The organism is Allobosea sp. RCC_152_1 (genome assembly GCF_041360765.1).
Classification (GTDB): domain Bacteria; phylum Pseudomonadota; class Alphaproteobacteria; order Rhizobiales; family Beijerinckiaceae; genus Allobosea; species Allobosea spartocytisi.
Genome location: NZ_JBFUPU010000001.1, coordinates 562,728 through 675,662, shown reverse-complemented (window position 1 = coordinate 675,662; position 112,935 = coordinate 562,728). Strand labels below are relative to the sequence as shown.

103 protein-coding genes, 3 tRNA genes and 2 pseudogenes (2 of these 108 running past the window's edge) are annotated in these 112,935 nt (G+C 66.2%); 64 read left to right on the top strand and 44 right to left on the bottom strand.

The window, feature by feature from the left end; genetic code table 11:
- The 7 genes and pseudogenes from fdhE to AB6806_RS03125 all read left to right on the top strand — a co-directional run.
- A protein-coding gene (gene fdhE / locus AB6806_RS03155; protein WP_370954092.1) for a formate dehydrogenase accessory protein FdhE crosses the window boundary here: on the top strand, nt 1-763 show its 3' portion. The gene continues 158 nt to the left of window position 1, outside the view; the window shows 763 of its 921 coding nt (coding positions 159-921); its start codon lies beyond the left edge, outside the window; the stop codon is at nt 761-763.
- Nucleotides 764-791: 28 nt separating this feature from the next.
- Nucleotides 792-2,198, top strand: a complete 1,407-nt coding sequence (gene selA / locus AB6806_RS03150) for an L-seryl-tRNA(Sec) selenium transferase (protein WP_370954091.1) — start codon at nt 792-794, stop codon at nt 2,196-2,198.
- The gene (locus tag AB6806_RS03145; protein ID WP_142020648.1) at nt 2,185-2,931 is read left to right on the top strand and encodes a tetratricopeptide repeat protein; all 747 of its coding nucleotides are present in this window, start codon (nt 2,185-2,187) and stop codon (nt 2,929-2,931) included. Before selA ends, AB6806_RS03145 begins: the two co-directional genes overlap by 14 nt.
- Nucleotides 2,928-4,742: pseudogene (gene selB, locus AB6806_RS03140) on the top strand (selenocysteine-specific translation elongation factor); the annotation flags it as partial. The gene AB6806_RS03145 and the pseudogene selB, both read left to right, overlap by 4 nt.
- 108 nt (nt 4,743-4,850) lie before the next feature.
- Nucleotides 4,851-4,946 (top strand) — tRNA-Sec (locus tag AB6806_RS03135).
- A gap of 113 nt (nt 4,947-5,059) precedes the next feature.
- Complete coding sequence (locus tag AB6806_RS03130; protein ID WP_370954090.1) at nt 5,060-5,527, top strand: hypothetical protein; 468 nt, start codon at nt 5,060-5,062, stop codon at nt 5,525-5,527.
- Nucleotides 5,514-5,894 (top strand): hypothetical protein, encoded by a 381-nt coding sequence (locus AB6806_RS03125; RefSeq protein WP_370954089.1) that lies wholly within the window; start codon nt 5,514-5,516, stop codon nt 5,892-5,894. Before AB6806_RS03130 ends, AB6806_RS03125 begins: the two co-directional genes overlap by 14 nt.
- 6 nt (nt 5,895-5,900) lie before the next feature.
- Here AB6806_RS03125 and selD read toward each other — a convergent pair whose 3' ends face one another.
- From selD to AB6806_RS03110, 3 genes are read right to left on the bottom strand one after another with little or no spacing between them, the layout of a single operon-like run.
- Nucleotides 5,901-6,977: a selenide, water dikinase SelD gene (gene selD / locus AB6806_RS03120; protein WP_370954088.1), complete on the bottom strand. Its 1,077-nt coding sequence runs from the start codon at nt 6,975-6,977 to the stop codon at nt 5,901-5,903.
- A gap of 50 nt (nt 6,978-7,027) precedes the next feature.
- Nucleotides 7,028-8,125, bottom strand: a complete 1,098-nt coding sequence (locus tag AB6806_RS03115) for a transglutaminase-like domain-containing protein (protein WP_370954087.1) — start codon at nt 8,123-8,125, stop codon at nt 7,028-7,030.
- Nucleotides 8,122-8,802 carry a TlpA disulfide reductase family protein gene (locus AB6806_RS03110; RefSeq protein WP_248312438.1) on the bottom strand — a complete coding sequence of 227 codons (681 nt, stop codon included), beginning with the start codon at nt 8,800-8,802 and terminating at the stop codon, nt 8,122-8,124. The genes AB6806_RS03115 and AB6806_RS03110 overlap by 4 nt, the downstream gene beginning before the upstream one ends.
- Before the next feature lie 59 nt (nt 8,803-8,861).
- Between AB6806_RS03110 and AB6806_RS03105 the strand changes: the two genes are divergently transcribed.
- The 3 genes from AB6806_RS03105 to AB6806_RS03095 all read left to right on the top strand — a co-directional run bounded on the left by AB6806_RS03105 (nt 8,862) and on the right by AB6806_RS03095 (nt 9,963).
- On the top strand, nt 8,862-9,122 hold the full coding sequence (locus AB6806_RS03105) for a hypothetical protein (RefSeq protein WP_038368457.1): 261 nt from the start codon (nt 8,862-8,864) through the stop codon (nt 9,120-9,122).
- A gap of 143 nt (nt 9,123-9,265) precedes the next feature.
- Nucleotides 9,266-9,583, top strand: a complete 318-nt coding sequence (locus AB6806_RS03100; RefSeq protein WP_162719947.1) for a hypothetical protein — start codon at nt 9,266-9,268, stop codon at nt 9,581-9,583.
- A 304-nt stretch (nt 9,584-9,887) separates the two neighbouring features.
- A tRNA-Phe gene (locus tag AB6806_RS03095) sits at nt 9,888-9,963 on the top strand.
- Nucleotides 9,964-10,206: 243 nt separating this feature from the next.
- On the opposite strand, the gene AB6806_RS03090 is transcribed toward AB6806_RS03095, so the two are convergent.
- Together AB6806_RS03090 and hmgA are read right to left on the bottom strand one after the other, a co-directional pair.
- A tRNA-Gln gene (locus AB6806_RS03090) sits at nt 10,207-10,280 on the bottom strand.
- 243 nt (nt 10,281-10,523) lie between these two features.
- Nucleotides 10,524-11,897 carry a homogentisate 1,2-dioxygenase gene (gene hmgA / locus AB6806_RS03085; RefSeq protein ID WP_370954086.1) on the bottom strand — a complete coding sequence of 458 codons (1,374 nt, stop codon included), beginning with the start codon at nt 11,895-11,897 and terminating at the stop codon, nt 10,524-10,526.
- 157 nt (nt 11,898-12,054) lie between these two features.
- On the opposite strand from hmgA, the gene AB6806_RS03080 reads away from it, so the two are divergent.
- Nucleotides 12,055-12,510 carry a MarR family winged helix-turn-helix transcriptional regulator gene (locus AB6806_RS03080; RefSeq protein ID WP_370954085.1) on the top strand — a complete coding sequence of 152 codons (456 nt, stop codon included), beginning with the start codon at nt 12,055-12,057 and terminating at the stop codon, nt 12,508-12,510.
- A 198-nt stretch (nt 12,511-12,708) separates the two neighbouring features.
- On the opposite strand, the gene glpK is transcribed toward AB6806_RS03080, so the two are convergent.
- A complete protein-coding gene (glpK, locus tag AB6806_RS03075) occupies nt 12,709-14,211 on the bottom strand; it encodes a glycerol kinase GlpK (RefSeq protein WP_113255045.1) in 1,503 nt (500 codons plus the stop codon).
- Between the two features lie 321 nt (nt 14,212-14,532).
- Here glpK and AB6806_RS03070 point away from each other — a divergent pair, with 321 nt between their 5' ends.
- The 3 genes from AB6806_RS03070 (at nt 14,533) to AB6806_RS03060 (ending at nt 17,144) form a co-directional block, all read left to right on the top strand.
- Nucleotides 14,533-15,651 carry a Ppx/GppA phosphatase family protein gene (locus tag AB6806_RS03070; protein ID WP_113255043.1) on the top strand — a complete coding sequence of 373 codons (1,119 nt, stop codon included), beginning with the start codon at nt 14,533-14,535 and terminating at the stop codon, nt 15,649-15,651.
- A 12-nt stretch (nt 15,652-15,663) separates the two neighbouring features.
- On the top strand, nt 15,664-16,401 hold the full coding sequence (locus AB6806_RS03065) for an RlmE family RNA methyltransferase (RefSeq protein WP_038368472.1): 738 nt from the start codon (nt 15,664-15,666) through the stop codon (nt 16,399-16,401).
- Between the two features lie 65 nt (nt 16,402-16,466).
- A complete protein-coding gene (locus AB6806_RS03060) occupies nt 16,467-17,144 on the top strand; it encodes a hypothetical protein (protein ID WP_142020585.1) in 678 nt (225 codons plus the stop codon).
- Between the two features lie 84 nt (nt 17,145-17,228).
- Here AB6806_RS03060 and AB6806_RS03055 read toward each other — a convergent pair whose 3' ends face one another.
- Nucleotides 17,229-18,668: a DHA2 family efflux MFS transporter permease subunit gene (locus tag AB6806_RS03055; protein ID WP_112761785.1), complete on the bottom strand. Its 1,440-nt coding sequence runs from the start codon at nt 18,666-18,668 to the stop codon at nt 17,229-17,231.
- A 273-nt stretch (nt 18,669-18,941) separates the two neighbouring features.
- Between AB6806_RS03055 and AB6806_RS03050 the strand changes: the two genes are divergently transcribed.
- The 8 genes from AB6806_RS03050 to AB6806_RS03015 all read left to right on the top strand — a co-directional run bounded on the left by AB6806_RS03050 (nt 18,942) and on the right by AB6806_RS03015 (nt 28,777).
- Nucleotides 18,942-19,268 (top strand): hypothetical protein, encoded by a 327-nt coding sequence (locus AB6806_RS03050; RefSeq protein ID WP_038368481.1) that lies wholly within the window; start codon nt 18,942-18,944, stop codon nt 19,266-19,268.
- Nucleotides 19,269-19,453: 185 nt separating this feature from the next.
- Complete coding sequence (guaB, locus tag AB6806_RS03045) at nt 19,454-20,947, top strand: IMP dehydrogenase (RefSeq protein ID WP_113255041.1); 1,494 nt, start codon at nt 19,454-19,456, stop codon at nt 20,945-20,947.
- A 70-nt stretch (nt 20,948-21,017) separates the two neighbouring features.
- The gene (locus AB6806_RS03040; RefSeq protein WP_142020584.1) at nt 21,018-21,428 is read left to right on the top strand and encodes an MAPEG family protein; all 411 of its coding nucleotides are present in this window, start codon (nt 21,018-21,020) and stop codon (nt 21,426-21,428) included.
- A gap of 153 nt (nt 21,429-21,581) precedes the next feature.
- Nucleotides 21,582-22,667, top strand: a complete 1,086-nt coding sequence (locus AB6806_RS03035) for a DUF2865 domain-containing protein (RefSeq protein ID WP_142020583.1) — start codon at nt 21,582-21,584, stop codon at nt 22,665-22,667.
- A gap of 222 nt (nt 22,668-22,889) precedes the next feature.
- Complete coding sequence (locus tag AB6806_RS03030) at nt 22,890-23,900, top strand: extracellular solute-binding protein (RefSeq protein ID WP_038368487.1); 1,011 nt, start codon at nt 22,890-22,892, stop codon at nt 23,898-23,900.
- A complete protein-coding gene (locus AB6806_RS03025) occupies nt 23,897-25,582 on the top strand; it encodes an ABC transporter permease (RefSeq protein ID WP_370954084.1) in 1,686 nt (561 codons plus the stop codon). The genes AB6806_RS03030 and AB6806_RS03025 overlap by 4 nt, the downstream gene beginning before the upstream one ends.
- Nucleotides 25,583-25,677: 95 nt before the next feature.
- Nucleotides 25,678-27,441, top strand: a complete 1,764-nt coding sequence (locus AB6806_RS03020) for an AsmA family protein (protein WP_370954083.1) — start codon at nt 25,678-25,680, stop codon at nt 27,439-27,441.
- A gap of 157 nt (nt 27,442-27,598) precedes the next feature.
- Entirely contained in the window at nt 27,599-28,777 is a 1,179-nt protein-coding gene (locus AB6806_RS03015) for an E22 family MetX-like putative esterase (RefSeq protein ID WP_370954082.1), read from the top strand.
- A 130-nt stretch (nt 28,778-28,907) separates the two neighbouring features.
- On the opposite strand, the gene AB6806_RS03010 is transcribed toward AB6806_RS03015, so the two are convergent.
- From AB6806_RS03010 to AB6806_RS02985, 6 genes are all read right to left on the bottom strand, one after another.
- Nucleotides 28,908-30,065: an amidohydrolase gene (locus AB6806_RS03010; RefSeq protein WP_370954305.1), complete on the bottom strand. Its 1,158-nt coding sequence runs from the start codon at nt 30,063-30,065 to the stop codon at nt 28,908-28,910.
- A gap of 116 nt (nt 30,066-30,181) precedes the next feature.
- Nucleotides 30,182-30,805 carry an ATP-dependent Clp protease proteolytic subunit gene (locus tag AB6806_RS03005; protein ID WP_112761779.1) on the bottom strand — a complete coding sequence of 208 codons (624 nt, stop codon included), beginning with the start codon at nt 30,803-30,805 and terminating at the stop codon, nt 30,182-30,184.
- A gap of 45 nt (nt 30,806-30,850) precedes the next feature.
- Nucleotides 30,851-31,207 (bottom strand): SRPBCC family protein, encoded by a 357-nt coding sequence (locus AB6806_RS03000; protein WP_370954081.1) that lies wholly within the window; start codon nt 31,205-31,207, stop codon nt 30,851-30,853.
- Nucleotides 31,204-31,518 (bottom strand): ArsR/SmtB family transcription factor, encoded by a 315-nt coding sequence (locus AB6806_RS02995; protein ID WP_370954080.1) that lies wholly within the window; start codon nt 31,516-31,518, stop codon nt 31,204-31,206. The genes AB6806_RS03000 and AB6806_RS02995 overlap by 4 nt, the downstream gene beginning before the upstream one ends.
- A gap of 463 nt (nt 31,519-31,981) precedes the next feature.
- The gene (locus tag AB6806_RS02990) at nt 31,982-32,581 is read right to left on the bottom strand and encodes a hypothetical protein (protein ID WP_370954079.1); all 600 of its coding nucleotides are present in this window, start codon (nt 32,579-32,581) and stop codon (nt 31,982-31,984) included.
- Nucleotides 32,582-32,678: 97 nt separating this feature from the next.
- On the bottom strand, nt 32,679-33,308 hold the full coding sequence (locus AB6806_RS02985) for a MarC family protein (RefSeq protein ID WP_370954078.1): 630 nt from the start codon (nt 33,306-33,308) through the stop codon (nt 32,679-32,681).
- A 211-nt stretch (nt 33,309-33,519) separates the two neighbouring features.
- Between AB6806_RS02985 and gyrA the strand changes: the two genes are divergently transcribed.
- Nucleotides 33,520-36,327, top strand: coding sequence for a DNA gyrase subunit A (gyrA, locus tag AB6806_RS02980; protein ID WP_038368504.1), 2,808 nt, complete (start codon nt 33,520-33,522; stop codon nt 36,325-36,327).
- A 251-nt stretch (nt 36,328-36,578) separates the two neighbouring features.
- Nucleotides 36,579-37,256 (top strand): leucyl/phenylalanyl-tRNA--protein transferase, encoded by a 678-nt coding sequence (gene aat / locus AB6806_RS02975; protein ID WP_113255034.1) that lies wholly within the window; start codon nt 36,579-36,581, stop codon nt 37,254-37,256.
- Here aat and AB6806_RS02970 read toward each other — a convergent pair whose 3' ends face one another.
- The 3 genes from AB6806_RS02970 to AB6806_RS02960 all read right to left on the bottom strand — a co-directional run bounded on the left by AB6806_RS02970 (nt 37,257) and on the right by AB6806_RS02960 (nt 39,071).
- Complete coding sequence (locus AB6806_RS02970) at nt 37,257-37,829, bottom strand: FUSC family protein (RefSeq protein ID WP_038368508.1); 573 nt, start codon at nt 37,827-37,829, stop codon at nt 37,257-37,259.
- Nucleotides 37,830-37,832: 3 nt separating this feature from the next.
- Nucleotides 37,833-38,450 carry a DUF2155 domain-containing protein gene (locus tag AB6806_RS02965; protein ID WP_051988532.1) on the bottom strand — a complete coding sequence of 206 codons (618 nt, stop codon included), beginning with the start codon at nt 38,448-38,450 and terminating at the stop codon, nt 37,833-37,835.
- 210 nt (nt 38,451-38,660) lie between these two features.
- Nucleotides 38,661-39,071, bottom strand: a complete 411-nt coding sequence (locus AB6806_RS02960) for an NADH:ubiquinone oxidoreductase subunit NDUFA12 (RefSeq protein WP_112761776.1) — start codon at nt 39,069-39,071, stop codon at nt 38,661-38,663.
- A gap of 921 nt (nt 39,072-39,992) precedes the next feature.
- Here AB6806_RS02960 and AB6806_RS02955 point away from each other — a divergent pair.
- Nucleotides 39,993-43,727 (top strand): vitamin B12-dependent ribonucleotide reductase, encoded by a 3,735-nt coding sequence (locus AB6806_RS02955; protein ID WP_370954077.1) that lies wholly within the window; start codon nt 39,993-39,995, stop codon nt 43,725-43,727.
- A gap of 662 nt (nt 43,728-44,389) precedes the next feature.
- On the opposite strand, the gene AB6806_RS02950 is transcribed toward AB6806_RS02955, so the two are convergent.
- The 10 genes and pseudogenes from AB6806_RS02950 to AB6806_RS02905 all read right to left on the bottom strand — a co-directional run.
- On the bottom strand, nt 44,390-45,178 hold the full coding sequence (locus AB6806_RS02950; protein WP_370954076.1) for an anti-sigma factor family protein: 789 nt from the start codon (nt 45,176-45,178) through the stop codon (nt 44,390-44,392).
- Nucleotides 45,179-45,186: 8 nt separating this feature from the next.
- Nucleotides 45,187-45,747: a sigma-70 family RNA polymerase sigma factor gene (locus AB6806_RS02945; protein ID WP_370954075.1), complete on the bottom strand. Its 561-nt coding sequence runs from the start codon at nt 45,745-45,747 to the stop codon at nt 45,187-45,189.
- 8 nt (nt 45,748-45,755) lie between these two features.
- Nucleotides 45,756-46,100, bottom strand: a complete 345-nt coding sequence (locus tag AB6806_RS02940) for a cupredoxin domain-containing protein (protein ID WP_370954074.1) — start codon at nt 46,098-46,100, stop codon at nt 45,756-45,758.
- A 29-nt stretch (nt 46,101-46,129) separates the two neighbouring features.
- The gene (locus AB6806_RS02935; protein ID WP_370954073.1) at nt 46,130-47,077 is read right to left on the bottom strand and encodes a metallophosphoesterase family protein; all 948 of its coding nucleotides are present in this window, start codon (nt 47,075-47,077) and stop codon (nt 46,130-46,132) included.
- An 87-nt stretch (nt 47,078-47,164) separates the two neighbouring features.
- On the bottom strand, nt 47,165-47,383 hold the full coding sequence (locus tag AB6806_RS02930; RefSeq protein ID WP_370954072.1) for a hypothetical protein: 219 nt from the start codon (nt 47,381-47,383) through the stop codon (nt 47,165-47,167).
- A 467-nt stretch (nt 47,384-47,850) separates the two neighbouring features.
- Nucleotides 47,851-49,398, bottom strand: a complete 1,548-nt coding sequence (locus AB6806_RS02925) for a SpoVR family protein (RefSeq protein ID WP_370954071.1) — start codon at nt 49,396-49,398, stop codon at nt 47,851-47,853.
- Nucleotides 49,395-50,669: a YeaH/YhbH family protein gene (locus tag AB6806_RS02920; protein ID WP_370954070.1), complete on the bottom strand. Its 1,275-nt coding sequence runs from the start codon at nt 50,667-50,669 to the stop codon at nt 49,395-49,397. Before AB6806_RS02920 ends, AB6806_RS02925 begins: the two co-directional genes overlap by 4 nt.
- A gap of 19 nt (nt 50,670-50,688) precedes the next feature.
- Entirely contained in the window at nt 50,689-52,632 is a 1,944-nt protein-coding gene (locus AB6806_RS02915; protein ID WP_038368617.1) for a PrkA family serine protein kinase, read from the bottom strand.
- 606 nt (nt 52,633-53,238) lie between these two features.
- Nucleotides 53,239-53,370 carry a hypothetical protein gene (locus AB6806_RS02910; RefSeq protein ID WP_370954069.1) on the bottom strand — a complete coding sequence of 44 codons (132 nt, stop codon included), beginning with the start codon at nt 53,368-53,370 and terminating at the stop codon, nt 53,239-53,241.
- 639 nt (nt 53,371-54,009) lie between these two features.
- Nucleotides 54,010-54,207, bottom strand: a pseudogene (locus AB6806_RS02905) (AtzE family amidohydrolase); the annotation flags it as partial.
- Between the two features lie 131 nt (nt 54,208-54,338).
- Between AB6806_RS02905 and AB6806_RS02900 the strand changes: the two are divergent.
- On the top strand, nt 54,339-54,842 hold the full coding sequence (locus tag AB6806_RS02900; RefSeq protein ID WP_133561464.1) for a YciE/YciF ferroxidase family protein: 504 nt from the start codon (nt 54,339-54,341) through the stop codon (nt 54,840-54,842).
- Between the two features lie 191 nt (nt 54,843-55,033).
- Here AB6806_RS02900 and AB6806_RS02895 read toward each other — a convergent pair whose 3' ends face one another.
- Nucleotides 55,034-55,222 carry a hypothetical protein gene (locus AB6806_RS02895; RefSeq protein ID WP_370954068.1) on the bottom strand — a complete coding sequence of 63 codons (189 nt, stop codon included), beginning with the start codon at nt 55,220-55,222 and terminating at the stop codon, nt 55,034-55,036.
- 247 nt (nt 55,223-55,469) lie between these two features.
- Here AB6806_RS02895 and AB6806_RS02890 point away from each other — a divergent pair, with 247 nt between their 5' ends.
- Nucleotides 55,470-56,339, top strand: coding sequence for a hypothetical protein (locus AB6806_RS02890; protein WP_370954067.1), 870 nt, complete (start codon nt 55,470-55,472; stop codon nt 56,337-56,339).
- 59 nt (nt 56,340-56,398) lie between these two features.
- Here AB6806_RS02890 and AB6806_RS02885 read toward each other — a convergent pair whose 3' ends face one another.
- A complete protein-coding gene (locus tag AB6806_RS02885; protein WP_370954066.1) occupies nt 56,399-56,608 on the bottom strand; it encodes a hypothetical protein in 210 nt (69 codons plus the stop codon).
- On the opposite strand from AB6806_RS02885, the gene AB6806_RS02880 reads away from it, so the two are divergent.
- Nucleotides 56,607-57,227 carry a UdgX family uracil-DNA binding protein gene (locus tag AB6806_RS02880; protein WP_370954065.1) on the top strand — a complete coding sequence of 207 codons (621 nt, stop codon included), beginning with the start codon at nt 56,607-56,609 and terminating at the stop codon, nt 57,225-57,227. The two genes, AB6806_RS02885 and AB6806_RS02880, sit on opposite strands and share 2 nt — an antisense overlap.
- Here the strand turns inward: AB6806_RS02880 and AB6806_RS02875 are convergent.
- The gene (locus tag AB6806_RS02875; RefSeq protein ID WP_370954064.1) at nt 57,200-57,916 is read right to left on the bottom strand and encodes a Crp/Fnr family transcriptional regulator; all 717 of its coding nucleotides are present in this window, start codon (nt 57,914-57,916) and stop codon (nt 57,200-57,202) included. The two genes, AB6806_RS02880 and AB6806_RS02875, sit on opposite strands and share 28 nt — an antisense overlap.
- An 87-nt stretch (nt 57,917-58,003) precedes the next feature.
- Entirely contained in the window at nt 58,004-58,192 is a 189-nt protein-coding gene (locus AB6806_RS02870; RefSeq protein WP_370954063.1) for a hypothetical protein, read from the bottom strand.
- Nucleotides 58,193-58,282: 90 nt separating this feature from the next.
- Between AB6806_RS02870 and AB6806_RS02865 the strand changes: the two genes are divergently transcribed.
- The 3 genes from AB6806_RS02865 (at nt 58,283) to AB6806_RS02855 (ending at nt 60,546) form a co-directional block, all read left to right on the top strand.
- Nucleotides 58,283-59,203, top strand: a complete 921-nt coding sequence (locus AB6806_RS02865) for a DUF72 domain-containing protein (RefSeq protein WP_370954304.1) — start codon at nt 58,283-58,285, stop codon at nt 59,201-59,203.
- Between the two features lie 296 nt (nt 59,204-59,499).
- Entirely contained in the window at nt 59,500-59,802 is a 303-nt protein-coding gene (locus tag AB6806_RS02860; RefSeq protein ID WP_142023489.1) for a DUF1236 domain-containing protein, read from the top strand.
- Nucleotides 59,803-59,937: 135 nt separating this feature from the next.
- Entirely contained in the window at nt 59,938-60,546 is a 609-nt protein-coding gene (locus AB6806_RS02855; RefSeq protein ID WP_191123340.1) for a cysteine hydrolase family protein, read from the top strand.
- A gap of 199 nt (nt 60,547-60,745) precedes the next feature.
- Here the strand turns inward: AB6806_RS02855 and AB6806_RS02850 are convergent, their stop codons facing one another.
- Nucleotides 60,746-62,563 carry an ABC transporter ATP-binding protein/permease gene (locus AB6806_RS02850; RefSeq protein WP_113252409.1) on the bottom strand — a complete coding sequence of 606 codons (1,818 nt, stop codon included), beginning with the start codon at nt 62,561-62,563 and terminating at the stop codon, nt 60,746-60,748.
- Nucleotides 62,564-62,843: 280 nt separating this feature from the next.
- The gene (locus tag AB6806_RS02845; RefSeq protein WP_142020529.1) at nt 62,844-63,143 is read right to left on the bottom strand and encodes a hypothetical protein; all 300 of its coding nucleotides are present in this window, start codon (nt 63,141-63,143) and stop codon (nt 62,844-62,846) included.
- 231 nt (nt 63,144-63,374) lie between these two features.
- Between AB6806_RS02845 and AB6806_RS02840 the strand changes: the two genes are divergently transcribed.
- Nucleotides 63,375-63,641 carry a hypothetical protein gene (locus AB6806_RS02840; RefSeq protein ID WP_142020528.1) on the top strand — a complete coding sequence of 89 codons (267 nt, stop codon included), beginning with the start codon at nt 63,375-63,377 and terminating at the stop codon, nt 63,639-63,641.
- 639 nt (nt 63,642-64,280) lie between these two features.
- Here the strand turns inward: AB6806_RS02840 and AB6806_RS02835 are convergent.
- Nucleotides 64,281-64,754: a DUF3558 domain-containing protein gene (locus tag AB6806_RS02835; RefSeq protein ID WP_142020527.1), complete on the bottom strand. Its 474-nt coding sequence runs from the start codon at nt 64,752-64,754 to the stop codon at nt 64,281-64,283.
- 664 nt (nt 64,755-65,418) lie between these two features.
- Between AB6806_RS02835 and AB6806_RS02830 the strand changes: the two genes are divergently transcribed.
- Both AB6806_RS02830 and AB6806_RS02825 read left to right on the top strand, forming a co-directional pair.
- Nucleotides 65,419-66,405, top strand: a complete 987-nt coding sequence (locus tag AB6806_RS02830) for a PAS domain S-box protein (protein WP_370954062.1) — start codon at nt 65,419-65,421, stop codon at nt 66,403-66,405.
- Nucleotides 66,406-66,637: 232 nt separating this feature from the next.
- On the top strand, nt 66,638-66,886 hold the full coding sequence (locus AB6806_RS02825; protein ID WP_142020571.1) for a LysR family transcriptional regulator: 249 nt from the start codon (nt 66,638-66,640) through the stop codon (nt 66,884-66,886).
- Between the two features lie 33 nt (nt 66,887-66,919).
- Here AB6806_RS02825 and AB6806_RS02820 read toward each other — a convergent pair whose 3' ends face one another.
- A complete protein-coding gene (locus tag AB6806_RS02820; RefSeq protein ID WP_142020525.1) occupies nt 66,920-67,960 on the bottom strand; it encodes a glycosyltransferase family 2 protein in 1,041 nt (346 codons plus the stop codon).
- A 148-nt stretch (nt 67,961-68,108) separates the two neighbouring features.
- Between AB6806_RS02820 and AB6806_RS02815 the strand changes: the two genes are divergently transcribed.
- A complete protein-coding gene (locus AB6806_RS02815) occupies nt 68,109-69,278 on the top strand; it encodes a glycosyltransferase (protein WP_142020524.1) in 1,170 nt (389 codons plus the stop codon).
- A gap of 110 nt (nt 69,279-69,388) precedes the next feature.
- Here the strand turns inward: AB6806_RS02815 and AB6806_RS02810 are convergent, their stop codons facing one another.
- Together AB6806_RS02810 and AB6806_RS02805 are read right to left on the bottom strand one after the other, a co-directional pair.
- On the bottom strand, nt 69,389-70,153 hold the full coding sequence (locus tag AB6806_RS02810) for a hypothetical protein (protein ID WP_142020523.1): 765 nt from the start codon (nt 70,151-70,153) through the stop codon (nt 69,389-69,391).
- Between the two features lie 131 nt (nt 70,154-70,284).
- Nucleotides 70,285-70,512 (bottom strand): hypothetical protein, encoded by a 228-nt coding sequence (locus AB6806_RS02805; protein ID WP_142020522.1) that lies wholly within the window; start codon nt 70,510-70,512, stop codon nt 70,285-70,287.
- A 191-nt stretch (nt 70,513-70,703) separates the two neighbouring features.
- On the opposite strand from AB6806_RS02805, the gene AB6806_RS02800 reads away from it, so the two are divergent.
- The 8 genes from AB6806_RS02800 to AB6806_RS02765 all read left to right on the top strand — a co-directional run bounded on the left by AB6806_RS02800 (nt 70,704) and on the right by AB6806_RS02765 (nt 80,813).
- On the top strand, nt 70,704-72,041 hold the full coding sequence (locus tag AB6806_RS02800; protein WP_370954061.1) for a polysaccharide biosynthesis/export family protein: 1,338 nt from the start codon (nt 70,704-70,706) through the stop codon (nt 72,039-72,041).
- Between the two features lie 70 nt (nt 72,042-72,111).
- Complete coding sequence (locus AB6806_RS02795; protein WP_370954060.1) at nt 72,112-72,744, top strand: LuxR C-terminal-related transcriptional regulator; 633 nt, start codon at nt 72,112-72,114, stop codon at nt 72,742-72,744.
- Nucleotides 72,745-73,029: 285 nt separating this feature from the next.
- Nucleotides 73,030-73,722: a sugar transferase gene (locus tag AB6806_RS02790; RefSeq protein ID WP_142020519.1), complete on the top strand. Its 693-nt coding sequence runs from the start codon at nt 73,030-73,032 to the stop codon at nt 73,720-73,722.
- A 71-nt stretch (nt 73,723-73,793) separates the two neighbouring features.
- Entirely contained in the window at nt 73,794-74,951 is a 1,158-nt protein-coding gene (locus tag AB6806_RS02785; RefSeq protein ID WP_051987807.1) for a glycosyltransferase, read from the top strand.
- Nucleotides 74,952-74,988: 37 nt separating this feature from the next.
- Nucleotides 74,989-75,681 carry a class I SAM-dependent methyltransferase gene (locus AB6806_RS02780; RefSeq protein ID WP_112764196.1) on the top strand — a complete coding sequence of 231 codons (693 nt, stop codon included), beginning with the start codon at nt 74,989-74,991 and terminating at the stop codon, nt 75,679-75,681.
- A 64-nt stretch (nt 75,682-75,745) separates the two neighbouring features.
- Nucleotides 75,746-77,149, top strand: coding sequence for a hypothetical protein (locus AB6806_RS02775; protein WP_370954059.1), 1,404 nt, complete (start codon nt 75,746-75,748; stop codon nt 77,147-77,149).
- Nucleotides 77,146-79,149 carry a glycosyltransferase gene (locus AB6806_RS02770; RefSeq protein ID WP_370954058.1) on the top strand — a complete coding sequence of 668 codons (2,004 nt, stop codon included), beginning with the start codon at nt 77,146-77,148 and terminating at the stop codon, nt 79,147-79,149. Before AB6806_RS02775 ends, AB6806_RS02770 begins: the two co-directional genes overlap by 4 nt.
- On the top strand, nt 79,146-80,813 hold the full coding sequence (locus tag AB6806_RS02765) for an exopolysaccharide biosynthesis protein (RefSeq protein WP_142020518.1): 1,668 nt from the start codon (nt 79,146-79,148) through the stop codon (nt 80,811-80,813). The genes AB6806_RS02770 and AB6806_RS02765 overlap by 4 nt, the downstream gene beginning before the upstream one ends.
- Nucleotides 80,814-80,818: 5 nt before the next feature.
- Here the strand turns inward: AB6806_RS02765 and AB6806_RS02760 are convergent, their stop codons facing one another.
- The 3 genes from AB6806_RS02760 to AB6806_RS02750 all read right to left on the bottom strand — a co-directional run bounded on the left by AB6806_RS02760 (nt 80,819) and on the right by AB6806_RS02750 (nt 85,504).
- Nucleotides 80,819-81,961, bottom strand: a complete 1,143-nt coding sequence (locus AB6806_RS02760; RefSeq protein WP_185747800.1) for an acyltransferase family protein — start codon at nt 81,959-81,961, stop codon at nt 80,819-80,821.
- The gene (locus tag AB6806_RS02755) at nt 81,958-83,439 is read right to left on the bottom strand and encodes a lipopolysaccharide biosynthesis protein (protein ID WP_142020516.1); all 1,482 of its coding nucleotides are present in this window, start codon (nt 83,437-83,439) and stop codon (nt 81,958-81,960) included. The genes AB6806_RS02760 and AB6806_RS02755 overlap by 4 nt, the downstream gene beginning before the upstream one ends.
- Nucleotides 83,440-83,527: 88 nt before the next feature.
- The gene (locus AB6806_RS02750) at nt 83,528-85,504 is read right to left on the bottom strand and encodes an HAD family hydrolase (protein ID WP_142020515.1); all 1,977 of its coding nucleotides are present in this window, start codon (nt 85,502-85,504) and stop codon (nt 83,528-83,530) included.
- Nucleotides 85,505-85,767: 263 nt separating this feature from the next.
- Between AB6806_RS02750 and AB6806_RS02745 the strand changes: the two genes are divergently transcribed.
- The 7 genes from AB6806_RS02745 (at nt 85,768) to AB6806_RS02715 (ending at nt 94,148) form a co-directional block, all read left to right on the top strand.
- Nucleotides 85,768-87,117, top strand: a complete 1,350-nt coding sequence (locus AB6806_RS02745; protein ID WP_142020514.1) for an FAD-dependent oxidoreductase — start codon at nt 85,768-85,770, stop codon at nt 87,115-87,117.
- 77 nt (nt 87,118-87,194) lie between these two features.
- A complete protein-coding gene (locus tag AB6806_RS02740) occupies nt 87,195-88,289 on the top strand; it encodes a glycosyltransferase family 4 protein (RefSeq protein ID WP_142020513.1) in 1,095 nt (364 codons plus the stop codon).
- A gap of 37 nt (nt 88,290-88,326) precedes the next feature.
- The gene (locus AB6806_RS02735) at nt 88,327-89,259 is read left to right on the top strand and encodes a LamG domain-containing protein (protein ID WP_113254974.1); all 933 of its coding nucleotides are present in this window, start codon (nt 88,327-88,329) and stop codon (nt 89,257-89,259) included.
- 185 nt (nt 89,260-89,444) lie between these two features.
- Nucleotides 89,445-90,965 carry an ABC transporter substrate-binding protein gene (locus AB6806_RS02730; RefSeq protein WP_142020512.1) on the top strand — a complete coding sequence of 507 codons (1,521 nt, stop codon included), beginning with the start codon at nt 89,445-89,447 and terminating at the stop codon, nt 90,963-90,965.
- On the top strand, nt 90,962-91,879 hold the full coding sequence (locus AB6806_RS02725; RefSeq protein WP_133561518.1) for an ABC transporter permease: 918 nt from the start codon (nt 90,962-90,964) through the stop codon (nt 91,877-91,879). The genes AB6806_RS02730 and AB6806_RS02725 overlap by 4 nt, the downstream gene beginning before the upstream one ends.
- Before the next feature lie 15 nt (nt 91,880-91,894).
- Nucleotides 91,895-92,779, top strand: coding sequence for an ABC transporter permease (locus AB6806_RS02720; protein ID WP_370954057.1), 885 nt, complete (start codon nt 91,895-91,897; stop codon nt 92,777-92,779).
- A gap of 40 nt (nt 92,780-92,819) precedes the next feature.
- On the top strand, nt 92,820-94,148 hold the full coding sequence (locus AB6806_RS02715; protein ID WP_142020510.1) for an LLM class flavin-dependent oxidoreductase: 1,329 nt from the start codon (nt 92,820-92,822) through the stop codon (nt 94,146-94,148).
- Between the two features lie 35 nt (nt 94,149-94,183).
- Here the strand turns inward: AB6806_RS02715 and AB6806_RS02710 are convergent, their stop codons facing one another.
- Genes AB6806_RS02710 through AB6806_RS02700 form a run of 3 tightly spaced genes read right to left on the bottom strand, consistent with a single transcriptional unit; the run spans nt 94,184 to nt 97,138 of the window.
- Nucleotides 94,184-95,476 carry an LLM class flavin-dependent oxidoreductase gene (locus AB6806_RS02710; protein WP_142020509.1) on the bottom strand — a complete coding sequence of 431 codons (1,293 nt, stop codon included), beginning with the start codon at nt 95,474-95,476 and terminating at the stop codon, nt 94,184-94,186.
- Nucleotides 95,477-95,491: 15 nt separating this feature from the next.
- Nucleotides 95,492-96,487 (bottom strand): LLM class flavin-dependent oxidoreductase, encoded by a 996-nt coding sequence (locus tag AB6806_RS02705; RefSeq protein ID WP_142020508.1) that lies wholly within the window; start codon nt 96,485-96,487, stop codon nt 95,492-95,494.
- Nucleotides 96,488-96,511: 24 nt separating this feature from the next.
- Nucleotides 96,512-97,138, bottom strand: coding sequence for a GNAT family N-acetyltransferase (locus tag AB6806_RS02700; protein WP_113254968.1), 627 nt, complete (start codon nt 97,136-97,138; stop codon nt 96,512-96,514).
- A gap of 113 nt (nt 97,139-97,251) precedes the next feature.
- Between AB6806_RS02700 and AB6806_RS02695 the strand changes: the two genes are divergently transcribed.
- The 14 genes from AB6806_RS02695 to AB6806_RS02635 all read left to right on the top strand — a co-directional run bounded on the left by AB6806_RS02695 (nt 97,252) and on the right by AB6806_RS02635 (nt 112,078).
- Complete coding sequence (locus tag AB6806_RS02695) at nt 97,252-98,256, top strand: MsnO8 family LLM class oxidoreductase (RefSeq protein ID WP_142020507.1); 1,005 nt, start codon at nt 97,252-97,254, stop codon at nt 98,254-98,256.
- Between the two features lie 129 nt (nt 98,257-98,385).
- Nucleotides 98,386-98,502: an ABC transporter ATP-binding protein gene (locus AB6806_RS28960; protein WP_465247161.1), complete on the top strand. Its 117-nt coding sequence runs from the start codon at nt 98,386-98,388 to the stop codon at nt 98,500-98,502.
- A 66-nt stretch (nt 98,503-98,568) separates the two neighbouring features.
- Complete coding sequence (locus tag AB6806_RS02690; protein WP_370954056.1) at nt 98,569-99,885, top strand: NtaA/DmoA family FMN-dependent monooxygenase; 1,317 nt, start codon at nt 98,569-98,571, stop codon at nt 99,883-99,885.
- A 148-nt stretch (nt 99,886-100,033) separates the two neighbouring features.
- Nucleotides 100,034-100,486 carry an RrF2 family transcriptional regulator gene (locus tag AB6806_RS02685; protein WP_112764179.1) on the top strand — a complete coding sequence of 151 codons (453 nt, stop codon included), beginning with the start codon at nt 100,034-100,036 and terminating at the stop codon, nt 100,484-100,486.
- An 86-nt stretch (nt 100,487-100,572) separates the two neighbouring features.
- Nucleotides 100,573-101,112, top strand: a complete 540-nt coding sequence (locus tag AB6806_RS02680; protein ID WP_038362064.1) for a flavin reductase family protein — start codon at nt 100,573-100,575, stop codon at nt 101,110-101,112.
- Between the two features lie 168 nt (nt 101,113-101,280).
- Nucleotides 101,281-101,868 (top strand): RBBP9/YdeN family alpha/beta hydrolase, encoded by a 588-nt coding sequence (locus tag AB6806_RS02675; protein ID WP_370954055.1) that lies wholly within the window; start codon nt 101,281-101,283, stop codon nt 101,866-101,868.
- 201 nt (nt 101,869-102,069) lie between these two features.
- Entirely contained in the window at nt 102,070-103,401 is a 1,332-nt protein-coding gene (locus tag AB6806_RS02670) for an LLM class flavin-dependent oxidoreductase (protein ID WP_370954054.1), read from the top strand.
- Nucleotides 103,402-104,012: 611 nt separating this feature from the next.
- A complete protein-coding gene (locus tag AB6806_RS02665; RefSeq protein ID WP_370954053.1) occupies nt 104,013-105,593 on the top strand; it encodes an ABC transporter substrate-binding protein in 1,581 nt (526 codons plus the stop codon).
- Nucleotides 105,574-106,524, top strand: a complete 951-nt coding sequence (locus AB6806_RS02660) for an ABC transporter permease (protein ID WP_370954052.1) — start codon at nt 105,574-105,576, stop codon at nt 106,522-106,524. The genes AB6806_RS02665 and AB6806_RS02660 overlap by 20 nt, the downstream gene beginning before the upstream one ends.
- Nucleotides 106,521-107,387, top strand: coding sequence for an ABC transporter permease (locus tag AB6806_RS02655; RefSeq protein WP_370954051.1), 867 nt, complete (start codon nt 106,521-106,523; stop codon nt 107,385-107,387). The genes AB6806_RS02660 and AB6806_RS02655 overlap by 4 nt, the downstream gene beginning before the upstream one ends.
- Nucleotides 107,384-109,066, top strand: a complete 1,683-nt coding sequence (locus tag AB6806_RS02650; RefSeq protein ID WP_370954050.1) for a dipeptide ABC transporter ATP-binding protein — start codon at nt 107,384-107,386, stop codon at nt 109,064-109,066. The genes AB6806_RS02655 and AB6806_RS02650 overlap by 4 nt, the downstream gene beginning before the upstream one ends.
- 280 nt (nt 109,067-109,346) lie before the next feature.
- Entirely contained in the window at nt 109,347-110,309 is a 963-nt protein-coding gene (locus AB6806_RS02645) for an ABC transporter substrate-binding protein (RefSeq protein ID WP_370954049.1), read from the top strand.
- 6 nt (nt 110,310-110,315) lie between these two features.
- Nucleotides 110,316-111,212 (top strand): ABC transporter ATP-binding protein, encoded by an 897-nt coding sequence (locus AB6806_RS02640; RefSeq protein WP_142020498.1) that lies wholly within the window; start codon nt 110,316-110,318, stop codon nt 111,210-111,212.
- The gene (locus AB6806_RS02635; protein ID WP_142020497.1) at nt 111,209-112,078 is read left to right on the top strand and encodes an ABC transporter permease; all 870 of its coding nucleotides are present in this window, start codon (nt 111,209-111,211) and stop codon (nt 112,076-112,078) included. Before AB6806_RS02640 ends, AB6806_RS02635 begins: the two co-directional genes overlap by 4 nt.
- A gap of 100 nt (nt 112,079-112,178) precedes the next feature.
- Here AB6806_RS02635 and AB6806_RS02630 read toward each other — a convergent pair whose 3' ends face one another.
- Nucleotides 112,179-112,781 (bottom strand): alkylhydroperoxidase domain protein, encoded by a 603-nt coding sequence (locus tag AB6806_RS02630; RefSeq protein WP_112764168.1) that lies wholly within the window; start codon nt 112,779-112,781, stop codon nt 112,179-112,181.
- Nucleotides 112,782-112,797: 16 nt separating this feature from the next.
- On the bottom strand, nt 112,798-112,935 hold the final stretch of the coding sequence (locus AB6806_RS02625) for a CMD domain protein (RefSeq protein WP_142020496.1). 474 nt of this gene lie beyond the right edge of the window; only the last 138 of its 612 coding nucleotides appear in the window; the start codon falls outside the window, past its right edge; its stop codon occupies nt 112,798-112,800.

The window sequence follows — 112,935 nt, the reverse complement described above, 5'->3', positions numbered from 1 at the left end:
GAGCTTCCTGGCGGCCTTGTCGAAGGCGCAGGACGAGCTCGCGCGCACCTTGCCGCCCCCTGCCCTGCCCGCCTTGGGCGAGCTTCGGATGCGGGCCGCCAATGCCATGCCGCTCCTGCCCCGCGAAGGTCTTGCCGACGATCCGGCCGCCTCGGCCGCGCTCGACGGGCTGGCGAAGCTGCTGGCAGGCGTCGCCATGCCGGACCTTGCCCGCACGGCCCTCGAACGGGCCATGGCGGTCGATGACGAAGGCCGCCGCGCGATGTTCGCCGCGGTGCTGGCCGATGCGATCCCGGTCGAGGCGGTGGCCGAGCACATCTTCGCCGCCGCGGCCTTGCAGGTCGTCGCGGCCCGCTGCGTGGCGCAGCTCGACCCGCTGCTGCCGCAGCCGGTCGCGGATGGCGTCTGCCCTTGTTGCGGCGGGCCGCCGGTGACGAGTTCGATCGTCGCCGACGTCAATGTCGAGGGCGTGCGCTATGTCCAGTGCTCGCTCTGCGCGGCGCAATGGAACCATGTCCGGGTGAAGTGCGTCACTTGCGGCTCGACCAAGGGCATCGCCTATCAGGCGATTGAGGGCATCGCCGACACGATCAAGGCCGAGACCTGCGACGAATGCCGGACCTATGTGAAGATCCTGAACCGCCGCAAGGACACGGAGCTGGAACCCGTCGCCGACGATATCGCGAGCCTCGGCCTCGATCTGCTGGTGACGGAGGCCGGCTGGAAACGGGCGGGGGTGAATCCGTTCCTGCTCGGCTATTGACGATCATGCGTCTCCCGGAGGGAGCCTGATGAACAGACCCGAACGCTTCCGCCCCCCTTCGGTCGACGAGATCCTGCGCAGCGGCGAAGGCGCCCTCGCCATCGCCCGCCATGGCCGCAGCGAAACGACGCAGGCCGTGCGGCAGGTTCTGGAGCGGATGCGGCAGAGCGAGACCTCCCACGCCGCCTCGGCCGATGCCATCGCGCACATGGCGCTCGATGTGCTGGAGGAGCGCGGGCGGCCGTCGCAGCGCCCCGTCATCAACCTCACCGGCACGGTGCTGCACACCAATCTCGGCCGCGCCCTGCTGGCCGAGGAGGCGGTTCAAGCCGTCGTCACCGCGATGCGCGCACCGACCAATCTCGAATATGAGATCGAGGCCGGGCAGCGCGGCGAGCGCGACGCGCATGTGCGCGGCCTGATCCGGGAATTGACCGGCGCCGAGGATGCGGTGCTGGTCAACAACAATGCCTCGGCGGTGCTGCTCGTGCTCAACACCCTCGCCCGGGATCGCGAGGCCATCGTCTCGCGCGGCGAGCTGATCGAGATCGGCGGCGCCTTCCGCATGCCGGATATCATGGGCCGCGCCGGCGCGATCCTGCGCGAGGTCGGCACCACCAATCGCACGCATCTCAAGGACTATGCCGAGGCCATTGGCCCTGAGACCGGGCTGCTGCTGAAGGTGCACACCTCGAACTATGTCGTGCAGGGCTTCACGGCGGAGGTCGAACCAGCGGAGCTGGCGAAGCTCGCCCGCACCCACGACCTGCCTTTCGTCGACGATCTCGGCTCGGGCACGCTGATCGACCTCGCCCGCTGGGGGCTGCGGCACGAAAAGACCGTGCAGGACGCGCTGAAGGGCGGCGCCGATCTCGTCACCTTCTCGGGCGACAAGCTGCTCGGGGGCCCGCAGGCCGGCATCGTCGCCGGGCGGAAGGATCTGATCGCCAGGCTCGCCAAGAATCCGCTGAAGCGCGCGCTCCGGCTCGACAAGCTCCGTCTCGCGGCGCTGGAGGCGACGCTCCGGCTCTATCGCGACCCCGACCGGCTGGCCGAGCGCCTGCCGACGCTGCGCCTGTTCACACGCAAGACCGCGGAGTTGCGCGTGCTGGCCGAGCGGCTGCGGCCACAGGTAGCGGCCGCGCTCGGTGCCGGCTGGGAGGTCGAGACGATCGACTGCGCCAGCCAGATCGGCTCCGGCGCGTTGCCGCTGGAGACGCTGCCGAGCGCGGGGCTCGCGATCGCGCCGGCCGGCAAGGCCAGCGGCGGCGCCGTCGAGGCCTTGGCCGCCGCTTTCCGGGCCGTGCCGGTGCCGGTGATCGGGCGCATCGCACAAGGCGCGCTGATCTTCGACCTGCGCTGCCTCGAAGACGAGACGCTCTTCGCCGCGCAGCTCGCGAGGCTGAAACCCGGAGGCGGCGATGGGCTGGCTTGACCGGCTGCGCCGCAAGGACAACTCCGGCGCGGAGGATGTGGCTGCCGCCATGGCGCGCGCCACTGATGCGGTCGAGCGCGGCGACCATCGCGCCGCGCTGGCGCTCTGGGGGCCGCTCGCCCATGCCGGTATCGCGCGAGCCCAGAACAATATCGGCGCCTGTTTCGCCGAAGGGCTCGGCGTGGAGCGCGATCTCACGCTTGCCCTGCGCTGGCTGACGCTGGCCGCGAATAGCGGTGATCCGGTCGGGCAGCGCAATCTCGCAGCGCTCCATTTCAGGGGCGACGGCGTCGCGCAGAGCGACGAAGAAGCGATGCGGCTCTATCGGCTCGCCGCCGAGCAGGGCGACGCCCCGGCGCAGGACATGCTGTCCTGGATGCTGCTCGAAAGCGGCCTGCCCGAGGCGCGGGCGGAAGCCTTGCGCTGGGCGCAGGCCGCCGCCGAGGCCGGCATCGCGACCAGCATGACCCGGCTCGGCATGATGTTCCATGACGCTCTTGGCGTGGAGCGCGATCCCGCCGTGGCGGCCGAATGGTGGCAGCGCGGCATGGCGGCCGGCGATCCCGATTCCGAAGCCATGCTCGGCGCCGCGACCCTGCTCGGCCAGGGCGTGGCTCAGGATTCCGAGCGCGCGCTTTCCCTGCTGCTCTCGGCCGAGGCCAAGGGCAGCCGCCTCGCCGCGCCCTTCATCAAGGCCGCGCGCGCCGCCTCCCCGATCGAGGCCGCGCCATGATCATCGGCACGGCCGGACATATCGACCATGGCAAGACCTCGCTGGTGAAGCGCCTCACCGGCGTCGATACCGACCGGCTGAAGGAGGAGAAGGCGCGCGGCATCTCGATCGCGCTCGGCTTCGCCTATTGGCCGCAGGCCTATGGCTCCGTGATCGGCTTCATCGACGTTCCCGGCCATGAGAAGCTGGTCCATACGATGCTGGCCGGGGCTTCCGGCATCGACCTCATCCTGCTCGTCGTCGCGGCCGATGACGGGGTGATGCCGCAGACGCGCGAGCATGTCGCCATCGCCCGCCTGCTCGGCATCCGCGACGCCGTGGTCGCGCTCACCAAGACCGACCTCGTCGATGCGGAGCGGATCGCCACCGTGCGCAACGAGGTCGCCAACCTGCTCGCGGATACGCCCTTCGCCGACGCACCGACGCTGCCGGCCTCGACCGTAACCGGCGACGGGCTCCCGGAATTGAGCGAATTGCTCGCGGCCAAGGCGCGTCAGGCGCAAGGCAGGCGGGGTGACGGCGCTTTCCGCCTCGCTGTCGATCGCTGCTTCACCTTGCAGGGCACAGGCACGGTGGTGACGGGCACGGTGCTGTCGGGCTCCGTCCGCGTCGGCGACAGCGTCGTCGTCTCGCCTACCGGCCTGCCGGCACGCATCCGCTCGATCCATGCCCAGAACCGTCCGGCCGAGACCGGCCATGCCGGCGACCGCTGCGCGCTCAACCTTGCCGGACCCGGCATCGCGAAGGAGGCGATCCGGCACGGCGACATGGTGCTGGCGCCGGCCCTGCACGCACCGGCAAGCCGGATCGACGCCGAGATCACGCTGCTCGCCTCCGAAACCAGGCCCCTCGCCATGTGGCAGCCGGTGCGGCTCCATCACGCCGCGGCGGAAGTCGGCGCCCGCATCGTGCTGCTGGGCGAGGAGATCGCGCCGGGCGCGACCGCCCCGGTCCAGCTCGTTCTCGACAGCCCGCTCGCCGCAGCGGCGCTCGACCGCTTCGTGCTGCGCGACATCTCGGCCTCGCGCAGCATCGGCGGCGGCCGCTTCCTCGACCTGCGCGCTCCGGAGCGCAGGCGCCGCAGCCCGGAGCGGCTGGCGCAGCTTGCCGCCCTCGGCCTCGCCGATCCGGCCGAGGCTTTGCGTGCGCTGCTGGGGGTCGCGCCCTACCATGTCGAGATCGACAGCTTCGTCCGCGACCGCGCGCTGGGCGCTGACGCCGCGGAGCAACTGACCGCACGGCTCCACCTCGTCAGGATCGGCGCCCTTGCGATGCTGCCCGAGCATTGGCAGGCGCTGGCTAAAGCCGTGGCCGACACGCTCGACGCCTATCACGCTGAACATCCCGACCTGCCCGGCATGGGGCTGGAACGTTTGCGGCTCGCTGTGGCGCCGCGCCAGCCGGCGCCCTTGTTTCGCCAGGCGCTGGCGCGGCTCACGGAGGACGGCGTGGTCGCCGCCTCCGGCTCCTGGATCAGGCGGCCCTGCCATGAAGTCCGGCTCTCGCCGGAGGACGAGGCCCTGTGGACCCGCATCGCACCGCTGATCGGCGGCGATGAGCGCTTCCGCCCGCCGCGCGTGCGCGACATCGGCCAGATGCTCGGCCGTCGCGAGGAGGAAATCCGTCGGCTGTTCCGGCTGATCGGACGGCGCGGCGACGTGCACGAAATCGCGCTCGACCACTTCTTCCAGCGCGACACGCTGGTCGAGATGGTCGGCATCGCGAGCGCGCTTGCCGCACAGCATCCGGCCGGCTTCAACGCCGCGCAATTCCGCGACAGGCTCGACAACGGCCGAAAGGTCGCTATCCAGATTCTCGAATTCTTCGACCGCCACGGCGTCACCATCCGCCGCGGCGATCTCCGGCGCATCAACCGGCAGCGGCTCGACCTGTTCGGCCCGCCACTGGGGGTACCCGATGGAGGAGAAACGTCCCCGGTGGGGCGTCCGGACTTCAAATCCGGGAGGGGCCGTCAGACGGTCTCTGGTGGGTTCGACTCCCATTCTCTTCCGCCAGTTTCTACGGCATCGAACTGAGCTTCTGATTCAAACCGATGCCGCAATGATTTGTTTTTATTAGATTTTCTGAGTATCGAACGTCATTGTCCGGGCAAAGCTCGAGAGGCCGCATGACCGACAGCGAAGCCCCCGCCCTCGATCTGATCGCCGGTTTCGAGCGCGCCGCCGAAGCCGCTGGGGAGGCTGAGGACGCCTATCGCAAGGAGGCGGCGGCACGGATCGCCGCGCTCGCTCTCGAACGAGCCACGGCCTTCCGGCGGCTCAATCTCGTGCGCGGCGCCGTCAGGGCCATCAGCGAAGCCGACGAGCCCGAGAAAGCCGTTGCACGCGCCCGCTTCGTCATCGCGCAAACGCTCGGCTGGGAGGAGATCGGGCCCCGGCAGGAGCTCGTCCTCGATCGCTTGACGCCCTTCCTCGAGGCGCTACGGACCGAATTGCCGACGGAAGCCAATGCCGCCGTCGAGAGCGCCGCGGAGGCGCTGCGCGGCTTCGAGGATTGGTATCGCGCCGAGACCGGCAGCGACTTCTACGCGCTGTTCGAGCGCTACATGCCGGATACGCCGCGTGTCGACTTCTAGAGGGCTCGGCACCGATTTCGATCGCTGGCTCGGCAAGCTCTTCCGCAAGGGCCCGTTCACGGCGCTGATCGTGCTCGTCAGGATCGCCCCGCCGAAGGTGGAGCCGCTGCGCTCGACCTTCGTCCATGTCGTCGGCGACGAGATCGACTGGGGCGACATCGTGCTGATGCTGCGCGGGGCGGGCACGAGCTGGGACGGCGCCGCCTTCTTCCCCACCCGCGACGCGGATGGCGGGCTCGTGCCCGACGAAACCGCCCGCGTCCGGCTGCGGGAGCTGGAAGGCGCGCTCCGGGAGAACCGGCTGGTGCTGAACGAAGGAGCCTTCTTCGATGTCTGGGGCCGCAACCTCAAGGTCGAGGCGGCGTGAGGCGCATCAAACCACCAGCACCCGCCCCGGCCCGGCCTCTACCGTACCGATGATCCGCGCGGCCGGGCAGCCCGCCGCCTTGATCTGCGCGAGCACATCTCCTGCCCGTTCCGCCTTGCAGGAGACCAGCAATCCGCCGGAGGTCTGCGGATCGGTGAGCAGGTGCCGGCGCCACTCCGGCAACCCGGCCGGCAGAACGACGCCCTCGCCATAGCTTGCCCAGTTGCGATGCGAGGCTCCGGTCACCCGGCCTGCCTGCACCAGCCTTTCCGCCTGCGACAGGAACGGCAGGTCGGCAAGGCGAAGCTTCAGCGTCGCGCTGGAGCCGCGCGCCATCTCCAGCCCATGGCCGAGGATGCCGAAGCCGGTGACGTCGGTGATGGCGTGCACGTCCTCGTCCTTCGCCAATTCCGCGCCGACGCGGTTGAGCAGCGTCACCGAGGCAATCATCTCGTCATAGGCGGCCGGCGAAAGCTCGCCCTTCTTGAAGGCGGCCGAATAGATGCCGACGCCGAGCGCCTTGGTCAGGATCAGCGCGTCGCCCGGCCGCGCGCCGCTGTTGCGCCGCAGGTTCTTCGGGTTGAGCAGGCCGATGACGGCAAGCCCGTAGATCGGCTCGGGCGCGTCGATGGAATGGCCGCCGGCGACGGGAATGCCGGCCTCCGCACAGATCGAGGCACCGCCCTTCAGGATCTCGCGGGTCATCTCCACCGGCAGCTTGTCGAGCGGCATTCCGAGGATGGCGAGCGCCATGATCGGCTTTCCGCCCATGGCGTAGACGTCGGAGATCGCGTTGGTCGCGGCGATGCGGCCGAAATCACGGGGATCATCGACCATCGGCATGAAGAAATCGGTCGTGGCGACGACGCAGGTCTCATCGTCGATCTGCCAGACGGCGGCGTCGTCGCCGGTTTCGGTTCCCACCAGCAATTGTTTGTACGGCCCCGCCGCCGGGTGCTCGGCCAGCAATTGCTGGAGCACCGAAGGGGCAAGCTTGCAGCCGCAGCCGCCGCCATGGGCGAGGCTGGTCAGGCGCGGAGCGGCCGCCCGCGCCGGGGCCTCGCGCTCGATTGTCTCGCTCATCGTCTCATCTCCGGAAAGCGGCGGCCGGGCTCCCTGCCCGGCCATCTGGATCAGGCCGTGATCTCGGCGGACCTGATCATGTATCGGAACGTGTCCGGGTCGAGGCAGTCGAGCAGCGCGCCGGCGACCTCGGCCTGCGGATACATCAGGAAGCCGACCTTGTGCCGCGAGCCCGGCAATTCGAGGTCATGCGCCATGTTGTAGCCGAGCCAGTTACCCTCCCAGGCGCCGAACAGCGTCTCGCGCGCCGCAACCACCTTGGGGTTGTCGATGGCGTTGTTGCCGGGCGGCTCCTCGAGCACGACCTTGCGGACATCGGCAGGGTCAGTCGCGACCCAGCCGTGGCCTTCGAGCCAGACCTCGGCGCGGCAATGCTGCGACTTGGTGATCGTCGCCGAGCCGGCGCCGAGGCTGGCATAGCCGAATTGCGAGGGCGCGACGCGGATGCCGTAGATGTCGCGCGCGGGAATGCCAACGGAGCGCACCAGCGCGACATAGAGGGCATTGAGATCGGCGCATTTGCCGCCGAGATTGCCGGTGCGCAGCATCGAGGCGACATCGCCCGTGCCGCAGCCCCGCGTCTTCGCATCGCGGAAGGTGTTGGCCACCACCCATTCATAGATGGCGCGAGCCTTCTCGACGTCGCCGGTCTTGCCGGCCGCCGCCTTCTCGGCGGTCTCCCGGACGATGCCGTCGGTCGGCATCAATTCGGTCGCCTCGAGATAGAGCTTGCGCTCGGCCTCACTGAGGGCGGGCTTGCCGCCCGCCGCGAAATCCTCCGCCCGATCGCGCAACGAAAAGCGGCTCCTGATCTCGACGCTCGGCGCCGCCTCGCCCTCCTTGAAGACGACATGCAGCATCTGCGCGCCATATTTCGGATCCCGCACCACCTCCACTGAGGCGGCATTGGTCGTCCAGTCGCTCTTGCCGGGCCTGATCCATTCCGGCTGATCCACGGAAGGCAGCGGAATCCAGGCCTGCGCCTTGCCCTGCCCGGCCAGGTCGAGCCGCGTCACCACTTCGAAATCCCGCCATTTGCCGGGCCTCGGCGCGAAGGCCGGAGCCTGCGCGAAAGCCTGATGCGGCATCAGCAGGGCCGCGCCGGCAGCGGCGGCCCCTGTCTTGAGTATGTCGCGGCGATTGATCATCGGATGGCTCCTCCCTCGTTTTTATCAGCGATTGTCCTGGACAGGTCTTGCTTGGGTCTTTCTTCCTCGGGGCGTTCTTCCGAAGGGTTCTCTCCACCCGGTTTCGCGACGGCGGCGAGGGCGCGCAGAACGGCCGGGCTCGTCCAGTCGAGCGGCTCCTCCGTCTTGAACGCCGGGCGCAGTTGCCCGTCGAGCACGAAGCTCGTCGGCAGGCCGAGCACCTGCCAGCGCTTCATCGCCGCACGGTCCTCGTCGAGCAGCACCGGGAAATCGACGGGACGCGCCTTGAAGAAGCTGCGCAGCCGCGCCGGAACCTCGCCGACATTGACCGCGAGGATCGCGACGGCCGGGTCGCGACGCTGCGCCAGCGCGTTCAGCGAGGCCATCTCCTCGATGCAGGGGCCGCACCAGGTCGCGAAGAAGTGGACGATGACGGGCTCGCCGCGCATATCGGCAAGATCGAGCGCTGCCGCATCGAGGCGCGTGAGCGCCAGCTCCGGCGGAGCGGGGCTGGACCAGGGCTGGAGGTCACCGGCCTTGCCAGCGCCGGGCAGGAGAGCGAGGACCAGCCCGACCGCCAGCGCCCGAAGACGACGCTTCGGCCCCCGAACCGATCCTGATGCGCCCCGAAACTCGGGAGCAACCATGGCGAGCACGTCCGCATCCTTTCCCGCCATCCTCCTGCCGTCAATGCGCGTTTTTGTGAGCAACACGCAGCCGGCCAGGAAAGCCGGCGATGAAAGATCAGCCGCATCAGCAGCCGACCCTTGCCGAAAGCGCCCGTCGGCGTCAGCATCGCGGCATGAAGCTGCTGCTCGTCCTGGGGATCGCCATCAGCTGCGGCCTGGCGATCTGGATGGCGCTGGATGGCAATGCCGTGATGGCCTTGCCGCTGGTCGTGGTCGTCGCGGCTCTGGTCAGGACCTTGGTGCGTTCTCTCAGTGGCCAGCAATTCCGGCCTGCCGATACACCGATCGAGCAGGATACGGAGGAGTGAGAACCGCCACCTTCCGCTGAGACATGTAGCACTCCCTCACGTAGACGCCTGCGTAACCACGATGCGATGACCATGCTGCCTTCGATCCTGTTCGGAGATAGTCTTTCTCAGATCGGAGACCTCACCTCGCTCCCGAGAAGAACATGGTTGAATCGGCAGAATTCCGGCCTTTCGACGACATCGAAACGCTGCGAAGCGACGTCCTGAAAGCCGGCGTGCTGAACGCCAAGGCGCTGCAGGCAAGCGCCGAGAACCATGTCGCGAATCTCGGCTGCGTCCTGCCGCCCTCGCCGGAGCTCGACGAGGCCTCGTTTCAGACGCTCACCAGCATCATCGCCTTCGCGCGGTCGCTCTATGGCCAGGCCCCGATCGCCGAATTGGAAGCGGCCCGGCGGCAGGCCCTGGCAAGCATCGACCGGCTGGCGCAGCTCCTCGCCCGGGCGAGGCCGGAGCACGCCTGACCCGATCAGGTCGAATCAACCGGATCGCACCCAGCTCTCCAGCATCGGCCCGACAGCGGAATCCCCTCTTCGAAACCCTCCGATGCGATGTGACATCCATCGATCACCATCGTCGCGTCCGGCAGGACGGAGGGCGATCGAGCGATGGCAGCGGCGCCATAGGCCCTTAAACGCGCCTCTTGGCGGCCTATCGCGGGACATGACGAGGCGAGTTGTAGAAAGCCGGCTGAAGTGACTGGACAGGCTTGGCGCCAGCCTCTATATCGCCCCGACCAACACGGAAGGCGCCGCGCGCCACCGGGGCGCCCAGGTAGCTCAGTTGGTAGAGCATGCGACTGAAAATCGCAGTGTCGGTGGTTCGATTCCGCCCCTGGGCACCATTCTTCCGCTAAGCGGTCGATCAGCCAGAGAAATCAGCAAGATCAAAGGCCTGAAGATTACCGTACGATGCGACGGGTAATCCGAATGGTCTTTCGATGACGCGTCCGTTCAAGCATCCCAAGACAGGCGCTCATCGGTTTCCTTCCCAGAGGATGGACACCAAAATGCACCGCCGCTGGGCTACGGGAGCGACCTCTACTCTCTGTCGATGGTTGAGCTTGTTTTGCGGCGCCACCGAGAAGTGGCTGGGGGACTAGGATTCGAACCTAGACAACCAGAGTCAGAGTCTGGGGTCCTACCGTTAGACGATCCCCCAACGGCGCGGCCTGTGCGTTCGCGTTGGTGAGCGGCGGTCTAATCAATGCTTCTCGCCTTGGCAAGAGCAGAAATGCGCAAGAGCGGTGGAAGCTCTCATGATGTGATGACGCCGCCATGTCACGGCACCATCGTCCAGCTCCCCCTTGCGCGCTCGGACGCAACGCCCTCGCCACGCCCGCCGCCCGCATATCGCGCGAGCCCCCCCTTGAACCCGCAAGCAGCAGGAACTGGCCGCGAGAGATCAGGGTCTGGTCGGATCGAAGTGCTTCGTCAGCTTGTGGCCATAGCCGCCATAGTCGCTCTGCAGCGCCTCCGTCCGCGCGGCGAAGGCCGTGACAGCTTGAGGAAAGCGCGTCTCGAACATGAAGGCGAGCGTGCCCTCGAGCTTGTGCGGCTTCAGCTCGACATTGGAGGCCCTCTCGAAAGCGTCGACATCGGGGCCGTGCGGCAGCATCGAATTATGCAGCGAGATGCCACCGGGCACGAAGCCGCCGCCCGTCTTGGCGTCGTAGACGCCATAGACCAGCCCCATGAACTCGCTCATCACGTTCATGTGGTACCAGGGGGGACGGAAGGTGTTCTCCGCCACCAGCCAGCGATCGGAGAAGACGACGAAGTCGACATTGGCGGTGCCGGGCGTCTCCGAAGGCGAGGTCAGTACCGTGAAGATCGAGGGGTCGGCGTGGTCGTAGAGCACCGGGCCGACCGGCGAGAAGCGCCTGAGATCGTATTTGTAGGGCGCGTAATTGCCGTGCCAGGCGACGACGTCGAGCGGCGAATGCGCGATCTCGGCAACCCAGAGGTTGCCGCCCCATTTCACATAGATCTTCGAGGGCGTGTCGCGGTCCTCATAGGCCGCGACGGGGGTGAGGAAATCGCGCGGATTGGCGAGGCAGTTCGCGCCGATCGGCCCGCGTTCCGGCAAGGTGAAGGCGCCGCCATAGTTCTCGCAGATATAGCCGCGGGCCGGGCCGTCGCGGAGCTCGACGCGGATCTTCACGCCGCGTGGGATCACCGCGATCTCGCCCGGCTCGATGTCGATGATGCCGAACTCGGTCCAGAGCCTGAGGCTGCCCTGCTGCGGCACGAAGAGCATCTCGCCATCGGCATTGTAGAAATACGCGTCCACCATCGAGCGGGTGATCAGATAGACATGCGCGCCCATGCCGCCGAGGCTGCCGGCATCGCCCGCCGTGGTCATGCTGCGGATGCCCTCGATGAAGGAGAGCGGCTCTGCGGGAATCGGGAGCGGGCTCCAGCGCAGCGGCGCGATCGGCATGTCGACCTCGCGGGCCGGCGCCGTGCGCCAGAGCCCGGCGTCGACCTTCCGGAACGTATTCCAATGCGCCACGGTCGGCCGAATGCGGTAGAGCCAGGAGCGCTCATTGGTGGTGCGCGGCGCGGTGAAGGGCGAGCCGGAGAGCTGCTCGGCATAGAGGCCATAGGCGCATTTCTGCGGCGAATTGCGCCCGAGCGGCAGGGCGCCCGGCAGAGCCTCCGTCTCGAAGCCGTTGCCGAAACCGGACATGTAGCCGGTCGCGATCGCGCTCCGGAGCTTGCCGTCATTCGTCTTGCCGTCGTCTGTCTTGGCGCCGCCCGGTTTCTGAACGTTCATGATCTGGAGCCTTTCCGCGGCCGCGCCCGGCCCGCGCCGGCCGCACACCAAACTGCCCTGCCCCCGCAAGCCGGTCGAAACGCGCGGCGCGCCAGGGAGCGCGGACGCGCCACAGGATAGTTGCTTTGGTAACTGTCCATTTTGTAACTAACAAGGCATGGCCACTCTCGCCCTCGAAAGCTTCCTGCCCTATCGCCTCAACCGGCTCGCTTCGGTGGTTTCGCTGAAATTCCGTGCGGTCTACGGCCCGCATCACGATCTGACCGTGCCGGAATGGCGCGTGCTGGCAACGCTCGCGCAATTCGGGACGATGACCGCGAAGGCCATCGGTGCCCATTCGGCCATGCACAAGACCAAGGTCAGCCGGGCCGTGCGGGCGCTGGAGGAGCGGCGCTGGCTGGTGCGTAGCCGGAGCGAGCTCGATCGTCGCGAGGAAGGCCTCATGCTCACGGCCGCAGGCCTGCGCAGCTATGCCGAGATCGTGCCGCGCGCACTCGCCTTCGAGGCTGCTCTCCTGGCCGAGCTCGGCCCGCATGCCGCGCCCCTGCTCACGGCTCTCAAGCGGATGGAGGCCGGTCTCCTCGATGACGCGCCACGTCCCGAGCGACGGTGACAGCCGCGCGCTTGCCTTCCGAAGTTCCATGGAAGGCTCTTCGAGCGTTTGCTGCATTTCCACGGAAACGCGGGTCATCCCGGACGGAGCGAAGCGGAGATCCAGGATCCATGCCTGAGCCTTCTTTGGAAGCGCTCCGGCATGGATCCCGGGTCAGGCCGGGATGACCGAGGTTGTTCCGTGCGAAATCGGCAGGCTCTATGCGTCGCTCAGCGTCCGCCGCACGGCGTCGCGCCAGCCGGCGACCTTGCGCGTGCGCTGGCTCGCCGCCATCGCCGGCAGGAAGCGCCGCTCCAGCCGCCAGAGATCGGCGAAGCGATCTGGCTCGGGCAGCAGCCCGGCATCGAGCCCGGCGAGATAGGCCGCGCCCAGCGCCGTCGTCTCCAGCACGGTCGGACGGTCGACGGGCAGGTCGAGAATGTCGGCGAGACGCTGCATCGTCCAGTCGGAGGCGACCATGCCGCCATCGACGCGCAGGACCGAGCGGCCGCCCTGCCCGGCTTCGGGCCAGTCGGCATGCATAGCCTCGATCAGGTCGAGCGTCTGGTAGCAGACGCTTTCCAGCGTGGCCCGGGCGAACTCGCGCGGCCCGGTGCCGCGCGTCAGCCCGAACAGGGCGCCGCGCGCATTGGCATCCCAATGCGGGGCGCCGAGCCCGACGAAGGCCGGCACGAGATAGACGTCCTGCGCCGGGTCGGCCGCTTCCGCGAGCGGGCCGGTGTCGCTCGCCTTCTCGATGATGCCGAGACCGTCGCGCAGCCATTGCACCGCGGCGCCCGCGATGAAGATCGAGCCTTCCAGCGCGTAGGCGCGTTTGCCGCCGAGCTGGTAGGCGATGGTGCCGAGCAGCCGGTTCCTGGAGCGGACCGGCGTGTCGCCGGTGTTGAGCAGCGCGAAGCAGCCCGTGCCGTAGGTCGACTTGACCATGCCCGGATCGAAGCAAGCCTGCCCGATCGTCGCGGCCTGCTGGTCGCCGGCGATGCCGCGCACCGCAACCGGCCCGCCGAACAGCTCCGGCGCGGTGTCGCCGAAATAGGCCGCGCAATCACGGACCTCCGGCAGGATCGCCTCGGGAATGTCGAGCAGCGCGAGCAGGTCCTTGTCCCAGACGCCACGGCCGATATCGAACAGCATGGTGCGCGCCGCATTGGTCGCGTCGGTCGCATGCACCGCACCGCCCGTCAGCCGCCAGAGCAGGAAGGAATCGACGGTGCCGAAGGCGAGCTCGCCCGCTTCCGCACGGCGGCGGGCACCGGGAACATTATCGAGCAGCCAGGCGATCTTGGTGCCGGAGAAATAGGGGTCGATGCGCAGGCCGGTGCGGCTGGCGACGAGCTCCTCGTGGCCGGCGGCGACGAGCTGCGCGCAGGCATCGGCGGTGCGCCTGTCCTGCCAGACGATGGCGCGGTGGATTGCCCTGCCCGTCTGGCGGTCCCAGATCAGCGTGGTCTCGCGCTGGTTGGTGATGCCGATTCCGGCGATGTCCCGCGCGCCGAGCCCGGCCTTGGCGAGAGCCTCGCGCGCTGTCTCAAGCACGGTGTCCCAGATATCCTCCGGCTCGTGCTCGACCCAGCCGGAGGCTGGAAAATGCTGCGGGAACTCCCTTTGCGCGCTGGCCACCGGAGCGAGCGAAGCATCGAACAGGATCGCCCGCGAAGAGGTCGTGCCCTGGTCGATCGCGAGGAGATGTCTGGCGGCCATGCTCTGCTTCCTGCCCTGTCCCATGAGCATCGGACCGAAAAGCGGAATCCCCTTTCCGGAAGAAGCCGATGCGATAACCCATCCCGCGCTCTGCGGCGCAGCGGGCGGAGACTTGCCGAAGCCGCGGCTTCCGCGCAAGGGCATCGCCCGGATTTCGGCTCCCGGCCTTCCGCGCGAGGGCCTGTTTGCCTGTCCTCGTGGCAAGGTTCTGCTTGGCACGCGGCTTGCGCTGTAGTTAGCTTGCTGACGAAGCAAATGGCTGCGCCTTGCGCGGCCCCTGCCGGATCGCTTCATGCGGGTGCGGCAGGTCGGGGGATTGGAATGGCGGCGGTCGAGGACCGGCAGCAGGGAGGCGTCGCATCCGCGGCGCCGCCACATCGACATGACGCCGATCCGCTCAGGGCCGGCGGCGCCGCCGTTGGTGCCACCGCCCGTCCCCATAACGGACATCGGCTCTTCCCCGCGCCCGCGACCTATGCGGCGCTCGATCTCGGCACGAACAATTGCCGGCTGCTGATCGCCCGCCCGGCCCAGCACGGTTTCCGGGTCGTCGACGCCTTCTCGCGGATCGTGCGCCTGGGCGAAGGGCTGGCGGCGAGCAGCCGCCTCGGCGATGCCGCCATGGACCGGGCCGTCGAGGCGCTGAAGATCTGCCGGGGCAAGATGGCGAATCGCGGCGTCACCCGCGCCCGGCTCGTCACCACGGAAGCCTGCCGCGCCGCCACGAACGGGCTCGACTTCGTCCGCCGCGTCGCGGCCGAGGCCGAATTGGCGCTGGAGATCATCGACCAGCGTACCGAGGCCTCCCTGGCCGTCTCGGGCTGCGCCGCGCTGGCGGACCCGGCGGCCGAAGGGGTCATCGTCTTCGACATCGGCGGCGGCTCCACCGAGATCGTCTGGCTCGGCAATCGCAGCGAGGCGCGCGACCCCGCCGCCCGAATCCGCGAATGGGCCTCGCTGCCGATCGGCGTCGTCACGGTGGCGGAACGCTATGGCGGCGTCGAGGTCAGCCGCGAGCTGTTCGAGCGCATGGTCGATGATTGCGCGCAGGCGCTCGAGCCCTTCGTGAAGCGGGCCGCGCCCGCCCGTCAGGCGCGCGCCTTCCATCTGCTCGGCACCTCCGGCACGGTCACCACCGTCGCCGGCATCCATCTCGGCCTGCTCCGCTACGACCGGCGCGAGGTCGACGGGCTGTGGATGCGCCAGGACGATATCCTCGCGGTCATCGACCGGCTGATCGCGATGGACTATGCCGCACGAGCAGCGAATGCCTGCATCGGCCGCGAGCGCGCCGATCTCGTGCTGGCCGGCTGTGCGATCTTCGAGGCGATCCGCCGCGCCTTTCCGAGCGAGCGGGTCCGGATCGCCGATCGCGGCCTGCGCGAAGGCATCCTGCTGCGGATGATGCATGAGGATCGCGCCTGGTGGCGGCGCAGATAGGCTTGGACGGCGATGAGCAGCGGAAAATCGGGAGGCGGCGCCGGTGGCAAGGCGTCGGCAGGTGCGCGCGACATGCGCGTCAAGGTCAAGAAGGCCGGCAAGCTCAAGCATTCCTCGCAGCTCTGGCTCGAGCGCCAGCTCAACGACCCTTATGTGAAGCGGGCGAGAGAGCTGGGCTATCGCTCACGCGCGGCCTTCAAGCTCGAGGAGATGGACGACCGCTACAAATTCCTCAAAACCGGCCAGCGCCTGGTCGATCTCGGCTGCGCGCCGGGCGGCTGGTGCCAGATCGCGGCCAAGCGCATCGGGCTGGAACAGGGCAAGGGCTATATCGTCGGCATCGACCTGCTGCCGGTCGACCCGATCCCGGCCGTCGACCTGATCCAGATGGATTTCATGGCCGAGGAGGCCCCGGCCCTGCTGACCGAACGGCTTGGCGGACGGGCCGACGGCGTGATGTCGGACATGGCCGCCAACACCACCGGCCACAAGAAGACCGACCACCTCAAGATCATCGCGCTGGCCGAGGCTGCGCTCGAATTCGCGCATGACGTGCTGGCACCGGGCGGCTTCTTCCTCGCCAAGCTGTTCCAGGGTGGCGACAGCGCCGAACTGCTCGCGGGCCTGAAGCGCGACTTCACGCTCGTGCGCAACGTCAAGCCGGCGGCCAGCCGCGCCGATTCCTCGGAGCTCTACGTGCTGGCGACGGGGTACAGGCGCAAGCCGGATGCGGCCGAGACGGCCGTTTGAGAATCGGCAGAGATGTCCCTGGCCGCAACCCAGCATCGCCGCATCCGAGCGCCGAGATCTCCGAGATGACCAAGACGCGTCTGGTTTCGATTCTTTCAACCCTTGCCGTTCTCGTCCTCGGATCCTTGCCTGCACAGGCCTCCGACCGGACACCCGAGCAAGTGGCGGAGCTCTATTACCGTGCCTGGCTCAACTACGACCGCGCCGCTGCCGTTCAGCTCAACACGGCGCTGCGCCCGGAAACCGGCGGACGGGATCTCGTCGATCTCGGGATGATCGCCGATCCCGTCGCATGGCAACTCAGGCGAATCGCAAGCTTGAGCGCTCGGGGAGACCCGTCGGCCCCCGAGATCAGACGGCTGATGGCGACATTCATCATCGCCGGAAGCAAACGCGTCCGCTGCCGGGCCGTCGGCAGCGAAATCGGTGCCCAGCCTGCGGGCGAGCGCTTTCGCGCGACCGTCAAGCTTGAATGCGCCGTGCCGGATGCCGTGGCGGGTTTGCGCCAGACGAAGGAGCACGAGCAAGGGCGGTCGAACATGGTCAATCCCTCCCCGCGCCTGCTGAAGGGCGTCATCGAGGCCTTCGAGAGAGCTCCGCTGACACGCCGGGTTTCGACGGAGATGGATGTGACCGCGGGGTCGGCGAAACAACGCTGGATGCCGGATACGAGCCGCAGCGGCATGGATCAGGTGACCGGCGCCATCGCGCGCCAGATCGGGGAAGCCGGCCTCGGCCCGTAGACCGCACGTTCCGAGCCAAGCCTCGCGCCCGGAAAACCACCCCAAGACGGGATATGATCGCGGCTTTAGCGAGATCGCAGCCGCTCAATCCAGCGGCTTCTGCTCGGCGATCGCCTCGGCCGTCAGCTTGCGCTTGCTGACCGGCGCGTGGCCGGAGACCTCGGCGCCGGCATCGGGCGCGAGCTGCGCCATCCAGAGCGCCGAGGAGGCCGAAATCAGCCCGACGATGACGAAGGCTGGCCAGAAATCGCCGGCCGCGAGCGCCTTGCCGCCGTTGAAGGCGTTGGCCGCCTCCAGCGCGAAAGCGCCGATCGTCACGCCCATGCTGAGCGACAATTGCTGCGCGACGCTGGACAGGCTGGTCGCGCTCGACATCTCACGGTTGGAGACGTCGGAATAGCTCAGCGCGTTGATGCCGGTGAACTGCAGCGAGCGGAAGCAGCCGCCGATCAGCAGGACCGACAGCATGATCGCGTGCGGCGTCGTCGGGGTGAAGAGGCCGGAGGCCGCGAGGAAGGCGGAGCCGACGAGCGCGTTGAAGATCAGCACGCGCCGGAAGCCGTATTGCGCCAGGATGGTCCGCGCCAGCGTCTTCATGATCATCGCGCCGGCGGCCGAAGCGAAGGTGATCAGGCCCGATTGCAGCGGATCGAGCCCGAAGCCGAGCTGCAGCATCAGCGGCAGCAGGAAGGGGATCGCGCCGATGCCGGTGCGGAAGATCGAGCCGCCGACGACGCCGATGCGGAAGGTCGGGATGCGGAAGAGCGCGAGGTCGAGGACCGGGTAAGGCACGCGGCGCGCATGGAACCAGTAGGCGACGAGCGCCGCCGCCCCGCCCAGCACGCAGCCATAGGAAATATATTCCGGCACCATGTGCCGGCCGCCGGTCGCCAGCCCGAGCATCAGCGCGGCGAAGCCGAAAGCCGAGAGGACGAAGCCGCGCACATCGAGCGGCGCCACGTCCTCCTCCCGGATGTCCTCGAAGAAGATGCTCGACAGCACGATGCCGATGAGGCCGATCGGGATGTTGATGAAGAAGATCCAGCGCCAGTCGAAATAGGTGGTGATGAAGCCGCCGAGCGGCGGGCCGACCACGGGCCCGACCAGCGCCGGGACGGTGAGATAGGCGAGCGCGCTGACCATCTCGGCCTTGCTGACGCTGCGCAGGATCACGAGGCGCCCGACCGGCACCATCATCGCCCCGCCCATGCCCTGGATGAAGCGCGCGCCGACGAAGGCGGCGAGCGAATTCGACACCGCGCAGAGCACCGAGCCGAGCATGAAGATGCAGAGCGCCGCGCGGAACACGCTGCGGGCGCCGAACTTGTCCGCCATCCAGCCGGAGATCGGGATGAAGACCGCGAGACTGACGAGATAGGAGGTCAGCGCCAGCTTCAGCGCGATCGGATCCTCCCCCAGCGACTTCGCGATCATCGGCAGCGAGGTGGCGATGACGGTGGAGTCGGTGTTCTCCATGAACAGGGCGCAGGCGACGATCAGGGGAAGCAGTTTGGCGCGTTGCAAGGTCCGAACCTCCGCGCCGGCACGAAACCGGCGCGCTTGAAATCATAAGCTCGGCTATTAACGCGACAATTCGCCCGTGACGAGGTCGAAATCACGGTTTTGGTCGCCCCTTGCGCGCCTCCGCTATGCCCTGAGATTATAACCCGGCACCGAACACAATGCCGCCATGCGTTTTTCGCCCTGCAACAAGACCCGGCACCGCCCCACCTCAAGATTCGTTCGGCTAAGCCGAACCGTCGCGAGGGGCGCGCGTCGCTGACCTTGGAGGCTGACATGTTCGATATTTCAAGAATTTCCCCCGTTCTCCGTCGTAACCGCTCGAGCCTGCGCCTTGCGGCTCTCGGCGCGCTGGCAGGCCTGGCCTATGGCATGGCGGTGCCCGCGCCCGCTTCCGCAGCCCCCTCGGACTGGCGCGGCGGCTGCCAGGACAAGGCTGCGCCGCAGGGCTATGGCGAGATGATCCGGTATAACAACTGCGTGAGGCAGAGGGACTGCCAGCAACTCGCCAATGCAACGGGCACCACGGTCTTCGCGGCCGGTTGTTTCTGGGTCTCGCCCGAGGCGCCGGTGGCGTCCGATTTCCGCCGGCCGGCACGCTGAATCCGGCCCCGGCAAACGACAAAGCGGCACGGCCATGCGCCGGTGCCGCTTCTGCACTGCAAAATAAATTGGCACGCGCTCTAGCGGACCAGCCGGACGCGTGCTAACGGGCCTCGTCAACTCGGCCATGGGCGCATCTGCCCGGCCCCTTAGAAAAGCCGGCTCGGCCGGCGTCGGAGTTGACGATGACGCTTTCCCTCGACGGTCTGATTCGTGACGGCCTCACCTTCGACGACGTGCTCCTGGAGCCGGGTCCGTCGGAGGTCATGCCGGCCGATGTCGACATCCGCACGCAGCTCACCCGCTCGATCTCGCTGAACCTGCCGATCATCGCCTCGGCGATGGACACGGTCACCGAGGCCCGCATGGCGATCGCCATGGCGCAGGCCGGCGGGCTGGGCGTCATCCATCGCAATCTCGAGGCCGACCAGCAGGCCGCGCAGGTCCGCCTCGTCAAGAAGTTCGAATCGGGCATGATCGCGAACCCGATCACGATCCACCCCGACGAGACGCTGGCCGATGCGCTGGCGCTGATGAAGCAGAACGGCATCTCCGGCATCCCGGTCGTCGAGCGCGGGCCGCAAGGCCACAAGGGCAAGCTCGTCGGCATCCTGACCAACCGCGACGTCCGCTTCGCCGCCAACCCGGACCAGCCGGTTTCCGAGCTGATGACCAAGGAGCGGCTCATCACCGTCCGCGAGGGCGTGAACCAGGAAGAGGCGCGCCGCCTGCTCCACCAGTTCCGCATCGAGAAGCTGCTCGTCGTCGACGATCACTTTCGCTGCATCGGCCTGATCACCGTCAAGGACATGGAGAAGCAGGTCGCCCATCCCCACGCCGCGAAGGATTCGCAGGGCCGCCTGCTCGTCGCCGCCGCGACCACGACCGGCGAGCAGGGCTTCGAGCGCTCGGAGATGCTGATCGACGCCGGCGTCGACCTCATCGTCGTCGACACCGCCCACGGCCATTCGGCCAAGGTGCTCGACGCGGTCAGCCGCGTGAAGAAGCTCTCCAACGCCGTGCAGGTCATCGCCGGCAACGTCGCCACCGCCGGCGGCGCCCAGGCGCTGATCGACGCCGGCGCCGACGCGATCAAGGTCGGCATCGGGCCGGGCTCGATCTGCACCACCCGCATCGTTGCGGGTGTCGGCGTGCCCCAGCTCACCGCGATCATGGACGCGGCCTCGGCAGGGGTGAAGGCCGGCGTTCCGATCATCGCCGATGGCGGCATCAAATATTCGGGCGACCTCGCCAAGGCGCTCGCGGCCGGCGCCTCCTGCGCCATGGTCGGCTCGCTGCTCGCCGGCACCGACGAGACGCCGGGCGACACCTTCCTCTACCAGGGCCGCTCCTACAAATCCTATCGCGGCATGGGCTCGGTCGGCGCCATGGCGCGCGGCTCGGCGGATCGCTACTTCCAGCAGGACATCAAGGATTCGCTGAAGCTGGTGCCCGAGGGCATCGAGGGCCAGGTCGCCTATAAGGGCCCGGTCTCGGGCGTTCTGCATCAGCTCGCCGGGGGCCTGCGCGCCGCGATGGGCTATGTCGGCGGCAAGGATCTGGCGGATTACCAGGCCAAGGCGCGCTTCATCCGCATCACCAGCGCCGGCCTGCGCGAGAGCCATGTCCACGACGTGACGATCGTGCGCGAGAGCCCGAACTACCCGACCCGCTCTTGAGCCTTTCGCGCCTTCGTGCAGTCTGGCTCGCCCGGACGAGCCGGACTGTGACGAAGGCGGAGAGCAACACATGGCCCTGAAGCTGGTCTACCCGGCGCTCGCGATGATCTTCTGGATCTTCGTGGTCGGCGTCATCCTGTGCATTCGCCGCAAGAACGCCTTCACCTCGGGCGAGGTCCGGCCCGACGAGGTCTCGGTTTCGACCGAGCGCTACCCCGTCCCGGCCCGCCTCGCCTCGGCAAACTTCTCGAACCAGTTCGAGCTGCCGGTCGTCTTCTTCGCGCTGATCATGCTGGCGATTCAGGTCGCGGCGACGAGCTATGTCATGGCGGCGCTGGCCTGGCTGTTCGTCGCCTCCCGCGTCGTCCACACCCTCATCCATATCGGCCCGAACCAGCTGCCGCTGCGCGGCGCGGTCTATGGCGTGGGCGCCATCGCGCTGCTGTGCATGTGGGCCGGCGTGCTGGTGGCGGTGCTCTGAGAGGCGGCGCCCGGCCGTGCTGTCGCGGCCGATCCGTTAAGCATTCCCGCGATTTACCATGAATTCTTCAGACGGCGACGTTGAGTCTTAACAAAAGGTAAACTACACAAATCGCGCGGCGGACGGTGAAACAAGCGTGGTTTGGAGTGGCGCATGTTGCGTGTCCGTGATGGGTTCGAGCAGGCTTCCGCCTGCGGCGGGCAAGCTGTTGTCGCGGCATTCCGCCAGTCGCATCCCGCCGCCCCCCTGCCCGCGCGCAAGCCGTCGCGGAGCCGGCGTCTCATCGCGATGACCGCCGCCGGCCTCGCGCTCGGCGCCGGCGGCGCGATCCTGACGGCGTCCCTGGTCCAGGCCGAGGACGATGCCGGCATCCGCTCTTTCTTCATCGAGGAAGCCGCCCGCAAGGCCCAGCGCCAGGCCGATGCCTCGCCGCAGGCGAACGCCTATGCGCCGACCGGCAATGGCTGGCGCCTGCCCCTGTTCCGGAGTGGCGCGGATGGACGGCTCGCGCAGCCCGTGCTCGACCTCAATCCGTTTCGCCGCAATGCCCGCAAGGTCGCGCAGCGGCCGAACAAACCCGCCCCCAAAATCACCCGGACCGACACGCTGTCGGCCACGGCGAGGACCGCCCAGACGATCTGCGTCCGGCTTTGCGACGGCTTCCACGCGCCGATCGGCCATCTGCGCGCCTCGTCCGACCTGAAGGCGCATCAGGCGCTCTGCGAGGCGATGAACCCCGGCCTGCCGGTCAAGGTCTTCACCGTCGCTGCCGGGGCCGCCTCCATCGACAATGCCGTCGCGGCCGATGGCCAGCGCTACGGCGCCCTGCCGACCGCCTACAGGCACGAGACATCCGCCAACCCCGCCTGCCGCCCCGCGATCGTGCAGGCTGGCGAGCAGCGCGTCTCGCTGCTGCGCGATATCACCTTGCGGCCCGGCGACAGTGTCGTGCTGGACGGCAAGGTCTCGACCTTCACGGGCGGATCGAGCTGGCCCTATAGCCGCCGCGATTTCCGCGATTTCCGCTCGGCCTCCGAACTCACCAAGGCCCAGCGCCGCCAGATCGACGAGCAGGTCGGCATCTCGCGGATGGAGGCGGAGGCGCGCAGCCTGCGCCGGCAGATGCGGGTTCGCGAAGCCAGCCTCGAGGGCGATACGGTGATGAGCGACGCCGTCCTGCGCGGATCGCTCGATTCCGACACGCGCGGCGCGGTGCGGATGATTCCAATTTCACGATAACGGCAGCGCGGCTCGTTCGACGAAAGCCGTACGACTAGCAGCGCCGGAAATTCGCGAAGCTTTTCCGTGCGATGCTCGCCTTCTTAGAACCAGTCAAAATAAGAACCACTCTAGAAACCGTATAAGACATTGATTTTAAAAGACTATCCTGTTGACGGAGACGTCGCGGGGCCTTTATCCCTCGCCCAACGCAGCGACTTGCCCAACCGAGGGAACACAAGAATGATCGGAAAGAAGCATCTTGGCCTGCTGGCCCTGTCGTCCTGCCTGCTCGGGGCGCCGGCCTTCGCCCAGAGCGTCAATCTCTACACGACGCGCGAGCCCGCCCTCCTCAACCCGGTGCTGGAAGCCTTCACCGCCGATACCGGCATCAAGGTCAACGCGGTCTTCCTGAAGGACGGCTTGCAGGAGCGCATCCGCGCCGAGGGCGCCAACAGCCCGGCCGATCTGATGCTCCTCGTCGATGTCGGCGAGATCAACGCCGCCGTCGATGCCGGCATCACCCAGCCGCTCAAATCGACGACCATCGAGAAGGTCGTGCCGGCGCAGCTTCGCCCCGACGACAACTGGGTCACGCTGACCAAGCGCGCGCGCATCGTCGTCGCCTCGAAGGAGCGCGTGGCGCAGGACGCCATCACCTATGAGGAGCTGGCGGATCCGAAGTGGAAGGGCAAGTTCTGCATCCGCGCCGGCCAGCACCCCTACAACAACGCCTTCTTCGCCGCCTATGTCGCCCATAACGGCCCGGACAAGGCCGAGGGCTATCTGAAGGCCCTGCGCGCCAACGCGGCCCGCAAGCCCGGCGGCGGCGACCGCGACGTCGCCCGCGACATCCAGTCCGGCCTCTGCGACGTCGCCATCATCAACACCTACTATATCGGCCTGATGAGCCAGGCGAAGAACGAGCAGAAGGGCTGGTTCGACGCGATCAAGCCGCTCAAGACCACCTTCGCCAATGGCGGCACGCATGTGAACGTCTCGGCCGTCGCTCTGGCGAAGAACGCGCCGAACAAGGACAACGCCGTGAAGCTCGTCGACTACATGCTCGGCGAGAAGGCCCAGGCCCTCTATGCCAACGGCAATTTCGAGTTCCCGGTCAACGCCGCCGTCACCGACAGCGCCGCCGTGAAGCTGCTCGGCCCGGTCACGCCGGACAAGCTGCCGCTCTCGGAGGTCGCCAAGCAGCGCAAATCCGCGGCCGATCTCGTCGACAAGGTCGGTTTCGACAGTTGAGCCCGGGCACGACGCTCGCGCTTTCGCGGCGGCCGCCATTCGCTTGGCGGCCGTCGACGCGTTTTGCCTTCGTCTCGCTTCTCGGCGCGGCGCTCGTGCTGATGCCGCTGGCGGCGCTGGTCGCGACCGCCCTGTCCTCGCGCGAGGCGGCGGAGATCTGGCCGCATCTTGCCGCCAATGTGCTGCCGGCCGCGCTCGGCCAGACCGCGCTGCTGCTCGCCGGCGTCGGGATCCTGTGCGCCGTGATCGGCACGGGCACCGCCTGGCTGGTGACCCAGTACGAGTTCCCCGGCCGGCGCTCGCTCGAATGGCTGCTCGCCTTGCCGCTGGCGCTGCCGACCTACATCACCGCCTATATCTACGTCGAATTCCTCGGCTTCAACGGCCCGCTGCAAGCCGCGCTGCGCGCCCTGACGGGCTGGCGCTCGCTGCGCGACTACTGGTTTCCGGACCCGCGCAACCTGGCCGGCGCGGTCGTCATCATGGCGCTCGTGCTCTACCCTTATGTCTATCTGAGCACCCGCGCGCTCTTCGGCATCCAGGGCGCCTCCATCGTCGAGGCCGCCCGCACGCTCGGCGCCGGCCGGGCGAGGCTGTTCTGGCGCATCGGCCTGCCGCTTGCGCGGCCGGCGCTGGCGGCCGGGCTCACCCTCGTCCTGCTCGAGACGCTGAACGACATCGGCGCGACCGAATATCTCGGCGTCCGCTCGCTGACGCTCTCGATCTACACGACCTGGCTCAATCGCGGCTCGCTGGCGGGCGCCGCCCAGATCGCCTGCGTCATGCTGCTCGTCGTCTTCGCCCTGATCGCCGTCGAGGCGAAGCTGCGCGGCCAGCGTCGCTTCGCCCTCTCCGCGCGCCAGCCGCGCGCGCTTGCCCGCAAGCGGCTGCATGGCCGCGACGCCCTATTGGCCGTGCTGGCCTGCGCGCTGCCGGTGCTGTTCGGCGCGGCGCTGCCGATCGGATATCTGCTGGTCGAGGTGCTGCAGCGTGACCTGTCGAGCCAGCTCGACACCGGCCTCCTGCGCCTGCTCGGCAACGCGCTGCTGCTTGCGGGCACCGCGGCGCTGCTGGTCGTCGGGCTCGGGATCGGGATCGTCACGGCCGGGCGGCGTGGCCGCGAAGCCTGGCTGAAGCCGCTCGCGCGCCTTGCCGCCCTGGGCTATGCGGTGCCGGGCACGGTGCTGGCGCTCGGCCTGCTGGTGCCGCTCGCCGGCTTCGACAATGCCATCGCCAACGCGTCGCGGCAGTTTCTCGGGCTGAATCCCGGGCTGATCCTGATCGGCTCGGGCGCGGCGCTCGTCATCGCCTATGTCGTGCGCTTCCTCGCCATCGGCATCTCCGGCGTGGAGAGCGGGCTCGCCCGCGTCTCGCCGCGCATCGACGATGCGGCGCGCGGACTCGGTGCCGGCGGTGCGGAAATCCTGCAGCGCCTGCACTGGCCCCTCGCCCGCCCCGCCATTGCCGCGGCCGCCCTGCTCGTCTTCGTCGACGGGCTCAAGGAACTCCCCGCGACGCTGCTGCTGCGGCCGCTCAACCTCGACACGCTGGCGACGGTCGTCTATGGGCACGCCTCCCGCGGCGTCTTCGAGGAAGGCGCGCTCGCGGCTTTGCTCATCATCCTCGCCGGCCTCTATCCCGCCATGATTCTGGCGAGAACCGGTGCAAACCAAAGGGGATAGCCGGCTCTGCCGGCTCGACAAGCGGCATCGATCGGCCTAAACCCTGTGCCGCCAGGGGGCTGGCTGACTTTCGGCCCGTACCGATTCGGAAGTCCATGACCAAACGCGCCGCGTTTCTCGCCTTCAGCCTCGTTGTCGCGATCGGCCTGCTCGGAGTGCAGTCCTGGAACCTCGCGCTCGGCCGGGTCGAGCGGCGCGCCATCGTGGCGATCGAGGAGCGAACCGGCTTCGTCGTCAGGTCGCTCGAGCGTGCCGAGATCGCCTTCCTGCCGCTGCCGCGCATCAGCCTGTCCAAAGTGGTCTTCTCACAGCGTGACGGCACCGTCGCCGGCGAGGCCCTCCGGGTCAGGGGCTATCTGCGCCTGCTGCCGCTGCTCACGGGCCGGCTCAGCTTCGACCGCGTCGATCTCCTCGCGCCGCAGATCGACGTCGCCGTGGCGGCCGAGAGCGACGGGCTGACCGACTGGCTGGCCCCGCCTTTGGCCGAGCTGGAGAAGCTGCGGAGCCAGGGCCGCATCGTCATCCGCTCCGGCTCCGTGTTCCTGCGCAGCGGCACCGCGATCCAGAGCATCGTGCGCGACGTCAACCTGGTCATCGACGAGCGCGAGCAGAACGAGCCCTTCAGCCTCGCCGGCTCGTTCAAATGGCGGGGGGTGCCGACCGATGTCAGCCTTCTCTGGCCGGTCGTCGGCGGCAGCGCCAAGGCCGCCCTCTCCGCCGCCTCGCCCCTGCTGAAGCTGCGCTTCGAGGGCACGCGCTCCGGCCCCGGCGAGCCGGTCGTGACGGGCATGCTCGCCCTCTCCACGCCTTCCGTTCCCGGGCTGCTCGACTGGTTCGGCGAGAAGTCGCGGCTGTCGGCCGCGCTCGGCGCCCTGACGCTCAATGCCGACCTTCAATTGAAACCGCGGGAAGCCTCCTTCAACAATGCCGTGGCAAGCCTCGACGGCGACCGCCTCGACGGCGTCGTGAAGCTGACGGATGTCGACGGCCGCTTCGCGCTGTCGGGCACGCTGGCCGGCGCCAGCCTCGACCTGGGGCGCCTGATCGACCGGCTGCCGCTGCCTGCGATCGATGCCCGCGACACCAGCCCGTTCAATCTCGACGGCTGGACGGGGCGCGATATCGACCTGCGGATCTCGGTCGATGCCGCCCGGCTGAACGGCGCCCGCCTCGCCGATGTCGCGACCTATGTCCTGGTCAAGAAGGGCCGCTTCGAGACCGGCCTCCTGCGCGCCTCGGCCTATGGCGGCACGGTCAAGGGCCGCCTCCTCGCGGTGAGCGCACCGACCGGCGTGGATGTGAAGGTCCAGGCGGGGGTCGACAAGGTCGATTTCGGCCGCGCCGCGGCGGATGTGCCCCGGCTGGCGCGGCTCACCGGCACCGGCGGCTTCCAGCTCGCTCTGGACGGCGCAGGCCGGACCTTCGACGAGTTGCTCGGCGCGATGACCGGGCGCGCCGGCATCAACCTGAAGCAGGGCGAGATCGGCGGCGTCGCCCTCTCCGAGCTCCTGCGCCGGGCGGAGCGAAACCCGTCGCTTCTCCTGCGCGACTGGCGCCAGGGCAAGACGCCTTTCGACGCGCTGGCCGCCAATGCCGGCATCGCCAACGGGCTGCTCGTGCTGACCGATGCGCAAGTGAGCGGATCGAATTATCGGCTCAATCTCTCCGGCAATGCCTCGCTGCGCTCGCGCCTGCTCGACATGCGCGCCACGCTCGCCTCGCTCAACGGCTCGCTCAGGCTGCCGCTCCTCCTCACCGGCCCCGTCGACGCCCCCGATCTCGATCTGGAGAGCGAGGCCTTCCTCAGCCCGACCGGCAGCACCGGCACCGCGGCGGTTCCGGCCTTGCTCGGGCGCTGATCGTTTCGGGACCTCGCGCCATTCCGCCTCGCGTCGCATCGTCTTCACGCGAACCGGTATCCGCTTCGCCCGAAAAGGCTCTCGCTTTCCCCTCCCGCGAAAATCCGGTCTGATGCCGCGTGGCCTCACGAAGGCCGCGGGAGGTGGAGGGAACGACATGCGGATAGGGATCACGGGCGCGCTTGCGCTCGCAGCGATGATGGTGACGGGAATGGCCGGGGCGCAGGAGACGATCGTCGAGAAGAAGGTCTTCGAGCTGCCGAGCTTCACGACCCAATCGGGACGCACGCTGAAGCAGGTCCGCGTCGGCTGGGAGAGCTACGGCACGCTCAATGCCGACAAATCCAACGCCGTGCTGATCTGCCACTTCTTCTCCGGCAACTCGCACGCCGCCGGCAAATACGACGCCGCGGACGCCGCGCCGGGCTATTGGGACGCGATCATCGGCCCCGGCAAGGCGATCGACACCAACACGTATTTCGTCATCGCCTCCGACACGCTGGTCAACCTCAACACCGGCGACCCGAAGACGACGACCACCGGCCCGGCCTCGATCGATCCGGATACCGGCAAGCCTTACGGCCTGAATTTCCCGATCGTCGGCGTCCGCGACTTCGTCGAGGTCCAGAAGGCGCTGGTCGAAAGCCTCGGCATCAAGAAGCTCGCCCTCGTCGCCGGCCCCTCGATGGGTTCGCTCCAGACCTTCGAATGGGCGGCGAGCCATCCCGAGATGGTCGCCAAGGCGATGCCGGTGATCGGCGCGGCCGAGGCCGACGCGATGCTGATCGGCTGGCTCGACGTCTGGGCGGCGCCGATCCTGGCCGACGCCAACTGGAACAATGGCGATTATTACGGCAAGGCCCCGCCGCTCGCCGGGCTCGCCAAGGCGCTGACGGCGGTGACGCTCCATGCCAACCATCAGGACTGGGCCAACGCCACCTTCGGCCGCCGCCCGGCCAAGGAAGGCGAGAATCCGGGCAAGACGCTCGCCGACAAGTTCCAGGTCCAGAGCGTGCTCGACAATGCCGGCATGGCCCGCGCCAAGCTCTCCGACGCCAACCACTTCCTCTATCTGGTCAAGGCGAACCAGCTCTTCACCACCGGCGGCACTTCGCTGGCCGACGGCATGGCCAAGATCAGGGCGCCGATGCTCTACATCACCCAGCCGAAGGACCTCGTCTTCACGCCGGATGCGGTGGAGCGCACGCTGAAGGCCGCGAAGGATGCCGGGCGCGACATCACCCATGTCACCATCGACGGCGTTCGCGGCCATCTCGACGGCGTCATCTCGATGAAGCAGGCGGAGGGCGCGATCCGGGCCTTCCTGGAGAAGTAGGTTCGCTTGACGCGAAACACGTCATTCCGGGCTTGACCCGGAATCCATCGGAGAGCGCTCAAGCCCTGTGATGGATTCCGGATCGGCGCCGCCAAGGCGGCTTGTCCGGAATGACCACTCGCCTCCGGGCTCAGGCGGCCGGCAACCGCTTGCGCACGATCCCGGCGTGGAAGCGCGCGCCATGGAGCAGTCCCGCATCGTCGAAATCGTAATGCGGATTGTGAAGCGGCGCGCTGTCGCCATTGCCGAGGAAGACGAAGCAGCCCGGCACATGATCGAGAAAGCGGGCGAAATCCTCCGATCCCGTGAAGGGCTCGGACACGACCGAGGCATTCTCCGTGCCGAGCAGGCTCCTCGCCACGCCGAGGGCTTCCTCCGTCAGCGCCGGATCGTTCAGGAGCGGCACGAATTCGCGCGTATAGGTCACCGCGTGCTCGACATTGTAGGCCCGCGAAATCCCGTCCGCGATCACGCGCATCTGCGCCTCGATATCGGCGCTGACGGCGGGGCTGAAGCTGCGGGCATCGCCGAGGATGCGCGCTTCCCCCGGCAAGGCGTTGCGCGTTCCGTCGGTGATCAGCTCCGTCACCGAGACGACGGCGATATCCGTCGGGCTCAGGCGTCGCGAAACGATGGTCTGCAGGCTCGTGACGAGGGCGCAGGCGGCGACGAGCGTCTCATTGCCGACATGGGGACGCGCCGCGTGGCCGCCGACCCCGCGCAGGACGATCTCGAAATTATCCTCCGCCGACATGATCGCGCCGGGGCGGGTCTGGAAGCGGCCGACGCCCAGGCCCGGCGCATTGTGCAGCCCGTAGATCTCGGTGAAGGGAAAGCGCTCCATCACGCCGTCATCGAGCATGGCGAGCGCCCCCCGCCCCCATTCCTCGGCCGGCTGGAAGATGAAGCGCACCGTGCCGTCGAAGCCGCCTTCCGCCGCCAGCAGCTTCGCGGCCCCAAGCAGCATCGCGGTATGGCCGTCATGGCCGCAGGCATGCATGACGCCGGGATTGCGCGAGCGATACGGTGCCTCGCCCTGCTCGGGGATGCGAAGCGCGTCCATATCGGCCCGGAGCGCGATCGCCCGGTTGCCGCTGCCGCGCTTCAGGGTTCCGACGACCCCTGTGCCGCCGACGCCGGCAACGACCTCGTCGAGGCCGAACTCGCGCAGTTTGGCGGCGACGAAGGCGCCGGTACGCTGCTCCTCGAAACCGAATTCCGGGTGAGCGTGCAGGTCGCGCCGCCAGGCGGTCATCTCCTGCACCAGATGGTCGAGATCGATCGTCACGGCTTGTCCCTCGCTCCAGGCGGTGCGCTTCGGTCGCGCGCCGGGACGATAGCCCAGCGCCCGCGAGAGAGGCGCTGCAATTGCCCCTTCGATCTGCAAGGTTTTTTCTCGGCCGGTTATGGTTGCATGGTCGCGTCCGGTCGCTCATCCATCCGGTGGACGATCCGGTCGATCAGCCCCCATTCCAGCCCCTCCTCCGCGGTCATGAAGCGGTCGCGGTCGAGCGTGCGCTCCACCTCCTCGTAGCTGCGCCCGCAATGCTCGGCATAGAGGCGCGTGAGGCGGCGCTTGGTCTGCTGGATCTCCTCGGCATGGATGAGGAAATCCGAGGCCTGCCCCTGGAAGCCGCCGAGCGGCTGGTGGACATGCAGGCTGGCATTGGGCAAGGCGGCGCGCTCGCCGGGCTCGCCGGCCATCAGCAGGAAGGAGCCCATCGAGCGGGCCGTGCCCATGCACAGCGTATGCACGGGCGCGCGGATGTAGCGCATCGTGTCGTACATCGCGAAGCCGCTGGTCACGACGCCGCCCGGCGAGTTGATGTAGAGATGGATCGGCCGCTTCGGGTTCTCCGCCTCCAGGAACAGGAGCTGCGCGCAGACCAGCGCGCTCATGGCATCGTTGACCTCGCCGTTGACGAAGACGATCCGCTCGCGCAGCAGCCGGGAATAGATGTCGAAAGAGCGCTCCCCGCGGCTCGACTGCTCGACGACCATAGGGACGAGTTGCATCGCTTCGCGCATCGGCGAACTCCAAAGGCTCGACGTTGGATCGGAGAGTGGCGGGCGTCAGGCTGCGCGCAGCATCGGCGGCGCGTTGCCGTTGGCCGCCCGCGGGATCTGGCGGGTGCCGCGCTCCGCAAGCTCGTGAATCACATGCAGGCGGGTTCCGCCGGCTGCGTCGAAGGCGACCCGGAACGTGACGACGCTTTCCAGAAAGGGCGGCTCGTCCTCGCGCATGCGATAGGAGATCGCCTCCCCCGGCGCGAGCACGGTCGGCTGCGGATCGGCCAGCGCCGCGCCCGGAAGCCAGGCTTCCCGGAGGGCCGGAATGCTGATCGCGCGCCAGACCTTTTCCGGCGGCTCGTCGAGCCGATATTCCAGGACGAGAGCGCCGGAGGGCCCTTCCAGATCATCTGCGCTCATTGGTCCATCTCCTTGAGCAAGCCCTTGAGAGCCTCGATGCGCTGCGGCCAGTAGGCGCGGTACTTCGCCAGCCATTGCGCGATCAGCGCAAGACCCTCGGGATCGACCTCGTAATTGACGAAGCGGCCCTGCCGCTCCTCGCGAACGAGCCCGGCACTGCGCAGGACCGAAAGATGCTGCGACATCGCCGGCTGGCTGATGGCGATGCCCTCGCGCAAGGCGCTGGCGTTCATGCCGCCCGCCGCCAGCTTCTCGAAGATCGCCCGCCGCGTCGGGTCGGCCAGCGCCTTGAAGATCTCGTTCTCGATCATGCCATCACATAAGCACGTACTTATATGATTCGCAACGGGTCATGGAGAACGCCCGCGCCGAAAGCCCCGTCCAGGCTCGGCCTGCGGGGTTTTCCGTCTGGCGCTCCTGAGGGGATGCGCGGGGTCCGGGCGGCGCGCGATCCTGAGCCGCGTGCCGAATGTCGATGTCGAATGTCGAAGTCGATGCGGCGCCGACCGGCCCCGCCCGAACCCCGCGCGCGGTTGTCTATGAGGCCTCCCGCCAAGGCTTGAACCGGGCCTGCCTATTCGGCCCGGCGGCGAGAAACCCCTCCGGACCAAGGCTCACCATCCGTGGCGCAAGATCCGAACACCGCATCCCGCCCGGCCGCACGATGCCTCGCGACAGCCCCCTTGGTCGGGCGGGATGGCTGGGAGGATAGGCGTGCGGCGGGTGGCGGGGGATAAGTTGAGGAACCGAGGAGGGGGCTTTCTGCTTAGGGTGCTATCGAACCGGATCCATTCGGAATCGAAACTGCGGCTTTGCCAAGATACGAACAAAGAGGAGAATGGCGAAGCGGGCGTCCTCTTCACATATTTCTATGGCCGCACGTCGTTCGCTCAGAGCGCGTTGATCAATGTGGCTCGCATCGTCGACCGTCCTAAAATGAGTGAGTGCGTTTCGAAGTTCTGCCAGTCGAAGAAGGTCTCTTTCATCTTCTTCTCCCAAGATGCCGGCTGACCTCCCGGCAACGACGATATCTCGGAACCAGGGACGATCTTTTAGGCGGATGGTCGAAACACCCTTGATCTCATTCGACAGTGAAAGCAGACCTATTTCCGCCGTCAATACATTCTCGAGCACACACTGGCTAAGAAGAATTACCGACAGAAAATTGCCTTGAATGAAGGCTTGTCGAGTCTCGGTATAAGCAAACTGAGCAGGCGTTCCGCCCGGCAGCAGAAGGCCGCGCCCTTGCCCAAAGTCGGCCTCGAAGGCGAGGAGCAGACGCAATCTGGCAACGCGGCCCGACAGGTCATCGTGCAGATCGGCCAGCAAAAACTGTAGCGCTATTGTTTCTGGCGGTAGGGGTTCAAACATCATTTTCCTAGGCTAATGGGAAAGCTGTCGGTCGCGTCGTCGATTAACCCAGAACTAAATGTTATGAATAATCTGCCTTGTGCCGAAAGCCGAACCGCCCCTACCCCGCCATCGCCGCCTTCACACCGTCGATCACGAACTGCACGGCCAGCGCCGCCAGGATCACGCCGAGCAGGCGCGTCAGCACGACATTGCCGGTGATGCCGAGCAGCTTCGAGATCGAACTGGCCGCGAGGAACACCGCCAGGCAGCACAGGATCACCAGCCCGCAGATCACCGCCAGGGTAATCAGCAGCACCGCGTCGCCATGAGCCCGGCCCGCCAGCAGGATCGTTGCGGTGAGCGCGCCCGGCCCGGCCATCAGCGGGGTCGCCAGCGGGAAGGCCGCGACGTTGCGGATGTGGTCCTTGGTGATCGCCGTATCGGCCGTCTGCTGCTTGCGCTCGGTGCGGCGCTCGAACACCATCTCGAAGGCGATCCAGAACAGCAGCAAACCGCCGGCGATGCGGAAGGCCGGCAACGACACGCCGAGCGCCTTGAGCACGACGTCCCCCGCCACTCCGAAGAAGCCGATGATGCAGAAGGCGATAATCGAGGCGCGCACCGCCACCTGGCGCCGCTCCGCCGCCGACATGCCGCGCGTCAGCGACAGGAAGATCGGGGCGAGACCCGGCGGATCGAGCGTCACCAGCATGGTGACGAGCGCGGCGGTGGCGAATTCGGTGAACATGGCGGCGACTTGACCACGAGTTTCGGCCCGCGTCATCCGTGAACAAAGGCGGGATTGTGGCAGGGCGCGCCGGACGCCCGAAAAACAAGCCATAACAATATGAAATCATTCATGAAATTTTTGCTTGGACAGCGTCGGCTTTTGCTGGCGCCAAGGCGCGGAATCGGGTAGCCAGAAGCCTGAAAACGAATAGAAATCGGGATATTCCCTCTTGAGCGACGACAACGACGACAAGCGCGACGACGCCCCGGGTTTCGGCGGCGACATCAAGCCGATCGCGATCACCGACGAGATGAAGAAGAGCTATCTCGATTACGCCATGAGCGTGATCGTGAGCCGCGCTCTGCCCGATGTCCGCGACGGCCTGAAGCCCGTTCATCGCCGCATCCTGTTCTCGATGCACGAGAACAAGAACCTGCCGGACCGCCCCTACACCAAATGCGCCCGCATCGTCGGCGACACGATGGGTAAATACCATCCGCACGGCAACCTCGCGGTCTATGACGCGCTGGTGCGCATGGCGCAGGATTTCTCGCTGCGCCTGCCGCTGATCGACGGCCAGGGCAATTTCGGCTCGATGGACGGCGACAGCCCCGCCGCCGACCGTTACACCGAGGCGCGCCTCGACAAGGCGGCGATGCCGCTGCTGGAAGACCTCGACCTCGACACCGTCAGCTTCCAGCCGAACTATGACGGCAAGGAACATGAGCCGACCGTCCTGCCGGCGCGCTATCCCAACCTGCTCGTCAACGGCGCCGGCGGCATCGCGGTCGGCATGGCGACCAACATCCCGCCGCATAACCTCGGCGAGGTCATCGACGCCTGCGTCGCCTATATCAACGATCCCGAGATCTCGATCGACGACCTGATCGAGATCGTTCCCGGCCCGGACTTCCCGACCGGCGCCTCGATCATGGGCCGCAGCGGCATCCATTCCGCCTACCACACCGGTCGCGGCTCGATCGTGATGCGCTCGAAGACGCATATCGAGGAGCTGCGCAAGGAGCGCGAGGCGATCATCGTCACCGAGATTCCCTATCAGGTGAACAAGGCGACGATGGTCGAGAAGATCGCCGATCTCGTGCGCGAGAAGCGCATCGAGGGCATCTCGGACCTGCGCGACGAGTCGAGCCGCGAGGGCGTGCGCGTCGTCATCGAGGTCAAGCGCGACGCCGTCGCCGACGTCGTGCTGAACCAGCTCTACCGCTTCACCCCGCTGCAGACCTCCTTCGGCGCCAATATGGTGGCGCTGAATGGCGGCCGCCCCGAGGTGCTCAACCTCAAGGACTTCATCTCGGCCTTCGTCGAGTTCCGCGAGGAGGTCGTCTCCCGGCGCACGCGCTTCCTGCTCAACAAGGCCCGCGAGCGTGCCCATGTGCTCTGCGGCCTCGCCACCGCCGTCGCGAACATCGACGAGGTCATCCGCCTGATCCGCACCGCGCCGACCCCGGCCGCAGCGCATGAATCGCTGATGGCGCGCGACTGGCCGGCCGAAGACATCGCGCCGCTGATCGCGCTGGTCGACGATCCCCGCCACCCGATGAACCCGGATGGCACCTATCGCCTTTCCGACGCGCAGGCCAAGGCGATCCTCGAATTGCGCCTCGCCCGCCTGACCGCCCTCGGCCGCGACGAGATCGGCGACGAGCTGGAAAAGCTCGCCAAGGAGATCGCGGATTATCTCGACATCCTGCGCTCGCGCGCCCGCATCCAAGAGATCGTCAAGACCGAGCTCGCCGAGGTGAGGGCCGCCTTCGCCACGCCGCGGCGCACCACCATCGAGGATTGGGGCTCCGACCTCGACGATGAGGACCTGATCGCCCGCGAGGACATGGTCGTCACCGTCTCGCATGGCGGCTACATCAAGCGCGTGCCGCTCTCGACCTACCGGGCGCAGCGGCGCGGCGGCAAGGGCCGCTCCGGCATGGCGACCAAGGACGAGGATTTCGTCGCGCGGCTGTTCGTGGCCAACACGCATACGCCGGTGCTGTTCTTCTCCTCCGAAGGCCAGGTCTACAAGGAGAAGGTCTGGCGGCTGCCGCTCTCGGCGCCGAACGCCCGCGGCAAGGCGCTGGTCAACATGCTGCCGATCGAGGCCGGCGAGCGCATCACCACGATCATGCCGCTGCCGGAGGACGAGGCGAGCTGGGAGACGCTCGACGTGATGTTCGCCACCGCCTCGGGCGGGGTGCGCCGCAACAAGCTCTCGGACTTCGTCAACGTCAATCGCGCCGGCAAGATCGCGATGAAGCTCGACGAGGGCGACCACATCGTCGACGTGCAGATCTGCACCGAGAATGACGACGTGCTGCTGACCACGGCCAACGGCCAGTGCATCCGCTTCGCGGTGCCGGAGGTGCGCGTCTTCAAGGGTCGCGACTCGACCGGCGTGCGCGGCATCAACCTGGCCAAGGACGACGAGGTCATCTCGCTGGCGATCCTGCGCCATCTCGACGCCACCCCGGACGAGCGCGCCGCCTATCTCAAGCGCGCCGCAGCCAACCGCCGTGCTCTCAACGGCGAGGCCGACGAGGCGACGGAGGCCGTTCCGGTGGCCGAGGCCGATGCCGAGGAGAGCGCCTCGGGCGATATCGAGCTCGGGCAGGAGAAATACGCCGCCATGGGCGCGGCCGAGCAGTTCATCCTGACGATCTCGGAGAGGGGCTACGGCAAGCGCACCTCCTCCTTCGAGTACCGGGTGACCGGGCGCGGCGGCAAGGGCATCGTCGCCATGGTCGTCAACGACCGCAACGGCAAGCTCGTCGCCTCCTTCCCGGCGGTGGACTCGGACCAGCTCATGCTCGTCACCGATGGCGGCCAGCTCATCCGCGTGCCGGTCGATGCCGGCCCGGACAACCGCATCCGCATCGCCGGCCGTTCGACGCAGGGCGTGACGGTGTTCAACACCGCCAAGGACGAGAAGGTCGTCTCGGTCGAGTGCATCAACGACGATGGCGAGAGCGAAGGCGACGAGGAAACCGGTGACGAAGCGCCGGGCGCGGAGCCGACGGAAGGCTGAGAGATCAGCCTTCTATGGAAACATCTGCAAGTGCTGTCTGATGTTTCCATCTCTCGCGCATGTCATCCCGGGCGACTGAAGGGAGACCCGGGAGCCATGCCCGAACGGTCTTCGGCACCGCTCCGGCATGGATCCCGGATCGGCGCGGCTGCGCCGCTTGTCCGGGATGACGTGCCCCCGCCGGCAGCTCCATACCGAGCAGAGCCGCGAACGCGTTTGACTCCCCGAGCGCCCCGCGCTCCCATCGCTGGATGAAAGCCCGTTCCGTCCCCGTGCGCACGCCCGCCATCACGCCGGACATCATGCTGCGCGCCTATGCGGCCGGCATCTTCCCGATGGCCGAGACCGCCGACGATCCGGGCCTGTTCTGGGTCGAGCCGGAATGGCGAGGCGTCATCCCGCTCGACGGCTTCCACCTCTCCGCGCGGCTGGCGCGCACCGTGCGCTCCGACCGCTTCGAGATCCGCGTCGACAGCGATTTCGCGGCGGTGATCGCCGCCTGCGCCGAGGCATTGCCGGACCGGCCGGAGACCTGGATCAACGGGCGCATCCGCGAGATCTTCGGCGCGCTCTTCGCGCTGGGCCATGCCCACACGGTCGAATGCTGGCGCGAGGGCCGGCTCGTCGGCGGGCTTTACGGGCTGTCGATCGGCGCCGCCTTCTTCGGCGAGAGCATGTTCCACCGCGAGACCGACGCCTCCAAGGTGGCCCTCGTCCATCTCGTCGCGCGGCTGCGCCATGGCGGCTACCGCTTGCTCGACACCCAGTTCCAGACCGGCCACCTCGCCCAGTTCGGCACCATCGAGATTCCGCGCGATGCCTATCGGCTCAGGCTCGAAGAGGCCCTGCAGCAGCGCGGCAACTGGTTCGCCTGGCCGGCTGCGGCGCAGATCAAGGGAGCGGACGCGCTGGCCGTGCTGCGCGGCTGATCAGTCCGGCCGGCGCGGATCGAGCCGCTCCGCCAGCCAGACGATGACGATGGCGACGCTGACGCCCCAGCCGACCTCGAAGACGCGCGACAGCATCATCACCTGCGCGGTCGTGCCGGGATGCGGAACCAGCAGGATGATGGTGGCGGTGATGCCGGCGAGGCGTGCCGCGGTCGCGACATTGAGCAGCCAGGCCGCCAGCACCGAAAGCCCGGCCGCAATGGCATAGCTGACGATGTGCTGCCCGGTCGTCAGGACCACCGCGACGCCGATCACGCCACCGATGGCCGCGCCGACGAACTGGTCGCGGGCCGTCGTGCGGGTCGCGCCGAATTCGGTCTGGACGACAGCCATGGCAGTGATCGCGGCCCAGAAGCCTTCTCGCAGTCCCAGAGCCTGCGTCGGCAGATAGGCCGCGAGCGCCGCGACCGTCGACATCAGCGCGTGCTCGAGACCGTCCGCGAGGCGCCGCCTGACCGGGAGGCGCTTGCGCAGCTCGGCCAGATATCCGCGCAGGCGCCGGATGCGCCTGCTCTCGCGCCCCGCTCCCTTGTCGGCAGGCGCGGGCTCCACGGCTCAGCCGCCGCCGGTGGGATCGCGGCCGGGGACGGGATTGGTCGGGAAGAAGCGCTGGCTCGGCCGCTGCGGCTGCACGGGCACGCCGCGCGGCGGCTCGACATCGATGCGGCCGCCGCCCGGCGGCGGCTGGTTGACGTCGCGCGGCGGGGTCGTGCGCGGCTTGCGCTGGTCGTCCGTCGGCGGAGGCGGCTCGGGCTCCTTCGGATCGACGATCACCTCGGTCCCGCCTTTGCAGTCCGTCAGCCACACGTCGTAGATCGCGTGCTCGACGCCGTGCAGGCCGGGGCTGTCGGCGAACATCCAGCCGGAGAAGATGCGGCGGTATTCGTTGTTGAAGGTGACTTCGTCGACCTCGACGAAGGCATCGGTGCGCGGCGCCTCGGTCGGCGGGCGCGTCCAGCAGACGCGCGGCGTGATCTGGAGGGCGCCGAACTGCACCGTCTCGTTGATCGAGACCTCGAAGGAGATGATGCGGCCGGTGATCTTGTCGAGGCCGGCGAAAATCGCCGTCGGGTTCTTGATGCGGTCGGCCAGCGCCGGGCCGGCGGCAACCGTCATCGTCAGAGCGCTCGCGGCGAGACCAGCCAGAATCGGGAAACGGGACAAGGACGGCATGCTGGCGCGAATCTCTCCGGCATCGCGGACATGGCGCGACGAGGCGCAGTAACACGGCGAAGGCAGCGGAAAAAGGGCGTTGCATCGGAAACCGCGCCGCCGCCCCACGCCGCCGCGCAGAAGAACCATCATGCGCGCCGGGAAGGAAGCGCGCGCCCATCAAAAAGGCCGCCCCGGCAGGAGCGGCCCGATAGCGGGAGCCTCAGCGCCTCAGCGACCCGGCGTCCAGGCCTCGTAATCCCCGGTCGCGGCCGGGCGCTCGCCCTCGGCCAGCGTCGAGCCCTGGGGCCGATAGGCCAGCGCCGTGCCGGTCCAGTTCTGCTGATGCGGCTCTTGCCACTCGCGCGGCTGGTAGCTCTCCTCGGAGGGAGCGACATCGACCGTGTGATGCAGCCAGCCATTCCAGCCGGCGGGGATGTTCGACGCCTCGATCGGGCCGTTATAGACCACCCAGCGGCGCTGGAAGCCGAGCGCCTTGTCCTTCACCCCACCCTTGGTGCGGTAATAGACATTGCCGAATTCGTCCTCGCCCACCCTCTCGCCGAAGCGCCAGGTGTGGAAGCGCGTGCCGATCGTCTGGCCGTTCCACCAGGTGAAGATCTGCAGCAGCCAGTTCTTCATCGTCCTCAGTCCATGCACTCGCGCGCTCGCAAATGCGTGCGCGTCTGTCGCGGACTTATGGCGGCAGCGCCCGCCCCTGTCCAGTCCGCAGCGACGTGGCCGCCCCGCGTGACAGCATCGAAGATCACGATCGGCGTCTCGCGCAGGCCCGGCTTCAGCGTCTAGCGCCTGGGCTCGAAAACGGCGTCGATGGCAGAATCGGCGCCGGCGTTCGGGATCGGTCGGTTCTTTGCAGCCCAGCCTGGACAAAGCGGTGGTGCAATCAGCGCCAGCCGGCGCCTGATTCTGTCAGCCCCCGCCGGAATCACCTTGCCGGATTTTCGCCGCGATTCGGCTCGGCGACCGCCACAATCGGGCAGCCGAAATGCCCCGACTTCAAGCACTTGCGACGGTCCACGCAACCGGCATCTGCAAGACCGCTCGGACGAACGCGCATTTACGCCTCGTCAACCATGAATAGCGGGGATTTTAGGGACTGCGCTTCATGCGGCGCTGTGGCAATCTTGCCGCGCGGCGGTGATTCTTCCCGCCATTTCCAAGGCTTAGCCAGCGCCTTGAAACTTATCCCCACAACTCACACATTCATACCAGATGTCGTGTCCACAAGGATCGACCCGCACTATTCCTTGACGAGAGGGGTGCGACGGGACTAGATTTTGACTATCGCATGACGGCTGGCGGCGACGCCTCTGGAAACGGCGAGACCATAGTTTCCCAGAGTTGTCCGGGCCTGCCGCCGCATCCGCGAGAGATCGTGGAAGCGAACGGATATGCGCGGACGGCTCTGGCCGCGACCGGGCCCACAGGCGGGACGACACCGCCAGGACCCACGGGGCATCAAACCGAGTTGGCCGACATCAGGAGCCGGTGATCAACCGGCCGCGCGGGCATCCACCCGCGGCAGATCAAGGGACGAAGATCATGCGCATCGAGCGCCGCTATACCACCGCCGGACAGTCGCCCTATGCCGCGATCCCGTTCCGATCGGCCGTCAGCGAGATCAAGAACCCGGACGGCTCCGTCGTCTTCCGGCTGGAAGGCATCGAGGTCCCCGAGACCTGGTCGCAAGTGGCGAGCGACGTGCTCGCGCAGAAATATTTCCGCAAGGCCGGCGTGCCCGCGCGCCTGAAGAAGTTCGAGGAGAACGACGTTCCCTCCTTCCTCTGGCGCTCGGTTGCCGACGAGGCGGCTCTTGCCGAATTGCCCGAGGGCGAGCGCTACGGCTCCGAAATCTCCTCCAAGCAGGTTTTCGACCGCCTCGCCGGCTGTTGGACCTATTGGGGCTGGAAGGGCGGCTACTTCACCTCGGAAGAGGATGCCGCCGCTTTCCATGACGAGTTGCGCTTCATGCTCGCGACCCAGCGCGTCGCGCCGAACTCGCCGCAATGGTTCAACACCGGCCTGCACTGGGCCTATGGCATCGACGGCCCCAGCCAGGGCCATTTCTACGTCGACTTCAAGACCGGCAAGCTGGTGAAGTCGAAGTCGAGCTACGAGCATCCGCAGCCGCATGCCTGCTTCATCCAGGGCGTGCAGGACGACCTCGTCAACGAGGGCGGCATCATGGATCTCTGGGTCCGTGAAGCCCGCCTGTTCAAGTATGGCTCCGGCACCGGCTCGAACTTCTCGATGCTGCGCGGCGAAGGCGAAAAGCTCGCTGGCGGCGGCAAGTCCTCGGGCCTGATGTCCTTCCTCAAGATCGGCGACCGGGCCGCCGGCGCCATCAAGTCGGGCGGCACCACCCGCCGCGCCGCCAAGATGGTCGTGGTCGATGCCGACCATCCCGATATCGAGGCCTATATCGACTGGAAGGTGAAGGAGGAGCAGAAGGTCGCCGCCCTCGTCACCGGCTCCAAGACCGTCAAGAAGCATATGAAGGCCGTGCTCAAGGCCTGCGTGAACTGCGAAGGCGACGGCGACAGCTGCTTCGATCCCGAGCAGAACCCGGCCCTGAAGCGCGAGATCAAGCTCGCCCGCAAGGCGCTGGTGCCGGACAACTACATCAAGCGCGTCATCCAGTTCGCCAAGCAGGGCTACAAGGACATCTCCTTCGACACCTATGACACCGATTGGGATTCCGACGCCTATCTCACCGTCTCCGGCCAGAACTCGAACAACTCGGTCTCGCTGACCGACGACTTCCTGCGCGCCGTCGAGAACGACAATGACTGGAACCTGACCGCCCGTACCACCGGCAAGGTCCACAAGACGCTGAAGGCCCGCGACCTCTGGGAGAAGATCGGCTACGCCGCCTGGGCCTCGGCCGATCCCGGCCTGCACTTCAACTCGACGATGAACGACTGGCACACCTGCCCGGCTTCCGGCCGGATCCGGGCGTCCAATCCGTGCTCGGAGTACATGTTCCTCGACGACACCGCCTGCAACCTGGCCTCGGCCAACCTGCTGCAGTTCTACGACACCGAAACCAAGAGCTTCGACGTCGCGGCCTATGAGCATCTCTGCCGGCTCTGGACCGTCGTGCTCGAGATCTCGGTGACGATGGCGCAGTTTCCGAGCCGCGAGATCGCCGAGCTCTCCTACGAGTACCGCACGCTCGGCCTCGGCTACGCCAATATCGGCGGCCTGCTGATGACCATGGGCCTCGGCTACGACTCGGACGAGGGCCGCGCTCTGGCTGGCGCGCTGACCGCGATCATGACCGGCGTCGCCTATGCGACCTCGGCCGAGATGGCCGGCGAGCTCGGCCCCTTCCCCGGCTATAAGAAGAACGCCAGCCACATGCTGCGCGTCATCCGCAACCACCGCACTGCGGCCCACGGCCTCGCCGACGGCTATGAGGGCCTGAGCGTCACCCCGGTCCCGCTCGACCACGCGACGCTTGCCCGCCTCGGCGGCTCGGCCGTCACCATGGCGGAGCGCTCCCGCATCGTCTGGGACGAGGCTCTCGAGCAGGGCAAGCGCTATGGCTATCGCAACGCCCAGGCGACCGTCATCGCGCCGACCGGCACGATCGGCCTCGTCATGGATTGCGACACCACCGGCATCGAGCCCGACTTCGCCTTGGTGAAGTTCAAGAAGCTCGCCGGCGGCGGCTACTTCAAGATCATCAACCGCGCCGTTCCGGATGCACTCCGTGCGCTCGGCTACCGCGAGGCGGATATCGCCGAGATCGAGGCCTATGCCGTCGGCCACGGCTCGATGAAGCAGGCGCCGGGCGTCAACCCCTCGACGCTGCGCGCCAAGGGCTTCACCGACGAGAAGATCGAGGCGGTCGAGAAGGGCTTGAAGAGCGCCTTCGACATCAAGTTCGTCTTCAACAAGTGGACGCTGGGCGAGGATTTCCTCACCGGCACGCTCAAGGTCCCGGCCGAGAAGCTGAACGACATGTCGTTCGAGCTCCTGCCCTTCCTCGGCTTCAGCAAGGCCGAGATCGAGGCGGCCAATGTCCATGTCTGCGGCGCGATGACCCTGGAAGGCGCTCCGCACCTGAAGACCGAGCACTACAACGTCTTCGATTGCGCCAACCCCTGCGGGCGCATCGGCAAGCGCTATCTCTCGGTCGAGAGCCATATCCGGATGATGGCGGCGGCCCAGCCCTTCATCTCGGGCGCGATCTCCAAGACCATCAATATGCCGAACGAGGCGACGGTCGAGGACTGCAAGAGCGCCTATATGCTCTCTTGGAAGCTGGCGCTGAAGGCGAACGCCCTCTACCGCGACGGCTCCAAGCTCTCGCAGCCGCTGAACTCGGCGCTGATCTCGGACGATGACGACGAGGCCGATGACGCCGTCGAGACGCTGGTCGCGGCGCCGATGGCGGCGCGCGCCACCCAGATCTCGGAGAAGATCGTCGAGCGCATCGTCGAGCGCATCGAGCGCAAGCGCGAGCGCGAGAAGCTGCCCGACCGCCGCACCGGCTACATCCAGAAGGCCACGGTCGGCGGCCACAAGGTCTATGTCCACACCGGCGAGTATTCGGACGGGCGCCTCGGCGAGATCTTCATCGACATGCACAAGGAGGGCGCGGCCTTCCGGGCGATGATGAACAACTTCGCCATCGCGGTCTCGCTCGGCCTGCAATACGGCGTGCCGCTGGAAGAGTATGTCGAGGCCTTCACCTTCACCCGCTTCGAGCCCTCGGGCTTCGTTGCCGGCAACCAGTCGATCAAGAACGCGACCTCGATCCTCGACTACGTCTTCCGCGAGCTCGCGATCTCCTATCTCGGCCGCAACGACCTCGCCCATGTCGACCCGAGCGAGATCGGCCATGACGTGATGGGCGGCGGCGTCGGCCAGGACAAGGCGCCGGATGCGACTCCGATCACCTCGACCCCCCTCGCCTCGACCGGCTTCCGCCGCGGCAAGCCGATGAACCTGCTCGCCATCCAGGGCGGCAGCCAGGGAAGCCATGCCGCGAACGACGCGGTCGCCCGCTCGGTCGCCTCCACGACCGGCCTCGCCACCGCCGGCGCCACGGCTCTGAAGGAGGAGCCGGAAACCTATGGCGAGGCGGAAATGGCCAAGCTCGGCTTCGCCGCTCCGGCAGCCCAGCCGACGGCCTCCGAGCGGCGCGCCGAAGCGATCATGAAGGGTTATGTCGGCGACTCGTGCGGCGAATGCGGCAACTTCACCCTGGTCCGCAACGGCACCTGCCTGAAGTGCAACACGTGCGGGAGCACGACCGGCTGTAGCTAGTTACTCCGTGTATTGATTGTGAAGAGAGAGGCATAACCTTGCCTCGATTTTAGAAAAAGTTCCGCAATCAGATTTGCGCCGCCCGGCCATCAAGCCGGGCGGCGCTTTGCTTTTCAGCCGATCAGAACGGGCACTCGGCGTCGCTGGCTTCCAACGGCCGGAACACGGCGCGCCGGCCGGCATCCGTCAGGCCTGAGCTAAATGTGAGGTCGAAGACGACGAGCTTCATCACTGACTCTTCGAAGAAGCTAAGGCCGAGTTAGCCCGATCCGAACGCAGGGGGGATCGTTCGTGACTTTCGATGACATCGCAATCGCCGAAGCATACCGTTCTCATGTCGATACACAGGCACGAGAGGCTAAAATGTCTGCTTCCGGCGCTCCACGAAGGCCGACAGCCGGATAGCCGGAACTGGCCCTTACCGGACTCTGCCAGAGTCAGGTTTCAGGCGTTCTAGCTCAGAGACCGGGCCGCGCTGTCGGATATGAATCGGTGGTGACGTTATTCATCGCCGTCTCGACACAAGTCATATGAATCCCAAGGTTTGAGAGTAGGCCCCTAGCTGGGACTGAGAGTCGCAGCGCGACATAATTTGGGGGAAGCTTCAGTAGTCGCCGCGACGATTTCCGCCCGCCTCTGGCAACGATCCTCAGGATCGGAAGTCAGCCCGCCGCGGCAGCTTCCCGGAAGCGGTTGACGAAATCTTCAAGAGTGGCGCGATCCGTGTCCGAGATCGCCCAATAAGTGAATGCCCCGTCGGCCCAGCGGATCAGGGAAAAGCCGCCGGCGGCCCGCTCTGCCCCAGCCGATATGGAGGCGGTTCTGCCGTCCTGTGGGGCGGCCACGAGGGTGATCAGATGCTCACGGTGCTTGTAGACGAGAGCCGGAACCGGCTTGTCCGCGATCACCTCGACACGGCCGCCCAGGAGCGAAAAGCCATCCTTTGCGAGGTCGGGCGCCGCGGGCGACAGGCCGATGCGGGCGTCGAGCCAAGGCTTGACCGTATGTCGGTCCGACGAGGCGACATCCACCGGGCTTGCGGCCAGCAGGCTGCGGCGATGGCTGCTGGCGACGGCGGCAGCGAAGCTGTCCGGCGCGTTGCGTGTCATCGCCCATTGGGTCAGCCCGCTCGTCAGAACAGCGGTGACGAGGATCGAGGCCGCCATGGCGCGCCAGCCAAGCCAAGCGGAGTGGGCAGATGCTGGCCGTGCCGCCGCCTGGGGGGCAACGCCCAGCGCAGCGATGCGGACCTGGAACGCATCGCTAACGTCGGGGCGAGGCAGGTTGCGAACGGCAGTTTGCAGGGCGGCAATGCGAGCGTGCTCGGCCGCGAGCGCCGGATCTTCCACCAGTCGTCGCTCCAGAGCCAAGGTCGTGGCGGCATCGAGCTCGCCATCGACCAGGGCATGAAGCAGCAACTGAAGGTCCGCAGGATCCGACGGCAATTCCATATTTTTTCTCATCGGCTCCCCCCGAGCTGCGCCGCAAGCAGTGCGCGCGCCCGCGACAGCCGCGACATCACGGTGCCCAGCGGTACATGGAGCATCGCCGCGATCTCCCGGTAGCCGAGGCCGTTGACGTCCCGCAGCACGAGAACCTCGCGAAACGGGTGCGGCAGCAGCGTGATCGCAGTTTCAAGCGCGGCCGCGTCCGCTTTGGCGATCAAGGCCGCCTCCGGCGTGCCGGCATCCGTGTCGGCGTCGGCGGCCAATGCGTCGAGATCGGCGAGGTCGCCGACGGCGACGATGCGGCGCGGGTGATTTCGCGCGAGCCAGGCATAGGAGGCATTGCGCACGATCGTCAGCAGCCAGGCGCGCGCATTGCCGCCCGCATAGGTCGCCAGTCCCTTATAGGCCTTCAGGCAAGCCTCCTGAACCACGTCCTCAGCGTCATCGGCATTGCCGGTCAACCAGCGGGCAAGCGCCAGCGCATCGGAGAGATGGGGAAGAACCACCTCGCTGAAGCGTTCCGCCGAGGTCTTGCCGGTCAACACCGCGACATCATCCGCTTCTCCCGGCACAACGCATCTCACGGAGCGACGGTGATGGTACCTTGCATATGCGGATGAAGCGCGCAGAAATACGGAAAATCACCCGGTTTCGTGAAGGTGAAGACGTAGGAATCCCCGGTGTCGAGCGCCTTGGACCGGAACGAGCCGTCATTCGCCACGACGACATGGGGAATGTCGTCGTCGTTCTGGAATGTCACAGTCGCCCCGGCCTTCACCGTGAGCAGCTTGGGGGCAAAGGTGAAGTTGTCGATCTTGACGCGCGCGGCATCCGCGGCCCGCAGAGGGGCCTGCGCCATAAAGACGATGCCGAGACAGACAAGGGCGCAGGCAAGCGGTCGGGGGCTGACGTTTATGCGGATCATGGGAGGCATCCTTCTATGCGCCGCGCGGTTCAGGGGCCTGAGAGGGTGCTGTCGATGATCGCGAGCTCCTCCTTACCTCGCTTCACCGCGACCTGGGTGATGCCGAGAAGAGAGCGCAACTGGCCGGCCGGCACGGTCATCGGCCCCGGTGATGGCGCGGTGCCGGGTGCAGGCTGCGGGAAAGCGGTCGAAAGGGCCGTGTGGAAAGTAACGTTGCCCTCCACCTTCTGCATGATCTGGTGAATGTGGCCGTTGAGCACGGTGACCGAGCCGAAGCGCTTGAGCAGAGCCAACGCCTGCGCCGCATCGTCGGTGCCCCAGCCCCATTCCGGGTAGACCGCCCAGAGCGGGATATGGGCGAAGACGACGATCGGCGTCGAGGCGCCGACGGCTTTGAGGTCGTCGGCCAGCCAAGCGAGCTGGTCTGCCCCGAGATTGCCGAGGCCCCCGGCCTTGAGATTGACGACATTGACCAGGCCGATGAAATGCACGCCGTTCTGGTCGAAGGAATACCAGCCCGCGCCCTTGGTACCCGCGCCGTAGCGATCGAGATAGGCGCGGCCGTTGTTCTCGTCGATGATGTCGTGCTCTCCGGGCACATAGTGCACGTCGTATCCGGCGCCGCCGATGATCTGCCCGGCTGTATCGAACTGCGCAGCCGTGGACAGATGGGTGATGTCGCCGGTGTGGATCATGAAGGAGGGCTTTTCGGGCAAGGCTCGAACCTTGCCGACGGCTTCCTTCAACGTGTCGATGGCGTGCGGGTTGGCTGCCTTGTCGAAACCGATATGGCTGTCCGAGATCTGCAGGAACGTAAACCCCGTCGCCGCCTCGGCTGCGCTGGCCTCGCCGAGCAGGCCGAGCGACACGGGCACGCCGCCCGAAACCGTCCAGAGGACGCCGGTACCCGCCCAGATCATGCACTCGAGGGCGTGCCTGCGGCCGATACGCTCGTCATCGTTACCGTGCTGGGTCATGTCGATCTCCTGCGTCGCCGCCAGTGGCAGATGCTGAGGAGATCGGCAGAGCGGCGGGTTTATTCCCGTCCGTGCCGCATCATATGTTCACAGGGGCGTGATGAAGCCAGCTTGCTCTCGGTCGTGTCGTTGCGGCGTTCCGGAGGTCCGTTCCTGGGCGCTGCGCCGGTTTCCGCTTTTGAAAACAATGAACTTGGCGCTGGCTGAATGATTGAGCCTCAGAGCCGGAGCTGCTTCTCGAAGAAATTCTTCTGGCATTTGCGCGCTGCCGCGGTTGGCCCCGGCCGCCTGCGTCTGCATTGACATAGCGCGGATCCAGTTCGGTGCCGACCAAGCCCGCGAGGGCGACCGCCATCTGGCCCTTGAGGACGATCGTCATGAAATCATACCAGATGTCGCGGGCAGCGGCCGGCGGATACGCCCTTGGGCGTGCTATCGCCGCTGCCCGACCCGACGCCGACAACCAGATTGTCAATATCGTCAGCGTCCGTCTTGCCCCAGAGCCCTAGCGTCCGCTTTTGGGCAAGGCGCAAAGGTCAGCTAGTGGCCCTCAGCGGACTCTGCCAACGTCCGCTCCCGGGGCGTTTCAGTTCGGCACCCAGTAGGAGAGCCGGTTTTAGCCCCTGGCTGACATCTGGAATGTCCGTTACCAGGTGGTGGGCCATCCGATCCATGGTTGCGACTGCGTGAGCGTTGCCTTGCGATTGGGCTACGGTCCGCGCGAGCATCGACATTAGACTTCTGGTCTCTCAAGAATCCGGCATGCGAATTCGTCAAGCTGCACGGACCATCGCGCGCGGGCTGGCCACATGCTCTTTGAGCACCGTTTCCAAGGAATCGACCTCCTGAAGCTGCACATCGTAGCTCCACAGATCCGCGATAGACTGTAGCACCTGCGCAGCGGCCTTGTCCTGGAGCAGGCAGCCGTTCACGACGCTGTGGCGCAGGAGCAGGCGCCGATCGCCGGCGAGGTCGACATCGACGATCTCAATATTGGGATCGGTCCAGCTGACATCGTATTCGCGGGCGAGCTGGCGCCGAATGCGGCGATAGCCGCGCTCGTCATGGATCGCCGAGATCACCACGCCCTCGGTTTGAGCCGGGTCGTCGCAGAGGCTGAACAGCCGCATCTGCCGCATTAAATGCGGGCTGAGGAACTGGCTGATGAAGCTCTCGTCGCGGTAGTTTGCCCAGACGTCGCGCAGGACGGCCATCGCGTCGCCGCTCCCGGCAATCTCCGGAAACCACTCGCGATCCTCCTGCTCGGGCGCGGTGACGATCCTTTCGATGTCCTGCATCATCGCGAAGCCGAGCGCGTAGGGGTTGAAGCCCGGGAATCTCGGATCGTCATAGGCCGGCTGGAACACGACGTTGGAATGCGACCTGAGGAACTCGAGGAAGTTCCCGTCGCTGATTGCCCCGAGCTCATGGAGCCGCGTCATGATGCGGTAGTGGACATAGGTCGCGGTGCCCTCGTTCATCACCTTGGTTTGGCGCTGAGGGTGAAAATACTGCGCGATTTGGCGAACGATCCGCAGGATTTCGCGCTGCCAAGCATGCAGACGCGGAGCCGATTTTTCTAGGAAGTACAGAAGGTTATCCTGCGGCAGGCCGAGCGCGGTGCGCCGTCGCTCGAGACTGATATTGGAGATGCTCTTGCTCGGGCCCGCCGGCACGGTACGCCAGAGGTCGTTGAAGATCTGCTCCTCATGGGCGCGGCGGTCCCGCTCGCGCTGTTCCTCTTGGCGCAGGTCGAGCTTGCTCTTGCCGGGATGGCGGTGGACGCCGTGGGACATCAGGGCATGGGCCGCGTCCAGCGTCCGCTCGACGGCGACCTGACCGTAGCGCTCCTCGCAACGCGCGATATAGCCTTTGGCGAAGTCGAGATAGTCGAGAATGCCCTCGGCGTCGGTCCAGGTCTTGAACAGGTAGTTGTTCTTGAAGAAGTGGTTATGGCCGAAGGCGGCATGCGCGATGACGAGCGTCTGCATCGTCGCCGTGTTCTCCTCCATCAGGTAGGAGACGCAGGGCGAACTGTTGATAACGATCTCGTAGGCGAGATCCCTCAGTCCCTTGCGGTACAACGCCTCGTGATGGGCGAAATGTTTGCCGAACGACCAGTGCTTGTAGAACAGCGGCATGCCGGTCGACGAATAGGCGTCGAGCATCTGCTCGGCCGTAATCACCTCGATCTGGTTGGGGTAGACGTCGAGGCCGAGCTCGCCGAGCGCGATCTGCTCGCAGGCGTCGTGGATGCGCTGCAGCGTGGCGAAGTTCCAGTCCGCCCCGTCGAAGAGCCGCTCCATCGGGGCAACGCTCATGACGCGACCCTTTCGCGTCCCTGACCGCGTTGAAAGAGCTCGCGAAAGACCGGGAAGATCTCGCCGCGATGGCCGACCCTGCGGATCGAGAGCGGCGCGCCCTCCGTGCGCAGCCTGTCGTAGAGCTTCCACAAGGCAGATTGGGACGAAGACCCGCGATCGGCGTCGCCGACCTCCAGATAGGCGAAATACTGGCTGACCGGCAGGATCGCCTCCGTCAGCAAGCGCTCGGTGGCCGCCTCGTCTGAATAGGAATTGTCGCCGTCCGACGCCTGAGCCGCGTAAATGTTCCAGTCTTCCGGACGGTAGCGCTTGGCGATCATCGCGCGCATGGTCTCGAGCGCGCTCGAGACCAGCGTTCCGCCGGTCGCGGGGCTGTGGAAGAACGTGTTCTCGTCGACCTCCTCGGCCCGATCGGTATGGCGGATGAAAACAAGGTCGACATGGCGGTAGCGCTGCGACAGGAAGATGTAGAGCAGCATGTAGAACCGCTTGGCGAGGTCCTTCATGTGCTCCGTCATGGAGCTGGACACATCCATCAGGCAAAACATCACGGCCTGCGCGACCGGCTTCGGCTCGTTCTCGTAGCGGCGGTAGCGGACATCGACGGGGTCGATATAGGGAATGCGCCGCACCTTGGCTTCGAGCGCCTTGACCTTGTCTTCGAGCACCAGGCGCAACCCGTCCTCTTCACAGGCGGCGATCTCCGCCTCCAGCCGCGCGATCGCCTCGGGGTTCGGGCGGCGAAGCGCCATCCGGCGCATCATCGCAAGCCGCGTCGTGCGGTTGACCGCGATATTGGCCGGCGAGCCCGAGACCGAGTAGCCGGCGCGAACGGGGCTTTCATGCTCGGTGTCGGTGAGCCGCCGCTTGGCGAGATCGGGCAGCTCGAGATCGTCGAGGAAGACGTTGAGAAACTCCTCGCGGGTCAGGACGAAGCGGAAGGCGTCCTCGCCTGTTCCCTCGCCGGCCTTGTCGGGCTTGCCGCTGCCGCCTCCTCCCGAGCGCGGCAGCACATCGCCTTCGATGAAGGTCTTGTTGCCGGGCAGCACACGGTCATGCGTGCCCCCGCTCCCCCGACGAAGGCTTGGCTCCTCCATCCCGTCCAGCGGGATGCTGACTTCTCCGCCGTCCAGCACGTCCCGGATATTGCGGCTCTGCAGCGACTGCTTCACCGCCTGTTGTACGACGCCCTTGGCCCGGCGCAGAAAACGCTGACGGTTCTCGAGAGCCTTGCCGCGTGGGTTCAGGCGTCGGTCGACGATGTTCATGATGGCTCCCGCGCCTGGCTCAGCCAGCCTGCTTCACGCGCATGTACCATTCGATCAAACGCCGGACCTGGCGTTCGGTATAACCACGCTCCACCATGCGCGAGACGAACTCGCCATGTTTCTTCTCGCTCTCGCCGTCCTTCTTCGAGCCGAAGGAGATGACCGGCAGCAGGTCCTCGACCTGTGAGAACATCCGCTTCTCGATGACTTCGCGGATCTTCTCATAGCCGGTCCAGGATGGATTCTTGCCGCCATTGCTCGCCCGCGAGCGAAGGCAGAACTTGACGATCTCGTTGCGGAAATCCTTCGGATTGGCGATTCCCGCCGGCTTCTCGATCTTGGTCAGCTCCTGGTTGAGGAGTTCGCGGTCGAGCAACTGGCCGGTGTCGGAATCCTTGAAGTCGACATCCTCGATCCAGGCGTCGGCATAGTCGACATAGCGGTCGAACAGGTTCTGCCCGTAATCCGCATAGGATTCGAGATAGGCTTTCTGAACCTCGTGCCCGATGAACTCCGCATAGCGCGGAGCAAGCTCGGCCTTGATGAATTCGAGATAGCGCTTCTCGGTCTCGTCGGGCAGCTGCTCGCGGCGGATGGCCTGTTCCAGCACATACATCAGATGCACCGGATCGGCGCCGAGCTCGATCGTGTCGTGGTTGAAGGTTGCCGCCAGGACCTTGAAGGCAAAGCGCGTCGAGATGCCGTCCATGCCTTCGTCCATGCCGGCGGCGTCACGATATTCCTGGACGCTGCGGGCTTTCGGGTCGGTCTCCCGCAGGCTCTCGCCATCATAGGCGCGCATCTTGGCGAACAAGGTCGAGTTCTCGTGGTTGCGCAGCCGCGAGAGAACCGAGAACCGCGCGAGCATCGAGAGAGTTCCTGGCGCGCAAGGCGCTTTGCTGAGCGCCGAGCCCTCGATCAGCTTCTCATAGATCTTCTGCTCTTCGGTCGGCCGCAGGCAGTAGGGCACCTTGATGACACAGATCCGGTCGATGAAGGCCTCGTTGTTCTTGTTGCTCTTGAAGCTCTGCCACTCCGCCTCGTTGGAGTGGGCGAGGATGACGCCGGAGAAGGGAATGGCGCCGATGTTCTCGGTGCCGATGTAGTTGCCCTCCTGCGTCGCCGTCAGCAGGGGATGCAGCATTTTGATCGGCGCCTTGAACATCTCGACGAATTCGAGAACGCCCTGGTTGGCGCGGTTGAGGCCGCCCGAATAGCTGTAGGCGTCGGGGTCGTTCTGGGAGAAGTTCTCGAGCTTGCGGATATCGACCTTGCCGACGAGCGACGAGATGTCCTGGTTGTTCTCGTCGCCGGGCTCGGTCTTGGCGATGGCGATCTGGCGCAGGCGCGAGGGCTGCAGCTTGACGACCTGGAAGCGGGAAATATCGCCGCCGAACGTCTCGAGCCGCTTCAGGCACCAGGGGCTCATCAGGCCCGTCAATCGTCGCTGCGGAATGCCGTAGCGCTGTTCGAGGATGGGCCCCATCGTCCCGGGATCGAAGAGGTTCAGGGGACTTTCGAAGACCGGGCTGATCTCGTCGCCGGCCTTCAGGACGTAGATGGGGTGGACCTCCATCAAGGATTTGAGCCGTTCGGCGAGGGACGACTTGCCGCCGCCGACCGGGCCGAGCAGATAGAGGATCTGCTTGCGTTCCTCCAGGCCCTGCGCGGCGTGACGGAAGAAGGAGACGATACGCTCGATCGTCTCTTCCATGCCGTAGAAGCCGGCAAAGGCCGGATAAGTCCGGATGGTTCGATTCAAAAAAATACGGCCAAGGCGAGGATCCTTGGCCGTATCGATCATCTGAGGCTCGCCAATGGCCGCCAGCAGGCGTTCCGCTGCGTTAGCGTATAGCATCGGATCGCCTCTGCAGGCTTCCAAGTAGTCGGCGATCGGCATGTCCGTTTCGCGGCGCGCCTCGTAGGAGCGAGCGAAGGCGTTGAACAAAGAGTCGTTGTACATGAGCCCTCTGCATATGGTTATGCCGTGGCTCGACGCAGGCATCAGAGAATCGGCTACGCCCATCGTCGAAACACGGCGCACGTCAACTGCGAATCAGCATCTGCTATTGATCAACAGGATGCGCTCAAGCGCGGCTCTCGCAATGCGCAAAAGTGGGCACTCACCGTTTTGTGCGGCGCATCTGCGAACAAATTGTGCTGAACGTCCAAGTGGCGTGGGTGCCTTCGCAGCCTAGCCAAGGCGCCAGCCGTGTGTATTCGTGCGGTGTCCGTCAATGGGATGGAACGCACCGGACGCCTTCAATTTGTGCTGGCCGTAATGTCGGCCGGGCTGTAGCCCTCCATTCAAATGGTCGAATGGTTACGACATTTTTCGTGACCTCACGCTGCCGGAGGTGGGCGCCTAAGCTTACGACATGGCCGTTCGGCGTTTGTCGTGACAGGAGCGGTGACCATCCGCTCGCACGCGGAAGGCGCGGTGAGCGCCTATACTTATCGGTCTGCACACGCTTGAGCGACGCGTTCAGCAGTCGGGACGTAGCGCATCCCGTCCTTGCCATCGGTGTGGTTGCGGGGAGATCTCACGATCGGGTGCAATAAATGCTATTCAGACCGCATAGCCGAAGCCTGCCAGCAAGCCGACGAGATAGGTCCATTCCCATGTCTCGGGCGACGGCCGGATCGCAATGATGATGCCGGCGAAGCCCGCCGCGATGGCAAGCCACTGGGCCGCGTCCACCTCTTGAAAAGGAACCGCGCCATCAGCGTGAGCAGGAAGGGAGCAACGAACCACAAGGTCAGCGCCGCGGTCAACGGCATGAAATGGATCGCGACATAGAAGAGGCCGACGGCGACGAAGAGCGACGCGCTGCGTGCCAGGAGACGTGTCGAGACCGTGGGCCGGAGCGTTTCAGGGCCGTAACGCCATGCGGCATAAGCGCCGGTTGCGAGACAATGAAAGAAAAACCGGGCCCAGACCACCTGCAGCAGCGGAAGGGACGCGGACATGGACTTCGCCAATGCGTCCGAGACAGGCAGGATCTGAAGCGCCAGGACGAGGAGGAGGATCGCGGACGTCTGCTGGCGGCTCATCATTCATGCCCTCTCTTTCGTGAGGGATGATCCCAAAGGCCCATTGCCAAGCGAAATTCATAATCCCGATGCTGAGATCATCCGCACTTATGCTGGAGGTCCGCTTTTCGGCAGAGAGCGAGAGTCTGCTATTGGAGCAACTCGCCCGGACGAGCGACCGACGATTTTGGCCCGTTGCGGACATTGCGAACGTCCGCTTCGCGGCGGCAAGCTCGACGATCCGCGTGCGGCTCAAAGCACCCGTTGCAAAATCCGCTGCCGTCAGATCATCCCTTGCGCAGGCGATTCAGTCATGGTCCAGCCTCGGAGGCTGGGCGGAAGCGACCTGGGCGCGGGCGACGGCATAGGCTGCGCGCAGGCAGATATCCTCGCGCCAGGGCGCCGCGATGAGCTGAACGCCGATCGGCAATAAGCCCCCGAAGACGGGCACGGCCGCCACCGGCAGCCCGACGCAGGAGATCGGCTGCGTGAACAATCCGATATTGCGGTCGCAATCTCGGTTTCGCTGGCCTTTTGCACTCTCTGTACGGCATCGAACAATCGATGGGAGCGCAGGAACGCGCGCTGCGCAGCCCGGTTGGGCGGAGACACGCAACGCCAGATCAGGAGATGATGATGGGTTGGTTTTCCAAGGACATCGCCACGATGGACGATCTCTTCGTCCATACGCTTCGGGACGTCTACTATGCCGAAAATCAGATCAGGAAGTCGCTTCCCGACATGATCGAGAAGGCGACAAGCCCAGAGCTGAAAAGCGGGTTCGAGATGCATCTTCGCCAGACCGACGGCCATATCGATCGTCTGAAGCAGGTCTTCCGGCTGCACGGCGTCGAGGAGAAGGGCATCACCTGCCCCGCAATCGACGGCATCCTCGAGGAGGCGAGCGATATCGCCGGCGACGTGGCCGACAAGCAGGTCCTGGATGCCGCGCTGATCGCCGCTGCCCAAGCCGTCGAGCACTACGAGATCACGCGCTACGGCACCCTCGTCGCCTGGGCCAAGCAACTCGGCCGCGACGATTGCGCTTCCCTGCTGCAGCAGACCCTCGAGGAGGAGGATGCAACCGACCAGAAGCTGTCGAAACTTGCGCTCAGTGGGATCAATCGAAAAGCGGCCTGAGGGATCCTGCTGCAATGACGCCACTGTACGGTCCGTACAGTGGCGGAACGACTTGAGCGCTCGATCGTTTTGAGGCTGATGTCGGAAAGGCATGAATTTTTCTTGCGGAAGCTCAGCCTTGGTATCGAGCTGTCGCCGGAGGACAGGGCAGTGCTCGCCCGGCCTTGCGAGACGCTCGGTAAGACCGGCAGCTATTCGCCGGCGCCCGCCGCCGGCTTGTCGTCCGGCTTCACGCGCGGTTTGTCGGCATCGCCAGTATCCTTTTCGGGATCGGGATTGATCGAGACCTTCGTGGTCGCCTCCGTCCCCGGATCGCCCTGGATCGATTTCACGCGCTGCTGTTCTTCAGGGCTGAGCTTGTTGCCTTGGCCGTCTTGCATGGGTGCCTCCTGTCTGGAATGCCCCCAAAGGAGAACGGGCCTCCATCACGGGAGTTCCGGCCCGCTCACGACTCGACACGGGATGGCCGGGTACGCCCGTCAGGAACCAATCCGCTGCGACGGCTGTTTGCCTGTCACTTTCGCTCATCAGCAGGAGGGGCTCATGGACAGTATCATTTATCTCGTCGGTCTCGTGGTGGTCATCATGGCCATCCTGTCGTTCCTCGGCCTTCGATAGGAGTTCGCCATGTCCATGTCTGGAACGGACGTCGTCGTCGCTCCCGTGACCGTCAACAAGGAGAACCGCTCCTATGTGCAATGGGGACCGATCATCGGCGGCGCGGTGATCGCGACCGCCATCTCAACCATCATGACGGTCTTCGGCTCGGCGATCGGCCTGTCGATGGTCTCAGCCGATTTCGAAAGGAGCTCCAGCGCCACGGCGCTGGCAATCGCCGGCGCCCTCTGGGCGCTCTGGGTCATGGCCTCCGCCACGATGGCCGGCGGCTATCTCGCAGGCCGCATGCGCCAGCCGAGCTTCGATGCCAATGGCGAGGAGCGCAGGGTGCGCGATGCAATCCATGGCCTCCTCGTCTGGGCGACCGGAGCGCTCCTGATCACCATCGTCGCGACGTCATCGCTGTTCGGCGCCGCGAAGACGGCGGCCCACGGTGTCGCGAAAGCCGGCTCGGGCGTGGCGTCGCTGGTGTCGCAGAATGCCGACCCGCTCGCGATGGCGCTCGACAACGTCATGCGCGCCAACGGCCAGCAGCCGCCAACCGCCCAGGAACGCGACGAGGCCTCCCGGATCTTCGTCAGCGCCCTCGCGAACGGCAAGATCGAACAGGGCGATCGGGATTATCTCGCCTCGCGGCTGGCCGCGCGTTCCGGCATCAGCGAACAGGATGCGCAGAAGCGCATCGATGACGCCTATGCCCGGCTGTCGCAAGCCAAGGAAACCGCCAAGCAAGCGGCCGAGCGCGCACGCAAGATCGCGGTTCTGACGGCGTTCCTGACGGCCGCCGCATTGCTCGTCGGAGCTGCAGCCGCCTCGTGGGCCGCCACATTGGGCGGGGAACATCGGGACGAGAACCTACGGATCGAGCCGACGCCGTGATCGGTCCCTGGATCATGGAATCTCTCTTGTTCGGCCCGCCTCGGCGGGCCGAAGCTTTTTCACCTCACCCTGAACCGATCGCAGCAGGTCAGCGTTGCTCCGGACGGCCCCACGGTCTCAAGACCCTCCCGAATTTGTTCGATGAACATCACGACGATCTCCTTCGGTGGAATCGCGACCCGTCCATCGCGGCTCAGCCCCGAGTGATCGAGAACGACGACCCTTTTTGCTCCCGGCGCGTTTCCCTCACGACGCAGGAGATCGCCCATGCCCCCCACCGATGAAGCAATCTCCGAAACCATCCGGAACGTCACGAGTCTGGAAGAACTCAACGCTGCCATCACGGCGTCCGGCCCGCTCGTTCCCGGCGCAACCCGGGCCGTCCTCGGAGAAGGCCCCGAGGGCGCGGCCATCGCCTTCGTCGGCGAGCAGCCCGGCGATCAGGAGGACCGGCAGGGCCGCCCTTTCGTCGGCCCTGCCGGCCAACTGCTCGACCGGGCCCTCAACGAAGCCGGTATCGACCGGCGCTCCAGCTACCTGACCAATGCCGTCAAGCACTTCAAGTTCGAGCAGCGCGGCAAGCGGCGGATACACCAGCGGCCGACAACCGCGGAGGTCAGGCACTATCGCTGGTGGCTCGAGCGGGAGCTGGATTTCGTGAACCCGCATCTCGTCGTCGCCTTGGGTGCAACCGCCGTCCTGGCCTTGGCCGGGAAGGCCTTGCCGATCTCGCGCAATCGCGGCGCGACCCATTTCGGGGAGCGGCTGGGCTTCATCACGGTTCACCCCTCCTTCCTGTTGCGACTGCCGCAGGAAAAGGATCGAACACAGGCTTACGACGCATTTGTCGCTGATCTCCGTCAGATCCGAAAACTCGCATCCGCTTGATATCCACCATTTGCCGAATGGTGCCGGTCAGGAGAGCGTGACTGTGAAAAGGCGGCAAGCCCCTTGCTGTCGATGATCTGAATGCGCGCTCGCGACAAGCGGATCAGGCGCTCACCCTCGATGACATGGAGCGCGACCGTCACGCCGGACCGGCGCACGCCCAGCGTATGGGCGAGATCGTGATGAGTGATCGGAATGATGTCGCTGGCCAGGGCCTCGCCGCAGCGGTTGATCCAATGCGCCACGCGCCGCTCCAGCGACAGCGCCACCGTGCGAGCCGCTTCGTCGAGGTAACGGCCAGCGGCGCGCAGGGCATGAAACATCAACCGTGCGCGTAACCCGCCATCCTCGCGCAGGAGACGCCGCAAGGTCTGGGGAGCCACACAGATGAAGTTGCCGGATTTCAGGACCTTCGCGGACATATCCGCGAACTCCGGAACGAACAGCCTCTGGATGCCGATAGCATCGCCGCGGCTGCCGAAGCCGATCTGAAATCTCGTCTGCCCGCGCTGAAGCATCAGGGTCGTGATGCCGTCGATCGGGAAATAGATGGCATCGTCGAGCGGAAGCTCAGCACCGGCCACGAAGCGAACACGTCGCGCCACCGGCGCCAGCAGAACATCCAGGCTTCGTTGCCGCGTCTCATCGATCTCGGCGCTTCGGGAGCTTTCCCGATCGCGGGCATTCATAGGCGCCTCCGTTGGGAAGCGGCAGCGTCACCGGAACGAGACCCGGTGGCACTCACATGGGTTAGGTAGCAAAACCGGTTCGGCCGCTCATCCCGGCGGCTTCGCGATGCAGAATAAACGCAGCGCGAAACGAATAGGTTCAATCGTCCGGTCGAAGCTTTCGGATAGGTCCAGGCGAAGCGCATAGACAATCTTTCCGTGCGGGTTGCGGACCGAGACGCCGATCGGCCGGCTGCCGCCATCATCCCGGATCATGTCGCGAACCGCCGTCTTCACAGGGTGCCGGAATCCAGTCCCTGATTGGCCGCGAACGAAACCGTCGCCGCGACGTTGGCTGGAAACCAGCACCAGCGGGAGCAGCGTTCGATGCGGAAGAAGGACCGGCAGGAGAAGAATATCCGGATCGGGCTATCCGGCTGGACCTATGCTCCCTGGCGCGGGCATTTCTATCCGAAGGGACTGGTGCAGAAGCGGGAGCTGTCCTTCGCGGCCGATCGGTTTCCGGCGCTGGAGGTCAACGGCACCTTCTACGGTCTGCAGAAGCCTGGGGTGTTCGAGCGTTGGGCGCAGGCCGTACCGGACGATTTCCTGTTCGCGATCAAAGGCTCACGCTACATCACCCATGTCCTGCGCCTGAGACAGATCGCAACGCCGCTGAGCAACTTCATGGCATCCGGCCTGCTTCGTCTCGGCCCCAAGCTCGGGCCGCTACTCTGGCAATTCCCGCCAAGCTTTGGTTTCGACGCCGCAGTCATGGAGGATTTCCTGAAGCTGCTCCCGAAGAACACACAGGAAGCAGCCGCGCTCGCCCGTCGGCACGACACGCATCTCGATGGCCGAGCCTGGGTCGAAACCGATGCGAAACGCCCGCTGCGACATGCGATCGAGATCAGGCATGACAGCTTTCGCGATCCCGCCTTCGTCGATCTGTTGCGCCGCTACGGGGTTGCGCTGGTCTGCGCGGACACGGCCGACTGGCCGCGCCTCATGGATCTGACCGCTGATTTCGTCTATTGCCGACTGCACGGCTCCAAGGAACTCTATCGATCCCGTTACGACGAACCTGACCTTGAGCGCTGGGCTGCGCGCATTCGGGCCTGGCGTTCAGGACAAGCGATGCGAGACGGCGATTTCGCAGGCGACCCCAAAAACGCCACCGATCAGCCGCGCGACGTCTTTCTGTTCTTCGACAACACCGACAAACGTCATGCACCGCAGGACGCCGCCACTTTGATGCACATGCTGGAGCTCAACTGGCCGGAAGGGGCAAAACGCGATGCGGCGTGACAGCCATGAGCTGCCCGCCGCTTGTAGAATCGCAGCACTCCCGACGGCGCCTACCGCCTTGGACGGAATATGCTCTGGCAACCAGATCGACGATGTTGCCGAGCTTGCGGTTACTCCGAGGGGTTTCCTGCCGCGGCACACCGGATTCGCAGATTCAATCGCGACCCTCCCAACGCGCAGCGCGGCGATCCGTGCGGGTGAATTTCCGACCTGGCCAAGCCCGTCACAGCGAGCCGGAACAAGTGAGACGCAGCGAGGTTAGCGGACCAGCGGGGGGACCAGCGGGGAGAACCTCAATGCGCACTCTTATCGCAACATCGCTCGCTGCATGCCTCGTCTGCTCAACGGCAATTGCGCAGACGTCGACCACCACCATCACGACGGACCAGCAGAGCAAAGTGAAGACCTACGTGATGAAGGAAAAGCCGGCTTCAGTGAAAGTGACTGAAACTGTCGCCGTCGGCGCGGCTCTGCCGTCATCGGTGACGTTGCATACGCTCCCGGCAGATGTCGGCGTCCAGTACCGCTATGCCATCGTCAACGACAAGACGGTCCTGGTGGAGCCGACCTCGCGCAAGATCATCCAAGTGATCGAGTGAGCCTGCCAAAGCGCCCGATCTCCTCTGAGGGAATCGGGCGCTACGGAAAACAGGACGGTGGACGATCCACCCAGCGCAATGATCCGTCCGATCCACAAGACCTGATCGCCGGAGATTTTCTTGAAGGGATGAGTAATGGCGGCCCATGGGCTGGTGCATGGCGAGCTCGGCCTGAACTGCATTCACCTTTGCGTCGACATGCAGCGACTTTTCGGGCCGGGTTACCCTTGGGCCTTCCCTTGGCTCCAGAAGGTTCTGCCGGCGGTCGAGGAATTATGCGGATCTCACCCGGAACGGACTCTCTTCACCCGCTTCATCCCGGCCGAGCGCGAGGGTGACGGGCGCGGCACATGGCAGCGCTATTATCGGAGATGGCCGGAGGTCACCTTGGAAAGGGCCGGCGTCGAAGCCGTCCAGCTCCTGCCCTCTCTGGAGCGGTTCGTTCCGCCCGCGCATGTGCTGGACAAGAAGGTCTACTCACCCTGGAGCGAAGGCCGCCTCGATCACTTCATGGCGGAGCGTGAAATCGATACGGTCATCGTCACCGGTGGCGAGACCGATGTCTGTGTTCTCGCGACCGTGCTCGGAGCCGTCGATCGAGGCCTGCGGGTCGTGCTGGTCACCGACGCCTTGTGCAGCTCATCTGACGCAACCCACGACGCACTGATGGAACTGTACCTTTCCCGCTTCAGCCAGCAAATCGAGGCCGCCACCACCAGCGAGGTCCTGGCACAGTGGCGGTAGCGGGTGGTTCGACGCGGGACCAGATCGGCCATTCGCCCGCCGCCATGACCGATACTCGGGCCACCTCGCCAACCGCCTGGAGCAAGAGCGGCTCGACGACGCGCCATTCGAAGTCGGTCAGATCATATCGGCTCGTCTCAATGCTGCGCGCGCCGGCTGACAACTTCGACCTTGCCAGCGATCATGAAGACCAAGCGATTTAGTTTGGGTCCGTGGTCGAAGTCCGATCGTCATTGCCAGCTTTTCGGCCACGCAACAGTCGCCACAGGGATTTCGATATGCGCCGCGTCGTCACGCGGGCGCCGGCCTCCCGTCGCTCGAGCAGCACCTTGCGATCGTGAAATTCCTCGAGCTCTGCGCGATGGCCCACGCTGATGATGGTGGCATAAGCAAGTTCGCTCTCGAAAAGCGCGAGTAGCGAGTCCTGGCTCTCATCGTCGAGCGCGGACGTGGCTTCATCCATCACGATGATGTCCGGCTTCTGGATCAGAAGGCGCGCGAAGGCTATCCGCTGGCGTTCGCCGCCGGACAGGATCCGGTCCCAGTCTTCGACCGCTCCAAGCCTGCGAGCGAGATGTGGCAAGCCGCAGCGTTCGAGCGCAGCCAGGATGACACTGTCCTCGATCGACGCGTCGGCGGCGGGATAGAGCAGGACCGACCGCAATGAGCCCTTCGGCAGATATGGCTTCTGCGGCAGAAACGCGATCGACTTGTCAGGAGGCACCGCGATCGAGCCAGCGCCCCACGGCCACAGCCCTGCCAGCGCCCGGATGAGGGTGCTCTTCCCGGATCCGCTTTCGCCGGCGATGAGCACCTTGTCGCCCGGGGCGATGGCGACTGTTGCATCAGCGATGACGATCCGCCCATTGCTATGCGCCACCGACAGATTTTCGATGTGAATGCTGTCATCGCCGCTTTCGGTGATGGAGATGTGCTTTCCATCCTCCATCTCCGCCCCGACATCGAGGCCCTGCAACTCCTCGACCAGTTCGTCCACCCGCGTCACGGAGGCAAACCATTCGGCCAGTCGCACGATGTTGTCGACGAACCAGATGAGCGCCGCCTGAACCGCGCTGAACGCGGCAACGACCTGCACGACGGCCCCCAGCGACACTGAACCAGACAGGTATTTCGGTGCGATCAACAGCAGGGGAACGACCGGAAAAAGCGCGCTGTTCGTATTCAGCACCAGCGCGATCAGCCCCTGCTGCCTCACGATCCTCAGCCAGGTTCGGACGACCCGCCCATAGCCCTTGTGAATTGCCGTCAGCTCGTCGGCATCTCCCCCGATCAAGGCGATACTTTCGGCATTCTCGCGAAGCCGCGTCATATCGGCCCGAAAGCGGGCTTCCATCTCGTTCTTTGCCGCAACCCGCCGCACCAGCGGGTGGCCCGCGACATAGGCTGCGAGCGTTGCAAGCCCCGCATAGAGAATTGCAGCCAGGGCCATGTAGAACGGCACGAAAACGGTATGGCCCATGATCGTCAATTCGGCAGAGCCCGCGACTTGCCAGAGCACGGTTGCAAAAGTAGCGGCGGTGACGAATGCCGTGAGCAAACCGATCGTCATCTCGACGAGTGGCTCTATCGCGAGGCGCACATCCTCGGCGATCCGGTATTCCGGTGCGGATTTGATCTGGCTGAGGAGACTGAGGCGATAATAGCGCTGGTCGGCGATCCACCAGCCTGAAATGAGCCGCGTCAGATGCTCGCGCCACCGGACCTGCAGCAACATGCGACTGACGACCAGCGCTGACATCGACAGGGACGTCGCGGCAAGAAGCACGGGCAGCCAGGCTGCGGTGCTCCACACCAGCGCGACGTCGCGCTGGCCCAGCGCGTCGAAGAACCAACGATTCCACAGGTTCATCGCGAACGCTGCAGCCGTCTGCGCTGCCACGAACGCCAACACGGCTATGGTCAGTATCCATGCCCGCCCGCGGGTCTCGCCGGTCCAGAACCGGAACGCGACGGAGAAGAACTCCCTGAAACGGGATCTCACGGGCACATCGGCCATAATCTGGGAACTCTCCCCCTCGCGCCCCAAGATCCTGCCCAAGGCATGGCTGAAACGACCAGGCTCGATTTACGTTCCAAGGGGCAGGACCGGGGCGCGCTCGCAAGCTGGCGAGAAAGGTCCCTGCGGAAGTGATGCCAGGGATGTCGACCCCGAAGGCGGACGTCGCCGCCTGGTAAAATCGCCAGCAAGGCCGGCGTGCTTGGCAGATCTTACCCGCTGCCCGGCGAAAAGCGCGCCGATGGGGAGGCTCGCCCTGGCGGTACCAGGCCTTTTTGTTTCAGGCGACGTCGTGGCAGTGCCGCGCCAGCTCCTCGACATATTGCCGGCGCATCTCGGCAGTGTTGGGAAGGGCTCGCTCTTCGAGCCAGGCGAGAAAATCATCGGGTCGAATGGTGACGATCTCCAGAGCCCTGCCGCGAGCCAGCCAGGCATTCATCACGGCAACAGCATTGCGGTGCCATTCCTCGTAATCGGCTGGCATTTGATCGCGGTCATGTGCCAAGTCCCAGAGGCGATGGAAGTCCTCTCGCTCATACCAGGGCAATGCAACCGTGTAGGCCTCAAATGTCGGTTTCATGTCCCCTCCAAGCTCCGGGATCGGTCTCCGCGTGACTCACGTGCAGGAAGTCAATGCCAGCAGGCTACCTCGCCCGTCGGGCGTGATCCAGGAAAAACGAGATTAATCAGCATGTTAACCCGCTCAATTGGCGCTGTTCGAGACAGAGCCGCGAAACAAGGTCTTTGAAACAAAATGGCAGGTTGTGCATTTTACCCATATCGCGACGGTTGAGGTGAATGAGTAACCGCCATGACGGAGACCACGAGCAAGGGCAATGAACTGACGCGCGGCGAGCGCCTTCAGATCATGATCGATCAGGAAGAGCTGCAGGCTCTGGAGGATTTCCGCTTTGACAATCGGATGCCCAGCCGTGCCGCGGCGATCAGGGAACTCCTGCGCCGGGGTTTGGCCGCGACGGGCTACGACCTCGATGGCCAGCGAAGAGCTTCGAGCGAATATGGCGTGACCCGCAGCTCCTCGAAAAGCCAAGGCGAGGCCGGCCAGCCCGAGGATTGAAGCCCGCAGCTGTCAAAAGGCACATCAACCGACATCGATAGGAGGTCGAGACGCCGGGACGATTGCCGGTGTCATGGCGGCATAGGCTGCCAAAATGACCACAATCCCGATGACGGCAAGCCATATCCAGAACTCGAGAGGGGGGCGACGGCGGCGCTGCATGTCCTGGTAATCTGTCTTCAGCTCGATTGTTCCGCGCCTTCTAAACCCCAGCCTTCAGCGCAGCGTGCCGATCGATCTGAGCGCGCAGGCGTGCCGGCCGGAGGACGGAACAGGTTTTGAAGCGCTCGCGTTGCCTGTCCATTCGATCCACGCGATGCGAGGTCAAGATGAAACTCCCGCTTCTCGCCCTTGGCGTGTTTGCGATCCTTGGGCCGGGACCGCTCGAGGCTGATGCGCAAACCCGCCCGAGCCCGCCGAAAGAAGAGCCAGGCCCGGGATCCGTCACGCAAGAAGGCACGGGGTCCAGCCCGACAGGTCGCTCCCCCTCGATAGACCGAGACAGGTCGGTGCCATCGACGACTGAGAGCCAGGACAACAAGAGCTACGGACGGGAAACCGATGCAGCGGGACAAGCTTTGGAACAGGGCAAACCCCGTCCGTCGCCCTAAGGCGTCTTATCCAAATGCGGCGACAGATTTAGCGTCGCCGTCCGATCGCGTCCTTCAAGACGCTCTGCACAGCGTCGGCGTTGGCTTTTGGTCCCTTCATTCCAACGGCGATATAGTCGTTTCCCACTATCGCTCCGGCTTGCCACTCGCCGCCCATCTTCCTTCCCATGATCTCCATGACCGGTGAGCGAGCGACATAGGCCTTAGCACCGATTCCGGGGACTGATCGAAATCCTTCCCAGCTTTCGAAGCCCCAGGCCTTTAGCTGGAGGGCGTTACCCGCTGGGAAAACACTGACGCTCATCTTATCAGCGTCTTCATTGGACCAAGAACAGCCAGAAGCACCGGGAACGAGGCTGCTTTCGCCCTCCCCTACAGTTGCGCCCACGTAAGCCGAGGCCTCTTTCTGTGTGAACAATTTGCAGAGGGGGTTCTCCGCCGCTTGCGCCGGAGCGACCGCAGCAGAGGCAATCAGCAATGCGAAAAGGGCGAGCCAGCGCATGATTGAGCCTCCCAATCCTCTGCAATCGAGGCTAGCGCCTTCGCCTTGTCGCGTCTTACTGCATATGGAGGATGGCGCGGTCCTTCATGCTGCGATCCCCTCGCAGCGCCCTGCGGTGACAACAATCGGCCGGCTGACAAGCGTCGCATAAGGAACCGCCGCCGACTTTCAGCGTTCGTAGTCGTCCGATTTGGAAAACGATAATGGCGCAAAATTGACTGTGCTTCGTATCGACGCCGAGTGGGGCTTTCGCGATGTAACGGTCAGGCTTACGGCCTCTAGGCTGGCATTGAAGAGGTCGTCGAGATGGCGCGACGTATGGCACGCCGCATCGGTAGCCAGCTTGTCCTTGGCAGAGAGGCCGAAGAGCATTTGAGGGCGGCATCGGCTGCGCCATCGCTTGACTTGCCACAGCAGAACAGACCCAATCGGCGGAGCAGCCTTCGCGCCTCAGTGGCGCGCTTGGCGCGCGCGGGGGACAGGATATAGAGCCAAAGGCGACGCACTCTGCGAAGCAGATGGCGGTTTGAGAGAGGCTGAGCGCATGGCCGGCTTGGGCGAGCTTCAAAAATGCGGCGCTGGAACTTCACCTTCGTCGACAACTGAAAGAAACCCGGAAGAAAGGCCCAGGTCAGAAGCGAGCCGGGCACACCTGATGCAGGGGATGCCCGACATCGCAAATGCGCCGGATCCTCGCGATTGGCTCGCGGCCATCATCGACGGTTCCGAAGACGCTATCGTCAGCAAGAATCTCAACGGGATCATCCAGAGCTGGAATCCGGGCGCAACACGGCTCTTCGGCTATGCGGCCGAGGAGGTCATCGGCAAGTCGATCACGATTCTGATCCCGCAGGATCGCCTGGATGAGGAGCCGTTGATCCTTGCCCAAATCCAGAGCGGCAAGCGCGTGGAGCATTTCGAAACCAAGCGCCGCCGGAAGGATGGCTCGCTGGTGGACATTTCGCTGACCATCTCGCCCATTCGCAACGAGAACGGCGTCATCGTCGGCGCATCCAAAATTGCGCGCGACATCACCGAGAAGCGCGCGGCACAGGAGCAGCAGCAGCTTCTGATGGGTGAGATGCGCCATCGGGTGAAGAACCTGTTCGCACTGGCCAAGGCCATCGTTGCGATCAGCGCGAAGACGTCGGCGAACCAGGGCGACATCATCGCGGACGTGCAAGCCAGGTTGTCCTCGTTAGCGCGCGCGCATGATCTGATCATGTCGGACCGATTGCTCGGTCCGGAAAACGAGCAGCATGTGGGGCTGCTGACACTCGTCCGGACGATCCTCGAACCCTATGCCACGGACGACCGCATCAGCGTTCGCGGCGACGATTGCGATGTCGACGGAAAGTCAGTCACCAATCTGGCGTTGCTGCTGCACGAGTTGGCGACGAACGCTGCCAAGCACGGATCGCTTTCAACCGAGACGGGCCGGCTTGAGGTTGAGGTCTCCGCCGACGATGATCGGACACGCATCCTTTGGCGAGAAACAGGTGGTCCCCCGCCCGCGCCTGGCAGGGCCGGGTTCGGCAGTCGCCTCGAAGTAGGACTTGCCAGCGCGCTGAACGCGACGGTGGAGCGTGATTGGCAACCGACAGGGCTGGTAGCGTCAATTGCCATCTCTCGGGCTGCGATGAGCGCCTGACCCGGAAAGTCGGTGTTTGCCATCCAATGGCACCCGCATGATTATTCTCGGGTGACGCGCCAGGCTTGCTGTTCGCTTATGGCGCAACGCACCCAGACCGGCCTCCGGCGCTTGCCACCCCGGTCGTCATTTTGAGTGTCCGCTTGAGGAAGCTATGCAGTAGCAGCGACGCATCGGTGCGCGGGGCGAACCCAACTTGAACAGCCGTCAAATCGAAGTGTTCGCCGCTGTCATGAAAGCTGGAACGGTTTCTCGGGCGGCAGAAATCCTTGGGGTGACGCAGCCTGGCGTCAGCCGCCTGATCGCGGAGCTCGACTGTCGTGACCAAGGACAAGTTCGGTCGGCATGTCGGCGGATCGTTACCAGTATACGCCCGCGATTGGCCCATTGCCGACTCTCATACCGTCCGCATTCTGGGAGGCTGATCGAAAGCGGCATGATGGCTGGCCGCGGGGCTTCGTTGAGCTGCGGTATCCAATAGCTGTTCCACAACGCAAGGGCTGTCGATCGCGGATCACAGCGACCGGGGCCGAACATCGCCTCCGTTACCGATCAGCGCCTTGGCCAGCGCGATCGGCGTGCGTTGCTCGGACCGGTAACGGAACTCGATGAGACGGCGCGATATCCCGATCGGCAGGAAGGCGATCAGGATATGGAACAGCGAAAGGGCGAGCTTCCGCTTCGCGGAAAAATAGTCCTCGCTGATGACCCTGATCAGCATGGGAAGTTGCCGAAAGCGATCCATGCGCCGGTCGATCGACGCAAGGACCGACTTCTTCTCGAGGTAGAAGAAGGTCTGTTCGGCATCGAGCTGCGGCCTCGCGCTCCCCGCCGGCATGACCCGATTGAGATGGCCTATGAGGTTTCGGAAGCGCTGCATGTGCTGCTCGATCCTGGCACCGTCGATGGCCCGACCGACGCCGGAGATGTTGCGATCGTGAACGCGATAGAGCCCGAGCTCCTGTGGCAGGGAGACGACCTCGCCAAAGAAGGGGGCCGCGAGGACGATGATCCCGTCGACCGCGTCGTCATAATCGGCGTCGCGCAGCAATTCGCAGAGGTCGCGCCTGAACACGTTCCCGGAGGTCGGCGGGCTGACATAGACGCCGGTCCGGCGGACACGCTCGCTCAGATCGCTCGTCATCCGAATCTGGTCGGGCTCGGGAACGGCCGAGCCCAGCCTGTTGCCGTCGCGGTCGATGCGGCTGAGGCAGAATTGCAGCTTGGCGACCGACGGATCGAGCCGCGGGATGATCACATCGAGTGCGCCGGGGGCGAGTTCGTCATCGGCATCGAGGAACAGCACGAAGGGCGCCGTGGTCCGGTCGAGGCCGAAGATGCAGGCGCGGCGCTGGCCGCCGTTCTCGGTCCGGTGGGCCGTTACTCCCGTCCTGCCGATGACGTCCCAGGAGGCGTCGGTCGAGCCGTCGTCGACGACAATCAATTCACAGTCGTCGCGGCCCTGTGCGAGCACGCTGCGGATCGCGCGCGCGACATATTCCGCATAATTGAAGCAGTTGATGATTACCGCGAGCCTGGGAGTCGAACCGGTCATGCGCCGCTCCGCTGAAATCTAAAGCCTGCGGCGCATCCACCATGGCGCAGGGCCCGCGCCAGCGGCGACGAAGCGCCCCATTTGGCGCGGACATTGCAAGAGCCGTACCGGGCCGATCGGCGGCTCCGGAGCGATGGTCGAGCGCGCGATGCCGGACGGGAAGACCAGGGTCCTCTACATCGTGCCGCCGACGCGGTCGTTTGCCGGCATCGAGCGCGTCACCGATTCGATCTGCTCGGCGCTGGCGAGCGAGTACAGAGGCGATCTCGAGATCTCCGTCCTCTACACGTCGCCCTTCGAGCAGATCGTCGGCCAGCCGCGGCCATACGACGTCCTTCTCAGCTTCTCGAACGGGCAGCTGGACCTGCTGCGGCGGGTTCGGAAGACGATTGCCGGAGGCCGGTTCGACCTCGTCGTGGTGCCGCAGGTCGAGCCGACGGCGGTGTTCTGGCTCGCCTGCCTCGGCATCAGGCGCCGCTTCATCCTCTACCTTCACGGCAATCCCAGGCTCGAGCGGCGCTCATTCAAGGCAACCGTCCTGTTCGAGGCCATGCGGTTTCTGGTCCTGCCGCGGCTGGCGCGCGTCTTCGGGACGTCGCCGCGCCAGCTCGACGCCTTCCGATACGATTATCCCAGCAAGGTCGAACATGTCTGGGTGCCAAATCCCGTGCGCTCCTTCGATACGCCCGTGCCTATGCCGGCGCCCGCGATCGACCGTCCGATCCGCTTCGTCACGGTGGGTCGCTTCGCCTATCAGAAGGGCTACGACGTCCTTCTGCGCGCCTTTGCCGCCTTCTGCGAGACGCGCAGGGGTGCCGAGCTTGCGCTCGTCGGCTATGGGGAGGAGGAGGCGGCGATCCGCGCCCTGATCGATGAACTCGGCCTCGCCGACCGGGTCAGGATCGAGCACTATCCTGACAGCCCGGCCATTCCGCTGTCGAACAGCGACGTCTACCTGTCGGGCGCACGCTGGGAAGGCTGGTCTCTGGCCATCTGCGAGGCGCTGCGCTTCGGCCTGCCGGTGATCGCCTTCGATTGCGAATTCGGACCCAGCGACATCCTTGTCGACAACCGGCTCGGCCGGCTCGTGCCGCTGGGCGACATGGCCGGTTTCGTCGAGGCGATGGTGCATTATCACGACCATGTCGTGTCGCAGCGCCGCGATGCGCAATACCGCATCGACTACATCGATCGTTTCAGCCTCGACAAGGTCGTGCATGCCCATGCACAGGCCCTGCTCGCCGCCGATGGGCGCGCCCAGCCACGGTCAGCCGTCGCCGGAGGCAGCCTGACAGCCGCGCCAGCCGGCGCATCCTGAGCCCATGGCGGCCGCGCTCATGCCCGGCGATCAACGTTTTCGTAGCGGGCGGTGTCATCCTCGCCCGGATGGGAGCCGTATCGTCGAAGCCCGCGTCACCGGGTCGATCTTCACCAGCTCCTCGCCGCTGGTTTGAGCCGCTCCATGCCCCACACCAGCGCAAAGCCCAGCCCAAGGCCGGCGGCCTTGATCCAGACGTCGTGGATCGTGCCGTGCCGCGTCGGCGACCAGCTCTGGGCGAGTTCGAGCGAGATCACCGCGGCAAGGCCAGCGGCAAAGATGAGAAAGCGCTGCCGAGGATAGCCGATCGCGAAGGCGGCGGCCGCGGCGAGGAAAGCGAGGCCTCGCTCGAAATCCGGCATCAGCCAGGCGACGGACGGCCGCTGCTCGATGCCGGACAATGTCGCATGGACGATCACGAGCATCAGCGCCCAGCCGAAGAAGCGGGCGAGGCGGCGGATGGCGGCCATCCGCGCCCGCACCCAGCGCAGGAGGCGGGCGGCCCAACGGTTCGATCTGGGCCCGCTGCGCAGCATGCGCCCGAGATCGGTATCGTCGATCTCCGTGCGCCAGGCGGCGATCATCGATTGCTGCTCCCGCAACTGTTCGAGCCGACGGAAGGCCGCCATCATCTGCGCCTCCGCCTCGACCAGCCTGGCCTCGTCGGTCGGCTCGCGCTCGAAATAGATGCCGTCCTCATTGCCGAGCAGCGCTGCCGCGCGGGTGCGAGCCTCGTCGAGCCGGCGCGACAGCCCGGAACTTTCGCGCTCGATCGCGGCGAGCGCCTGCTCGAGCTGCCCGTAGAGCGGTCCCAGCCTGTCGAGATCCGTGTCGCGGTCTCGATCCGAACTCCGAAACCGGACAGGCAACGTCATCGCCCCCTCTCCCATCGCAATGGCAGGCCGCGACAAGAGGCGCGATCGCGCAAGCCGCTGTCGCGGGGAGCATCAGCAATTCATGTGCCAGAAGAGCAATTCATGTGCCAGAAGGCCCGCGGCGCAAGCGCTCAGCGGGGCTGGCGCGGCCCGAGGAGATCGAGGACGCCACGCGGACGCGGCTCATCGCCGGTCGCGCTGCGCGACCTGAGGACGGCGACGAGCACGGCGCAAACGGCGACGATCGCACTGGCGACCACGGCGGTGGCGATGGACGCGACCAGCAGGCCATGCGGCCACATCAGCCAGAGGGTCAGCGCACCGCTGGCGATGGCAGCCAGGAAGAAGACGATCAGCATCGCTCGTGCTTTCGCGGCTCGCTATCGGCCAGTGACTATAGCTTTGCTCGCCGTCCCGAGAAAGGCTTCGGGCGCGCGTGGGATTTCCACCAGCCTGGACCCTCATGGTTAAGGGCACGCTAACGGCCCTCGAGGGACTGGCAACGGATTTGCTTGGGGGTTTGCCAGAGTGGTCTGCCGTGGAGTGTTTTGTGAGATACCTCACTCTCTCTGCCTGCCTTGTCCCGCAATGCGCCTGGGCCGCGGCCCGCATGCTTGCGCTGCTTGTCGCGGCGCTGACAACGGTCCTTGCCGACGGCACGCGAGCGGGCGCAAACGAGTTCGAATACCGTGTCGCCGCGCAGGATCGGCTGAAGATCAAGGTATCGGAATGGCGGCCGAACTCGCGCGAGCTCTTCGAATGGTCGGCTCTCAGCGGCGAGTTCGCCGTCAGCTCCACCGGCATGCTCTCGCTGCCGGTGGTCGGCACCTTCTCGGTTGACGGCAAAGCGCCGGCCGAGATCGCGGCGCTGATTTCGGAGCGGCTGAAGGAGACCGCCGGGCTGGTCAATGCGCCGGCTGCGGCCGTCGAGATCGCGCAATATCGGCCGATCTACGTGGTCGGCGCCGTCGAAAAACCCGGCGAATATGCCTTCCGGCCGACGATGACCACCTTGCAGGCGGTCGCGATCGCAGGCGGGCTCCAGCGCATGGAGCTGGCGCTGGGCCGTTTCGAGCGCGAGACGATCGTCGCCGAGGGTGAGATTCGTGTTCAGCAGACGCAGTTGCTGGCCCTGCAGATGCGTCGCGACAGGTTGCTGGCCGAAACGCGACAGGCAGAAACGATCACGTTCTCCGAGGATGTGCGCGGGAACCTCGATGAGGGAGCCGCCCAGGCGATGCGCGAGGAGAGCGCATTGTTCGCCTCGCGTCGCAATGCCGTCCGCTCGCAACTCGACCTCCTGCAGCAATCGCGCGGCCTGATCGAGGAGGAGCTGCGTACGCTCGGCGCCAAGGCGGTGACCCAGCAGCGCCAGCAGGATCTGATCCGGCGCGAACTCGACAACATCAACAGCTTGATGAGCAAAGGGCTGGCCGTGAGTCCGCGCCAGCTCGCGGTCGAGCAAAACCTGGCGCAATCCGAGAGCCAGGGCCTCGATCTGATGCTTGCGACGGCGCGTGCGAAACAGGAGATCAGCCGCATCGACCGCATGCGCGCCGATGTGCAGAACCAGCGCGAGATCGATATCGGGCGCGAGTTGCGCGAGACCCAGCTCTCGCTCAAGCAGTCGGAAGACCGGATCACGTCGCTGCGCGCGCTCATCCATGAATCGACCGCGCTCGCGCCAAGGCTGCAGAGCCAGCAGGAAAAGCAGCTCGCCCGCATGCGCTTCAGCGTCCAGAGGCGCCAGGGCGACACGGTCAACGAGATCGCGGTCGAGGAGACCTCGCCAATCCTGCCCGGGGATATCGTCAGGGTCGAGCGAGCCTCGTTGCAATCGATCATCTCGGCGCTGCCCCCTGCCGGACCGGCCGGGGCGCAGAACTAGCTATCGCTGGCACATCCGAGCCGATTTGCGATCAGCTCAACCAGGCTCCCGTCCATGCGGAGGCAAGCCTATGCTGTCATCCGAGCGCCCCGCTCGCATTTTCCTTGCAGACGAACACCCGATCTTCCTGGCGGGACTGCGGTTCTGCCTGGCCGAGCAACCGAACATGGCTGTTGTCGGCGAGGCCCATTCCTCCGCCGACCTCGCGAAAGTCATCGAGAAGGCAGCTCCAGACGTCGCGGTCGTCGGCGATGATTTCAACGGGATTTCAGTCGTCGAAAGCCTGCTGAACGATCTGCCATCGCAGCGGATCCTCGTCGTGGCCGAGGAACTCGACAATGCCCGCGCCCACCGCCTGCTCGCTTTCGGCGTGCGCGGCTACGTCCTCAAGCAGTCGCCCGTTTCAGTCGTGTGCAAGGCGATCACCACGGTCCTCCGCGGCGGCTCCTTCCTCGATTCCCCCCACTCCATTCTGACGGTCGGGGGAACGCGGCGCGGCTCGGTCCTGACCGAGAGGGAGAAAGAAATCCTCCGCCTGATCGCTCTCGGATTCAGTATTCGCGAGGCGGCTGCGCGGATCGGGATCACCAAGAAATCGGCGGAAACCTACAAGGCGCGCGCCAGCAGCAAGCTGAGCATCGAGAGCCGCCAGCAGATCGTGCAATACGCGATTACCCAGGGATGGTTTCAGTCCCACGACTAAAGAATTTAAACTGCCGTCGAGCGAACCCGACATCGATGGCGCTGCCTTCCAGCTGCGTCACCGCCGCCCAGCGAAGGCTCGCATGCCATGACAGCCGGCTCGCCGCTGGCGCAGAAAGCGGCGGAATTGCATCAAATCTGTCAGGCATTTTACTGACAACGTTCAGTTTGTAGCCAGCCCGCAATCGACCTGAGCAAATATGCTGCAACGCACAAAATCCTATTGCGATGTATTCGATGCTCGTTAATAATCTGTTAATATGCAGATTATGAGTAGGGTGCTGCAATGAGCCGCTTTCCGGACTCGCAAAATTTGCCGGCGTCCTTAGCTTTGCACATGCGTGCATCGCGAAGCGAATACAGCTCGATGCGGAGCATAGTAAAAAGAGCCATCGACATTGCGGCAGGTGTTGCTCTCGTTCTCCTGCTTGCGCCGCTGATGCTGCTCATCGCCGCCTTGATCCGGGCGGGCGACGGCGGCCCGGCCCTCTTCAAGCAGCCGAGGATCGGCCGCAGCGGTAAGGGTTTCCGCTGCTTGAAGTTCCGCACCATGGCCATCAATGCCGATGAGGCGCTGCAGCATCTGCTGGCCTCCGATGCGGTCGCCGCGCAGGAATGGGCCGAAAGCCAGAAACTCACATACGATCCACGGATTACACCGGTCGGCGCCTTCCTCCGGCGCTCGAGCCTGGACGAGCTGCCGCAGCTCTTCAACATCATAGCCGGCGAGATGAGCTTCGTCGGGCCGCGCCCGATCGTGGCAGCCGAGCGCGAACGCTATGGCGAAGCCTTCAGCCACTGTTTCTCGGTTCCGCCCGGGCTCACAGGCCTCTGGCAGATCAGCGGCCGCAGCGATTGCTCCTATGCCACCCGCGTCTCGCTCGACAGCCAGTACGCCTCGGAATGGCACCTCCTGCTCGACGCCAAGATCCTGGTGAAGACAGTGCCGGCGGTGCTGATGCAGCGCGGCAGCCGATAAGGCAGCCGCAGGACGACGGTGCCGGACGTGCCACGCCCGGACCACGAGAGTTCCATGGAGTTCCTCGGCCCATGAAAATAGCGATCGTCCACTACTGGCTCGTCGGCATGCGCGGCGGCGAGAAGGTCATCGAGGCGCTGTGCCGGATGTATCCCGACGCGGATGTCTTCACCCATGTCTATGTGCCCGACGCGGTCTCCGACGAGATCCGCCGCCACAAGGTCACGACGAGTTTCGTCGGCAGGCTGCCGCGCGCTGCGAAGTTCTACCAGCGCTACCTGCCGCTGATGCCGCTGGCGCTCGAACAGCTCGACTTGCGCGGCTATGACCTTGTCATCTCCAGCGAGTCCGGACCGGCCAAGGGGATCGTGCCGCCGCCCGGCGCGATGCACATCTGCTATTGCCATTCGCCGATGCGCTATATCTGGAACATGTTCCACGAATACAGGGAACGTGCCGGGCCGATCACGCGCCTGATGATGCCGGCCTTGGCCCATTACATCCGCAACTGGGACAGCGTCACGGCCAATCGCGTCGATCACTTCGTCGCCAACTCCGAGACGGTCGCCACGCGGCTGCACCGCTATTATCGCCGCGCCTCGACGGTGATCCATCCGCCGGTCGATGTCGACGCTTTCGAGGTGCTGCCGAACGATCTCGTCGAGGATTACTGCCTGATGGTCGGCGAGCTCGTCGGCTACAAACGGCCCGAGCTCGCCGTCGAAGCCTTCAATCGCACCGGCCGACGCCTGGTCGTGATCGGCGGGGGCGAAATGCTCGCCGAGTTGCGCCGGATCGCCAAGCCGAACGTCCAGGTGCTCGGGCCGCAGCCCTTCAGCGCCCTGCGCCATCATTACTCGCGCTGCCGCGCCCTGATCTTCCCGGGCGAGGAGGATTTCGGGATCGTGCCCGTCGAGGCCATGGCGAGCGGGCGGCCGGTGATCGCGTTCCGCCGCGGCGGTGCGACCGAGACCGTGATCGACGGCATGAGCGGCGTCTTCTTCGACGAGCAGAGCGTCGATGCGCTCATCGCCGCCGAGGAGCGGGCCAGGGCGATCACCTGGCAACCGCGCGAGATCGCGGCCTATGCCCGCAATTTCTCGACCGCCGTCTTCGAGAAGCAGATGGCCCTCCACATCAACCAGCTGCTCAAGCCGCTCGCCGGGACGTTCTCGATGGCCATGCCGCCGGCTCAGCCACGCCCGGCCCTGGTCCAGAGCCTGGCCTGAACGAGGCCGGCCCTTCGCGATATCGAGGAAGAACCTGATGCAGACGATCTACCAGAGCGAAGTCTATGCCGATTTGAACCCGACCTGGCATGAGGAGGATTCGCCCTGGAAGGCGCGGCAGGTCGAGGCCATCCTGCGCAAGAACGCGATCGTCTTCGACAAGGCCTGCGAGGTCGGCTGCGGCACCGGCGAGATCCTGTTCAACCTGGCGAAGGCCTTCCCGGCGGCGCGCTTCCATGGCTACGAGATTTCGCCGCACGCCTATCAGCGCGCCAAATACAAGGAGACCGACACGGTCACGTTCTCGCTTGGCGATTTCACGACCGAGGGCCCGTCGGACTATGACCTGCTCGTCATCGCCGACGTGATCGAGCATGTCGAGGACTACATCGCCTTCATCAAGGCGCTGCGCGGCAAGGGCCGCTACAAGGTCTTCCACATCCCGCTCGATCTTTCCGTCCAGTCGCTGCTGCGCGGCTGGCCGATCACCAAGCTGCGCGAGAACGTCGGCCACCTGCATTATTTCTTCAAGGAGACGGCGCTCGCGACCCTGGCGGATTGCGGCTACCGGGTCATCGATCACGCCTACACCGCGAGTCGGCTGGAGCTGCCCAACCAGGCGCTGAGCAGCCGGCTGATGCGCCTGCCGCGCCGGCTCTGCTTCTCGCTCAATCCGGACCTGGCGGTCCGGGTGCTGGGCGGCTACTCGCTGATGGTGCTGGCCGAATGACCATGGCGTGCGGGCACGATCAGGCTGGAGGCGCGCCGTCGCCATCGCGGAAGGCTCGGCTGCGATGAGCATCGAGCCGATCGGCGTGCTGACGATCCTGATCGGCCTGGTCTGCCTGATGCTCGGCACGGGCGCGCTCGTCCATGGGCTCGCGATCATGGCGGTCCTCGGTGCGGCCGCGGCCATGCTGATCGGCGCCGCCAACATCCAGCCCGGACATGTGATGCTGGTTTTCCTGGTCTGCGGCGTGCTGAGCCGCCGCCGCGAGGCCGCGGCCGCCATTCGGACCCTGCATCCGGACGAGCCCGCATTCTGGTTCACGTGCCTCGTCGTCTATGGCATCGCCAGCGCCTTCCTGATGCCGCGCGTGTTCGCGGGCCTCACCGAGATCATCCCGCTCGGGACCACGGCCTTCGACGATACCGGCTCGACGGTGCCGCTGGCGCCGGTCTCGAGCAATGTCACGCAGAGCCTCTATCTTTCGACCACCCTGCTCTGCCTGATCACTCTGACCGCCATTGCCGCGACGCGCGAGGGCTTCTCGGCCGTCTTCAACGGGCTGCTCGCCTGCTGCATCGCCAACACCGTCTTCGCCATCCTCGACATCGCGACCTACTCCACCGGCACGCAGGAGCTGCTCGGCTTCATCCGCAATGCCCGCTACACGCTGCACACCGATTCCGAGATCGCCGGGATGAAGCGGATCGTCGGCTCGTATACGGAGGCTTCGGTCTTCGCGCGCTCGACGCTCGGCGTCCTCGGCTTCACCGGCACCTTGTGGCTCTGCGGCGTGCGCCCGCGGCTCACCGGCATCCTCGCCGGGCTCTCGCTCGTCCTGATCGTGCTGTCGACGTCCTCGACCGGATTGGTCGGCGCGCCGGTGATGCTCCTCCTGCTCTATGCCTTCGCCATCGCCCGGCTCGTACTGGGCAATGGGGTGCGGCTGACAGCCATCTTCGCACTCGGTGCGCCGGTCGTCGGGCTGGCGGTCGTCCTGCTGCTCCTGCTCGATCCCGACGCGGTGGCGAAAATCTACGGCTATGTCGACCTCGTCGTGCTCAACAAGGCGAGTTCCGATTCCGGGGTCGAACGCAGCTCCTGGAACGTCATCTCATTCCAGAACTTCCTCGACAGCTGGGGGCTTGGCGTTGGGGTGGGAACCGCGCGCGCCTCGAGCTTTGCCGTCGCGCTGCTCGCGAGCGTCGGGGTGCCCGGCGCCCTCTTCTATGCGGTCTTCGTCTTCGAATGCTTCCTGCGCCCGCGCGGCCGGCCGGGCAGCCTGGAGGCGGACATCGCCGTCGCCACGCGCAATGGCTATGTCGGCCTGCTGGTCGGCGATCTGCTCGTCGGCCCGGTCATCGATCAGGGCTTCTTCTTCTGCATGCTGGCTGCGCTCGCGGCCGCGATCAGGCCGCGAACCTCCCGCGTTCCAGGACCTGTCCCCTTCGCCACCGGAGCGAGGATATGACCGAGACCTTCGCGGTGAACGGCCGCTTCCTGTCGCAGGCCATGACCGGCGTGCAGCGCTATGCGCGCAACGTCGTCTCGGCCCTCGACGAGGGCCTGGCAGCGGCAGGCCGGAAAGCCATCCTGGTCGCGCCGCACGGCGCCGACGCCATGGCGCTGCAGGCGATCGACACGCTCCAGGGCGGGCGACTGGCAGGGCATGGCTGGGAGCAGTTGGAACTGCCGCGGCTCTGGGGCGGGCGGCTGCTCAATCTCTGCAACACGGCACCGGCGCTCAAGGGCGACCAGATCGTCTGCATCCACGACGCCAATGTCTTCGCCGCGCCCGAGAGCTACAGCCGCGGCTTTCGCACCGCATACAGGACGCTGCAGCCATTGCTGGCACGCCGCAGCGCCCGGATCGCCACCGTCTCGCAGGCTTCGGCCCGGCAGCTGGCACGGCACCTGCCGCTGCGTGCCGCCGATATCGCCGTGCTTCCGAACGGCCACGAGCATGCGCTGGCCTGGGATCCGGCCAGGGCGGAGCGGGCTCCGACGCTGCTGGCGGCACGGCCCGATGTCGAGCGCCCGTTCGTCCTGGCGCTCGGTTCGCAGGCACGCCACAAGAATCTCTCTCTTCTCGTCGAGATCGCGCCGGCCCTGGCGGAGCTCGGCATCGACGTCGTCATCGCCGGAGGCGGCAACGGCATCTTCGCGCCGGATCAGCTGGCGCAAGCCGCCAATGTCAGGCTGCTGGGGCGGGTCAGTGACGACGATCTCGCCTTTCTGCTCGAGCGGGCGCTCTGCCTGGCTTTTCCGTCCTGGACCGAAGGGTTCGGCCTGCCGATCGTCGAGGCGATGGCACGGGGCTGCCCGGTCGTCTCCTCGAACTGCGCTAGCATGCCGGAGGTCTGCGGCGATGCCGCGCTGCTCGCATCGCCGGGGGACCCGGCGCTTTGGGTCGAACACATCAGAGCCTTGGCGGGTTCGGCGACGCTGCGGCAGGAGCTGAGCGGGCGCGGCCGCGGGCGCCTGCCGCTGTTTTCCTGGCGCAGCACCGCCGCGGGCTATCTCGAGCTGGCGCAGTCGCCGAAAGCACGGCGCGCTGCGCAGATCGCGCCCCTCCTCAAGCCGCCGCGCATCGCCGTCGTCGTCGCCACCCGTGGCCGGCCGGAGGTGGTGTCGCAGACCGTCCTGCACCTTCTCGCCCAGCAGAGCCTGAAACCCGACAGCGTCATCGTCTCCTGCATCGATCCGGCCGATGCCGGCGATCTGCAAGGGCGCAACGATGTCGTGGTGCTGACCGGGCCGCCCGGGCTTGCGGCCCAGCGCAACACGGCGCTCGCGCATCTTCCGCCCGGGACCGAGATCGTCGCCTTCTTCGACGACGATTTCGTCGCCCATGAGGATTGGCTGGCCACCGCTGCCCGAACCTTCCGCGACGAGGCGAGTATCGTCGCCTTCACCGGCCGGGTCCTGGCCGACGGCGTGGGCGGTCCCGGCATCGCGCTTGCAGAGGCGATGAGGCTGGTCGCGGCGCCGCCGGCGAGCGACTGGTCCTGGATCGAGCCCTACAGCCCTTACGGGTGCAACATGGCCTTTCGCCTCGCCAGCATCGGCGACCTGCGCTTCGACGAGCGGCTCGTGCTCTATGGCTGGCTCGAGGATCGCGACTTCGCGGCTGGGCTGGCGCGCCGCGGCGGGCGCCTGGTCAAATCCGCCGATGCGATCGGCGTCCATATGGGCGTCAAGGGCGGCCGCATGGCCGGCGAGCGCTTCGGCTACTCGCAGATCGTCAATCCGCTCTACATGCTGCGCAAGGGCACGATGACGCTTGGCCAGGCCGCCGATCATCTCTTCCGCAACATGTCCGCCAATCTCGGTCGCTCGCTCCGGCCCGAGCCGTTCATCGATCGACGCGGCCGCCTCTGGGGCAATCTGCTCGGGATCGCCGATGTACTGCGCGGGCGCATGCAGCCCGAGCGCGCCGCCGCCTTACAGCCGAGGGGGAAGTTCCGATGATGCTGGGAAAGCCGGACGCATCCGGCGCGCCATTCCGTATCCTGCCGCTGCCCGAGCCGGCCATGGCGCCGGCGAGCGACGGCCCGGTCGCCCTGCTGCGGACGATCGGCGCCGCCGGGCTGCGGCACAGGGGCAAGCTGGCCATCTGGGTCGCGATCTGCCTGGCGGCAGCCTTGGCCTATGTCCGAACCACGCCGCCGACCTACAGCGCGGTTGCGACCGTACTGCTGGAGCCGCGGCGGCAGGCCCCGAGCTCGGCGCGCGAGATCGCGGCGCCGAACTCGCTCGATCTGAATGCCGCCGACAGCGAATTGCAGGTGATCCGTTCCGAGCGGCTGCTCAGCACCATTTTCGATTCCCTGGCCTTGGGCAGCCATCCTGAACTCGGGCCTCAGCCGCCGGGCCTGCTGCAGGCGCTGAGCGGACGTGTCACCGCCGCGCTACACGGCGCCTTCGCTGCAGTTGGAGCTTCCTATTCGTCGAGCCAGGGCAGCGAGGCTTCGCTTCACGCCGATCCGCGCCGCAGCGCGTTCGAGAATTTCGCGCGGCGTTTCTCGGCGCGCCGGGTCGGCCAGTCCTATGTCCTGGAGGTCGCCTATTCCTCGACCGATCCGGCCCTGCCGGCGCGGGTCGCGAATGCAGCAGCCTCCGCCTATCTGCTGCAATCCGTCGCCTTCAAGGCCGATGCCGCCCGTAGCGGCGCGGAGTTCCTGCAAGGCAGGGTGGACGCGCTCGCGGCCCAGGTTCGAACCGCGGAGGCGGCTGTCCGCAGCGGCGCGCTGCCCGCACAACCGATCCCGGACGCGGATGCGAGGATCATCGGTGCGGCCCAGACCCCGCTCGGCCCTTCGGCGCCGCGCAGCAGCCTGATCATGGCCTTCGCCGGCGTCTTCAGCCTGCTCAGCGGCCTGTTCGTCGCCGCGCTCGCCTCGGCTTTCGATCGCCGTGTTCGCCTCCCGCAGGACCTCGTGCGTGAAACCGGCCTGCCCTGCCTCGCCGTCGTCCCCCAGGTCGGTGGCCGGCGGCAGGCGCCTGCCTCGGACCCGGACAAGTCGATGCTGGTGACGCGCGCGGATGCCGGGTCCTTCGCGGCGGCGATCCGTGACCTGCAGACGGCGATCGAGATCGCCTGGGCCGCGAGCCGCTTCCAGGGCAGCCCGGTCGTCGCGATCGGATCCTGGCGGGCCGGCGCGGGCGCGACGCTGCTGACGATGAATCTCGCGCAACTGATCAACCATCGCGGCCGCCAGGTCAGCGTCATCAGCCAAGATGGCGTGCACGCCGAGCAGGGCAAGGAGGGAGCATCGCTGACAGATGTGATCGCCTCGGGCGACACGGCGCAGGCGGAGTATGTCGATGTCGAGGGGGTTCACCTGCTGCCGATCCGCTCGGCGACGCCGCAACTCAACCGGTTCGTCGACTTCAGGGATCCCAGCGCGGCCCTGGTCTTCGCCGAGGCGAGGCAGCGCGGCGAGGTGCTGATCGACCTGCCGCCACTCGGTGAATCCTCCGATGCCGTTGCGCTCGCGACCCATGCCGACATCGTCGTCCTCGTCGCGGCCGAAGGCGTGACCACCCATGACGAGCTCAACGAGGCCCTCGGCGCTCTCCGGCGGGCCGGTGCCACCGTCGTCGGCGCCGTGATCAACCGCAGCAGATCCTGACCGGCTCAGCCGGCGGCGCCGCGCATGTCGCGGCGCCCGATCCGGATCGCCCGCAGACGCCGGCGCAAGCGCCCAAGCAGGGCGAGGAACGGCCGCTCGAGCCAGCGCTCCGCGCCATAGGCGATGGCGACCATCAGCAGCAGGCTCCCGGCGACGAGACAGACAAGCGCCAGCGCATGCTGGTTCGCGCGCAGATACGCTTCCGCCACGACCGTATCGATCAATGGAACGTGGATGAGGTAGAGCGGGAACGAGACCGCACCGAGAAAGCGCCCGGCCCGGCCAGAGAGCCAGGTGACGAGCAGGCCGGACCGCAGGCAGCCATAGACGACGAGCATCGCCCCGAGCGGGTAGAGCAACCCACCCTTTTTCTCCGGATTCAAGGCCTCGGGCAGCCAGTCAAGACCGAGCTGGCGCGCCGCATCGCCGCTCTGCGAGCCGATCAGGAGGCCGAGGAGCAGCGCTGAGATCGGCAGGGCCGACGGCAGCCGCCTCGCCGCCCAGGCCTCGCGCAGGACGATGCCGAGCGGGAAGCAGACATAGTCATAGCGCCGCAGAGCGATGAAGATCACGGCGCCGCCGAGCGCCACTGCCAGCCTGGAGCGGGGCCTTGTGAAAGCGCAGACGGCGAAGCAGAGGATCGAGCCGAGCAGCTCGGGCCGCATCGTCCAGAGGACGTTGTTGAAGAACGAGCCGCCGGTGAGGAAGATCCCGGCCATGCCGTTGTAGATCGCGGCCGCCGGATTGGGGATCGGTCCCTGGTAAGTCCAGCCGAGCCAGCGGCTGCCGGTGAGCGCAGCGAGGTCCGTGGCAGAGGTCGGAAACAGGCTCAGCAGCGACCAGGCCGCGAGCGTGCTGGCGGTTGCCGGGATCGCCAGCCGCAAATAGCGGATGACGACGTCGATCCAGATCGGATCGGATTTGCGCAGCGTCGCGTTGGTCACGACGAAGCCGCTCAGCACGAAGAAGACCGAGACCGCAAAGGTCCCGTTCCAGAGCACGGCGAAGGGCGTATAGGCGATCCAATGCGCGCCTGGCTGCTGTTCCGGTACGAGCCATGGCGTCAGGGCCGACATCAGGTGGAAGATCACGACCGCGACCGCCGCGACGCCGCGGAGTCCGTCGAGATGGTCGAGTCTCTCGCTCACCAGCCTTCCCCGGTCCTGGAAGCGCCGATCCGGGGCCGCCACCAGCGATCGGAGAGATCGAGGCGCCCGGCGCCGATGGCGAGCCGCATCCCGCAGGCGAGAAGGCCGAACCCGTACAGCAGAGCGCCAAGCGCCGCGATCGCGACCAGCTCGGCCAGCGCCGGCAGGTGCCACGCCGCGATGGCGCCACGCAAGCCGAGAACCCCGGCCGTCATGACCGCGCCGGCGACGGCGATCTTCCAGAGATTGGCCAGTTGCTCGGCGATGCCGACCATCAGCAGGTTGCGGAGCCAACGCAGGAAGAAGACCGCCATGATCCCTGCCGCGATCACGCGGCCAGCCGCCATGCCGACGGCGCCCCATTGCAGGAAGCCGACGAGGACGGCAGGGGCACGAACGGCAAGGTCGTAGAGATTGAGCCGGAAGATGACCTCGGGGCGGCCGAGCGCCAGGCTCAGCGAATACAGCGTCTGGAAATAGGGCGTCGCCATCACCGAAAGCGAGAGCAGGCTGAGCAGCCAGTCGGCGCCATGCCATTTCGGGCCGAGCAGGACCTCGACGATCAGGTCCGAGGTCAGGGCGATCCCCAGGCTGCACGGCACCGAGACCAGCATGCTGAAGCGCGCGGCCTTGAGGAAAGCGAGCCGCAGCCGCTGATCCTCTTCCTTTATCCGGGCGAAGGCGGCCATGATCGGCTGCAGCGCCGGCCCGATCAGGCTCTGGGTCGGCATCACCGAAAGATCGGCCGCGACCGCATAGCGCCCGAGCACCTCCTTGCTGCCGCCGAGCCCGAGCAGGATGCGATCGAACTGCCAGTTCACCGCCGAAACCAGCTGCGCGCAGGTGAACCAGCCGACGAAGCCGGCGAAATCCGGCAGGCGGGCCAGCGACAGAGCCGGACGGTAGGGGGCGAGACGATAGGAGATGGCGCAGCCGAAGATCGGAGCGGCGACGAAATTGACGACGAGTGCCCAGTAGCCGCCGCCGAGCAGCAGCGTCGCGATGGCCAGGCAGAAGGCCGCGAGCTTGCCGCCGGTCTCCAGCAGGAAATTGCGCAGGAAGCCGAGCTCGCGGATGAACAGGACGAGGCCGGGGCTGGCGAGGCCGCGCGCGATCGGCGCGAAGGCGAGCGCGAGGATCACCGGCACGAGCTGCGGATCGCCATTGAGCCAGGAGAACGGCCAGGCGACGGCGAGCAGCAACAGTCCGATTGCGAAACCGCGCAGGGCGCCGAGAGTGAAGCCGGTGTCGAGATGGGTCTTGTCGACCTGCGGCAGGCGGACCAGCGCCTGCGTTACCGGGATCTCGAGCACCATGTCGACGATCGCGACGCAGGACATGGCGAGCGCCGTCAGGCCGAAATCGGCCGGCGTCAGCATCCGCGCCATGATCAGCAGCGTGAAGAAATCGATGAACCGGCCGAGGAAGCGCGAGGCGACCAGCCAGCCGGCGCCCTGGAGGGCTTTCATCGCCAGCATGGCAATCCGTCCCTGCGATCCGTCGGCGCGTGCGGGCGCGAGGCTCGCGCGGTCGCAGCCCTCATCGCCTGGGCCACATCGCCGCGCATCAGCGACGGAAACCGGCTGAGAGCCCACGCAGGGCGTAAGCGGCCTCGAGCGCCGTGAGCAGCGGCAGGCGCGCGTGGGGGAAGGCGCGCGCGATCGCGCCTTCCCGCCAGAGCTGGCTGCGGATCGACGCGAGGCGGGACAGCGCGCTGCCGGACAATGCCTCGGCGTCTCCGACGATGTCGGGCCGACCGAAATCGATGGAGCGCCGGCCGATCGCCAGCGCCGACAGATCGGCCTCGACCGGGCGGGTGACGGCCTGCCTCAGCCGTGGCCAGGCACGGGCCACATCGGCCATGATCGCCGCTCCGCTGGCGACGTCGTCGATGTAAGCGAGCGCACCCGCCAGCAGCGGATTGCCGATGCTGGGGTCGACGGCGCCGAAGGCGATGTCGCCGGCATTGCAGGAGACCTTGCCGTTCTCGTCTTCCTTGAAGGAGCGCACCGAGGGGATCGCCGGCTCGAACAGGCTTTCGATCAGCTGCCAATAGCGCAGCACCGTCGAGCGGATCGCGAAGGGGCTGTAGCGGTTGCGTTCGACGGCGAGGCCGACGACGCGCGGGAAATGGTCCTCGCTGAAGCCCTTGTAGTTGCAGCGCGCCAGCTGGATGGTCTCGAAGCTCAGATCGGGCAGGCCGGCGGCGAGCAGGCGCTGCGTGCTGCCGTAGAGCCCCGTATCGCACAGGACGATCCGCCCCGCGCCGGCGCTGGCAACGGAAAGATGGCGCCGGAAGAGTGTGTTCTGCCGCTCGATGTCGGCAAGGATGTCTTCGCCCGCCGGCCGCTGGAGCATGGCGAAGAAGCGATCGGGCGCGAACGGCTCGTTCCATGGCTGGGGCAGGTCGTAGCGCCTGCCGCCCAGGGTGGCTGCGACGTCGGAGAAGCTGCTGCCGGGGAATTCGCGGCCGAGCTCGTCGAGTGCCGCTCCGCTGCGGGCCATGATGGCGGCCCTGGCCGCGACCAGCCGCGACACCATCAGATTCTCGCGCGGCACCGCAAGCGGCAGGTTCAGGTGTTCGGCGAGACGCTCGAACGCCGCCCGGATGCCCAGGCCTCCGCGCGCGCAGAACAGCAGGGCCGTGTCCCCGCGCTTGCCCGCTTCGTCGGCGTAAAGCCAGATCGCCAGGCAGAACTCGGCCACGATCGGCCCGAGCACCTCGCGCCCGAAGCCTTGGGGATCGTGGGCCTGTTCCGCCGGCATGCGTCCATGCGCCCGGCTTCGGCTGATGAGGCGGCCAAGCTCGCTCGCGGCGCCGTGCAGGCGGGACAGGCGGCGGCGCAGCCTGGGGCGCGGGAGATGGAGCGTGCGCAGGCCGAGTTCCGACGGGATGATGTGGTCGGCGCGCCGGTCGTCGCCGACATGCAAGGCTTGACGGGCATCGATCCCTTCCGCGGCGAGGACCGCATGAAAGAGATCGCCGCGCCGCTTGGTCAGGCCGAGATCGGCACTGGAATAGATCCTGTCGAGCAGGCCGGGGCCGTGGAGATGCGTGACCAGCGCATCGAGCGTCGTGGTCGGCAGTCCTATGTCGCTGATCGCGACGACGCGCCGGCCTTCGCCGCGGCAGCGGCGCAGCAGCGCCGCGAGCTCATGGTTCGGCCGCAGCGATTCCTTTTCGACCGCGAGCTCGATCGCGAGACGCGTCTCGCAGAGTGTCTCCACCCGGGGACCTGGCAGTCCGAGCATGACGAGCTGGCGTCGGATGACGTCTCGCAGCGCGACCTCGCCGTCCTGCATGGCCATGTCGAGCGCCCGATAGGCGAGGCGCTGCGCCTCCAGGCGCGCCTCGACCAGTGCGCACTCCGCGAGCTGCAGGCCCTGTTCGGCCAGCTTGCGGGCGAAGCGGCGCTCGCCGGCGATGATACGGGCCCGCTCGGAGCGGAGGGTGCGCAGCAGCAAGGTGTCGAACAGGTCGGTCGAGACCAGATCGACCCCATCCAGCAGCGCCGCCTCGTTCGGATGTGGCCAGCCCGGCATCATACGCTCCGTGCTCAGACGCAAAGGTCGGGATCGCCGTTACAACGACGGCGGCATGCGCAAACGCATGCCTTACGCAGATGAAAGCAGGGACCGTGCCAGTCCTGGCCGGGCGTTCCGTCGAATCTTCGGCCGGTTTGCTCATTCGAATCGCAATCGCCGCGCGAATGAGCAGGAAAAGAATGGCTGTGATGACGAGTCTTGCTTTCAGCTGATCTTGCCGGGGACTAGCCTCGCTTCATGTCCGGTCGATGAGGTTCGGGATGGAAGAGACGGTCCAGCGGATCGACGATGCCGTCAGCATGGCCGCCCAGCATTGCGATGCGATCGTCCTCGGCGCGGGCGTATCCGGTCTCGTCTCGGCCTCGGTGCTGGCCGACCAGGGCTGCAGGCGGATCGTCGTCATCGACGAATACGCGCATCTCGGGGGGAACCATATCGACTGGTCGTCCGGCGACTACACCTTCGACATCGGCAGCCTGATCTTCCAGGACGACTCGCCGCTTCTGCAGCATTTCCCGGAGCTGCTGCCGCTCTACGTGCCGATCCGGCCGCGCTGGGCGAGGCTGAACCCGCAAGGGCTGATCACCGCCTACCCGATCTCGGTGAAGGACGACATCCTGCGCGCCGGGCCGGTGGAGACCGCCCGGATCCTGGCATCGGCCGCCTATGCCCGCCTGTTCAAGCGGCGCATGCGCAACGCCCGCGAATTTGCCCGCCACTGGATCGGGGCCAGGCTGCTGCAGCGCTCGGGCCTCGATGCCTACATGACCCGGTTCTACGGCATCGCTTCCGACCGGATCAGCATCGAACTGGCCCGCAAGCGAATGCAATGGATCAGCGAGCACGCCTCGCTGCGCACCGTCCTCGGCCGCCTGCGCCGGACGAAGCCGGCAGCCCCGACCAACCGCCAATTGGCGCGGCCGCGCGAAGGCTTCGCCACGCTCTATGCCGCCGCAGCCGCATCGCTCAGCGCGCGGGCCGCCAGCTTCCTCCTGGGCGCAAAGATCGACCGGATCGAGAAACTCGGCAATCGCTTCGTCCTCTTTCGCGAGGGACGGGCGATCGTCGCCGACCGCATCGTCTCGACCATTCCGATCCCGCGCTTGCAGGCGCTCTGCAATCTGCCGGTCTCGCAGGAGCTGGAGACGATCACGCTGCTGGCGCTCTATTTCAGCTTCGACGGCAAACGGGGCTTCGACGAGGAGATCATCTACAATTTCTCCTATGACGGGGCCTGGAAGCGCCTGACGATGTATTCCGATTTCTATGGTCGCGCGCAAGGACGCGAATATTTCGGCGTCGAGGTGATCGCCAACCATGTCGGCAAGTCGATCGCCCGGGGCGAGGCGGATTTTCGGGCCCATGTCGCGGCGAATGGGCTCTTCCGCGGCGATCTCAGGCTCGAAGGCAGCCAGTTCCTCGACAACGCCTATCCAATCTATCGCAACGGCGCCGAAGAGAGCGCCGCCGAAGCGGTCAAGGCACTGAAGGCCTTCGGCATCGAATCCTTCGGGCGCCAGGGCGGTTTCAACTACCAGCCGACGGCGCGGGTCTCGACGATCGAGGCCGAAGCGGCCCTGCGTGACGCCGCCTCGATTCCGGCACGGTAAATGCAAGACAGGTTGCGCCCAGCGGCGTAGAGGCGCGAGCGCAGGCGAGTTGGCGGTCCGAGCATCATGATGGGCCCATGCGTATTCTGCACCTGCTGAATCACACGACGCAGTCGAACGGCCATGTCCACGCCGCCGTCGATCTGGCCTGCGAGCAGAGCCGGCTCGGCCATGTCGTCGCCGTCGCCAGCGGAGGCGGCGATTTCGATCGGTTGCTCGTCGGGAACGGCGTCAAACTCTTCAGGATCGACCATCGCCGAAAGGCCACGACGCTCCTGGGGTCAGCCTGGGCGCTGCGCCAGGTGGTCGGCAGCTTCGGCGCCGACGTCCTCCACGCCCATATGATGACGAGCGCGGTGCTGGCTTGGCCGGTGTGCAAACTCGCCGGCATCCCGCTGGTCACGACGGTTCACAACGAGTTCGAGAAGAGCGCCATTCTGATGGGCCTCGGCACGCGGGTCATCGCGGTCAGCACCGCGGTCGGCGCCTCGATGCGCCGGCGCGGCGTCCCGGCCCGCAAGCTCCGCGTCATCCTCAACGGCACCATCGGTTCGGCCCGCTTCGCGAACCGTGAGACCACGCCGGTGGCGCTGGCGTCACCGAGCCTTCTGTTCGTCGGCGGCCTGCATCCCCGCAAGGGCTTGGTCGATCTCTTCACCGCCTTTGATCTGGTTCACCGCCAGCACCCGCAGGCGCGCCTGCACATCGTCGGCGACGGGCCTTTCGCCCAGACGTATCGCGAGATGGTCGCCGGCCTGTCATGCCGTGAGGCCGTGCGCTTCGAAGGCAGCAAGGCCGACCCCTTTCCCTGGATGCGCGGCGCCGACATCTTCGTGCTGCCCTCCCATGCCGACCCTGCGCCGCTCGTCCTGCCAGAGGCGCGGGAGGCGGGCTGCGCCGTCGTCGCGACCCGTGTCGACGGCATTCCCGAACTGCTCGAAGGCGGCGAGGCCGGCGTGCTCGTCCCGCCCCGCGACCCCGATGCGCTTGCCGCCGCTTTGTCCGGATTGCTCGCGGAGCCCGATGCGATCAGCCATTGGCGGCGGCGGAGCCAGTACCGGGTCGACCATCTCAGGATCGCGCGCGTCGCCCGCGAGACGCTCGATCTCTACGACGAGGCGGCCCTGCAGCTGGGCCGCAAGGTCGGATCGGTTCTGCCCCATACGGGGTGAACAGGTCGCAGTCCCTGACACCAGATGGAGATGAGCGATGCCGATCACGCCATCCCGCCGGGCGCTGCTGCGCGCGGCAGCGGCCTTCGCGACAGCGGCGAGCGCGCGCCCGACATCGGCGAGGGCACAGCAGGATGCGGGAGACCCGACGCTCGGCCGCAGCCTCGTCTTCGACGAATCCTTCGCGACGATCGATCCGGCGATCTGGCAGGCCGGTCCGAAGGCGACGACCCATGAGCCCGGCTTCTACGGCCGCGCGGCCTTCAGCCGCCGCGGCGGCGAGGAGGGCTTCGACCCCTACGCCATCGTCGCTGACCCGCTGGCCTCGGGCGGTCACGCCCTCGAGATATCGGCCCGCTATCTCGGCCGGCAGATGAACGTGCCCGCCTATTACGGCAATGCCCTCCCGGAGTTTCAGTGGATCTCCGGCAATCTCCAGACTGCGCGCCGGGACGGCACGATCCTGAGAGGCTGGCGCAACGGCTATTTCGAGGCGCGGATGCGGTTCCCGGCCCATCCGCTCAGCTTCCCTGCCTTCTGGCTGATGAATGGCCGCAGCATCCTGTTTCCCAAGACCAGCGTCGAGATCGACATCGTCGAGCACAAGGGCTGGGAGCATCGTCTCTACGGCGCATATCTGCATGAATGGGGGCAACCGGGCGAGCGTCACGAAGGTATCGGCGTTCCCACGGAGGTCGACCTGACCAGCGGCTATTTCCGTTATGGCGGGCTGATCGAGGGCGATCGCTGCGTGCTCTATTTCGAGCGCAGGCCGATCCGCGATCCGAAGACCGGCCGCGCGATCGACTGGCGCATCGGCCGCGCCGGCGAACTCGATGCGCAGAACGACGTCTTCTGGCCCCTGATCACGCTCGCCTTGCGGTCCGACGTGCCCTTTCCGCAACCGCTCAGACCGGAGGACCGTGAGGCGCGGCTAAGGGTCGATTATGTCCGGGTCTACGGCAGCTAGCCGGAAACCCGGATTGTCGGTTGGCGTCGGCTGGCTATGGCTATGCCCCGGAGCAAAAATTACTCTCACGCCGTCCTCGGAAAGGGCGTCCACATCCAAAAGACTGAGTATTTGAAGGCCTTTTCCATCCTGCCCGCGATAATTTGGCGCCAATCCTGATATTCGACAGATAGGGCGCTCCTTTCATGGGTATTTCCGGCCTGCTGCGTTGGCCCGCTTTGGCTATTGCGGCTGCATTGAGCTTCTCCAGCCTTCAGGCATCCTCTGCTGAAACGCTGACCATCGCGCAGGGCAACGATATCCTGTCGCTCGACCCGGCAAACCATGGAAACAACAGCACCGAATCGGCGCTGGTGAACATCTACGACTATCTGGTCGACAAGGATTTCAGCCAGGGTCAGCTGCGCTTCACGCCGCGCCTTGCGGTGTCCTGGAGCACCGAAGACAATATCCACTGGACGTTCAAGCTGCGCGACGACGTCTACTGGCACAACGGCGACAAGTTCACGGCGCAGGACGTGAAGTTCACGATCGAGCGGTCCCAGCAGGACAGGAAGCTGATCAGCTCGGCCAAGTTCCGCCGCATCAAGACGGTCGAGGCACCGGACGAGACCACGCTCAGGATCGAAACCGATGGGCCGGACACGCTGCTGCTCCATGCCTTCGTCGGCAACGGAGCCGGCATCCTGCCCAAGGCGGCGTTCGAGAAAGCCGGCGGGCGCGAAGAGTTCTTCAAGCAACCGGTCGGCACTGGCCCCTATGTCTTCAAGCGCTGGGTCAAGTCTGATCGTCTCGTCCTGGCGAAGAATCCGCGCTGGTGGGGCGGCACGCCGAAATGGGACGACGTCGTCATCCGCTCGATCCCCGAGACGACGACGCGCGTCGCCGAGCTCCTGACCGGCGGCGTCGACATCGCCGTCAACATCCCGCCGGAGGACATCGCGCGCCTGAACGACAACAAGGGTACGCGCGCCATCACCTTCGACATCGCGCGCAACCTTGCCCTGCATGTCCGCACCGGCAAGGACCGCGTCACCGGCGATCCGCGGATTCGCGAGGCGATCGACCTCGCGATCGACCGCGACGCGATCGTCAAGCAGGTTCTGGAAGGGCATGGCGCGCCGACGCGCGGCTTCTTCCCGCCGGCGATCCCCGGCTTCGCGCCAGAGCTCAGTCGCGCGATCCGCTTCGACCCCGAGCGGGCAAAGGCCCTGCTGCGCGAGGCCGGCTTCAGCGACAGCAAGCGGCCCGCGCTCAAGATCAGCACGCCGAGCGGCCGCTATGTGAAGGATCGCGAGATCGTCGAGGCCGTGGCCGGCTACCTGGAGGATGTCGGCTTCCGCGCGCAGGTCGAGGTGCTCGACTGGACCGTCTACAACAACAAGTTGGTCGGGGACGGTTTCGGCGAGATCTATCTCTGGGGCATGGGCTCCTACACGGACGCCTCGACCCTGTTCGTCGACAATTTCAAGCGTCACTACGAGTGGTCGGACCCGGCCTTCGACGCGCTTGCTGCTTCCGTCCGCCAGGCGAAGAGCGAGGCCGAGCGCATCGCGATCTCGCAGAAGGGCCAGGAGATCGTCGCCGAGCAGCGCGTGCGCATCGGCCTGCTCTTCCCGCAATCGATCTACGGCGTCAGCGACCGCGTCGTTTATAACGGGCGCTTCGACGAGATGATCGCGGCCGAGGACGTCTCACGTCCATGAACGGTCGCTCTCCCCTGCGCGCGCTGCTGCAGTTCCTGCCGGTTCTCTACATCGTCTCGGTGATCGTCTTCGTCCTGGTCTACCTGACGGGGGACCCGTCCGCCCTGCTGATCCCGGAGGATGCCAGCGAGGAGGATAGGCTCGCGCTCGTCGCGGCATGGGGGCTCGATCAGCCCTGGTACGTCCAGTACCTGCGCTATATGGGCAATATCCTGACCGGGGATTTCGGCGTGTCCTATCGCTACGGGACGGATGCGCTGCCGGTCGTGCTCGAACGGATTCCGGCGACGCTCCAGCTCACGGCCGGCGGCCTCGTCGTCGCGATCCTGATCGCGCTGCCGACCGGAATTTTCGCCGCGCTCAGGCGCAACAGCCTGCCTGATTTCGCGATTTCGGCGGTGACCGTGCTGGGCAAGGCCATGCCGAATTTCTGGGTCGGGATCATGCTGATCCTGGTCTTCGGCGTGTGGCTGCGGCTGGTTCCCGTCTCGGGCAGCGGCGGCTTCTCCCATCTCATCCTGCCGGCGATCACGCTGGGTACCGGCTTCGCCGCGGAACTGACCAAGCTCATCCGCTCCAGCCTGCTCGAAGTCATGGGGCAGGACTATGTCCGCACCGCCCGCGCCAAGGGCCTATCCGAGACGCGCGTGGTGCTGCGCCACGGCCTGAGAAACGCCCTGATCCCGGCGGTGACGATGACCTCCCTGCATGCCATCGCGCTGCTCGGCGGCGCGCTCGTCACCGAGACCGTGTTCTCCTGGCCGGGCCTCGGCCAGCTCGTGGTGCAGGCGATCTATACGAAGGACATGGCGGTCATCCAGATCGCGGTCTTCGTCATCACCATCATGGCCCTGACGATCAACCTCGCGACCGATGCCCTCTACCGGCTGATCGATCCGCGCCTTGCTCGATAGGCCCAGCAGCATCGCATGTCCGAAATCTCGCTCATCAGCAGCCCTCCGCCGCAGCGCCGCCGCTTGCTGCCTTCGCTCCTGCGCAACAAGGCAGGCCTCGCCGGCATCGTCATCGTCGCCCTGATCGTCTTCACGGCGCTGGCTGCCAACCAGCTCGCACCGCTCGATCCGCTCCGGCGCAACCTGTCGCTGAAGTTGCTGCCTCCCGCCTGGCTGGAAGGCGGAAACCCGCGCTACTTGCTGGGCACCGACAGCCAGGGGCGCGATCTGCTGAGCCGCATCATCTTCGGGGCGCGGACATCGCTCTCGGTCGGCCTTGCGGCCGTCGCCCTGTCCAGCCTGATCGGGCTGGCGCTCGGCCTGCTCGCCGGCATGGCGGGAGGCCGGGTCGACCTGCTGATCATGCGCGTGATCGACGCCATGCTGGCGATCCCGACCATGCTGTTCATGCTGGTCGTCGCCCTTGTCGCCGGCTCCGGCCTGCTGCCGCTCGTCGTCGTCATCGCTGCGACCAACTGGGTCGGCTGCGCCCGGATCGTGCGGGCCGACGTGCTCGGCATCAAGGAGATGGACTATGTCGCGGCTGCGCGAGCCAGCGGCGCAGGCCCGCTCGCTCTCATCCTGCGGCATATCCTGCCGAACATCCTGTCCTCCTTCGTCGTGGTGTCCACCCTGAATGTCGGCACCGTCATCCTCGCCGAATCCTCGCTGAGCTTCCTCGGCTTCGGTATCCAGCCGCCGGAGATTTCATGGGGCCAGATGCTCAGCGAAGGCCGGCAATACCTCGCCACAAGCTGGTGGGTTGCGACCTTCCCCGGCATCGCGATCACGCTGACCGTACTCGGCGTCATCCTGCTCGGTGACTGGCTGCGCGACCACCTCGATCCGCGACTGGCGTAAACCCTTTACGCCGCGCCCCACTCCCTTCAGGACAGACCCGATGTCGGCCGTTTCACAGACGCAGAAGTCCCGGACAATCCATCTGGGGCTGTTCCACCAACCACTCGGCCGCCATCCCGCCGCCTGGCGGCAGGAGGCCGCGCAAGGTCATCCGGAAGATATCGACTGGGTCATCCGCATCGCGCGGAAGGCCGAGGAAGGACTGTTCGACATGTTCTTCATGGCCGACAACCTCGCCGGCCCAGAGCCCGGCGCGCAGGGCAAGGCCGGCGGGCTGGAGCCGGTGACGCTGCTCTCGGCGCTGGCGGTCGCGACCTCGAAGATCGGGCTCGTCGGCACGATCTCGACCAGCTTCTCCGAGCCGTACAATGTCGCGCGTGCCCTGGCCTCGCTCGACCATATCAGCCGTGGCCGGGCGGGCTGGAACGTGGTCACCACGCAATCCGACCGCGCTGCGGAAAATTTCAGCCTGAGCGCCCTGCCCGATCATGCCGCTCGCTATGCCCGCGCCGACGAGTTCGTCCGGGTCGTGCGCGGCTTGTGGGATAGCTGGGCCGACGACGCACTCGTCATGGACAAGCGATCCGGCAGATTCCTCGATACGGACCGTGTTCGCCTGCTCGACCACAAGGGCGAGCATTTCTCCGTCCGGGGGCCGCTCAACGTCTCCCGGCCGCCGCAGGGCCATCCCGTGATCGTGCAGGCAGGCTCCTCGCGCGACGGCATCGGGCTTGCCGCGACGCAGGCCGATCTCGCCTTCACCGCACAGGACACGATCGAGGATTCGCTCGCCTATCGCGCCGCGCTCAAGGAGGCGGCCGAGGCCGGCGGCCGCTCCGGCTATCTCAAGGTGCTGCCCGGCATCATGCCGATCGTGGGTCGGACCGACGTCGAGGCGCGCGAGAAATTCGCGGCGCTGCAGGAGCATACCGATATCGCAGCCGGCATCCGGCAGCTCTCGGGCCGCTGGGGCTACGATCTCTCGACCCATCCGCTCGACGGGCCGGTGCCGGAGCCTGGCGAGCGCATCCATGGCGAAAGCCGGGTGCGGCTGCTGCTCAACAAGGCGCGCGCCGAGAACTACACGCTGGGCGAGCTTGCCGCACTCGCCATCGCCTCCCATGGCCACCGCATCATCATCGGCTCTCCGGAGACGATCGCCGACGACCTGCAATTCTGGTTCGAACAGGGCGCGGCCGACGGCTTCAACCTGATCCCCGCCTCGATGCCGGACGGGCTCGACGATTTCGTCGACCGCGTGATCCCCGTCCTCCAGGATCGTGGCCTGTTCCGCCGGAGCTATGCCGAGACCACCCTGCGCGAGCGCTTTGGCCTCGGCATTCCGCGGCTCGGGGCTTTCGCGAGCTGAGCACCAGGCGGCGCCGGCACTGAATTGGAAGCCGCCTATACGGCCTTGGCGACCGGCTGCCAGGCCTCGGGAAGAGCGAGGTTTCCACGCAGGGTGGGCGCGGCATAGTCCTGCCGGAAGACCTTGCGCTCCTGCAGGATCGGGATGACCTTCTCGACGAACTCGTCGAAGCCGCCGGGCGTGAGATGCGGCGCGAAGACGAAACCGTCCGCCGCATCCGACTGGATATAGCGATCGATCTCCTCGGCGACCTGTGCGGGCGTCCCGACGAACTGCTTGCGTCCGGTCACCTTGATGATGAGCTCGCGGATGCTGAGCTTTTCGCGCTCGGCCAGTTCGCGCCAGGCGCGCGCGGTTTCCAGGCGGTTGTCGTAGCGGGCGGCGCGCCCCTGGGCGAGCTGCTCGACGGCGACATCGGGATCGACCTCCGGCAGCGGGCCGTCCGGGTCGTAGGCCGTGAGATCGCGGTTCCAGACCTGCTCGAGAAAGACGATGGCGTTCTTCGGGCTGACCTGCTGCAGGCGGATGGCCCTCTGCTTTTCCAGCGCGTCTTCAAGCGTCTCGCCCAGGACGAAATTGGCTCCCGGGAGGATTTTCAGGGCATCGCGGCTGCGTCCGTATTTGGCAAGACGCTGCTTCACATCGGCATAGAAGGCCTGTCCCTCCTCAAGGGTCCCATGCCGCGAATAGATCAGGTCGGCATGGCTGGCGGCGAGTTCCCTGCCCTCCTCGGAATCGCCGGCCTGCGCGATGACGGGGGTCCCTTGCGGCAGTGGGCCGGCACCGGTGCGGCCTGCGATGTCGAAATAGGGAGAGCGGACATGGAAATCGCCGCCCTGCCAGATCGAGCGCGCGGTTTCGAGGAAGTCCCGCGCGCGCTCGTAGCGTTCGCGGAACGGCAGATGATCGCCGCGGCGGAAATTGGCTCCGGTGAAGGCACCGGGCGACGTCACCACGTTCCAGCCGGCCCTCCCGCCGGACAGGATATCGAGCGTCGCGAGCTGGCGTGCCAGCGGGTAAGGCTCGTTGAACGTCGTCGTCAGCGTCCCGATCAAACCAACATGGTTGGTGATCGAAGCCAATGCCGTGAGGATAGCCAGGGTGTTCGGGCGGCCGACGACATCCAGCTCGTGGAAGCGCCCCTTCTGCTCCCGGACTCTCAGGCCTTCGGCCAGGAAGATGAAGTCGAACTTGCCGCGCTCGACGGTCTCGGCGAAGTGCCGGAAGGACGAGAATGCGATCTGGCTGCCGGCGGCCGGATCGCTCCAGACCGTGAAATTGTTCACGCCCGGAAACTGCGCCCCGAGGATGATCTGCTTCTTGGACATGATATTCCTCCGAGCTCAGGCGGCCGCGGCGTAGCGATTGCGGGCGGCGGGCAGACCGAAGCGACTGCGCAGATCTCCCCCCGAGGGCTGTGCGACGAGCCCCGCGGTGCGAAGAGCAGGCACAAGCGTGTCGACAACAGGCGCGATCTGCCGGTGCGGGTCGGTCAAGATCAGGCGGACGCCGTGGGCTCCCTGAGTCTCGGAGGTCTTGGCGGCAGCGATCAGGTCGGCGACATCAGCCACATCGGGCTTCACATGCAGATCGGCGATGACCTTCGGCCCCGTGCCGGGGCCATCGACCCTCAGCTTCGCCGCCGTTCCGGGAAGGTCGCCCTCCGCCGGCACGAAAACCACGTCGGCAGCGCGGGCAAGCGCCAGATCCGCTTCCGCCGTCCAGCTGGTCGCGACCAAAGGCTGGCCCTGAGGAGGTCTTGGCGTGATGGAGGGCCCCAGCACGCGGAAATCGGCGCCCTGGAAGTCGATATAGTGAAGCTTCTCGCCATCGACATAGCGCTGGCTCACGACGTCGCGGATGACCGCATCATCCTCCCAACTGTCCCAGAGCCGCCTCACCACCTCGGCCGCAGCGAGCGCATCGCGGTCGAGAGACGGCGGATCGACCGCCGGAAAGCCCTTCAGCGCGCCGATGGCACGGCCGGCGTCAAGGCTCCGCTGCTGGTCGAGGCGCTGGGCCAGGAGGCCAGCCCTGCCCCCGCTGACATAGTCCAGGGTGGCGATGGCGGTCGAGACATGGAAGGGCTCGAGGACGTTGAGGGGCGCGCCGGCGATGATGCCGATGTCGCGGCTGCGCGGCGCGAGCCAATTGGCCAGAAGGATCGCATCGAGCCCGTCCCGGCCGGGATCGGCGAAGCGATCTTCCAGGGTCAGGAATTCGGCCGCGCCGTCGAGCCGGCCGATCAGGCCACCCCAGAAGCCGCGCCAGTCGGGATCGTCTCCATGGGAACCGGCATGCAGCCCAAAGCCTACTAGGAAAGTCGATTTCTGCGTCATCGTTCGATCCGATCGGGTCAGTGCTCAGGCGGCCGAGGCCAGATAGCTCGCCAGCCGGGCGGAGACCTTCGCCTCCTGCTCGGCCTTGATCGCAGCGACGCGCTTGGTGGCGTCCTCCAGTGACGCAGCCGGCGCGAAGACCGGATAGGTGCCGACCTGCCCCGCCTTTGCCCCGATATGTTTCTCGAACGGCAAGGAGCGGTAGAGGGTGGGATCGACGCTCGTGTCGAAGAGCGGCCGATAGCCCAGGGCGAGGTACAAGGCCGACGCTTCGGGCTGGCGGAAACCGGTGGTCAGATAAGCCCGGGTATAGCCCAGCTCGGCCGCCGCCTCTTCGAGTGCAAGCACGATTTGCCGGGCAAGCCCCTGTCGGCGCAGATCCGGGCGCGTCCAGATGCGCTTGAACTCCGCCGTCTCATCGTCGTGGCTCATGAATGCCCCGCCCGCGATCGTCTCCCTGTCGCGCTGCAAGAGCAGGAAGATGCCGAGCGGCGGCGTAAACGCTTCAGCCGGATAGCGCATGATCTCGGAGCGGGCCCCGCCGGGGCGGCTCGCCGCGCCGTAGCGCCCGTCATATTCCGAGATCAGCCCCTCAAGCAGCGGCTCCGCCGCCGGGTCGAGAGGCGAAGACCGCACAAAGACGTCAGCCATAACATTCTCCGAAATCGCAGCGGCTTGGCTTGCCCGCGACCGCTTGATCAAGCATTCTATTAATTCTATAGACTATTCGAACAATATTCTCTGTCAATGCCTGGCGAGGCCGAATGCCCTATCGACTGAGCTTCCTCGACAAGAGCCCCCTGCAGGCGAACGAGGCCGCCGCCGACGCGCTCGCACGGACGCTCTCGCTGGCAAAAGCGGCGGAAGAGCTCGGTTTCGCGCGGTTCTGGGTCGCCGAGCACCACAACGCGGCGAAGCTGGCGAGCTCGTCGCCCGAGGTGCTGATCAGCTTCCTGCTGGCGCACACCAGCCGCATCAGAATCGGCTCCGGCGGCGTGATGCTCCAGCACTACAGCGCCTATAAAGTCGCCGAGAACTTCAACCTGTTGGCGGCACTCGCGCCGGGGCGCGTGGATATCGGCATCGGCAAGGCGCCGGGCGGGATGCCGCTGTCGACCCATGCCCTGCAGGGAGCCTATGATCCCGCCCGCAAGCCGAGCTTCGACACGCAGCTCGTGGAGCTCGACGGCTTCCTGCGCGAGCACCATGACGGCAGCGACGCCGGCAATCGGCTCGCGGCCTTCCCGGCGCCGGCGCAGCCCCCGGACCGCTTCCTGCTCGGCGCCAGCATCGAGAGCGCGCGGCTCGCCGCCGGTCTCGGCTGGGGTTTCGTCTATCCCGGCCATATCCATGGCGACGAGGCCGCCATGGGTGAAGCCCTGTCGGCCTATCGTGCCGCCGGCGGCACCTCGGCGCTGCTCGCCTTGGGCGTCGTCACCGCCGAGACCGATGATCTGGCCCGCAGCCTCGCGCCCGATACGCGCCGCTTCCGCGTGGATATCGAGAACGGCCAGGGCGTCAACGTCACCAGCCGCGAGCAGGCCCTCGAATACATCCGGCAGACCGGTTCGCGCGAATACCGCATCGAGGAGCGCAGCTCGCTGCTCCTGCGCGGCACGCCGGCACGGATCCATGCCGAGCTCAAGCGGCTGCACCGGGCATTCGGAATCGACGAATTCATCGTCGACTGCCCCGTGAATGAAGGCGCGTGGCGCCTGAGAACGATCGAGCTTCTCGCGGCCGAGGCTCGCGCCTCGCTGGCCGCCTGAGCCGGCCAAAGGGGTTCGACATCATGATCACGCGAAGAACGCTTCTGGGCGGAGCTCCAGGCAGCCTCCGGCACGGCCCTGCCGTTCATCTCCCGCGATCTCGGCGTCATCCATCACCTGACCGACCGCGTGCTCGTGATGAAGGACGGACGCGTCGTGGAGACCGGCGCGGTCGAGACGGTCTTCGCCGCCCCCACGCATAGCTACACCCGCGCTCTGCTCGATGCCGTGCCCGCCCTGCCCTGAGCAGCGCTGGCTACCGCGTCGGATCGCCACCCTCCGTCGATCAACGATCAGGATAAGGACGCTGAGATGTCGCCACCCACCCGCCGCCGCCTCAAGACCCTGATGGGCGCCTCCAACGTCATCGCGGCATCGAACGATGCCGATCCGGCCACCGGGGCGAAGCGCGCCACCGCATTCGCCCGCAGAGCCGAAGCCGAGAAGATCACCGGCCTCTTCACCGCCGACCTGCTGCAGATCGATCCGGCCGGCCTCGCCGGCACCGCCGGGGTGCAGGATCCGTTGATCGCGCTCGCCGCACTGAGCCAGGTCACCTCGCATATCGGCCTCGTGGCGACGGTCTCGACGACGTTCCACCATCCCTACAATCTGGCGCGCCTGATCGGTACGCTCGACCATGCCAGCGGCGGCCGCGCCGCCTGGAATGCGGTCACCTCCTCGGTCGGCGAGGAGAATTTCGGCTTGGACCTGCTCAGCCCCGAGGAGCGCTATGCCCGTGCCGCGGAATTCATCGAGGTCGTGAACGCTCTGTATGATGCGAACGAGAGCGATGCGGTGACGCGCAAGGCGTCCGGCGGGCTCGCTCTCGACCCGGCCAAGTTCCATCGCATCGACTATCGCGGCCGGCACTTCACCGTTCAGGGGCCGCTCAACGTGCCGCCGCTGCCGCAGGGCCGTCCCGTGCAATTCCAGGCCGGCCAGTCTGAAGCCGGCATCAATGTCGGCGCCCGCTATGCCGAGGTTGTCTACACGTCGCAGCCGAAGCTGGAGGGCGCGATCGCCTTCGTGACCGAGCTGCGGCGCCGCGCCAAAGGCTTCGGGCGCGGCGACAACCTGCCCTTCGTGATGAACTCGTTCCATTCGGTGATCGGGGAATCCGATGCGGATGTCGCCCGGCGCCTGAAGGAGAAGCACGAGCGCATCGATTACGAGCTCGGGCGCCTCAAGCTCGCCGACATGCTGGGCGGCGACATCGATCTCTCGGGCCTGCCGCTCGACAAGCCCCTGCCCGACAGCCTGCTGCCCGAGGTCACCAGCACCAACCGGCGCCGCGGGCGCGTCGAGATCTTCAGCCGCTACGCGAAGCAGGGCCTGACGCTCCGCGAATTGATCATCGAGGCGCAGGAGACGGGGCACTGGTCCGTCGCAGGCACGCCGGAACAATTGGTCGATGCGATCGAGGAGCGCTTCCGTGCCGGGGTGCTGGACGTCCTCACCCTCCACGGGCTCGGCAATCCCGACCAGGAGGACCTTCTCCTGAACGGCCTCCTGCCGGAGCTGCGCCGGCGCGGGCTCATCGACACCGACTATGTCGGAGACGATTTCCGCTCGAACCTGGAGCTGCCCGCCCTGACGCCGGCTGTCTCATTGGCCCGCAGCGCCTGAGTTCTTCGACGGAGCGGCTCCCCAGCCGCTCCGTCACTCCGGTGCCGAGATTGCTTTTCTCTGCACGCGGCCCCGAAGAGAACGTTCATATTGAAATTATGCTAGAACTTGATAGGAAAACTGTACATTCAACATATGGATAGCGCCGGTGCTGACCAACAAGGGCAAATACGGCCTCAAGGCGATCGTGCATCTTGCCCGGCTCGAAGCTGGCGAGACCGCGCAGGTCGCCGACGTGGCACAGCGGAACAACATTCCGAAGAAATTCCTCGATGCCATCCTGCTCGATCTGCGCAATGCCGGCATGCTGCGCAGCAAGAAGGGGCCGGGCGGCGGCTATGCCCTGGCCAAACCGGCGCGATCGATCAAGGTCGGCGCCGTGATCCGGGCCCTGGAAGGCCCGATCGCACCGATCGCCTGCGCCAGCCGCTCCGCCTTTCGAGCCTGCGAAGATTGCGGCGACATCGACACCTGCCCGGTGCGTTCGGTGATGAGCGACGTGCGCGATGCCATTGCAGGGATCGTCGACACCACGACAGTGGCAGATCTGGTTCAGCGTTCGATCGCGCACGCGTCGCTTCATGCGGATTACGCAATCTAATTATCTACTAATTATATAGACAATAAACCTGCCGCCGCCTAAAACGCGGCGGCGGCGTCCGGAGCCGCATGAGGATGCGGTCACGAATGAATCAACAGTCTTCCCTTGCCGTGCGCGACATTCACGCTGACGCGTTCAAGGCGGTGATGAGAAACGTCGCGGGTGCCGTGAGCGTCATCACCGCGACCCATGCACAGCGCCGAGCGGGACTGACTGCGACCTCGCTGACGGCGCTTTCCGCGGATCCGCCGACCGTCATCGTCTGCGTCAACCGCAATGCCTCGGCCTGGCCGACGATCGAGGCCGCGGGCCACTTTGCGATCAACGTCCTCGCCGCCCGGCACCAGAGCATCGCGGATCGCTTCGCCGGTCGCGGCGGCTTCAAGGGCGAAGCACGCTTCGATGAAGGTGACTGGGCGCGCCTGGCGACCGGTGCACCGACGCTCGACGGCGCCCTTGCCGTGCTCGATTGCGAGACCGAGGAGGCGATCGAGCGTCACTCGCATACGATCCTGATCGGCCGCATCAAGGCGATCCGGCACGCGCAGGACGAAGGCGCCCTGCTCTACTGGCGCGGCGTCTACGGCAAGCTGGACGAGAGCCTGCAATACGGCGCCGGCATCTAGATCAGCCGCTTCTGCAAGCGCGACATTCGGACCGGGCGAGATAACCGTCCTTGAAGCGGGGAGATGGCAGGCAACCGTCCTCTAAACCGGTCCAAATTTGCCAATCCGTTTCATTGACCGAACGCATCGACCGGGTCGATGATCGACGCAGCACGAGGGAGCTGCGCCATGCCCGTCCTCATCGTCCCCGGCCTCCACGATTCCGAGCCCGCACATTGGCAGAGCCGATGGGCCGCCGAGATCGACCAGGCCGAACGCGTCCAGCAGAAGAACTGGCACCAGCCGGACCTCGAATCCTGGATCGAGGCGCTCCATCGGCATGTGCTGCGACGCCCCGGTGCGGTTCTGGTCGGGCATAGCCTCGGCGCCACGCTCATCGCGCATCTGGCGGCCCGCTTTCCCGAACTGCCGATCGGCGGCGCCCTGCTGGTGGCGCCGGCCGATCCCGAGCTGAGAATTTCGAAAGTTCACGGCATCGCCTCGTTCGGCCCGTTGCCGGACGTGCCCTTCCAGTTCCCTGCGATCGTGGTCGCCAGCCGCACCGACCCGTACATGGCAATCGAGCGCGCGCGGATCATCGCCAACATGTGGGACGCCGCCTTCGTCGACCTCGGCGATGCCGGGCACATCAATGTCGCCAGCGGCCATGGCAGCTGGGCCGAAGGGCTGCGTCTGCTCGACCAGCTCCTCTGGCGGCGGAGCGCCGGGCGAGAGCATCAGGCCGTCCGGCCAAGCGCCCTATCCCGGTTGCATTGAAGTCGCTTGTTCACGTCCGCGTCGGACCGGGTTCTGCCGCAGGCTGCGGCCTTCTCCCGAAGGCCGGTTTCGAAGACGGTCCTTCTTCCAACGGCACCCGGTCGATGCGGAATATCGTTTTCTGGGCGCCGGGCATGGCACGCGGCCCTGCCCTTCCCTAGCTGAGCAAGACCCTCCCCAGACTTGCCAGCAGGTCCTCCCATGCCATCGCCCCGACAGCTCCATCTCGGCGCCTTCATGCGCCCGGTCAGCATCCATACCGGCGCCTGGCGCTATCCCGGCGCCTATCCGGACGCCAATTTCAACTTCGCCCATCTGAAGCGCTTCGCCAGGAAGCTGGAAGCCGGGAAATTCGACGCCTTCTTCATGGCGGACCACCTGGCCGTGTTGAACATGCCGGTCGAGGCCCTCAAGCGCAGCCATACCGTCACCTCGTTCGAGCCGTTCACGCTTCTGTCGGCACTCGCGGGCGCAACCGAGCGCATCGGCCTCGTCGCAACGGCCTCGACCACCTTCGACGCGCCTTATCACGTCGCCCGGCGCTTCGCTTCGCTGGATCATATCAGCGGCGGCCGCGCCGGCTGGAACATCGTCACCACCTCGAATCCCGATGCTGCGCTTAATTTCGGCCTCACCGAGCATAAGGAGCATGGCGAGCGCTATGACCGGGCGCGCGAATTCTACGATGTCGTCACCGGCCTGTGGGATTCCTTCGCCGACGACGCCTTCACCCGCGACCGCGAAAGCGGACTCTATTTCGATCCCGACCGGATGCATGTGCTCGACCATAAGGGCGAGCACCTTTCGGTGCGAGGTCCGCTCAATATAGCCCGGCCTGTGCAGGGCTGGCCGGTCATCGTTCAGGCGGGGGCATCGGAGGCCGGGCGCCAGCTCGCAGCCGAGACGGCGGAAGCCGTCTTCGCCGCCCACCGCACCCTCGCAGAGGGGCAGGCCTTCTACGCCGACGTCAAGGGGCGGATGGCCAGGTTCGGCCGCGATCCCGATCACCTCAAGATCCTTCCGGGCGTCCTCGTCGTGGTTGGTGACAGCGTCGAGGAAGCCCGCGAGAAGCGCGCGCTGCTCGATTCCTTCGTGCATTACGATAGCGCCATCGCCTCGCTGTCGATCGCGCTGGGCCATGATGCCTCGGGCTTTGACCCGGACGGGCCCCTGCCAGAAATCCCCGACACCAACGCCAGCAAGAGCGGGCGCGAGCGCACCATCGCGCTGGCGCGCGACGAGAACCTGACCGTGCGCCAACTCGCCCAGCGCCTTGGCGGCTATGGCGGTCTCGCCTTCGTCGGCACCCCCGCGACCATTGCCGACGCCATGGAGCAATGGCTCGTGGAGCGTGGCAGCGACGGCTTCAACGTGATGTTCCCGTACCTGCCGGAAGGGCTCGACGATTTCGTCGACAAGGTCGTGCCGGAATTGCAGCGCCGCGGGCTGTTCCGGACGGAATATGCAGGCACCACGCTGCGAGACCATCTCGGCCTGCCGCGCCCGGCCAATCGCTTCTTCCCTCGGTCTTAAGAGTTTGAAGCTGGCGCCTTCCTGGCGGCGACGCGCCCAGGCTCCAGCGCCGTTCCCAGCACACAGCCAGACCGTGAAGGGCGAATTATCCCTTCGGGCCGGCGGTGAAAGCGAATCCTTGCCCACAGGCGCATGTATTTGAAATTACATTCGATTGACTGAGGGCATGTAGAAAACAATGATTACTCACATCGCCATGACTGAAATCAGGACGATCGCGGGATTTGTTGGAGCAGCTTGCACCGCGTCACCAATGCTAAAAGCACCACGCGCATTGCCGTGGGCTCCTTTGCTTGCGGAAGGCCCATGATTATCCCGTTCAACATCGTCGTTCACGCCCTGCTACGCCTGTCGGCATTCCTGCACTGGACACGCACCGGCGAGACCCGCCGCCGCAGCAACAAGTAGCCGGTCGTCGCGCAGCGCGACCGAACACCGATTTTCCGACGCCCAAGGAGCTTCAGGTTGCGGCCATCGCTGGCCCGCGCCGCCGCTCTCATTGATCCGAAGGCATGACCATGAGCCCGTCCGATTTCCACACACCTCACCGTGGATGGCTGCCGCACCATCGCGGCTCTGCCCCGGCTCGCGGACGTCATCTGCGTGCGGCCGTGACAGCCATCGCCCTTCTGGCTGCCGGCTATTCCGCCTCCGCCGCCGACAACCAGGCGGCCGGGAAGCCCGTAGCCGGAGGAACGCTGACCTTCGGCCTCGCGAGCGACACCGCCATCATCGACCCGTCGGTCACCGGCAATTCGATCACGGCGCTGATCACCCGTAACCTCGTCGATTCCCTCGTCGGCCAGGCGGAGGACAACAGATTCACGCCATGGCTCGCCGAACGCTGGGAGGTGAATGCCGACAACACGGTCTACACCTTCCACCTGCGCCGCGGCGTGACCTTCAGCGATGGCACGCCGCTCGACGCCGCCGCGGTCAAGTTCAACTTCGACCGGATTCTCGATCCCAAGACGACATCGAGCTATTCCAAGTCCCTGCTCGGTCCGGTCGCGGAGATCGCCGCGCCAGACGCCGCGACGGTGGTGATCTCCTACAAGCAATCCTTCGCGCCGCTGCTGCAAGGCCTGAGCCTGCCCTATCTCGGCATTCAGTCGCCGACCTATCTGCGCGAGGCCAAGAGTACCACGAACACCGTCGTCGGCTCCGGCCCCTTCGTGCTCGAAAGCTTCACCAAGGGCAGCGGCAGCCGGCTGACCAAGCGCGCCGATTACAACTGGGGCCCGGGCTATGCCGCGCATCAAGGCCCGGCCCATCTCGACGCCATCGTGTTCCGCTATCTGCCGGAATCCTCGGTTCGCCTCGGCGCGCTGAGCAGCGGACAGGTGCAGGCGATCGACGAGGTGCCGCCGGCCAATTTCCGCTCCGTTCAGGTCGATAATCGCCTCCAGGTGGTGACGCGCGAAAACCCCGGCGTGAACCGCTCGCTGTTCCTGAACACGAGCAAGGGCCCCTTCGCCGACGCCCGCGTTCGTCAGGCCTTCCAGAGCGCGATCGATGCGCCCGGCGCCGTCAAGGCCGCCTATTTCGGCAGCCTCAAGGCGGCCGACAACATCCTCGGCCCCTCGACGCTGCATTACGACCCGACAATCGCGAAATCTTGGGGCTTCGATCCGCAGAAAGCTGCGAAACTGCTCGATGACGCCGGCTGGACCACGAAGGACGGCGATGGCATCCGCTCGAAAGGCGGCGAACGCTTGAGTGTCCGCTTCGTCTACGATGCCGCGGCATGGGGGGCGTCGGACCTGACCGTGGCCCAGGCGGTCCAGTTCTCGGTCAAGAAGGCGGGTTTCGATCTGCAGCTCGACCCCGTCGATGCCGGGGGCTACACCGCCCGGACGGCCGCGAACGACTACGACCTCATCTCGCTCTACTATGTCCGCGCCGAGCCGGACATCCTGCGCACCGTCTTCCATTCGGCCTATATCCCGCCGAACGGCGCCAACAATGCGCGGGTGAAGAGCCTCGACGAGATCCTGACCAAGGCGATCGGCGCCTCCGGTGACGAGCGGCAGCGCCTCTACGGCCAGGCGCAGGCCGAGATCATCGGCCAGGCCTATGCCGTGCCGCTCTATGTCGTCGCCTATCAGCTCGGCGCCTCGAAGAAGCTGCAAGGCATCAGCTGGGCGACGAATGCGAAGCCGAATCTCTACGATGCCTGGCTGGCTCGCTAGCGTCTTACCCGCGGGGCTGCGGCGCCTCGGGGTGATCGTGGCCGTGCTCTGGGGCGCGGCCACGATCACCTTCGTTGCGGTCAAGGCGATCCCCGGCGATCCCGTCGCGGTGCTCACCGGGGGCGAGAACATCGTCGACGCCGCCGAGCGCGAGGCGCTCGTCCGGCAGTTCGGTCTCGACCAGCCTTTGCCCGTGCAATATCTGCGCTATATCGGCCAGGCCCTGCTCGGCGATTTCGGCGACAGCTATCAATACCGGCAACCGGTCATCGAGGTCATCGGCGAGGCGGCCGGGCCGACGCTCCAGCTCGCCGGCACGGCGATGGCGCTGGCTCTCAGCCTCGCCTTCGTCAACGCGCTCGCCACGGCCGGGCGGCGCAAGGGTTTGCGGACCGTCCTCGCCGGGCTGGAGCTCGCCGTGCTGAGCACCCCGGTCTACTGGGTCGGGCTCCTGCTGCTGACGGTCTTCAGCTTCTATCTCGGCTGGTTCCCGATCATCGGTGGCGAGGGCCTCCCCGCGCTCGTGCTGCCCGCCATTGCTTTGAGCCTCCCGCTCGCGGCCTTGCTGGGGCAGGTCCTGCGTGACGGGCTCGAAGAGGCGCTGCTTCAGCCCTTCGCCCTGACCGTACGGACGCGCGGCGTCAGCGAGACGCAGCTGCGCCTGCGCCACGCCCTGCGCCATGCCGCGCTCGCGGTCTCGACATTGACCGGCACGCTCTTCGCCGGCGTCCTGGCCGGATCGATCCTCACGGAAACCGTGTTCGGAAGAGCCGGCATCGGCCAGATCACCCTGCAGGCGATCAAGACCCGCGACATGCCCTTGCTGCTCGGGCTGGTGATGCTGTCGGCGCTGGTCTCGGTGAGCATCAACCTCCTCGTCGATGCGCTCTATTTGCTGATCGATCCGCGGCTGCGGAGGGCGCCGCGATGAGCCAGGCCCTCGACGTCATCGCACGTGTCCGCAACGGCAACCGGGCCAGGCATCCATGGCGCGCGCCTGGGCTCATCATCCCGCTCGCCTTCGTCCTGCTCCTCCTGGCCGCGGCCGCGATGCCGCAATGGTTCACGGCGCTGGCGCCCGATGCGGTCGATACCGATGCGATCTTGCTGCCGCCCGGCCCAGGCCATTGGTTCGGAGCCGACCAGCTCGGCCGCGACGTCTTCACACGCGTCATCTACGGAACCTCGCAATCCCTGGGCATCGGCATCGGCGCGACGCTGATCGGCTGCGCCGGCGGCGTGCTGCTCGGCACAGCCGCCGGACTGGCTCCGCCGGTCCTGCAGCGCCTGCTCGTGCGACTGATCGACATCCTGCTGGCGTTCCCCGAAATCCTGCTCGCCCTGTTGATCATCGCCGTGCTCGGCCGGGGGCCGACGAACACGCTGCTTGCCGTCGGGCTTTCCAGCATCGCGGGCTATGCCCGGCTGGTACGCTCGCAGGTGCTCCGCGTCTGGCAATCCGGCTATGTCGAGCATGCCGTGTCGCTCGGCGAGTCCACGCCAGCAATCATCGCCCGCCATGTCGTGCCCAATGCCGTCCGGCCGCTCGTCGTCCTGGCCACGATCGGCGTCGGCAATGCCGTGCTGTCGGCCTCTGCCCTGAGCTTCATCGGACTTGGCGTCGTGCCTCCCGCCGCGGAATGGGGAGCCCTTCTGGCCGATGGGCGCAACTTCCTGGATACCGCGCCCTGGATCAGCTTCCTGCCGGCGACCGTCGTTGCGATCTCGGTCATCGCCATCACCATCCTCGGGCGGCGTCTGCAGCTTCTGCTCTCACAGGGAGGCGAGCCATGAACGTCCAGCTCGTGGGGCGGCATGACGTGGTCTCGGCTGCGCCGGCCGCCCGCCGCCCCGCCATCCTCGAGGTCGAGGATCTGCACATCGCCTTCCCGAGCCGGCTCGGACCACGGGAGGTCGTGCGCGGCATCTCCTTCACCATCGGCGCCGGCGAAATCCTCGCCATCGTCGGCGAATCCGGCTCTGGAAAGTCGGTGACCGCCCGCGCGCTCGTCGGGCTGGCGGGGTCTGGCGCAGAGCTGCGCGCGCGGTCGTTGCGCCTGTCGGGCCACGATGGCGAGGCCCGCTCGCTGACCGAGCTCTCGGAGCGGCAATGGTCGAAGATCCGGGGGCGAGAGATCGGCTTCGTGCTGCAGGACGCTCTCGTCTCGCTCGATCCCTTGCGCAGGATCGGCCGGGAAGTCGGCGAGCCGCTCCTGACCCACGGACTGGTTCCGCGCGCGGAGATCGGCAAGGAGGTCGAAACTCTGCTCGCCCGCGTCGGCATTCCCGATCCGGCGGTCCGGGCCGCACAATACCCCCACGAACTGTCGGGCGGGCTGCGGCAACGGGCGCTCATCGCCTCGGCGCTGGCCGCACGCCCTCGCCTGCTCATCGCCGACGAGCCGACGACGGCACTGGATGTCACCGTCCAGCAGCAGATCCTCAGCGTCTTCCAGGCGCTGGCGAAGGCTGGGCACGGCATCCTGCTGATCACGCATGACCTGGCCGTCGCAGCCCAGCTCGCCGACCGGATCGCCGTCATGCAGAACGGCGAACTGGTCGAAACAGGCCCGGCGCGGGAGGTCCTGCGGAAACCGCGCCATGCCTATACGCAGCGCCTGCTGTCGGCCGTGCCGAGCGCGGCGACGCGGGGCCGCTGGCTGTCCACATCCGGCGCGCGGCCGGTCAAGGCGAAGCCCGAGCGTAGCCAGCCGATCCTCGCGCTGCGCGACATCGCGGTGCGCTTTACCAGACCGGATCGCAGCGTGACCCATGCCGCGAACGGCGTCTCGCTCCACGTCTATCCCGGCGAGACCCTCGGCATCGTCGGGGAATCCGGCTCCGGCAAGACCACGATCGGCAAGGTCGCGCTTGCGCTGCGAAAGCCCGACGCAGGCGAGGTGCTCTTCCGTGGCCAGGCTTGGAGCCAGCTCTCCGAACGCCAGCGCCGGCCACTGCGCCGGCATGTCCAGACGATCGTTCAGGACCCGCTGAATTCCTTCGATCCGCGCTATGCCGTCGAGCGGATCATCGAGCAGCCGCTGCTCCTGCACACAGATCTCGGCAAAGCCGCACGGTCAGCGCGCGTGCGGGAGCTGATCCAGCTCGTCAATCTGCCTTCGGATGTCCTCGATCGACGACCGACCGCCCTGTCGGGAGGTCAGCGGCAGCGCGTCTCGATCGCCCAGGCGCTCGCCAGCGAGCCCGATCTGCTGATCTGCGACGAGCCCGTCTCCGCGCTCGACGTCACCACACAGGCGCAGGTGCTCGATCTGCTGATCGCGCTTCAGCATCGGCTCGGGCTGGCGATGCTTTTCATCTCCCACGACCTCGGCGTGATCCGCCACATGAGCGATCGCATCGCCGTGATGAAGGATGGTGTGATCGTCGAAACAGGCGCGGCCGAGGAGGTGTTCGATGCTCCGAAACACGACTATACGCGCCGCCTGCTCGAAGCGGTGCCGAAGCTTTAGCGGCCTGGCCTGCTGCCCCCGGAGCCGCGCGCCGCTGCCACCGCAGACAGATGCAATTCCAATCTCAAAGATTTATGATCCGGCCTGAACTATAAAACCAGAATATCTATCCCCATACTTCGCATTATTCGAAATATCGTTTGATTGACCTCAATATACCGACACCACAGACTCACGCGCTCGATGTAACCCCTATCCCGAAGGTGTCGCGATGACGAATTCTCCAGTCCGATGGACACGCAGGCAAGCAGCGGCTGCGCTTGGCGGGCTTGCGATCTCGATGGTGACCCTGGGGAACGCGCATGCGGCCGAAGGCCAATTGCGCATCGCCAAGCAGTTCGGCGTCGTCTATCTGCTGCTCGACGTCGCCGCCGAGCAGAAGCTGATCGAGAAGCACGGCAAGGCGGCCGGCATCGATATCAAGGTCGACTTCGTCCAGCTCTCCGGCGGTGCCGCGGTGAACGATGCCCTGCTGTCGGGCAGCATCGAGATCGCCGGGGCCGGCGTCGGCCCGTTGTTCACGCTCTGGGATCGCACCAAGGGCAAGCAGAACGTCAAAGGCGTCGCGTCGCTCGGCAACTTTCCCTATTATCTCGTCACGAACAATCCGAACGTGAAGACGATCGCGGATTTCACGGAGAAGGACCGCATCGCTCTGCCGGCAGTCGGTGTGTCCGTGCAGTCGCGCATCCTGCAATGGGCCTCGGCCAAGCTCTGGGGCGACACCGAATTCGCGAAGCTGGACAAGATCAGCGTCGCGCTGCCGCATCCGGAAGCCGCCGCCGCGATCATCAAGGGCGGCACCGAGATCACCGGGCATTTCGGCAACCCGCCCTTCCAGGAGCAGGAACTGGCCGAGAACCCGAAGGCCCGCATCGTGCTCAATTCCTACGACGTGCAGGGCGGGCCGGCCTCGTCGACGGTGCTCTACGCCACCGAGAAGTTCTACGCGGAGGCGCCGAAGACCTACCGCGCCTTCCTCGACGCGTTGGACGAGGCCGCGAAATTCGTCGCCGCCCATCCCGAGCAGGCGGCCGACATCTATCTCAAGGCCAATGGCGGCAAGGGCGACCGAAAGCTGGTGCTCGACATCATCAAGAGCCCGCAGGTGACCTTCAAGGTCGAACCTCAGAATACGCTCGGGCTCGGCCAGTTCCTGCAGCGCGTCGGCGCGATCAAGAACCAGCCGAAGGCGCTCTCCGATTATTTCTTCGCCGATCCACGGATCGCGGCGGGCAGCTGACGTTCGATGATTGTCGCTGCGCAGAATGAGCGGCAGCGCGCTGTGTCGCAGCGCTCGGCCGTCGACGCCGTGTCGCCGGCCTCATCCACGCTCGCCGCGCCGCTGCCGCCTCCCCTGCTCCGCGTCGCGGATGTCAGCCTCGAATACCGCAGCGACGACAGGATCGTTCGTGCGACCCATCAGGTCGGCTTCGATGTCTACGAGGCCGATCGCTTCGTGCTGCTCGGGCCCTCCGGCTGCGGCAAGTCCACCTTGCTCAAGGCGATCGCCGGCTTCATCGCACCCGTCGAGGGCGATATTTCCCTCGCCGGCGCGCCGATCCGCGGCCCGGGTCCGGACCGCATCGTCGTCTTTCAGGAGTTCGATCAACTCCCTCCCTGGAAGACGGTGTTGCAGAACGTCGCCTTTCCGCTGATCGCCTCGCGCAGCCTGTCGCGCCGGGAAGCGACGGAGCGGGCGCGTCACTATGTCGAGAAGGTCGGCCTCGCGAAGTTCGCGAGCAGCTATCCGCACGAATTGTCGGGCGGCATGAAGCAGCGGGCCGCCATCGCGCGGGCCCTCGCAATGCAGCCGCGGATCCTGCTGATGGACGAACCCTTCGCCGCACTCGACGCCCTGACGCGGCGCAAGATGCAGGAGGAGCTGCTCGGGCTCTGGGAGGAGGCGCGCTTCACCCTGCTCTTCGTCACGCATTCGATCGAGGAAGCGCTGATCCTCGGCAATCGCATCGCCGTACTCTCGCCCCATCCCGGCCGGCTGCGGGCCGAGTTCAACAGCCATGAATTCGATCTCGGCAGCATCGGCAGCGCGTCTTTCCAGCAAGCGGTCCGGCGGCTCCATGCCCGGCTCTTCGAAGGCGAGCCTGAACCGGACGCCGGCGCCCGCGACACCTCTCAGTCATGAAGCTCGCCGCCCCACCGATCCGGCCGGAATTCGACCGGCCGCTGCCGCCCTTCGTCGCCGTCGCGGTCGAGCGTCCACGCCCGCTGCTCGAGCGGCTCGTACGGCAAGGCTGGCTACGAAAGCTCCTGATCCTGCTCGTGCTGGCGGGGCTCTGGGAGGCGGCAGCGCGCTGGCAGGATAACGATCTGCTGCTGCCGAGCTTCACCGCCACGCTGCGAGCCCTTTTGGAGGGGCTGGCCAGTGGCGAACTCGTCGAGCGGGCGAGGCTGTCGCTGATCGTGCTGGCCCAGGGCTATGCGGCTGGCGTCGTGCTCGCCTTCGTCCTGACGACGCTCGCGGTCTCGACCCAGCTCGGCCGCGACCTGCTCTCGACCCTGACGGCGATGTTCAACCCGCTGCCGGCGATCGCGCTGCTGCCGCTCGCGCTCCTCTGGTTCGGGCTGGGTGCGGGCAGCCTGGTCTTCGTGCTGATCCATTCGGTGCTGTGGCCGCTCGCGCTCAACACCTTCGCCGGCTTCCAGGGCGTATCGGAGGCGCTGCGCATGGCCGGGCGCAACTACGGCCTGACCGGGCTGCGCTACGTCTTCGGCATCCTCGTCCCCGCCGCGCTGCCGGCGATCCTGTCGGGCCTCAAGATCGGTTGGGCCTTCGCCTGGCGCACCCTGATCGCCGCGGAGCTCGTCTTCGGTGCCTCCTCCGGCCGCGGCGGTCTGGGCTGGTACATCTTCCAGAACCGCAATGAGCTCTACACCGACAAGGTCTTCGCCGGCCTGCTGCTGGTCATCCTGATCGGGCTCGTCGTCGAGAACCTGATCTTCGCTGCGATCGAGCGCGTCACCATCAGGCGCTGGGGCATGGCGCGCTGATGGTTTTCTCGTTCCGGATGGCCCGTGTCCTTTTCGACGCGGCCGACACCGTTCCGCACGCGCTCAAGCCATCCCCGAGGGGCCTGCCTCGTGCGCCGGCTCAGTCGCGCGTCTGTGGCTCACCCAGGGTCAGCATCAGCCGGTTCGCCCAGTTGAAGAAGGAAGCGGCGTGGATCAGGTCGGCGATGGCAAGATCGTCGAGGCCGAGGCTGCGTAGCTTGCGGACATGCTCGGGACCGAAAGCGACCGGCGTCGCGGTCAGCGCGACCGAGGCCTCGACAATGGCGTTCCAGAGCGGATCGAGATCGGCCTGGACACCGTCGTCCAGCAGGCGCTGAACGTCCTCGCGGCGCTTCGAGAAGGTGCTCGCGAAGCGGGCGTGGACCGAAGCGCAATAGATGCAGCCATTGCTGCGCGAGACGGCGGCGGCGGCAAGCTCGCGCTCGGCCCGCGGCAGGCCAGCCTTGGTGTTGTAGAAGATGTCCTTGTCGGCCAGCGTCCGCGCCTTAAGGATGTCCGGGTCATGCGCCAGCAGCCGAAAATACGGGCTCTTGGCGCGGGCGATGTCGACCAGGCCCTGCTTCTGGCGCTCGGTCAGCGCCTCTTCCGGGACCGGATCGACCCAGGCCGTCCAGTCCAGTTCAGCCTGCGTGAAGCGGGTGGGCGCGCCCGTCGCCGGGTGATCGAGAACGGCGGTGCTCATCGGGATGCTCCTCGGTTCAGGCGGCAGCGCCCAGAACGCGCAGGCCGTGGGCCGCGCGGATCTGGAAGGCGAGATAGGCGATGATCTGCGAAAGGGTGACGATCGCGGCCGTGCTCCAGCCGGCCTGCTGCAGCGCGGCCAAATGCTGCGCCTG

Excerpts from the sequence above, each read along its gene's own strand:
- selA (WP_370954091.1), top strand. The coding sequence starts at position 792 with ATGAACAGACCCGAACGCTTCCGCCCCCCTTCGGTCGACGAGATCCTG.
- AB6806_RS03145 (WP_142020648.1), top strand. The coding sequence starts at position 2,185 with ATGGGCTGGCTTGACCGGCTGCGCCGCAAGGACAACTCCGGCGCGGAG.
- AB6806_RS03130 (WP_370954090.1), top strand. The coding sequence starts at position 5,060 with ATGACCGACAGCGAAGCCCCCGCCCTCGATCTGATCGCCGGTTTCGAG.
- selD (WP_370954088.1), bottom strand. The coding sequence starts at position 6,977 with ATGAGCGAGACAATCGAGCGCGAGGCCCCGGCGCGGGCGGCCGCTCCG.
- AB6806_RS03115 (WP_370954087.1), bottom strand. The coding sequence starts at position 8,125 with ATGATCAATCGCCGCGACATACTCAAGACAGGGGCCGCCGCTGCCGGC.
- AB6806_RS03110 (WP_248312438.1), bottom strand. The coding sequence starts at position 8,802 with ATGGCGGGAAAGGATGCGGACGTGCTCGCCATGGTTGCTCCCGAGTTT.
- AB6806_RS03105 (WP_038368457.1), top strand. The coding sequence starts at position 8,862 with ATGAAAGATCAGCCGCATCAGCAGCCGACCCTTGCCGAAAGCGCCCGT.
- AB6806_RS03100 (WP_162719947.1), top strand. The coding sequence starts at position 9,266 with ATGGTTGAATCGGCAGAATTCCGGCCTTTCGACGACATCGAAACGCTG.
- hmgA (WP_370954086.1), bottom strand. The coding sequence starts at position 11,897 with ATGAACGTTCAGAAACCGGGCGGCGCCAAGACAGACGACGGCAAGACG.
- AB6806_RS03080 (WP_370954085.1), top strand. The coding sequence starts at position 12,055 with ATGGCCACTCTCGCCCTCGAAAGCTTCCTGCCCTATCGCCTCAACCGG.
- glpK (WP_113255045.1), bottom strand. The coding sequence starts at position 14,211 with ATGGCCGCCAGACATCTCCTCGCGATCGACCAGGGCACGACCTCTTCG.
- AB6806_RS03070 (WP_113255043.1), top strand. The coding sequence starts at position 14,533 with ATGGCGGCGGTCGAGGACCGGCAGCAGGGAGGCGTCGCATCCGCGGCG.
- AB6806_RS03065 (WP_038368472.1), top strand. The coding sequence starts at position 15,664 with ATGAGCAGCGGAAAATCGGGAGGCGGCGCCGGTGGCAAGGCGTCGGCA.
- AB6806_RS03060 (WP_142020585.1), top strand. The coding sequence starts at position 16,467 with ATGACCAAGACGCGTCTGGTTTCGATTCTTTCAACCCTTGCCGTTCTC.
- AB6806_RS03050 (WP_038368481.1), top strand. The coding sequence starts at position 18,942 with ATGTTCGATATTTCAAGAATTTCCCCCGTTCTCCGTCGTAACCGCTCG.
- guaB (WP_113255041.1), top strand. The coding sequence starts at position 19,454 with ATGACGCTTTCCCTCGACGGTCTGATTCGTGACGGCCTCACCTTCGAC.
- AB6806_RS03040 (WP_142020584.1), top strand. The coding sequence starts at position 21,018 with ATGGCCCTGAAGCTGGTCTACCCGGCGCTCGCGATGATCTTCTGGATC.
- AB6806_RS03035 (WP_142020583.1), top strand. The coding sequence starts at position 21,582 with ATGTTGCGTGTCCGTGATGGGTTCGAGCAGGCTTCCGCCTGCGGCGGG.
- AB6806_RS03030 (WP_038368487.1), top strand. The coding sequence starts at position 22,890 with ATGATCGGAAAGAAGCATCTTGGCCTGCTGGCCCTGTCGTCCTGCCTG.
- AB6806_RS03020 (WP_370954083.1), top strand. The coding sequence starts at position 25,678 with ATGACCAAACGCGCCGCGTTTCTCGCCTTCAGCCTCGTTGTCGCGATC.
- AB6806_RS03015 (WP_370954082.1), top strand. The coding sequence starts at position 27,599 with ATGCGGATAGGGATCACGGGCGCGCTTGCGCTCGCAGCGATGATGGTG.
- AB6806_RS03005 (WP_112761779.1), bottom strand. The coding sequence starts at position 30,805 with ATGCGCGAAGCGATGCAACTCGTCCCTATGGTCGTCGAGCAGTCGAGC.
- AB6806_RS03000 (WP_370954081.1), bottom strand. The coding sequence starts at position 31,207 with ATGAGCGCAGATGATCTGGAAGGGCCCTCCGGCGCTCTCGTCCTGGAA.
- AB6806_RS02995 (WP_370954080.1), bottom strand. The coding sequence starts at position 31,518 with ATGATCGAGAACGAGATCTTCAAGGCGCTGGCCGACCCGACGCGGCGG.
- AB6806_RS02990 (WP_370954079.1), bottom strand. The coding sequence starts at position 32,581 with ATGATGTTTGAACCCCTACCGCCAGAAACAATAGCGCTACAGTTTTTG.
- AB6806_RS02985 (WP_370954078.1), bottom strand. The coding sequence starts at position 33,308 with ATGTTCACCGAATTCGCCACCGCCGCGCTCGTCACCATGCTGGTGACG.
- aat (WP_113255034.1), top strand. The coding sequence starts at position 36,579 with ATGAAAGCCCGTTCCGTCCCCGTGCGCACGCCCGCCATCACGCCGGAC.
- AB6806_RS02965 (WP_051988532.1), bottom strand. The coding sequence starts at position 38,450 with ATGCCGTCCTTGTCCCGTTTCCCGATTCTGGCTGGTCTCGCCGCGAGC.
- AB6806_RS02960 (WP_112761776.1), bottom strand. The coding sequence starts at position 39,071 with ATGAAGAACTGGCTGCTGCAGATCTTCACCTGGTGGAACGGCCAGACG.
- AB6806_RS02955 (WP_370954077.1), top strand. The coding sequence starts at position 39,993 with ATGCGCATCGAGCGCCGCTATACCACCGCCGGACAGTCGCCCTATGCC.
- AB6806_RS02950 (WP_370954076.1), bottom strand. The coding sequence starts at position 45,178 with ATGGAATTGCCGTCGGATCCTGCGGACCTTCAGTTGCTGCTTCATGCC.
- AB6806_RS02940 (WP_370954074.1), bottom strand. The coding sequence starts at position 46,100 with ATGATCCGCATAAACGTCAGCCCCCGACCGCTTGCCTGCGCCCTTGTC.
- AB6806_RS02935 (WP_370954073.1), bottom strand. The coding sequence starts at position 47,077 with ATGACCCAGCACGGTAACGATGACGAGCGTATCGGCCGCAGGCACGCC.
- AB6806_RS02930 (WP_370954072.1), bottom strand. The coding sequence starts at position 47,383 with ATGTCAATGCAGACGCAGGCGGCCGGGGCCAACCGCGGCAGCGCGCAA.
- AB6806_RS02925 (WP_370954071.1), bottom strand. The coding sequence starts at position 49,398 with ATGAGCGTTGCCCCGATGGAGCGGCTCTTCGACGGGGCGGACTGGAAC.
- AB6806_RS02920 (WP_370954070.1), bottom strand. The coding sequence starts at position 50,669 with ATGAACATCGTCGACCGACGCCTGAACCCACGCGGCAAGGCTCTCGAG.
- AB6806_RS02915 (WP_038368617.1), bottom strand. The coding sequence starts at position 52,632 with ATGTACAACGACTCTTTGTTCAACGCCTTCGCTCGCTCCTACGAGGCG.
- AB6806_RS02900 (WP_133561464.1), top strand. The coding sequence starts at position 54,339 with ATGGGTTGGTTTTCCAAGGACATCGCCACGATGGACGATCTCTTCGTC.
- AB6806_RS02895 (WP_370954068.1), bottom strand. The coding sequence starts at position 55,222 with ATGCAAGACGGCCAAGGCAACAAGCTCAGCCCTGAAGAACAGCAGCGC.
- AB6806_RS02890 (WP_370954067.1), top strand. The coding sequence starts at position 55,470 with ATGTCCATGTCTGGAACGGACGTCGTCGTCGCTCCCGTGACCGTCAAC.
- AB6806_RS02880 (WP_370954065.1), top strand. The coding sequence starts at position 56,607 with ATGCCCCCCACCGATGAAGCAATCTCCGAAACCATCCGGAACGTCACG.
- AB6806_RS02885 (WP_370954066.1), bottom strand. The coding sequence starts at position 56,608 with ATGGGCGATCTCCTGCGTCGTGAGGGAAACGCGCCGGGAGCAAAAAGG.
- AB6806_RS02875 (WP_370954064.1), bottom strand. The coding sequence starts at position 57,916 with ATGAATGCCCGCGATCGGGAAAGCTCCCGAAGCGCCGAGATCGATGAG.
- AB6806_RS02865 (WP_370954304.1), top strand. The coding sequence starts at position 58,283 with ATGCGGAAGAAGGACCGGCAGGAGAAGAATATCCGGATCGGGCTATCC.
- AB6806_RS02860 (WP_142023489.1), top strand. The coding sequence starts at position 59,500 with ATGCGCACTCTTATCGCAACATCGCTCGCTGCATGCCTCGTCTGCTCA.
- AB6806_RS02855 (WP_191123340.1), top strand. The coding sequence starts at position 59,938 with ATGGCGGCCCATGGGCTGGTGCATGGCGAGCTCGGCCTGAACTGCATT.
- AB6806_RS02850 (WP_113252409.1), bottom strand. The coding sequence starts at position 62,563 with ATGGCCGATGTGCCCGTGAGATCCCGTTTCAGGGAGTTCTTCTCCGTC.
- AB6806_RS02845 (WP_142020529.1), bottom strand. The coding sequence starts at position 63,143 with ATGAAACCGACATTTGAGGCCTACACGGTTGCATTGCCCTGGTATGAG.
- AB6806_RS02840 (WP_142020528.1), top strand. The coding sequence starts at position 63,375 with ATGACGGAGACCACGAGCAAGGGCAATGAACTGACGCGCGGCGAGCGC.
- AB6806_RS02835 (WP_142020527.1), bottom strand. The coding sequence starts at position 64,754 with ATGCGCTGGCTCGCCCTTTTCGCATTGCTGATTGCCTCTGCTGCGGTC.
- AB6806_RS02830 (WP_370954062.1), top strand. The coding sequence starts at position 65,419 with ATGCCCGACATCGCAAATGCGCCGGATCCTCGCGATTGGCTCGCGGCC.
- AB6806_RS02825 (WP_142020571.1), top strand. The coding sequence starts at position 66,638 with ATGAAAGCTGGAACGGTTTCTCGGGCGGCAGAAATCCTTGGGGTGACG.
- AB6806_RS02820 (WP_142020525.1), bottom strand. The coding sequence starts at position 67,960 with ATGACCGGTTCGACTCCCAGGCTCGCGGTAATCATCAACTGCTTCAAT.
- AB6806_RS02815 (WP_142020524.1), top strand. The coding sequence starts at position 68,109 with ATGCCGGACGGGAAGACCAGGGTCCTCTACATCGTGCCGCCGACGCGG.
- AB6806_RS02810 (WP_142020523.1), bottom strand. The coding sequence starts at position 70,153 with ATGACGTTGCCTGTCCGGTTTCGGAGTTCGGATCGAGACCGCGACACG.
- AB6806_RS02805 (WP_142020522.1), bottom strand. The coding sequence starts at position 70,512 with ATGCTGATCGTCTTCTTCCTGGCTGCCATCGCCAGCGGTGCGCTGACC.
- AB6806_RS02795 (WP_370954060.1), top strand. The coding sequence starts at position 72,112 with ATGCTGTCATCCGAGCGCCCCGCTCGCATTTTCCTTGCAGACGAACAC.
- AB6806_RS02790 (WP_142020519.1), top strand. The coding sequence starts at position 73,030 with ATGAGCCGCTTTCCGGACTCGCAAAATTTGCCGGCGTCCTTAGCTTTG.
- AB6806_RS02785 (WP_051987807.1), top strand. The coding sequence starts at position 73,794 with ATGAAAATAGCGATCGTCCACTACTGGCTCGTCGGCATGCGCGGCGGC.
- AB6806_RS02780 (WP_112764196.1), top strand. The coding sequence starts at position 74,989 with ATGCAGACGATCTACCAGAGCGAAGTCTATGCCGATTTGAACCCGACC.
- AB6806_RS02775 (WP_370954059.1), top strand. The coding sequence starts at position 75,746 with ATGAGCATCGAGCCGATCGGCGTGCTGACGATCCTGATCGGCCTGGTC.
- AB6806_RS02770 (WP_370954058.1), top strand. The coding sequence starts at position 77,146 with ATGACCGAGACCTTCGCGGTGAACGGCCGCTTCCTGTCGCAGGCCATG.
- AB6806_RS02765 (WP_142020518.1), top strand. The coding sequence starts at position 79,146 with ATGATGCTGGGAAAGCCGGACGCATCCGGCGCGCCATTCCGTATCCTG.
- AB6806_RS02755 (WP_142020516.1), bottom strand. The coding sequence starts at position 83,439 with ATGCTGGCGATGAAAGCCCTCCAGGGCGCCGGCTGGCTGGTCGCCTCG.
- AB6806_RS02750 (WP_142020515.1), bottom strand. The coding sequence starts at position 85,504 with ATGCCGGGCTGGCCACATCCGAACGAGGCGGCGCTGCTGGATGGGGTC.
- AB6806_RS02745 (WP_142020514.1), top strand. The coding sequence starts at position 85,768 with ATGGAAGAGACGGTCCAGCGGATCGACGATGCCGTCAGCATGGCCGCC.
- AB6806_RS02740 (WP_142020513.1), top strand. The coding sequence starts at position 87,195 with ATGCGTATTCTGCACCTGCTGAATCACACGACGCAGTCGAACGGCCAT.
- AB6806_RS02735 (WP_113254974.1), top strand. The coding sequence starts at position 88,327 with ATGCCGATCACGCCATCCCGCCGGGCGCTGCTGCGCGCGGCAGCGGCC.
- AB6806_RS02730 (WP_142020512.1), top strand. The coding sequence starts at position 89,445 with ATGGGTATTTCCGGCCTGCTGCGTTGGCCCGCTTTGGCTATTGCGGCT.
- AB6806_RS02725 (WP_133561518.1), top strand. The coding sequence starts at position 90,962 with ATGAACGGTCGCTCTCCCCTGCGCGCGCTGCTGCAGTTCCTGCCGGTT.
- AB6806_RS02720 (WP_370954057.1), top strand. The coding sequence starts at position 91,895 with ATGTCCGAAATCTCGCTCATCAGCAGCCCTCCGCCGCAGCGCCGCCGC.
- AB6806_RS02715 (WP_142020510.1), top strand. The coding sequence starts at position 92,820 with ATGTCGGCCGTTTCACAGACGCAGAAGTCCCGGACAATCCATCTGGGG.
- AB6806_RS02710 (WP_142020509.1), bottom strand. The coding sequence starts at position 95,476 with ATGTCCAAGAAGCAGATCATCCTCGGGGCGCAGTTTCCGGGCGTGAAC.
- AB6806_RS02705 (WP_142020508.1), bottom strand. The coding sequence starts at position 96,487 with ATGACGCAGAAATCGACTTTCCTAGTAGGCTTTGGGCTGCATGCCGGT.
- AB6806_RS02700 (WP_113254968.1), bottom strand. The coding sequence starts at position 97,138 with ATGGCTGACGTCTTTGTGCGGTCTTCGCCTCTCGACCCGGCGGCGGAG.
- AB6806_RS02695 (WP_142020507.1), top strand. The coding sequence starts at position 97,252 with ATGCCCTATCGACTGAGCTTCCTCGACAAGAGCCCCCTGCAGGCGAAC.
- AB6806_RS02690 (WP_370954056.1), top strand. The coding sequence starts at position 98,569 with ATGTCGCCACCCACCCGCCGCCGCCTCAAGACCCTGATGGGCGCCTCC.
- AB6806_RS02680 (WP_038362064.1), top strand. The coding sequence starts at position 100,573 with ATGAATCAACAGTCTTCCCTTGCCGTGCGCGACATTCACGCTGACGCG.
- AB6806_RS02675 (WP_370954055.1), top strand. The coding sequence starts at position 101,281 with ATGCCCGTCCTCATCGTCCCCGGCCTCCACGATTCCGAGCCCGCACAT.
- AB6806_RS02670 (WP_370954054.1), top strand. The coding sequence starts at position 102,070 with ATGCCATCGCCCCGACAGCTCCATCTCGGCGCCTTCATGCGCCCGGTC.
- AB6806_RS02660 (WP_370954052.1), top strand. The coding sequence starts at position 105,574 with ATGCCTGGCTGGCTCGCTAGCGTCTTACCCGCGGGGCTGCGGCGCCTC.
- AB6806_RS02655 (WP_370954051.1), top strand. The coding sequence starts at position 106,521 with ATGAGCCAGGCCCTCGACGTCATCGCACGTGTCCGCAACGGCAACCGG.
- AB6806_RS02650 (WP_370954050.1), top strand. The coding sequence starts at position 107,384 with ATGAACGTCCAGCTCGTGGGGCGGCATGACGTGGTCTCGGCTGCGCCG.
- AB6806_RS02645 (WP_370954049.1), top strand. The coding sequence starts at position 109,347 with ATGGTGACCCTGGGGAACGCGCATGCGGCCGAAGGCCAATTGCGCATC.
- AB6806_RS02640 (WP_142020498.1), top strand. The coding sequence starts at position 110,316 with ATGATTGTCGCTGCGCAGAATGAGCGGCAGCGCGCTGTGTCGCAGCGC.
- AB6806_RS02635 (WP_142020497.1), top strand. The coding sequence starts at position 111,209 with ATGAAGCTCGCCGCCCCACCGATCCGGCCGGAATTCGACCGGCCGCTG.
- AB6806_RS02630 (WP_112764168.1), bottom strand. The coding sequence starts at position 112,781 with ATGAGCACCGCCGTTCTCGATCACCCGGCGACGGGCGCGCCCACCCGC.